Origin of the sequence: Serratia bockelmannii (assembly GCF_008011855.1) — a bacterium.
Lineage (GTDB): Bacteria > Pseudomonadota > Gammaproteobacteria > Enterobacterales > Enterobacteriaceae > Serratia > Serratia bockelmannii.
Map to the genome: position 1 here is coordinate 1 of NZ_VOUX01000031.1, position 111,293 is coordinate 111,293.

Consider the following 111,293-nt stretch of genomic DNA (forward strand, 5'->3'; position numbering starts at 1 on the left):
AAGTGAAACGCCGTAGCGCCGATGGTAGTGTGGGGTCTCCCCATGCGAGAGTAGGACACTGCCAGGCATCAAATAAACGTTATCAGTGTGACGACTGGTAATGCGCAAATCGCAAAGCGCGAATTTGCCGGCATCGAGAGATGCAACGTAAAAGAATCGGTGGAGCGGTAGTTCAGTTGGTTAGAATACCTGCCTGTCACGCAGGGGGTCGCGGGTTCGAGCCCCGTCCGTTCCGCCACTTAATTGATAAGCCCTGAGTCTCTGACTCAGGGCTTTTTCATGTCTATATTTTGCGATTTTCAGGCCGGAATTGTCCTTCCTTACCGCCTTACTCCCCATATTGTTGCCTTTAGATCAAAAGTCTTATGCCGAACCAGGCGTTTTTGATCATTAAAAAAGTTGCCATAATCCTCCTCATACCACATCTACCCATTAATGAGAGAAAACATTATGAGCATCCCTGCATTTGGTTTAGGTACTTTCCGCCTTCAGGATCAGGTTGTTATCGATTCTGTCAGCACCGCACTCGAGCTGGGCTATCGCACTATTGATACTGCACAGATCTATGAAAACGAAGCGGCTGTTGGCCAGGCTATCGCTGCCAGCGGCGTGAAACGTGAAGACCTGTTCATCACCACCAAGATTTGGATCGCAAACCTGGCGAAAGGCGCGCTGATCCCAAGCCTGCAAGAAAGCCTGAAAAAACTGCAAACGTCCTACGTTGATCTGACGCTGATCCACTGGCCGTCACCCAACGACGAAGTGCCGGTTGCCGAATTTATGGCTGAGCTGCTGGAAGCGAAAAAGCTGGGGCTGACCCGCCAAATCGGCGTATCTAACTTCACCATCGACTTGATGCAGCAAGCGATTGACGCGATTGGCGCCGATGAAATCGCCACCAACCAAATCGAGCTGTCACCGTTCTTGCAGAACCGCAAAGTGGTAGAATTTGCGCAGCAGCACGGCATCGCCATCACCTCTTACATGACGTTGGCCTACGGCAAAGCGCTGCAGGACGAAACGATCAAAAGCATTGCTGCTCGTCACAATGCGACCCCAGCACAGGTTGTCCTGGCTTGGGCATTGAAGCTGGGTTATGCGGTTATTCCTTCTTCGACCAAGCGTGAAAACCTGGCGAGCAACCTGTTGGCACAGCAACTGACGCTGACCGACGAAGATATGGCGCAGATTGCCGCACTGGAGTGCAACGGCCGTCTGGTTAGCCCAGAAGGTCTGGCGCCAAACTGGGATTAATCATTCCTCGCAGTAGTCAGCATAAGGCGTCCATCGGGGCGCCTTTTTTATCGTTTCAGGTATTCACTCACAAAATCAATAAAGCTGCGCAGACGGTTGCTGACGGCGCTGTCGCTGTAATAAACCGCGTTGATCGGCATGGCGACCGGCAGTGTCGCTTCCACCAGAATCGGGACCAAATCTCCACGTTTGATATCTTCGTCGCTCATAAAGTCCGACAGGCAGGCGATACCGTTGCCATGCAGACAGAGATGGCGCTGGGTTTCTCCGCTATTGGTCGTCAAGCCTGGGGTGATTTCCAACTGGCTGCCATCTGAGCAAGCCAGTGGCCAGCGGTTCAAGCTGGGAAGGTCGTTGAAGCCGATGCAGCAGTGATGTTCAAGATCTTCTACCGTTAGCGGCGTGCCGTGTTGAGCCAGATAGGCGGGAGAGGCGAGCACATGCCGGTAGCTGGTCATCAGTTTGCGCGCTTTCAGTGTGGAATCGGTCAGTTCGCCTACGCGGATTGCGATATCCACTTTTCGCTCGATCAAGTTGATAAAGTTTTCCGAAGACACCAACGATAACGACATTTCAGGATAACGTTCGCGGAACTCCGCCACTAAAGGCGTCAGCATGTGCAGCACCACCGGCGTTGCCGCGTCGACGCGCAGCAGACCTTGCGGACGCTGGCGGCTTTCCATCAGCGCATTTTCCGCCGCGGCCATGTCGTTCAGTACCTTCTGCACCTGGCGAAAGTAATTCTCTCCTTCCTGAGTCAGGCTGATTTGGCGCGTGGTGCGGTTAAGCAACGTCACGCCCAGTTTGCTTTCCAGTTTTTTTACCGTTCGGCTGACTACGGAGTTCGCTTGTTCCAGGCGTTCGGCCGCCCGGCTGAAACTGCCGCTTTCCACTACGGTGACAAAGGTGATCAGCTCGTCTGAGTTTGCTTTCATTTTTGCTCCTATAGCAAAGTTAATTTGAAATTTTGAGCATTTTTATCATTTAAGCATAGGCAGATAATAGCCGTCATCAACTTGAATGCTATTTCGGAGTAAAAAATGCCACTCGCATTACTTGCCTTAACCATCAGCGCTTTTGCTATCGGCACGACCGAGTTCGTGATTGTTGGGTTGATCCCGACTATCGCGGAGCAGATTGGGGTGACCGTACCGTCCGCTGGATTGCTGGTGACTATCTATGCCCTCGGCGTGGCCATTGGCGCGCCGGTGCTGACGGCCCTGACCAGCCGTATACCGCGCAAGCTGCTGCTGGTTGGCCTGATGGTGCTGTTCACTCTCGGTAACCTGCTGGCCTGGCAATCACCCAGCTATGAATCGCTGGTGATTGCCCGGTTGTTGACCGGCCTGGCGCACGGCGTGTTCTTCTCTATCGGCTCCACTATCGCGACGAGCCTGGTGGCGAAAGAGAAGGCGGCTTCCGCCATCGCCATCATGTTTGGCGGCCTGACGGTGGCGCTGGTGACCGGCGTACCGTTAGGGACGTTCATCGGCCAGCAGTTTGGCTGGCGTGAAACCTTCCTGGCCGTTTCTCTGATTGGCGCGGTCGCTACGGTGGCCAGCATTATTCTGGTGCCGAACAATATCAAGAACCAGGGCAGCGCCGGCGTGCGGGAACAGATGAAAGTACTGACCCATCCTCGTCTGCTGCTGATTTACGCAATTACCGCATTGGGATACGGCGGGGTCTTCACGACCTTTACCTTCCTTGCGCCAATGATGCAGGAACTGGCGGGCTTCTCTGCTCCGACCGTGAGCTGGATACTGTTGGCTTATGGTGTCGCGGTGGCGGTGGGTAACATCTGGGGGGGCAAGCTGGCCGATCGCCATGGGGCGGTGCGTGCGTTGAGCTTTATCTTTGCCGCGCTGGCTGTTTTGTTACTGGTGTTTCAGTTTACCGCCAGCCACAGTATTGCCGCTTTGCTGACGGTGATTGCGATGGGCGTGTTCGCTTTCGGCAACGTGCCGGGGCTGCAGGTCTATGTGGTGCAGAGAGCCGCGCAATACACGCCAAATGCGGTGGATGTGGCGTCCGGTCTCAATATCGCGGCGTTCAACATCGGTATTGCGCTCGGTTCGGTGATTGGCGGTCAGACCGTCGCCTCACTGGGGCTGGCGCAGACCCCCTGGATTGGCGCGCTGATCGTGGTAGTTGCACTGTTGCTGGTTAGCCTCAGCGGCCGCCTGGATAAAAAGTCTCAGCTGCAAACGGCTTGATACACAAAATCATTGTTGTCTGGCCCGCATTTTGCGGGCCTTTTCGCATTTTTCACCTATTACTCCCTGTCTTTACACAGCTATACCGTCAGAAGATTGAAATCGCTGCAGGTGGCCCCTATAACTGAAAAGGTGATGCCCGCAAAAGCCATGCCCTCTATGCGGGGTAGGCGTATAATCAATTCATCGTTGGCGAGTGTTCATCGCCAGTTTTCATGTTAATGGGTAATAGGCGAATCGCGTGCCGAAACGAACTTATGCAATGAGGTATGTTGCAGGTCAGCCAGTTGAGCGAATCTTTCCTGGCGCCGTTAACCAGCCGTTGCCGCCAGGGGCGGCGCTGCCGACGACCGGCGCCTTGCGCGTTATGGTGTGGAATATTTTCAAACAGCAGCGAGCCGACTGGCTTTCGGTGCTGAAAAACCATGGCAAAGACGCGCAGCTGGTGTTGTTGCAAGAGGCGCAAACCACGCCGGAACTGGTGAGCTACGCTACTGCCAACTACCTGGCGGCCGATCAGGTACCGGCCTTTGTGCTGCCGCAGCATCCTTCCGGCGTGATGACGCTGGCGGCCGCTCATCCTGTTTACTGCTGCCCGCTGCGCGAGCGAGAGCCCCTGCTGCGGCTTTCTAAATCGGCCCTGATCACCGTTTATCCGCTGTACAACGGGGAACTGTTGATGGTGGTGAACATCCATGCGGTGAACTTTAGCCTGGGCGTCGACGTCTACAGCAAGCAGTTGGGGCCGATAGGCGAACAGATCGCCAGTCACCGGGGGCCGGTGATTATGGCGGGGGATTTCAACGCGTGGAGCCGCAAGCGCATCAATGCGCTGTATGACTTCGCCGGCGAAATGGCGCTGCGCGAAGTGAGCTTCACCGACGATCACCGCCGCAAGGCTTTTGGCCGTCCGCTGGACTTCGTGTTTTACCGCAATCTTGGGGTCGTAGAGGCGTCGGTGCTGGTGACCAGCGCGTCGGATCACAATCCGTTGTTGGTGGAGTTTCATCCGGAGAAAGACTCGCCGGTATGGTGAACCGCAGGTAATAAAAAAGCACCCCGAGGGGTGCTTTTTTTGTGCCGAACATTTAAGTATCCGGCGTCATCTTGTTGCCGACAAACAGGGTCAGCTTCAGACCTGGCTGCAGGTTGCCTTTGGCGAGCGTTGAATTCCAACGCATCACGTCGTTAATATCGACGCCGTGACGACGTGCGATACTGGCGAGCGAATCACCTTTACGAACCTGGTAGGTGATACTGCTGTTACTGCCAGTATTGCTGGCCACTTGCAGGGTTTGCCCAACTTTTATGGCGCTCTTGGCGCGTAAGTTGTTCCAACTCTGCAAATCGCTGGTCTTAACGTTCAGCCGCTTGGCAATGCCCGATAAGGTGTCGCCGGAGCGCACTTTATACGAACTGCCACCGGACAAACCGCTGTTCTTCGCCAACTGCGTCGTTGGTTGAGTCACGGCGATCTGGCCATCGGCCAGCGAGTCTTTCAGCTGATCGGCATGCCCTTTGGGAACCATGATGTAATGGGGCCCGTTGGGTGCCGTAACGCCTTTTTTGTAGCCTGGGTTATACGCTTTCATCTTGGTGACTGAAAGCCCTGCCATCTCAGCCGCCTGAGTTAGCTGGATCTGCTGCCCGACATCGATACGAGCCAGCGCACGGGTTTCATCCGTTTTCGGGAGTTTCACGCCGTATTTCTTGCTGTTCTTGATGATGTCGCTCAGTGCCAGCATTTTCGGGACATAGATTGACGTTTCACGCGGAAGCGACAATGCCCAGAAATTGGTTGGCTTACCCTGGCGTTTGTTTGCCTTCACCGCTTGCATCACGCGGCCTTCACCACTGTTATAGGCGGCTACGGTCAGTAACCAGTCGCCGTTAAACATGCGGTTCAAGCGCTGCATCATGTTAAGCGCAGCGGTTGTCGAGGCGACGACATCGCGCCGACCGTCATACCACTGATTGTTTTTCAAACCATAATTGCGACCCGTTTGCGGCACGATTTGCCATAGCCCTGCGGCGTTGGCACTTGACGTGGCGTGTGGGTCAAAAGCGCTCTCCACTATGGGTAGCAGTACCAGTTCCATCGGCATATTACGTTTCTTAATCTGCCCGACTATCCAGTACATGTACGGCTCTGCCCGTAATGTTACATCGTGGAGATAGCTCTTACTTTTTAAGTACTTTCTTTTCTGATCACGGATCCGGGAATTTTCCGGAACCTCCATCTTCAGCTCGTCGCTAATGAAGTTCCACAGGTCCTGTTGCGCGGCGGGACTGTTGTTATCCAACCACCGCGCCGAGCTCGCTCGGCCATTTGCTGTGTACTCTCCTGCTTCACCATCTTGACCAGCCGAAGACAAACTCTGTGCATGCTGTTCTGGCGCCGGTGCGTCCTGCCTGGACGACTGGCAACCCACTAGCAAGACTGAGGCGAGAAATATCGCTTTAGCCTTCATGTGTGTGTCAATGTAGTTGCTTAAAAGACGAGCAATAATACTTTGCTTCGCCAAATAACACAACTAAAAGCTTAGAAGTTATCTTTCCGCAGGCGTAATTCGGAAAAAACTGAATGAAGGCTTTCTGGTGGTGAATTAAAGCCTAATTTCTTTTGTAAATCAGCGTCATGGCAACGTAAAAACAGGTTAATTTTGCGCTCTAATTGCAACGTGGTCGGCACACTGGCTTGGCCTTTTGCCCTTAACGCTTCAACATGTTGTTGATATGTTTCAATCTCTCGATCTTCCGGCAAAATAGCCCGCGCAAACTTAAGATTAGAAAGAGTATATTCATGCGCGCAGCAAATTAAGGTGTTATCGGGAAGTTGCGCGAGTTGTTGAAATGAGTCGTACATTTGTTTGGCGGTGCCTTCAAACAGCCTGCCGCAGCCGGCGGAGAAAATGGTGTCGCCGCAGAACAGATAAGGGGCACTATAGAATGCCACATGGCCCAACGTATGGCCGGGAACGGCGATAGTCCTGTATTGGCGGCCATCGATGTCAAAGGTGTCGCCGTCGCGGACGATGTGGTTGGCGCCTTTGTCCGCGGTTTCTTGCGGCCCATAGACGGCCAGCCCGGGATACTTCGCTACGATTTGCGCCACGCCGCCGACGTGATCGTGATGATGGTGGGTCAGCAGGATCGCCGCCGGCGCCAGCTGCAGGCGCTGCAACGCTTCGAGTACCGGCTGCGCTTCACCCGGATCGACGATAATGCAGCGCCCCTGTCGGTCATCCAATAACCAAATGTAATTGTCCTGGAAGGCGGGAATGCTGATAAGATTCATGGTGTACCTCTCGTTGGCAACGGCTTGAAAGAAGATAATAAATCATGAAACCAGCCCATACTCTACAAAAGCTCACCGGCCCGCAGTCATGGGCTGAGCTGCCGTGGGGGGAGTACTATCGTGAAGCGCTCGAGCGGCAGTTGCAACCCTGGTGGCCGAAGCTGTTCGGTTTCCATCTGCTGAAGATGGGCATGCTCAGCGCCGAGCTGGCCACGGACAAATGCGCGATTTCCCATCAGGTCAACGTAGGGCTGGAAGGCGAAGGGCTGCAGGTGATCGCCGATGCCTATCAACTGCCGTTCGCCGCCAAGTCGGTGGATGCCTGCCTGTTGGCGCATACGCTGTCCTATGCGGACGATCCGCACCGCATGCTGCGCGAGGTGGACAGGGTATTGATCGACGACGGTTGGTTGGTTATCAGCAGCTTCAATCCGTTCAGCCTGCTGGGATTGGGCAAGCTGGTGCCCGGATTACGTCATCGCCAGCCCTATGTCAGCCGCATGTTTACCCAGATGCGGCTGTTGGATTGGCTCAGCCTGCTGAATTATGAGGTGCTGCATCAGTCGCGTTTTCACGTGCTGCCGTGGCACCGCAAGGGCGGCAAGTTTTTATGTACCCATTTGCCAGCGCTGGGCTGCATGAGCGTGATTGTGGCGCGCAAACGCACCTTGCCGCTAACGCCTACGCCGATGAAACTGGGGGCGAGAAAGCCGTCTCTTAGCCGCGCGGTGGGCGCGACCAAGAGCTATCGCAAGCTGCCTTAGGCTTCCGGTTGGTAACCGACGTCTTCTTGCGTCGGCTTACCGGCCGCTTCGCGCGCCAGCACGTCACAACGTTCGTTCTCCGGGTGGCCGGCGTGGCCTTTGACCCATTTCCATTTCACCTCGTGGCGCTGAATGGCCAGATCCAACCGCTGCCACAGATCGACATTCTTGACCGGCTTTTTGTCGGCGGTTTTCCAGCCGCGCTTCTTCCAGTTATGGATCCAACTGGTGATGCCCTGGCGCACATACTGGCTGTCGGTGCTGAGCGTCACGGCGCAGGGCACGGTCAGCGCTTCCAGCGCCACGATCGCCGCCATCATTTCCATGCGGTTATTGGTGGTCAGACGAAAACCCTCGCTGAAGGTTTTTTCCGTTTGCTTATAGCGTAATATCGCGCCGTAGCCACCGGGGCCGGGGTTGCCAAGGCAGGAGCCGTCGGTGAAAATTTCTACCTGTTTGAGCATCTCTGGTAGACTCTTCCTATCAGTTTTATAAAAGCCAAGTCTGACATAAACGAGCGCTGTGAGCACTGCAATATGATCTCTACAACCACCAGACAGATTGTCCTCGATACCGAAACCACCGGTATGAACAAGCTTGGGGTGCACTACGAAGGGCACCGCATCATCGAAATCGGTGCGGTGGAGGTGATTAACCGCCGCCTGACCGGGCGCAACTTCCACGTTTACATCAAGCCGGATCGGCTGGTGGATCCGGAAGCGTACGGCGTACACGGCATCAGCGACGATTTCCTGGCCGACAAGCCGACCTTCGATCAGGTTGCCGACGAATTCCTCGACTTTATCCGCGGCGGCGAGCTGGTGATCCATAACGCGGCGTTCGACATCGGCTTTATGGATCACGAATTCCGCATGTTGCAGCAGGGTATCCCGAAGACCGAGACCTTCTGCACCATCACCGACAGCCTGCTGATGGCGCGCCGCCTGTTCCCGGGCAAACGCAACAACCTCGATGCCTTGTGCAGCCGTTATGAGATAGACAACAGCAAGCGTACGCTGCACGGCGCATTGCTCGATGCCGAGATCCTGGCGGAAGTCTATCTGGCGATGACCGGCGGTCAGACCTCGATAGCGTTCCAGATGGAAGGTGATACCCAGCAAAACGACGCCGCGCAAGAAATTCAGCGCATTGTCCGCCCGGCGACGGCGATGAAAGTGGTCTACGCCAGCGACGAAGAAGTGAAGGCGCACGAGGCGCGTCTGGATCTGGTGGCGAAAAAGGGCGGCAGCTGCCTGTGGCGCGGTGCGCCGGCCGAGTAACGGCATTTTTGCACGAAAAAAACGCACCGGATGAACCTTCGTTGAAAAACTGTGCAAACGGTTCATTTGGTGAGAAAAAGGCGTTGACGGAACCGAGAGGCGTCCGTAATATGCGCCTCGTTCCCCCGCAAGAGGGAATGGCGCGGAGCGGTAGTTCAGTTGGTTAGAATACCTGCCTGTCACGCAGGGGGTCGCGGGTTCGAGCCCCGTCCGTTCCGCCACTATTCAGAAGCCCTGAGTTAGCGATAACTCAGGGCTTCGTCGTTTCTGCTCTCGGCAAAACGGTACGGCCCAATAAACGGGGCCGGCAGACCGGCCCCTGATTCCTCAGAACAACACCGAGTAGTTCAAACCGAAGGTGCGTCCGCGGCCCTTATAGCTGTACAGCTCAGGCGAGCCGTAGGTCGGGCTGTACAGGATCGGCGCGCGTTGGCCCCAAACGGTGGTGTATTCCTTGTCCAGCAGGTTTTCCACGCTGAAGCTGATTTTCCCTACCGGCAGGGTATAGCTGCCGAGGAAATCGAGGGTGTTGTAGCCATCGATTTTGCGGCCTTGGGTGGAGTTGGCCTTGGTGTAATCGCCGTCGTCCGACACATCGAAGGTTTGCTGCGACTGTAAGCGCAGATTCCAGTCGCCCGGCGCCCAGCCGACATAAGCGGTGACTTTCGATGGGCTGGCGGTATCGACCACCAGCTTCTTCCATTCGCCGTTGACCTTGGTTTCGGAACGGATAACGTTGAAGTTGGTGCCGGCGCTCCAGTCGCTGTCTTCAAAGAAGTAGTCCACCGCGCCTTCCAGCCCATAGATGCGCCGCTTGTCCGCATTGACGTTAATGGTCATGTCGGTTTTGTTGATAGCGATGCTCTTGTCGGACAGCGAGTAGTAAGCGGCAATTTGCGTGCGCAGGTTATCGCCGGTATAGCGCCAGCCCAGCTCGTAGGCATTGACCTTGATGCCTTCCAGCTTGGAATCGCCGACGTTGACGCTCTTCAACAACTGGTAATGGCCGCCGTTCAACGCGTAGGTGCCGTTACCGTAATATTTGCCCGGATCCGGGATCTCGAAGCCCTGAGAGAAGTTGAACCAGGTTTGCTGGCGCTCGGTCAGATGTGCCAACAGGCCGGCGTTGAACAGCGCGTTGTTGTAGTCGGTTTTCCCGCCCGGTATAGCGTCGGCGGATGTCGCGGCGCCGGTGGCGATCGCCTGCTGCTGGTTATAACCGACGAAGTCGTCGATCTTGTTTTCGGTGTACTGGTACCGCACGCCGCCGCTCAGGGTGAAAATGGGATTAATGTCGTAACTGGCCTGTAGGAACGACGCCAGGTTGCTGGTGGTATAGCTCGGGTAGCGGCCGGTGCTGTAAGCGTTCTCCAGCATCATGCCGCCGGACTGCTGAGCCTTCGCCAGGTTAAAGAACTGCTGATTGGCGTTGAAGCTTTCATGCTCGGCGTCAATGCCGTAAGTCAGCGTCAGTGCGTCGACAGGTTTGCTGTTTAACGTCAGCTTGCCGCCGTAGAAATCGGTTTTTTGCTGCGAAGCACCAATGCTGTTGACGTAATAGTTCGGCGCTTTGCCCGCCAGCGTCGGGAACGGATAGAAGGTCAACGTTTCGTCGCGGTAGTAGACCTGCGCCACCAAATCCTGGCCGAGGAAATCAGTGTTGGAATACTGCAGGTTGATCAGGTGGCGTTCGGTACCGGGGATGCGGTCGGAATTTAAGTTACCGCTGTTATATGCCTTGGCGTTGCCCGTCACCGCCGCAAAGTTCTCTCCCAGGAACAGGCCGTGATCGCCGTCGGATTGGCTTTTGTAGTATTGGGTGGTCAGCTGCAGCTGTTGATGATCGTCGATGTTGAGGGTGCCGGTGCCCATGACGTCGAGGCGATCGGAATACTGCAGGCCGGTTTGGGTATTGTCGATCAGTACCTCATTGCCTTTGCCGTCATACCAGCCGCCATAGCGCTGGTAAGAAACGGACAGGCGCCCAGAGGCGTTGTCGTTGCCGCCGCTGACCGCCGCCGCCACGTTCTCGTCGTGATCGTTATGGCCGCCAAAGCCGGTTTTACCGCCGACCTGCAACTCGACCTGCTGTTCCTGTTGCCCTTTTTTGGTGACGATATTGATCAGGCCGCCGGTGCTGCCGCCGCCGTACAGCGAGGTCGCGCCGGAAATCACCTCGATATGATCGATATTGAATGGATCGATCGAATCCAACTGGCGGCTGTCGCTGCGCGATGAATTCAGGCGTACGCCGTCAATCATCACCATCATCGAGCGGCCACGCATATTCATGCCATAGTTGGTACGGCCCTGGCCGCTGACGTCCATGCCGGGGATCAGCTGCGCCAACATGTCCTTGATCTCTTTACCGCCCTGAACCTGCTGTTCGATCTCCTGGCTTTCAATGATCCAAGTGGTCTGTGCCATTTCCGCCGTGCTGCGGTGCGAACGGCTGGCGGAGACCACCATCTGCTCTTCGGTGCCGGCTTTCTGATCTTCAGCCCAAGCCGCCGGCGCAAGCATTGCCAGCAGACAAGGGTTCAATACCCAAAGGTGTTTGCGTTTCATCGTTATTTCCTGGTGATATTGTTATTGTGTTTTTTTGAGAATGCTTCTTTTATCAATAACGTTTCTTGTTATCAATAAAATCGTGATATGATTTTTTGCGATACATTAACGTAATTAATTAGTTTTATTAACATTTTGCCCGCTGCGCGATCGAGCACCCCACGCCGTCAACACGGCAGCCGATCGGCCATACGCACAAGCGACAGCCGTTGCCGGAGAATCGAGAACATGTCCGCCAGCTACAGAATTTTTGATATCACCTTGAAAAGCAAAACGCTGATTTCATCTTCGCTGGTGCGCTGCGTGTTTGAAGGTGCAGATATTCATCGGATGAAGCTCGAAGCGCCGGACCAGCGCATCAAACTGTTGTTCCCGGCGGCGGACGGCAAGATCCCGCAGTTGGTCAACAGCTCGGACTGGTACGGCGATTACATGGCGATCCCCAAAGAACAGCGTCCGGTGATGCGCACCTATACGTTGCGTGCGCTGCGCCGCGAGCAGAATCAGATGGACGTCGAGTTCGTGTTGCATGGCGTGAACGGCCCGGCTTCCGCCTGGGCGACCCATGCCGAACCCGGAGACACGATTCAAACGGTCGCCCCCAACGGTGACTTCGACGGCGACAGCGGCGGTTACGAATGGGCGCCGCCGGCGCAGTTGCAACAGGCGTTGCTGATCGCCGATGAGACGGCGGTGCCGGCGGCGATGGCGATTCTGGAACAGCTGGCGCAGCAGGCCAATCCGCCGCGGGTGCAGGCGTTTTTTGAGGTGCCGGTGGCGGGGGATTGCCTGGATTTGGCGCATTTCCCGTTCGCCGAGGTCTACTGGCTGCCGCGTGACGTCGGCCGCCAGCTGGCACACGGTACGCTGCTGGTGGAAGCGGTGCGCCAGCGGGTGGATATCCCCGCATCGGCGTGCGCACAGGCGCAGTCACTGGCGGAAAGCAGCCTGAGCGATGAGGTGCTGTGGGAGCGGGCGGCCGGCAGCAACGCTTTTTATGCCTGGGTGGCGGCCGAATCTTCTGCGGTGAAAACGCTGCGGCGTTACCTGATTGGCGAACGCGATCTGGATCGCTCCACCGTCAACTTCATGGCCTATTGGTGCTGAACGAGCCGTCCTTTTCCGGCATCGGCGCGGAGTCTTTATCTCTCTGCCGAAGATCGACGCGCTAATCGCCGGCTGGGAGCGTGTTTAATCAGTCGAGACGCAGAAAGCTGTCGGCATCGCGCCAGGCCGGGAAGGCGCTGCGGTAGCTCTGCAGGGTTTCCAGCGACAGCTCGGCGTCCAGGCGCGTGGCCGCGCCGGGTTCCGCATCCGCCAGGATCTCGCCCTGAGGGCTGATGATTAAGCTGTCTCCGCTGTAGCTCAGTCCGTTAGGATCTTCGCCCACCCGGTTGCAGCCCGCCACATACACCTGATTCTCAATCGCCCGCGCCGTCAGCAGCGTTTGCCAATGGTGGCTGCGCGGCGCCGGCCAGTTGGCGACGTACAGCGCCAGATCGTAATCCTGCTGATAGCGCGCCCAGACCGGGAAACGCAGGTCGTAGCAGATCTGCGGCAGGATGCGCCAGCCGCGCCACTCGAAGATTTCACGCCGGTTGCCGGCCTGGTAATGCAGGTGTTCGCCGGCCATGCGGAACAGGTGGCGTTTATCATAGGCATGCACCTGGCCGCTCGGCTCTACCAGCAGGAAGCGGTTGACCGCGCCTTCGGGCGTTTTCAGCGCCACGCTGCCGCCGATTAACGCGTGGCTTTTCACCGCCCAACTGCGCAGCCAGTCGATCACCTGCTGTTCGGGCAGGGCGCTCTCGCCGGCATCCATGGCAAAACCGGTGGTGAACATTTCCGGCAAAACGATGAGATCGCGCCCGGCGATCGGCGCCAGCAACGCGTCGAAGGCGGCCAGGTTAGCGAGGCCGTCGCGCCAGACCAGAGGTTGCTGCAACAGGGTAATTTTTAAAGTCGACATAACCGCTCCGCAGCTGCATCCAGCGTGGCGTCCTGTTTAGCGAAGCACAGCCGGATCAATTTATGGGGGAAAGGATCGGCACAGAAGACCGACAGCGGAATGGCCGCCACGCCCACGTGCTCGGTTAACCAATGGCAGAACGCCACATCGTCCAGATCGGAGATGGCGCTGTAGTCCGCCAGTAAGAAGTATGTACCCGCGCAGGGTAAAATTTCCAGTCGGCTGCGCGCCAGCGCCTGCACAAAGCGATCGCGCTTGGCGCGATAGAACGCCGGCAACTGCCGCCAGTGCTCCGGCTCGGCACGCAGGCTATCCGCTAGCGCCAGCTGCGCCGGGGTGTTGACCGAAAAGGTCAGGTATTGATGCACCTTGCGCACCTCGGCGCTCAGCGCGGCGGGCGCCACGCAGTAACCCACTTTCCAGCCGGTCATGTGGAAGGTTTTACCGAAGGAGGACACCGCGATCGCCCGTTGGCGCAGCTGCGGGTGGGCCAACACGCTGGCGTGGCCGCCTTTGGCGAAGCAGATGTGTTCGTAGACTTCGTCGCTGAGCACGTAGATTTCGCGTTCTGCAATGGCGTGCCACAGCTGCTGCATATCTTCCGCCTGCCAGGCGGTGGCGGACGGGTTGTGCGGCGTGTTGACGATCACCAGGCGGGTGCGCGGCGACAGCGCGGCGGCGAACTGTTGCCAATCCACGGCAAACGCGGGCGGCTGCAGGGCGAGGCGTTTGAGTACGCCGCCGGCCAGCGTCACCGCCGGCGCATAGCTATCGTAGCTGGGATCGAAGCAGACCACCTCATCGCCGGGGCGCACCAGCGCGCTGATGGCGGCGAACAGCGCTTCGGTGGCGCCGGCGGTGACGGTCACTTCAGCAGCGGCGTCCGGCTGCCAGCCATACAGCTCGGCGGTTTTGTCGGCGATGGCTTCGCGCAGCGGCGCCACCCCGGTCATCGGCGCATATTGGTTGGCGCCCTGGGCGACGTGCCAGGCCAAGCGTTCTTTCAGGTAGTCCGGCCCGTCGAAATCAGGGAAGCCCTGAGACAGGTTGATCGCCTGATGCTGCTGCGCTAGCGCGCTCATTTGGGTAAAGATGGTGGTGCCCAGGGCAGGCAGTTTACTTTCGGGAATCAATGCGGAAGTGCTCATAGCAGGTGAATACTCCAGGCGCTTATATTGCCGTCAATATAACACGATGCTAGTATTTGGCAATCAAGACGCTTAGATGGCTAAATGCGAAAAAGTGCTTAGCCCGCCACGCGGCAGGCAAAGTTTCCTCTGCCGGCCGCCTTACCGAACGGGAAATGATAATAATGACGGATAATCCGCAATTTACCGCATTGCTGGCGGCCTGCCACTGGATTGGCGACAAAGGCTGGTGCCCGGCGACCGGCGGCAACATGTCGCTGCGCCTCGACGAACGTCAGTGCCTGGTCACCGAGTCCGGCAAAGACAAGGGCAGCCTGAGCGCCGCCGATTTTCTGCGGGTGGATATCGCCGACAATCATGTGCCGAGCGGCCGCACGCCGTCGGCGGAGACCGGGCTGCATACGCTGCTCTACCGCCTGTCTGCGCACATCGGCGCGGTGCTGCATACCCATTCCGTCAACGCTACCGTACTGTCGCGGGTGGAACGCGGCGATGCGCTGGTGCTGCAGGGATACGAAATGCAGAAGTCGCTGGCCGGCCAGCGCAGCCACCTGGACAGTGTGGCGATCCCCATTTTTGATAACGATCAGGATATCCCCCGGTTGGCGGCGCGTGTGGCGGCCTATGCCGAGGCCACGCCACTGCAGTACGGTTTTCTGGTGCGCGGCCACGGTCTCTATTGCTGGGGAAGCCAGGTAGCGGAAGCCCGCCGCCATCTCGAAGGGCTGGAATTCCTGTTCCAGTGTGAACTGCAACGCCGCTTACTGGAGGCGAAATGATCCGCGCTATCGTGACCGATATTGAAGGTACCACCAGCGATATTCGCTTTGTGCATCAGGTACTGTTTCCCTATGCCCGCGAACGGCTGGCGGATTTTGTACGCCACCATGCCGCTGAGAGCGACGTCGCCGCGCCGCTGGCGGCGCTGCGCGCTGAAATTGACCAGCCGCAGGCAGATCTTGACGCGCTGATCGCCGCCCTGTACCGCTTTATGGATGAAGATCGCAAATCTACCGCGCTCAAGGCGCTGCAGGGCATCATCTGGCGCAGCGGCTATCGCGAGGGCGACTTCCGCGGGCATCTGTACCCGGAAGTCGCCGGGCAGTTGGCCGCCTGGCAGCGGCAGGGAGTGAAGCTTTACGTCTATTCCTCCGGTTCGGTGGAAGCGCAGAAGCTGCTGTTCGGTCACAGCGACGCAGGCGATCTGCAGCCGCTGTTCAGCGGCTATTTCGATACGCACGTTGGTGCCAAGCGCGAAACCGCGTCGTACCGCAACATTGCGCAGGCTATCGGCATCGCGCCCGACGAGCTGCTGTTCTTGTCCGATATCCACCAGGAGCTGGATGCGGCGCAGGCCGCCGGCTGGCATACCTGCCAGCTGATCCGCGATGAGACGGACGAGCAAAGCCGGCATCCGCAGGTTAACCGTTTTGATCGTATCGATTTAGGGGAGTTCGTCTCATGAGTGGATTGACCATTTTCAGCGATAAAGCGCCGCAGCAGCCGCTGTGGCAGAGCCGCGACGCGCAGGAGATCCAGCGCCAGCTGGCGCAAATCGGCGTGCGCTTTGAGCGCTGGCAGGCGGATCGCGAGCTGGGCGACAACCCGCAGCCGGAGGCAGTGATCGCCGCCTACCAGCATGAGATCGACCGGCTGGTGGCGGAAAAGGGCTACCAGAGTTGGGACGTGATCAGCATGCGGCCGGACCACGAGCAGCGTCAGGCGCTGCGCGAAAAATTCCTGTCCGAACACACGCACGGCGAGGATGAAGTGCGCTTTTTCGTTGAAGGGGCGGGGCTGTTTTGCCTGCATCTGGACGGCAAGATCTTCCAGATCCTGTGCGAAAAGAACGATCTGATCTCGGTGCCGGCCAACACCCGTCACTGGTTCGATATGGGCTCGGCGCCGCACTTTACCGCGATCCGGGTATTTGACAACCCGGAAGGCTGGGTGGCGCATTTCACCGGCGACACGATCGCCGATGCCTATCCGCGTTTGGACTGATCGTCAACCGGCGGGCGTTACCCCAGCGCCCGCTGGAAAATCCCCGCTTCAACCTGTTGCGGCGTGATCACGCCGCTGTCGAACACCCACCCGCTGATAAGCTTCGCCGGCGTGACATCGAACGCCGGATTGTACACCGGTGCCTCGTTCGGCGCCCACTGGCAGGCGCCGAAGCTGCCTGAAACGCCGGTGACTTCGGCCGCCGCGCGTTGCTCGATCGGGATGGCGGCGCCGTCCGGACAGTGCGGATCGTGGGTGGTGTGCGGGGCGGCCACGTAGAACGGGATGCCGTGATAGTGCGCCAGCACCGCCAGGCTGTAGGTGCCAATCTTGTTGGCGACGTCGCCGTTGGCGGCGATGCGATCCGCGCCGACCCACACCGCATCGACCTGGCCCTGCGCCATCAGGCTGGCGGCCATCGAATCGCAGATCAGACGATAGGGAATGCCCAGCTCGCCCAGTTCCCAGGCGGTCAGACGGCCGCCCTGCAGCAGCGGCCGGGTTTCATCGACCCACACCTGTTGCACTTTGCCCTGCTGGTGGGCGCGCAGCAGCACCCCGATGGCGGTGCCGACGCCGGCGGTGGCCAACCCGCCGGTATTGCAGTGGGTCAGCAGGCGGCTGCCGGGCTTGACCAGCCCAGCGCCGTGATCGGCGATGCGATCGCACAGCCGGCGATCTTCCTCCACCAGCCGCAGCGCTTCGTTCACCATTGCCGGCGCCCAGTCAGGCTCCGCCAGCGCCAGCTTCATGCGATCCAGATTGTTCATCAGGTTAACCGCCGTCGGGCGCGCGGCGCGCAGCGTGTGCAGCGCCTGTTCCAGCTCGGCGCGCGGCAGACCGCGTTCCGCCAGCAGCGCCAACAGCAGGCTGGCGGACAGCCCGATCAGCGGCGCGCCGCGCACCCGCAGGCTGTGAATGTGCCCGACCAACTCTTCCACGCTGTCGCAGGCCCGCCACCGCTTTTCCTGCGGCAGAGCTTGCTGATCGAGGATCCAAAGGCGGTTATCTCGCAGGGTCAAACTGGTGGTGTTAAGCGCTTGCATCGGCGGTTAATTCCTTGTTGCGTGGTTATTGCATCTGAAACGCTATTCTGCCAACATGACTTCCAGATGTATAGACGTCCAAATGCTTTTACGTCTAAATAATCAGAGTCGCTGGGTCAGTGAGAGAGAACAGAGGGGTTGGGGAATGTCGCTTTATCGTACGTTTACGGCTGCCGATGCCGTTGAATATGCCCGCCAATACGGGCAGGTGGCCGAACCGCAGGCGCTGGTGAGCGCCGACGAGATCGGTGACGGCAACCTGAACCTGGTGTTCAAGATCCGCGATCGCGAAGGCGTGAGCCGGGTGATCGTCAAACAGGCGCTGCCCTACGTGCGCTGTGTGGGCGAATCCTGGCCGCTGACGTTGGATCGGGCGCGCATCGAAGCGGAAACGCTGCTGGTCCACGGCGGTTTCTGCCCAAGGCATACGGTAAAAGTCTTGCATCACGATCCCGAATTGGCGGTGATGGTGCAGGAAGATCTCTCCGATCATCGCATCTGGCGCAGTGAACTGGTGCAGGGGAACTATCACCCGCTGGCGGCCGGGCAGCTGGCGGAATACCTGGCGCAGACGCTGTTCCACACCTCCGATTTTTATCAGTCGGCGCAGCAGAAGAAGGCGGAAGTCAGCCGTTTCACCAACCCCGAGCTGTGCCAGATCACCGAAGATCTGTTCTTTACCGACCCCTATATCGACCATGAGCGTAATCAGTTCGAGGCGGCGCTGTTGCCGCAGGTGCAGGCGCTGCGTGAGGATGCGCCGCTGAAGCTGGCGGTCGCCGGCCTGAAACATCGCTTCCTCAGCAAAGCGGAGGCGTTGTTGCACGGGGATATCCACAGCGGTTCAATTTTCGTGGCGGAAGGGCGATTGAAAGCGATCGACGCTGAATTCGGTTTCTACGGCCCGATCGGTTTCGATGTCGGCACTGCGTTAGGCAACCTGCTGCTCAACTATTGTGGTCAGCCGGGGCTGTTCGGGCCGCGCGACGCCGCCGCCGGGCGCGAGCAGCGCCTGCAGGATGTGCGCGAGCTGTGGCTGATTTTCGCCGATCGCTTCCTGGCGCTGTGCCATCAGCAAAGCCGCGATGCGGCGCTGGCGACGCCGGGTTACGCCGAGCAATTCCTGCAGCAGGTCTGGGCTGACGCAGTAGGGTACTGCGGTACCGAACTGATCCGGCGCACCATCGGCCTGGCGCACGTCGCCGATCTGGACAGCATCGCCGACGCCGACATGCGCCTCGACTGTCAGCGTCACGCCCTGGGATTGGGGCGCACGCTGATCGTCAATGCGCCGCAGATCGAGCATATCGATGCGCTGTTGGCGCGCATTCGCCAGCAGGGCTGAAAAGGCGGGTGCTCGTGGATCCTGCCTGACACCATCAGCCAACGGGCGGGGCGAACCCCGCCGTTGGGTTGCCTTACCGTTCGGATTCGTAAGCCAAAGTGGCCGCAACCTCCGAGTCTCCCAGCCTGATGCGCAGTTCGCACAGCGAACCGCGGGTTAGCCAGATGAACGCGATCAGCGTCATACAGACGATCACCAGCTTAAGTACGACCCGTTTTTGCTGCATTTTTGACCTCCCTATCCTTGCCTTGCGGCGGGTAAGAGGCTAACCTGATGTTGCTTGGCATCAGAGTGGCCTCGGGTTGATAATATCGACTCGGGGCCTTTCTCTTTCTTTCCTTTGCCAAGGCTCCGGACAGAAAGATCCAGAGCACCCGCTGCGCAGTCTACTCGAACTTCCTTCCCGTGAAATCCGCCGTTGCGCCAACCTGCGGCGCGGTGCGCAGTTCGTGATGCAAGAAAAGAAAAAGGGGCGATGATGATCGCCCCTTGGATGCGTGGAGTGGGAATTGGCGTTAAGCCGCTTCGGTCTGCTGTTGGCGCTTAGACTGCGCCGCCGGCTTTTCCGGCTTGGCGGCCGCCAGCGCATCCGGCGCAAAGTCGTCCACGTTGATGGAGCGCAGACGGCTCTCTTCGGCTTTCACCAGGATCTTCGCTTCGTCGGCGCTGATCTTGCCTTCTTCCAGCGCGCGTTCCGCTAAACGATCCAGACGGGTGAACGGCAGGTTTTTGCCGGCTGCCTTGCACAGACGTTCGTGAATCGGCTCGGCGGCCATCACGTCGGCCAGCGCCGCTTCCAGCAGGCCGATTGGGTTATGTTCGCTCGGCGTCAGGTACTGGCCGCGCCCCAGGCGGCTGCGGGTGGCGGAAGGCACCTGCAGGATCTTGGCCAACTGGTGATCCAGGCGATCGGACGGTGCGGTATGCACGCGGCCGAACGGGAAGACCACGAAGCGCATCGCGCCAGCGATAAAGCGGTTCGGGAAGTTGCGCAGCAGGTCATCCAGCGCCTGTTCGGCTTTATGCAGGCTGTCTTGCACGCCCCAATGCACCAGCGGCAGATCTTCTTTCTGACGGCCTTCGTCGTCAAAGCGTTTCAGCACGGCGGAAGCCAAATACATCTGGCTGAGGATATCCCCCAGGCGAGCGGAGATGCGCTCACGGCGCTTCAGGCTGCCGCCCAGCACGCCCATGGAAACGTCCGACAGCAGCGCCAGGTTGGCGCTCAGGCGGTTCAACTGCTGATAGTAACGACGGGTCGCATCCTTGGTCGGCGTGGCGCTGGTGCGGCCGTTGGTCAGGCCCAGCCAGAAGCTGCGTACCTTGTTGCTGCCGACGTGGCCCAGGTGGCCGAACAGCGATTTATCGAAGGCGTTCAGATCGTTGTTCTGTGCCGCTGCCATTTCATCCAGCACATAAGGATGGCAGCGGATTGCGCCCTGGCCGAAGATCATCATGGTGCGGGTCAGGATGTTCGCGCCTTCCACCGTGATGGCGATCGGTGCGCCCTGATAGGCTCGAGCCAGGAAGTTGGATTCGCCCAGCATGATGCCTTTACCGCCGGCGATGTCCATGGCGTCAACGATCGACTGCTGGCCGCGGTGTGTACAGTGGTATTTGACGATGGCCGACAGCACGGCCGGTTTCTCGCCCTGCACCAGCGCGTAGGTGATCAGCGAAGCGGCGGCGTCCATCACATAGGTGTTGCCGGCTATGCGTGCCAGCGGCTCTTCGATCCCCTCCATCTTGCCGATGGAGATCTTGAACTGACGGCGAATGTGCGCGTAGGCGCCGGTCGCCAGGGCGATGGATTTCAGGCTGCCGGTAGAGTTGGACGGCAGGGTGATGCCGCGACCGACCGACAGGCATTCAACCAGCATGCGCCAGCCCTGGCCGGCCATTTTCGGGCCGCCGATGATGTAATCGATCGGCACGAACACGTCGGTGCCGCGGGTTGGGCCGTTCTGGAACGGCACGTTCAGCGGGAAGTGACGGTTGCCGATTTCCACGCCCGGCGTGCTGGTTGGGATCAGCGCACAGGTGATGCCCGGGGATTCGTTGTCGCTCAGCAGGCGATTCGGGTCATGCAGTTTGAACGCTAGGCCCAGTACGGTAGCGACCGGCGCCAGCGTGATGTAGCGCTTGTTCCAGGTCAGGCGCATGCCCAGTACCTGCTTGCCTTGCCATTCGCCCATGCACACGGTGCCCACGTCCGGGATCGCGCCGGCATCGGAACCCGCTTCCGGGCTGGTCAGCGCGAAGCAAGGAATTTCGTCGCCGCGCGCCAGGCCCGGCAGATAGTGGTTTTTCTGTTCTTCGGTACCGTAGTGCTGCAGCAGTTCGCCCGGGCCGAGGGAGTTTGGCACGCCGACGGTGATCGCCAGGATGCCGGAAACGCCGGCCAGTTTTTGCAGCACCATCGCCTGAGCGTAAGGTGAGAATTCCAGACCGCCGTACTCTTTCTTGATGATCATCGCGAAGAAACGGTGTTCTTTCAGGTACGCCCAGAGTTCAGGCGGCAGATCGGCCAGTTCGTGGGTGATCTGGAAGTCGTTGGCCATGCGGCAGGCTTCTTCCACCGGGCCGTCGATAAACGCCTGCTCTTCTTCCGTCAGGCGCGGTTTCGGGTAGCTGTGCAGCTTGTTCCAGTCCGGCGCGCCGCGGAACAGATCGCCTTCCCACCAGGTGGTACCGGCGTCGATCGCTTCCTTCTCGGTGGTGGACATCGGCGGCATCACCTTGCGGAAGGCTCGCAGCGCCGGCGCGGAGAGCAGGGAACGGCGTACAGAGGAAAGGTTCAGCGGCAGCAGCACGATCGCCAGCGGCAGCAACAGCCAGAAGCTCCACAGGCCGATAGCACCCATGGCGGCAGTGTACGCCACCAGGATCAGGCTGCTGAGGGTAAGGTTCACTCGGTGGTAGAACACCACGCCGAGGAGAGCCAGGAAAACGACGATACTAAGAACCATCATAAGAAGCTCCGAAGTAGTAAGAGGTCTGACCTGTTGTGTGTATGTAATAGGTTTTAGTACAAGGCAGAATTTTTATCAATGCGTTTACAGTTTAATTACAACTCAGGTCACAAACTGACAGCACCAATCATCAAAAACCTCTCCGCTTCCTTAACCGGCGCGCTGTTTGGCTGAGAATGCTTCTCGCTGTTTCCGCGATCCGGTACACTGCGAAGCGGAAGATTTGACGATAACAAGAGGTTCCTCATGTACCACGACCTTATTCGCAGTGAACTGAACGAAGCGGCTGATACCCTGGCGAAATTTATCAATGACGACGCCAACATCGACGCCATCCAACGTGCGGCGGTGCTGCTGGCGGATTCCTTCAAAGCCGGCGGTAAAGTGATTTCCTGCGGCAACGGCGGTTCCCATTGCGACGCGATGCACTTCGCCGAAGAGCTGACCGGCCGCTACCGTGAAAACCGTCCGGGCTACCCGGCGATTGCCATCTCGGACGTGAGCCACCTGTCCTGCGTCAGCAACGACTTCGGCTATGAGTACGTATTCTCTCGCTATGTGGAAGCGGTAGGCCGCGAAGGCGACGTGCTGCTGGGCATTTCCACCTCCGGCAACTCCGGCAACATCATCAAAGCCATCGACGCGGCGCGTGCCAAGGGGATGAAAGTGATCACCCTGACCGGCAAGGACGGCGGCAAGATGGCGGGTTCCGCCGATGTGGAAATTCGCGTGCCGCACTTCGGCTACGCCGACCGCATTCAGGAAATCCACATCAAAGCGATTCACATCTTGATTCAGCTGATCGAAAAAGAGATGGTTAAGGCTTGATAGCCTTCGGGGAGCTGCGGCTCCCCATGGATAAGACGGCGGACGCCGCATGGTGCGTCCGCACAGCCTGTGTCAGTGTGGTTAAGGAGTGCTGGCGATGTGTGAACTGCTCGGGATGAGCGCAAACGTACCGACCGATATCTGCTTCAGCTTTACCGGCCTGGTACAGCGCGGCGGCCGCACCGGGCCGCATAAGGATGGCTGGGGCATTACCTTCTATGAAGGGAACGGCTGCCGCACATTCAAGGATCCGCAGCCGAGCTTCAACTCGCCGATCGCCCGCCTGGTACAGGACTACCCGATCAAGTCCTGTGCGGTGGTGTCCCATATTCGCCAGGCCAATCGCGGCGAAGTGGCGTTGGAAAACACCCACCCGTTCACCCGCGAACTGTGGGGCCGCAACTGGACCTACGCGCACAATGGCCAATTGAAAGGCTATCGTCAGTTGGATACCGGCACGTTCCGCCCGGTCGGCCAGACCGACAGCGAATACGCGTTCTGCTGGCTGCTGCATCAGCTGGCGCTGAAATACCCGCGCACCCCGAGCCAGTGGCCAGCGGTTTTCCGCTATATCGGCCTGTTGGCGAGCCAGCTGCGCAAGAAAGGGGTTTTCAATATGCTGTTGTCGGACGGGCGCTTCGTGATGGCCTATTGCTCCACCAACCTGTATTGGATCACGCGCCGCGCGCCGTTCGGCAAGGCGACGCTGCTCGATCAGGATGTGGAAATCGATTTTCAGCAGCAGACCACACCGAACGATGTGGTCACGGTGATCGCCACCCAACCGCTGACCGCCAACGAAACCTGGCACAAGATTGAGCCAGGCGAGTTCGCGTTATTTCACTTCGGTGAGCGGCTTGTTCTGAGCGAAGGGATTGGTGTTGGGCGTCGGATTGGCTGACGCGTACTGCGTCATCTGGCCGCTGCTCATCAACGGTTGACCCAGCACATACTGGCCGTTGTCTACGGTCATCATCGGCGGCTGGTGGTTCTTCGCGAAGTAATCGTAACCCGGCTTCAGCTGGCGCCAGAAGGCGATATAGCTGGATGACGCATGGCGCTTGAGGTTTTGCTCGGTCATGCGGAACGGGTAGATGCTGATGTCGACGCGGCTTTGGCCATAGGCGAAGGCGGCTTCGACGTAGCGATAGATCTCATCCATATAGGTGTTGGTCATCGCATAACAGCCAATCGATTTACATTCGCCGTGGATCATCAGATAAGCGCCGGAATAGCCCTGCGATTTATCGTAATCATTAGGGAAACCGATATTGATCGCCCGGTAATACTTGCTGTCGGGTTTCAGATGGCGCGCGTCAACGCTATAAAAGCCTTCCGGACTTTTAAAGTCGCCTTCACGACGTTTAGGACCCAGCCCACCGGAGAAATTACAGATCGGGAACGTGTTGACCAGGCGGAATTCATTGCCCATTCGGGCATACAATTCCAGCTTGCGTTCCTCTTTGAAGATCTGAATATAGACCGGCGAACCCAATAATTGCTGTTTAACTACCGGCGCTTCGGGTACCTGCTCGCTGGCGCTGCAGGCCGTGATCATCGGCATAGAAACAAGCATCGCAAACAACAGCGCGATTTTGCTCATTATTATTCCTGCTTATATTTATTTGCCGGCGCAATTGAGGTTGGCCAGCATGCCACTGATTATTGTTTTTACTGCTGCAAAACACCGCCAGATTACCAGCGCGTTTATTTTTAGCAATACGTGATATGTATAAAAAAACGACAAAGCTCGATAAAAGTGAAATGACCGGCAGATTTTAACGATAAGTAGTGAAAAACAGGCGAAATTTAATTGCGTTTGCTTGACCCAAGTCACGACGGAACGCAGAACAATGTTGCGAACAATGTTAATATTCTCTCTTCAATTTAACGCACTGTGGCGATTGAAGCGGCAAGAGTTATTGCATATAACCCGGCCGTTTTGATGGTTATTTGGCTACAGGCCGTTAACACATCGACTGTCGCGCAAACAACGGAAAAGGGGAATCAAGGGAATGCGCGTTACCCCGTATTTTCACTGCGAGAAAGTTCATGTTGGGCGTGCCGCCGTGCGCACTGCCCGGCAATCCTGGCATCGTCAGCACCCGCCTCTGGGGCCGGGCAGACGTGTAAACCCAACTACATCGTATAAATCCTATGATTAAGATCAGAAAAGGGTTAGATCTGCCGATAGCCGGGGCTCCGGTTCAGGCGATCCAAGATGGCCCGAATATTCAGCATGTCGCCCTGCTTGGGGAAGAGTATGTCGGAATGCGTCCCTCCATGCTGGTGCAGGAAGGCGATACCGTTAAGAAAGGCCAGGCGTTGTTCGAAGATAAGAAAAACCCCGGGGTTTTCTTCACGGCTCCCGCCAGCGGCCGCATCGCTGCGATTAACCGCGGCGAGCGGCGCGTATTGCAATCGGTGGTGATTGCGCTGGAAAACGGCGGCGACGATCAGCTCGAGTTCGCGCACTACCCGCTGGGGGAATTGGCCCAGTTGCCGCGCGAACAGATCGAGAGCGAACTGATCGCCAGCGGCCTGTGGACCGCGCTGCGCACCCGCCCATTCAGCAAAACGCCGAGCCCCGGCAGCGAACCGCGCGCTATTTTCGTCACCGCGATGGATACCCAGCCGTTGGCCGCCGATCCGCAGGTGATCATCGCCGAGCAGCAGGCGGCGTTCAACGCCGGGCTGGTGGTCTTGGCACGCCTGACGGCGGGCAAGGTACACGTATGCCACGCCGCCGGTGCCTCCGTTGGCCAGCAGAGCAGCCCGCAGATCGCCTACAGCGAATTTGCCGGCCCGCACCCCGCCGGGCTGGTGGGCACGCACATTCACTTCCTGGAACCGGTCAGCCTGAAGAAAACCGTTTGGCACATCGGCTACCAGGACGTCATCGCCATCGGCACGCTGTTCACCACCGGTAAGCTCGATACCCGCCGGGTCGTGGCGCTGGCCGGGCCGCAGGTGGCGCAGCCAGCGCTGCTGCGCACCCGCCTGGGGGCCAGCCTCGAGGAGCTGACCGCCGGCCGCCTGAAAGACGGCGAGAACCGGGTGATCTCCGGTTCGGTGCTGAACGGCATGCACGCCGCCGGGCCGAACGCCTGGCTCGGCCGCTTCCACTCGCAGGTGTCGGTGCTGGAAGAAGGGCGCGACAAAGAGCTGTTCGGTTGGATCGTGCCTTCGCCGAACAAGTTCTCCATTACCCGCACCACGCTGGGCCACTTCCTGAAGAACAAACTGTTCGCCTTCTCGACCACCACTAACGGCGGCGAGCGCGCCATGGTACCGATCGGCAACTACGAGCGGGTGATGCCGCTGGATATTTTGCCGACGCTGCTGCTGCGCGATCTGCTGGCGGGCGACAGCGACAGCGCGCAGGCGCTGGGCTGCCTGGAGTTGGACGAGGAAGATCTGGCGCTGTGCACCTTCGTTTGCCCCGGCAAGTATGAGTACGCGCCGGTGCTGCGCGAGGTGCTGACCAAGATTGAGCAGGAAGGATAACCCGATGGGCCTGAAGAATTATTTTGAGAAGATAGAGCATCACTTCACGCCGGGCGGCAAACTGGAAAAGTGGTATCCGCTGTATGAAGCGACCACCACGGTGTTTTACACCCCCGGCACGGTGACGCGCGGCGCTTCGCACGTGCGCGACGCCATCGATTTGAAACGCATGATGATCCTGGTGTGGCTGGCGGTGTTCCCGGCGATGTTCTGGGGCATGTACAACGTCGGCCAGCAGGCGATCCCGGCGCTGCACCATCTGTACAGCGGCGACGCGCTGCAACAGGTGCTGGCGGGCGACTGGCATTATCGCCTGGCGCAGTGGCTCGGCGCCTCGCTGGCGGCCGACGCCGGCTGGGTCAGCAAAATGGTGCTGGGTGCCTGTTACTTCCTGCCGATCTACGCCGTGGTGTTCGTCGTCGGCGGCTTCTGGGAAGTGCTGTTCGCCATCATCCGCAAACATGAGGTCAACGAAGGCTTCTTCGTCACCTCTATCCTGTTCGCGCTTATCGTGCCGCCGACCCTGCCGCTGTGGCAGGCCGCGCTGGGCATCACCTTCGGTGTGGTGGTGGCCAAAGAGATCTTCGGCGGCACCGGGCGCAACTTCCTCAACCCGGCGTTGGCCGGCCGCGCCTTCCTGTTCTTCGCCTATCCGGCGCAGATCTCCGGCGATCTGGTGTGGACCTCTGCGGACGGTTTCTCCGGTGCGACGCCGTTGGCGCAGTGGAGCGCTGGCGGGGCGCACAGCCTGAGCAACGTGGCCACCGGCCAGTCCATCAGTTGGATGGACGCCTTCCTCGGCAACATTCCCGGCTCCATCGGTGAAGTCTCCACGCTGATGATCCTGATCGGCGGGGCGATAATCCTGTTCGGCCGCGTGGCCTCCTGGCGCATCGTCGCTGGCGTAATGCTCGGCATGGTGGCTTCCTCCCTGTTGTTCAACGCCATCGGTTCGGACACCAACCCGATGTTCGCCATGACGTGGTACTGGCATCTGGTGCTGGGCGGCTTCGCCTTCGGCATGATCTTTATGGCGACCGACCCGGTTTCCGCCTCCTTCACCAACAAGGGGAAATGGTGGTACGGCATTCTGATCGGCGTGATGTGCGTGCTGATCCGGGTGGTCAACCCCGCCTATCCGGAAGGCATGATGCTGGCGATCCTGTTCGCCAACCTGTTCGCACCGCTGTTCGATTACCTGGTGGTGCAGGTCAACATCAAGCGGAGAAAAGCCCGTGGCGAATGAAGCGAAAAACGACGGCATCGGTAAAACGCTGCTGGTAGTGCTGCTGCTGTGTCTGGTGTGTTCAGTGGTGGTGGCGGGCTCCGCCGTCGGCCTGAAGTCCAAACAGCAGGAGCAAAAGCTGCTCGATAAGCAGCGCAATATTCTCGACGTAGCCGGCCTGTTGCAGCCGAAAATGGAGAGCGAGCAGGTCAAGCGCTTATACAGCGAACGCATCGAACCGCGCCTGGTGGATCTGAACAGCGGTGAGTTTGTCGCCGGCAAGGCGGCGGCGTTCGATCTGGGCGCCGCGCTGCGCGACGACGCCAAAAGCGTGGCGTTGCCCGCGGGCGACGATCCGGCCGGCATCAAGCGCCGCAGCAACCAGGCGGAAATCTACCTGGTGCGTGACGAAAGCGGCCAGGTGAACAAGCTTGTGCTGCCGGTATACGGCACCGGCCTGTGGTCGATGATGTACGCCTTCGTGGCGCTGGATAACGACGGCAACACGGTCAAGGGCATCACCTACTACGACCAGGGGGAAACGCCGGGGCTGGGCGGTGAGGTCGAGAACCCGTCCTGGCGCCAGCAGTGGGTCGGCAAGCAGCTGTTCGACGACAACGGACAGCCGGCGATCCGCGTGGTGAAAGGCGGTGCGCGTCAGGGGGATGTGCACGGGGTGGACGGCCTGTCCGGCGCCACGCTGACCTCCAACGGCGTGCAGCATACGTTTGATTTCTGGTTGGGCGAGCACGGCTTCGGCCCGTTCCTGAAAAAAGTTCGTGAAGGAGCGCTGAAAAATGGCTGATTCCAAAGAGATAAAGCGGGTCCTGTTGGGGCCGCTGTTCGACAATAATCCGATCGCCCTGCAGGTGCTGGGCGTCTGTTCTGCGTTGGCGGTGACCACCAAGCTGGAGACGGCGGTGGTGATGACCATTGCGGTGACGCTGGTCACGGCATTCTCCAGCTTCTTCATCTCGCTGATCCGTCACCATATTCCCAACAGCGTGCGCATCATCGTGCAGATGGCGATCATCGCCTCGCTGGTGATCGTGGTCGATCAGCTGCTGCGCGCTTATGCGTTCGAGATCTCCAAGCAGCTGTCGGTGTTCGTCGGCCTTATCATCACCAACTGCATCGTGATGGGGCGCGCCGAAGCCTACGCCATGAAATCGCCGCCGATCGAGAGCTTTATGGACGGCATCGGCAACGGGCTGGGTTACGGGGTGATCCTGGTGCTGGTCGGTTTCCTGCGCGAGCTGATTGGCTCCGGCAAGCTGTTCGGCGTCCCGGTGCTGGAAACGGTGCAGAACGGCGGCTGGTACCAGCCGAACGGCCTGTTCCTGCTGGCGCCGAGCGCGTTCTTCATCATCGGCCTGCTGATCTGGGTGCTGCGCACCCTGAAGCCGGCGCAGATCGAAAAGGAGTAAAGGCCGATGGAACACTATATCAGCCTGTTTGTGCGCGCGGTGTTCGTCGAGAACATGGCGCTGGCGTTCTTCCTCGGGATGTGTACCTTCCTGGCGGTGTCGAAGAAGGTCTCGACCGCCTTTGGCCTGGGCATCGCGGTGACCATCGTGCTCGGCATTTCGGTGCCGGTGAACAACCTGGTCTACAACCTGATCCTGCGCGACGGCGCGCTGGTGGAAGGCGTCGATCTGAGCTTCCTCAACTTCATTACCTTCATCGGCGTGATCGCGGCGCTGGTGCAGATTCTGGAGATGATCCTCGATCGCTTCTTCCCGTCGCTGTATAACGCGCTCGGCATCTTCCTACCGCTCATCACCGTGAACTGCGCCATCTTCGGCGGCGTGTCCTTCATGGTGCAGCGCGACTATAACTTCGCCGAATCGGTGGTGTACGGCTTTGGTTCCGGCACCGGCTGGATGCTGGCGATCGTCGCCATGGCGGGGATCCGCGAAAAACTCAAGTATGCCAACGTGCCGGCAGGGCTGCGCGGCCTGGGCATTACCTTTATCACCACCGGACTGATGGCGCTGGGCTTCATGTCCTTCTCCGGTGTTCAGTTGTAAAGGCGGGAAGAATTTATGGAAATTATTTTAGGCGTAGCAATGTTCACCACCATCGTGATGGTGCTGGTGTTGCTGATCCTGTTCGCCAAATCGAAGCTGGTGAACACCGGTGACATCGCGGTGGAGATCAACGGCGATCTGGATAAGAGCTTCCATGCGCCGGCGGGCGACAAGCTGCTCAACGTGCTCTCCAGCCAGGGGATCTTCGTCTCCTCGGCCTGCGGCGGCGGCGGTTCCTGCGGCCAGTGCCGGGTGGTGATCAAAGAGGGCGGCGGCGATATCCTGCCGACCGAGCTTTCGCACATCAACAAGCGCGAAGCGAAAGAAGGGTGCCGCCTGGCGTGCCAGGTGAACGTGAAGCAGAACCTGAAGATCGAGCTGCCGGAAGAGATCTTCGGCGTGAAGAAATGGGAGTGCGAGGTTATCTCCAACGATAACAAAGCCACCTTTATCAAAGAGCTGAAGCTGAAGATCCCCGATGGTGAGGACGTGCCGTTCCGCGCGGGCGGCTTTATCCAGATCGAAGCACCGGCGCACGACATCAGCTACGCCGACTTCGACGTGCCGCAGGAGTATCGCGGCGACTGGGACAAGTTCAACCTGTTCCGCTACCGCTCGACGGTGAACGACACCACGGTGCGCGCTTACTCGATGGCCAACTACCCGGAAGAGAAGGGCATCATCATGCTCAACGTGCGTATCGCCACGCCGCCGCCGAACAACCCGGACGTGCCGCCGGGCATCATGTCTTCCTATATCTGGTCGCTGAAAGCCGGTGACAAAGTGACCATCTCCGGGCCGTTCGGCGAGTTCTTCGCCAAGGACACCGACGCCGAAATGATCTTCATCGGCGGCGGCGCGGGCATGGCGCCGATGCGTTCGCACATCTTCGACCAGCTCAAGCGCCTGAACTCGAAGCGCAAGATCACCTTCTGGTACGGCGCGCGTTCGCTGCGCGAGATGTTCTATGAAGACGACTTCAACCAGCTGCAGGCGGAGAACGAAAACTTCACCTGGCACGTGGCGCTGTCGGATCCGCAGCCGGAAGATAACTGGACCGGCTACACCGGCTTTATCCATAATGTTCTGCTGGAGAACTACCTGAGGAACCACCCGGCGCCGGAGGACTGCGAGTTTTACATGTGCGGGCCGCCGATGATGAACGCTGCGGTGATCAAGATGCTCAAAGATCTGGGCGTCGAAGACGAAAACATCATGCTGGATGACTTTGGTGGCTAAATGCACGCATTGGCGATGAAGAACTGGCTGACGGGCGTGGCGCTGAGCGCCACCCTGCTGCTGACCGGCTGTGGGCCGGAACAGGTGGACCTGATGGGTAAAACCATGGGCACCTCGTATTCGATCCGTTACGTGACCGGTGACGATACGCCGTCGGCGCGCGAGATGCAGGCGGAGATCGACAAACGGCTGGAGCAGGTGAACGACCAGATGTCCACCTACCGGCCGGACTCCGAGCTGAGCCGCTTCAACGCCAGCCGCGACATTGACCGGCCGTTCCCGGTTTCGCCGGCCACCGCTGAGGTGGTGCGCGAAGCGCTTCGCATCAACCGCGTCACCGACGGTGCGCTGGACGTGACCGTCGGGCCGCTGGTCAACCTGTGGGGCTTCGGCCCGGAAGGGCGGCCGGACAAAGTGCCGAGCGAGGCGGAACTGGCGCACCGCCGCGCCTGGACCGGCGCCGACAAACTGTCGGTGCAGGGCAGCGCGCTGGTGAAAAGCATCCCTGAGCTGTACGTCGATCTGTCGTCGATCGCCAAAGGGTATGGCGTAGACGTGGTGGCGGAATATCTGCAGTCCCGGCATGTGAAGAACTACATGGTGGATATCGGCGGCGAGGTGCGCACGCGCGGGCATAACGGCGAGCAAAAGCCGTGGCGCATCGCCATCGAGCGCCCGACCGCCGGTACGCAACAGCAGGCGCAGCTGGTGATCCAGCCGGGGGAGATGTCGATCGCTACCTCGGGTGACTATCGCAACTACTTCGAGCAGGACGGGGTGCGCTATTCGCACACCATCGATCCGGTCACCGGCCGACCCATTCACCACCGTTTGGTGTCGATCACCGTGCTGAGCCCGACCTGCATGACCGCCGACGGCCTGTCCACCGGCCTGAACGTGATGGGGCCGGAGCGCGGCCTGGCGCTGGCCAACCTGCTCGGTATCCCGGTGTTCATGATTGTGAAAACCGCCGACGGGTTTGAGGAGCGTTACTCAGACGCGTTCAAGCCCTATCTGAAAAAGCGTTCGTGAGGTTGCTATGTTGACGGTATTCGCCGCTACTTTCGTGTTGTTTCTGCTGATCGTCGGCGGGATGTCGCTGGGCTATGTGTTCAAACGCAAAAGCCTGCAGGGCAGCTGCGGCGGCATCACCGCATTGGGGATGGAGAAAGTCTGCGACTGCCCGGAGCCGTGCGATGCGCGCAAAAAGCGCGAAGCCAAAGCGGCGCAGCGGCGCGAGCAGTTGGAAAAGCACCGTATTCTGTAGCGAAAACCCGGCCTTGGCCGGGTTTTTTATTTCGCCTTGCGGAAGCTTTTCGCCTCGGCCGGCGAGTTGACCATCACGCCGTCAGCGCCCAGCGCCAGCGCCTGCTGATATTCCTGCGGCGAGTTGACGCCGAACAGGATAATGTGCGCCGGGCCCTGCGAGCGGAAACAGTCCATCGACTCTTTATCCCAGGTCAGAAACGCCTTCGAACGCCCTTCGCCGAGGGTATATTTCTCCACCACTTCCACCTCGCGCTTCAGCTCCAGCCCGTACCAGCGCGGCTGCCGGTTGTCCGGTTTGACGTCGCACTGGTGCGCCATGGTGACGTTGGCCAGCAGCGTGCGGGTTTCGTCGCGGCTTTCAAAGCGCGGGATGGCCGGCGGCAGCGCCTGCAGGTATTTGGCGTCGGTAGAGTAGACGCGGATGCGGTTCAGGCTGTCGGTGCTTTGCAACGTCGCCAGCAGCGTTTGGCCAAACTGCGCCGGATCGGCGTCCGGAGATTTGATATCCAGATAGAAGGTGACGTGCGGAAACGCTTTAAGCACGTCGTCGAGCCGCGGAATGCCGATACCCTGGCCGCGGAACGGGTGTGCGTCACCCTTGGTGAAGGCCCAACCGGCGTCGGTCTCGGCCAGCTGCGCGGCGGTATAGGCAGAAACCGGGCCCTGCCGATTGGTCAGTGCTTTCAGATCCGAGGGGCGATACAGCACGATGATGCCGTCTTTGGATTCTTGCAGGGTGATCCAGATGGCGTCGGCGCCGTTTTTCAGCGCGGTTTCGATGGCGATGCGAGTGTTTTCTGGCGCATCGGCGGTGCCGCCGCGATGGGCGACGATCGCCGGCGCATGACCGGCGGTGGCGCTGGCCGCCAGCGCGCTCAGCGACAGCGCGGAAGCCAGCAGCAAAGAAGAAAATCTGATCATGTAGGGTACCTTGTCGTTATCGTTGTGGTGAGCCGCACGGGATGGCGGAAATCATACTATTGAAAAATTAAGCTTTTTTAACAACGCGGAAATATCTGTCAGAAACGCCGCTTTCCTCGAGCTCTGCGGCCTTGAGCTTTCGGTATCTGACTGTATACTTATACAGTGTTACTGGAGGGTGCGATGCGTAAAATCATTCATGTCGATATGGACTGCTTCTTCGCAGCGGTGGAAATGCGCGACGATCCCAGCCTGCGCGATATCCCGCTGGCGATTGGCGGCAGCGCCGATCGCCGCGGGGTGATCAGCACCGCCAACTATCCGGCGCGGCGCTACGGCGTGCACAGCGCCATGTCCACGGCGATGGCGCTCAAGCTGTGCCCGCATCTCACCCTGCTGCCGGGGCGCATGGCGGCCTACAAAGAGGCCTCGCTGCACATCCGCGAAATCTTCGCCCGCTATACCCCGCTGATCGAGCCGCTGTCGCTCGATGAAGCCTATCTCGACGTGACCGACAGCCCGCAATGCAACGGTTCGGCGACGCTGATCGCCCAGGAAATCCGTCAGGCGATCGCCGACGAGCTGAACCTCACCGCGTCGGCCGGCATCGCGCCAATCAAGTTTCTCGCTAAAATCGCCTCCGAGATGAACAAGCCGAACGGGCAATACGTGATCACGCCGGCGCAGGTGCCGGCGTTTTTGCAGCAGCTGCCGCTCAGCAAGATCCCCGGCGTCGGCAAGGTGACCGCCAAGCGGCTGGAGGAAGTGGGGCTTATCACCTGCGCCGACGTGCAGCAATACGATTTGGCGCAGCTGCTCAAGCGCTTCGGCAAGTTCGGCCGGGTGCTGTGGGAGCGCTGTCAGGGTATCGATCGGCGCGAAATCTCTCCTGAGCGGCTGCGCAAATCGGTGGGGGTGGAGCGCACGCTGGCGGAGGATATTCACGACTGGGAAGACTGCGAAACGCTGATTATCGACAAACTCTATCCCGAGCTGGAGATGCGGCTGCGCAAGGTGAAGCCGGATCTGCACATCGCCCGGCAGGGCGTGAAGCTGAAGTTTCAGGATTTTCAGCAAACCACCCAGGAGCACGTGTTCCCGGTGCTGAACCGGCAGGATTTGCTGGAGGTGGCGCGGCAGGCGTGGCGCGAGCGGCGCGAAGGGCGCGGCGTGCGGCTGGTGGGGTTGCATGTGACGCTGCTCGATCCGCAGCTGGAGCGGCAGCTGGCGCTGTCGTGGGAATAAAAAAGCCGGCGGTCGCCGGCTTTTTGCGTTAAGCGTGCAGATTACGCGCGCTCAGGGATTGCTTTCAGCAACGAGGTCAGCAGCTTCCAGTACAGGCCGACGCTTTCGATATGCACCTGCTCATCCGGCGAATGCGGGCCGGTGATGGTTGGCCCGATCGATACCATGTCCATGTTTGGATATGGCTTTTTGAACAGACCGCATTCCAGACCGGCGTGGATCACCATGATGTTCGGCGTCTTGTCGAACAGATCCTGATACAGCTCGCGCACCAGGTGCATCACCGGCGAGTCGGCGTCCGGCTGCCAGCCCGGGTAGCCGCCCTTCGGCGCCACTTTAGCGCCGGCCAGCTGGCCCAACGCGGTCAGCATCTCGACCACGTAGTCTTTGCCACTGTCGATCAGGGAGCGGATCAGGCAGATGATTTCCGCTTCGTTTTCGCTGGTGGTGACCACGCCGACGTTCAGCGAGGTTTCCACCACGCCTTTCACCGCGTCGCTCATGCGGATCACGCCGTTCGGCGTGCCGTTCAGCAGCGCCAGGAAGCGCTGCTGGCTGTCGGCGCTCAGCGCCAGCGAAGCGCTGGTGGTCGGCTCCAACAGCACGGTGATGTTCTTCTCTTTGGCGGAGAGTTCGTTCTGCAGCACGGCCAGGAACTCCTGGCTCAGCGCTTTCAGTACGTCGGCCTTGTCCGCCGGCACCGCTACCACCGCGGAGGCTTCACGCGGGATGGCGTTGCGCAGGGTGCCGCCGTTCAGGTCCAGCACGCGCAGGTTCAGCGCCGCCGCATGGGCGAACAGGAAGCGCGCCAGCAGTTTGTTGGCGTTGCCCAGCCCGACGTGGATCTCGGCGCCGGAATGGCCGCCTTTCAGGCCCTTGAGGGTCAGCTTCAGGGTTTGGTAACCGGCCGGCACCGCTTCGCGCTGCAGCGGCAGGGTGGTGATGAAGTCGATACCGCCGGCGCAACCCATGTAGATTTCGCCTTCTTCTTCGGAATCGGTATTGATCAGGATATCCGCCTGCAGCCAGTTCGGCTGCAGCCCGAAGGCGCCGTCCATACCCGCTTCTTCGGTCATGGTCAGCAGCACTTCCAGCGGGCCGTGCTCAACGCTGTCGTCGGCCAGTACCGCCAGGGCGGAGGCCATGCCGATGCCGTTGTCGGCGCCCAGCGTGGTGCCGCGCGCTTTCACCCACTCGCCGGCGATATAAGGCTGGATCGGATCCTTGGCGAAGTCGTGTACGGTGTCGTTATTCTTTTGCGGCACCATGTCCAGGTGTGCCTGCAGCGCGACTGGCTTGCGGTTTTCCATGCCTTTGGTGGCTGGTTTGCGCAGCAGGATATTGCCGACCTGATCACGCTCGGCGTGCAGGTTCTTTTCTTTGGCCCAGGTGAGGATGTGCTGCGCCAGCGCTTCTTCATGATAAGAAGGGTGCGGGATAGAACAGATCTTGGCGAAAATATCCCACAGCGGCTGTGGCGAAAGCTGAGACAATTCAGACACTATAAGTCTCCTGTGACGGCAGGCTCCGACAGGACGGGCATGCCGCGCGGTTAAGGTGAGCGGGTATCTGTGCGTCGTGGCACGATCGTCAGAGAATATCACTTTATTTCCGGCGGTGCGCCCCCCGTATTGTGCGGTTTAAGCGCTTGATCACATGGCTTCGCTGCGGGAACGCTCGCTTTTTCAGCATCAATCACCGAAAAGCCGCCCGGCGGAAATCGCGAGGTTTTCCTCGGTACAGCTGGAATTCAACGCGGCCAGTCTCTATAATCTCGCGCAACCTTTTTTCCCCTGAACTACAAATAAGCCGCTTCACCGCCGGCTGGGACACGATTCTATGAGCGAAAAATACGTTGTTACCTGGGATATGCTGCAAATGCACGCACGCAAGCTGGCGCACCGCCTGCTGCCTGCCGACAAATGGACAGGCATCATTGCCGTAAGCCGCGGCGGTCTGGTACCGGCGGGCCTGCTGGCGCGCGAACTGGGCATCCGCTATGTGGATACCGTCTGCATTTCCAGCTATGACCATGACAACCAACGCGAAATGAAAGTGCTCAAGCGCGCCGAAGGCGACGGTGAAGGCTTCATCGTGGTGGACGATCTGGTGGATACCGGCGGCACCGCGAAAGCGATCCGCGACATGTACCCGAAAGCGCATTTCGTCACCATCTTCGCCAAGCCGGCGGGCCGTCCGCTGGTGGACGACTATGAGGTCGACATCCCGCAGGATACCTGGATCGAACAGCCGTGGGACATGGGCGTCAGCTTCGTTCCCCCGATCGGCGGCCGCTAAGCCCAGCCAGTTCCAGCCCAACGCCCGGTTATGCCGGGCGTTTGCGTTATCTTGGTTTATCCCGCCAGAGTTAGGTACACTACCTCCAGTTAAGTAGGCCTTTTGCGGCCTATCGCCAGATTTACGGAGGCTGTTGTTACCATGGCACAGGCCAACCTTTCTGAAATTCTTTTCAAGCCCAAATTCAAACACCCTGAAACCTCGACGCTGGTGCTGCGCGCGCGCAACAAAGTGAGCGCCGCCATGCATTCCGCATTGGAAGGCGACACCACCGGCAGCTGGTATCGCATGCTGAATCCGTTGCTGTGGTCCTGGCGCGGCGTCAGCCCGATCGAAATCCACGAAGTGCTGGCGCGCATCGCCGCCTCGGACGCCGAGCGCAGCAATCCGCAGCGGCTGGATACCGTGGTGGGCTACCGCAACGGCAACTGGATCTACGAGTGGATCCATCAGGGTATGCAGTGGCAGCAGCGGGCGACGGAACAGCAGGATCCGCTGCTCGGCGGCGAGTACTGGCTGAAGGCCGCGAGCCTGTACAGCATCGCCGGTTACCCGCACCTGAAGGGCGACGAGCTGGCCGAACAGGCGGAGATGCTCGCCAACCGCGCTTACGAAGAGGCGGCGCTGTTGCTGCCGTATCAGCTGAAAGAGCTGGAGTTCCGCATCGAAGGCGGCGGCAGCGTCACCGGTTTCCTGCACATGCCGGAGAAGGGCGAGGCGCCGTTCCCGACGGTGCTGATGTGCGGCAGCCTCGATACGCTGCAGACCGACTATCATCGCCTGTTCCGCGACTACCTGGCGCCGCACGGTATCGCCATGCTGACGCTCGATATGCCGTCGATCGGTTCTTCGTGCAAATGGAAGCTGACGCAGGACTCCAGCTACCTGCACCAACAGGTGCTGATCCAGCTGGCCTCGGTGCCGTGGGTGGATCATCAGCGGGTGAGCGCCTTCGGCTTCCGCTTCGGCGCCAATGTGGCGGTGCGGCTGGCCTATCTGGAGCCGCAGCGGCTGCGCGGCGTAGCCTGCCTGGGGCCGGTGGTGCATCGCCTGCTGTGCGACAGCAGCACCCAGTTGAACGTGCCGGACATGTATATGGACGTGCTGGCCAGCCGCATGGGCATGGCTAACGCCTCGGACAACGTGCTGAAGGTGGAGCTGAACAGCTACTCGCTGAAAATGCAGGGGCTGCTGGGGCGCCGTTGCCCGACGCCGATGATCTCCGGCTACTGGGAGCGCGATACGCTCAGTCCGAAAGAGGAGTCGCAGCTGATCGTCACCTCCTCGGTGAGCGGCAAGCTGGTCGCCATCCCGCGCACCCCGGTGTACGACAGCTTCCACCGGGCGTTGCTGCAGATGTCCGGTTGGCTGAGGGACAAAATGCGTTAATTAGTTGCTAAATTTTAACAGTTTGTTAAAAAGAGTGGTCTACATTGAGGAGGTTAGAGAATGACGTTACCGAGTGGTCACCCTAAAAGCCGACTAATGAAACGTTTTGCCAGCTTGGGGCCGTACCTGCGTGAAGGGCAATGTGAAAACGACCGTTTTTTCTTTGATTGTTTGGCCGTCTGCGTCAATGTAAAGCCCGCTCCGGAGAAGCGTGAGTTCTGGGGCTGGTGGATGGAGCTGCAGGCGGAAGAGGCGCGCTTCACCTATTCGTACCAATTCGGCCTGTTCGACAAGGAAGGCGACTGGACGGCGCAAAACATTAAGGATGATGAAGTAAACGCCAAGCTGGAAGACACCCTGCGCGACTTCCATCGCCGCCTGGGCGAGCTGCTGGCGACCATGGAACTGGGGCTGGAACCCGCCGACGATTTCAAAGAAAAACTGATCAAACTCTCCGCCTGACCCCGTTTGACCACGTATTGTGCTGATTTCGCGTTGTGCCTGTTGGCATAACGCGTCTCTCCTGTTACAAAGACCTTTGCACTCTTCTTCTCATCATTACACACGGCAGAAATACTATGAACGGCAGCCAGACATTGGTTGTGAAATTGGGCACCAGCGTGTTGACCGGCGGATCGCTGCGTCTGAACCGCGCCCACATTGTCGAATTGGTGCGCCAATGTGCGCAGCAACACGCCGCGGGCCACCGCATTGTCATCGTCACTTCCGGCGCCATCGCCGCCGGGCGCGAACACCTGGGCTACCCCGAGCTGCCCGCCACCATCGCCTCCAAGCAGCTGCTGGCAGCGGTAGGGCAGAGCCGGCTGATCCAGCTGTGGGAACAGCTGTTCTCCATTTACGGCATTCACGTCGGGCAGATGCTGCTGACGCGTGCCGATCTGGAGGACCGCGAGCGCTTCCTCAACGCGCGCGACACCATGACGGCGCTGCTGGATAACCGCATCGTGCCGGTAATCAATGAGAACGACGCCGTCGCCACCGCCGAAATCAAGGTGGGCGACAACGATAACCTGTCGGCGCTGGCGGCCATTCTGGCCGGGGCCGACAAACTGCTGCTGCTGACCGATCAGCAGGGCCTCTACACCGCCGATCCGCGCAACAATCCGCAGGCCGAACTGATCCGTGAAGTGCACGGCATCGACGACGCGCTGCGCGCCATCGCCGGCGACAGCGTCTCCGGTCTGGGCACCGGCGGCATGGGCACCAAGCTGCAGGCGGCCGACGTGGCCTGCCGCGCCGGCATCGACGTGGTGATCGCCGCGGGCAGCAAGCCGGGCGTGGTGGCGGACGTGATCGAAGGCAAACCGGTGGGCACCCGTTTCCACGCGCTGGAAACCCCGCTGGAAAACCGCAAGCGCTGGATCTTCGGCGCGCCGCCGGCCGGTGAGATCACCGTCGACGACGGCGCGGTGGAAGCGATGATGGCGCGCGGCAGCTCGCTGTTGCCAAAGGGCATCCGCGAAGTGAAGGGCGACTTCTCGCGCGGCGAAGTGATCCGCATCCGCAATCTGGCGGGGCGCGATCTGGCGCACGGCGTCAGCCGCTACAACAGCGACGCGATGCGCATGATCGCCGGGCACCACTCGCAGGAAATCAGCGAGATCCTCGGTTATGAATACGGTCCGGTAGCAGTGCACCGCGACGATATGATTGTCAGTTAAGGAGTGAGCATGCTGGAGCAGATGGGGAAGGCCGCCAAGCAGGCCTCCTGGCAGCTGGCGGTGCTGAGCACGGCGAAGAAGAATCAGGTGCTGTCGGTGATGGCCGACAGGCTGGAAGCCAACAGTGAAGCGATCCTGCTGGCGAATGAACAAGACATGGTGCAGGCGCGCGCCACCGGCATGAGCGAAGCGCTGCTCGATCGCCTGCTGTTGACCCCGGCGCGGCTGGCGGCGATCGCCAACGACGTGCGCCAGGTATGCCGCCTGAACGATCCGGTCGGCCACGTGCTGGACGGCAACCTGCTGGACAGCGGGCTGAAGCTGGAGCGCCGCCGGGTGCCGCTCGGCGTGATCGGCGTGATTTACGAGGCGCGGCCGAACGTCACCATCGACGTCGCCAGCCTGTGCCTGAAAACCGGCAACGCGGTGATCCTGCGCGGCGGGAAAGAGACGCACAACACCAACCAGGCGACGGTGAAAGTGATCCAGCAGGCGCTGGAGCAGTGCGGCCTGCCGGCGGCGGCGGTGCAGGCGATCGACAGCCCGGATCGTGCGCTGGTGAACGAACTGCTGCGCCTGGATCGCTATGTCGACATGCTGATCCCGCGCGGCGGCGCCGGCCTGCACAAGCTGTGCCGTGAGCAATCGACCATCCCGGTGATCACCGGCGGCATCGGCGTGTGCCACACCTACGTGGATGCCGACGTCGATTTCGACAAGGCGCTGACGGTGATTGAAAACGCCAAGATCCAGCGCCCGAGCGCCTGTAACTCGCTGGAAACGCTGCTGGTGAACCACAGCATCGCCGCCGAGTTCCTGCCGGCGCTGAGCGCCAAAATGGCGGCGGCGGGCGTGACGCTGCACGCGGCGGAAAACGCGCTGCCGCTGCTGCAGGGCGGCCCGGCGACGGTGGTGCCGGTGAACGCGGAAGATTACGACGATGAGTGGCTGTCGCTGGATCTGAACGTGCTGCTGGTGGACGATATCGATCAGGCCATCGACCACATCCGCACCCACGGCACTAACCACTCCGACGCGATCCTCACCCGTTCGCTGAGCAGCGCCGAGCACTTCGTGCGCGCGGTGGACTCCTCGGCGGTGTATGTCAACGCCAGCACCCGCTTCACCGACGGCGGCCAGTTCGGCCTGGGCGCGGAAGTGGCGGTGAGCACCCAGAAACTGCACGCCCGCGGCCCGATGGGCCTGGATGCGCTGACCACCTACAAGTGGATCGGCTACGGCGACGATCTGGTGCGCAGCTAAGGCCGCATTGCGGTAGTAAAGACGTCAGGGCGCAGCGGGCTGCGCCCTGATTTTTTTGAGGAAAAGAACTTAAGCTGAGAATCCGTTTACCTGAGAAGCGGGCTCCCCTTCATCTCAGCTTTCTAGCGTTACGCCCAATGCGTTCCATAATTGGCCCGGTATTTACATCCAGTAACCGCGCGATTAATGCAAATTCCACGACATCCAATTTTCTTTCGCCATTTTCAACCTTGGCGATAAAGGATTGTGGGCGGCCAAGTGCTTCGGCCAACTTGACCTGAGTGATGCCTTTTTCTATACGAGCGTCTCGAATTATTTTTATAACCAATTGATATTCTGCTGAATAAACTGAGGTCATGACGTTTTCCGCGAGTGATATCCCAAAATCGAATATCTGCGATGGTTGTAATTATCCCAAAACGGGATAATTACAGTGCAAGGTAATCAGGAGGATTAAACATGATGGATAAACAAGATTGGCATCCGGCGGACGTCATCGCCGCTTTGAAGAAGAAGGGCACGACTTTGGCGGCAGTTTCCAGAAAAGCCGGATTGGCATCTTCTACGTTAGGTAATGCTTTGGCTAGACATTGGCCAAAGGGGGAGAGGCTGATCGCTGAAGCACTGGAGCTAGCGCCAGCGGAAATATGGCCTTCAAGATATGGTGGTATGATGCGCCGTGAGTGAATGATAGGAGCTGCACGAGCTGCACGAGCTGCATTTTATGCTCGTGTAGCACGGTCTTCAGATCGCCACTGATGATAAAACAACCAAACGCCCCGGCGGCTATTGACTCATTTCGTGCACAGGTCTACCTTGTTCAACGCACTTCCGGCTTGCCCCGCAGGCCCGGTTCGATGCCGATATAGCTCAGTTGGTAGAGCAGCGCATTCGTAATGCGAAGGTCGTAGGTTCGACTCCTATTATCGGCACCAGTTAAATCAATTAGTTATCACCTCCTTAAGTATTCAACGTTGTCAGGTTGTGCCGTATTTGTGCCATTAAGCTGCAAAATGGCATCCAATTTGTTGGCGTTGGACGCTAATTGACTTGCTGCCAAGTGGGCATATCGTTGTAACATTTCCAAACTCTCCCAGCCGCCCATCTCTTTAAGGGCAAGCAGGGAAACCCCGGATTGAACAAGCCAGCTCGCCCAGGTATGGCGCAGATCATGAAAGCGGAAGTTTTTTATACCAGCGCGGCGCAGAGCGCCCTGCCAGGCTTTGTTGCTGTCGCCGCGCATCTTCCTTACCGCTGCTGTTTTCGTTCCATCATTTCGGTATGCTGCCTTGGTGTGAACGAATACCCATCTGTCATGCTTCCCAATTTGTCCGCGCAAAATTCCACATGCAGTTTCGTTTAGCGGTATTCCTATCGCCTTCCCTGTCTTGGCATCTTCTGGATGAACCCAGGCTATTTTTGCTCCATGTTTATTTGCGACCACTCAAGGTTAACGGGGCATGGTTTCCGCCACACGATGAGTACGATTTTGCATGAGGAAGGGTTCAATACGCATGGATTGAAACCCAGCTTGCGCATGTCGATAAGAATGCGATTCGCGGGACGTACAATCATGCGTTGTATCTGGAAGGCAGGAGAGAGATGATGCAGTGGTATGCGGATTATATTGATAAAGTTGGAAGGGTTGCTCTCAGGAGTGCTTCATAATTAGATTTCTCTAAGCCTAACTGGATCGTTAGGAATACAAGAAAACTATACAATTATTTCCTCTCCATAATGGAGGGGCTGAAGATAATAATTATTTTTTTATAAATCACACTAAAGTTGATTATTAACTTCTTCAACTATTAGATATAAGGTTTATAAATTCCAGAAGAATATGTAAATTATAACCTATTTATTAGTTAACTTGAGGGGGCGATAAATAAGTTCACATTTAATGATGCTACAAACCTCGAAATACTATCCCTTTGGATGTGAGTTGGTTTTTATATGTAACTAATTGACTTGTATCACATTTCATAATACACAGCATTCATTGTTTTAGGTATAATAAACCGGTTACAGCATTATAGATGAGTACATGTTCCTTATAAAGGTGTTATCTAAATGGATGATTTTGAAGATAAAAAAAGATTTGAAGAGGCAGTCGAAGCTGGTCAACGAAATCTCCGTGCTGTACACCTACTTAGTAACTGGTGTTCTCACTCTGAATTCATTCGATCAGAGGGGAGAGGCATGATTGAGGCTGAAACAGGGTTACCCATTGGTCACATGGGAGTTCAATGCAAATTTGTTAAGCAAAGTTCAATGCTTAGCTGGCTTCTGGAAGACTCGGTTTACAGCTTCTATAAACAGAACTGTAAAAATTGTAATCAACGGGTTCCGGTGGGATTTCCCAATATTTTAGAGTTTGTAGGACCAAGAGAAAAATCTGCCGAAGAACGAAATTTGGCCCGCAAAGAAGAAGAAAGGCAGAGAAAGCAGAAGCAGCTCAATAGACAACAAGAACGAGCAGTATTACGTCTTTCACTTACTCTAGAAGAAACGTTTGTGCTTGATTTGCTTGATGAACTCGATCAAGAAGATATAGAGAACAACGATCCCCGTTTGGAACAACTTGCTAATCTTGCTCCTGAGACATTTACAAGTAAAATAATTGAACACTTGTTACCTGCAGTGTTACATGAGAAATTACCATATTCAACGCCAGCGGCAAAAGCTTTAATAAGAACTGAATTATCACAAGCGGAAAAACTGGCAATTTCAGTATATTTAATAAACAACTTAGAATATTGTCCATCTGCTATAGAAGCAATCCTCTTGGAAGCAGAGAATCTATCTGAAGATGATTTCTTAAAAGTCCTTTACCACTTTGTTAGAATGGCTGTTGAATCTCCTCCTGGAATGATGATTGGTACATTTGAGCGAAAAGTACTTAATAAAGGCCCCATTCAGTCACTTTTTAAAAAAAGACAAGCTGATATCTGTGATGTTGTTGACGAATACATAAAAGATACTCACCTGGGAAAATTTCAATCTGCTATTGAGATAATTATTGCATCGGATGATGATGAGCTGCTTCTAAGACATATTAGAAGTATATTTGCTAAGCTGATGCGTCGACGGACTCTACTCCCGGAGGAACGGAGAGATAGCAGCATTCTTTTCTTTCTTCGAGAGGCCGCTACGAAATGCTTAGATAGATTTCCCGATGAAAGCGATAAAGTTATTCAATCCTATCTTGCTGACAAAGATGATATTGGGAGACATGAGGCCAATAGAGCTTACAGATCTGTACTGCGAAATAACTATAGAAAAAAAAGTAAAATAGGAAAGACGCAAAAAATAGCTTTTAGGCGTTTACTCTGGGCAGCAGTGGAAAATCCAGAGGATAGCATGGATGATGCAGGACAATTCTTTAGACACTCTTGGGAAGAATTTTCTGAGCTTGCAGTTGATAATTTTGACGATTTGATCGGAGCGGCTGCAACGCTAAGCGAAAAATATGAGGAGTTGAATAAAGAAAAAATCATAGAAATAAATGAGAGTTTTCTAGATCATTTAGATAAAAGTAATAAGCGTAATGCTATTGATGGCTTACAGGGGGCATTGATTGAATGGGCTGCGATTGGAGCTAAATCTAGAGGGCGTGAGGGAATCGATGATTTTCTTCAGCTCTATAGAAGCTTACCAGAAGAACAAACTCAAATGCGTGGGAACATGATTGCCCATGTTCCTAAGTTATTAACTGGTATTGACAGCCTAACACTAGTTCTCTCTGATTGGTATCGTGCTCTTATGGATGAGAGTACATTGATTCGAGCACGTGCCGTACAAGCGTGGGAAAATGTTCCCTATGATTTAGTGAAGAATTTTCCAGATTTATTCTTCGAAGCATATTCAGTCTTGCTATTAGATCAATATGTTATGGTGCATCAGTATGCTGTTCACGCTTTGAGCCGTAGATCTTTTCCTGAGGAGAAACGGGAACTTGTGAGATCCCGGCTATGGAATCTAATTTGCTATTATACTCAACAAGATAAAAAAGATAATTTCATTGTAGAATGCATTGACGTTTTTGCTTCTCTTTGCTTATCAGATGAAGAGAGAAAGGGAAAAATTGGATTGTTTCTTTCTAATATATTATTAATTTTAGAAGGAGGTGCACTTTATGATGCTATCACTCGATTGCGTTTTCATTTTGATGATATTCCCGGGTTTGTCAAAGTCGCACTCAAAGCAATTCAGGATAAGTATACTCGCAGTATTTCTATCGATGACTGCATCACTGTGATATTAAGAGCGCCACATGATGAGCTTCGAAATTGTAAAGACGATCTTCTAAAAGCATTTAATGCTCTGAAACCATTCAAACCTCAACAATTTATTGAAGCATTAGTGTACGTGGCTGCGTTAAGCAAGTGTGGTGATAACGTAATTGCAAATGTTTGTTTAAAGGAACTACTGGAAGAAATTCCAAATGATGAAAGAAATACACAATGGAAACTTAAGGCTGCTTTAGTTACAGAAGCAGCTTGCATTGAACATGCCATAAGTGTTTGCGAACCCTATAATGACTTAATTGAAAAATGGAATGGCCTTACGGCTGAGTTGGAGAAAGAATATGAAGAACGAGCCAAATTTCGAGATTTTCCGCCAAGCTTTTTCTCCGAGAGTTGAGATTGCAGCAGCGTTGGATGGTGCACTCAAGTCCATTCCGAATGACTTGGTGAAACTTAAAGACGCGTGTCAAAAGCTCAATGAAACGCTCGATGAGCTCGGTCAGGGATATGTTGAAGATCAATATCGTGCATATTACATAGCAATGACTATATTTGTATCTCTAGCTGAGTGGAAACATGCTATACGTAATGCTGAGACTGATGCTCAAAGGTTTTTAAATTCAGCACAATTAAAAGCATCAGAGATCGACATGACGACGAGTCTCTCGGAGAACAAACAATTTAATGAATTTATAGAGCAAGTCCGTTCAATCAGTAAATTAGATTCATTAAAAAAAATACAAGACCAGTTAACAAGCTGGTCGTTGCCTCTACTCTTATTCGCAAATCTTCGCAATAAAAATATTGAGGGGATTAGGCAAGGAATATCTAGTAAAGGGACAAATGAGAATAAAACACAAGAATCAACAGTTGCATTTCTAAAGTTTGATATTGATGGGGAACCAGCTCAGCAATGGAATTATCTTAAGCCGGGTACGGCTTATGACCTTAACATAGAGGTCAGGGTTTCAAATTGGCCAAAGAGTGCAAATTTCCTCTCATTAAAGCCAGTGACAATTGATGCACGTGAGCGAGGCTGGTTGCCTGATTTTAGATTTGAGAAACCAGAGGGGGAAGGCCCCTTCACATTGAAGGGGATTGGTCGTGTCGTCTTGGAAGTGGCAAATTCATTTGGCTCGAGACCTTACGAATTCCTATATGCTGCTGAGTTTGACAATTTAAGTAATTGCCAAAATATTGCTATCGTAGGACATAGGCGCTTACTACTTGAAGGGAGTGATTCCGCTCAAGCTCCATTAACTGGATTTTCAAATGTCGATAGGCATCTTATAAAAATTCGTAACATATTAAGAGCTTTCCCAGGATTACACTCAGATGACATTGCTAATACAATGGTTATACTTGGCGGCTTAGGAAATGTTGCAGCCCAAGCTCTTAAAGCTAGTTTATTTATTACTGGCACATCAGAGCAAAAATTTCAGCGTAAAATAGCCGAAATACTTAGAAGTAGGAATGAGATTGGCGAGAACTTACAAGGCCATCCAGAGGCTGCTGGCGGGATAACGGATCTCACATTTGAAGACATTCCGATAGAACTAAAAGTTGAAAATAATAAGGTTCTTTTCCCCAAGGATTTTCAAAAATATTTCGATCAAACAGCAGCTTATGCCATTGGATTAGGTAAGCGTATCGGTATTTTGGCTGTTCTGGAATCAACGTCAAAATCAGCGCCGGTGGGAGCAATAGAGGATGATATTGAAGTATTCACTCATCCAACAGGTCAATCTCATGTTGCAATTGTTGTTGTCGTCGTCAGAGGTGGTTTCCCTAAACCCAGTTCTTATTCTCGATAGCCATTTATATCAACAACTAGTAGGATATAAAGATTATAGGAAATTGTATTCTGTCTATATGATTTTATTTTTATGCAGAGGGCTGCGTGTGAAAAGAAAAGTTGAAATAACCAAGAACAGCTTCTTTGAGCTTTTTTCTGATGCAATAACCCTTTATGAGTTATCAGTTGCAACAAAAAAATCACACATCAAAAAAACACTTGCAAAATCAAGTGTGCTTTCAATTAACTACGCTATTGAGGCTGCAGCTAACTCATTTTTATCTTCTATAGAAATAACGCAAAAGTTAAAAGATCAAATTGACAGGTTCTCTTCACTTGATAAATTTGACTATACTCTTCAATGGCATAAAGACATATCTTTACCTCGTGGAACCACTCAAACACAAATAATAAAAGAGTTAATAACACAACGAAATGCATTGGTGCATCCCAAGATTAAAACTTTCACTGATACAATAGAAACTAGACCGGGTGAAGGCAAAATCGCTTATCAACACCAGTCTGATATTAACTCCGAACAAGCTAAAAGTAATATATCAGGTATATCCCTTGATCCTGAAACATATACTGAAAAAGATGCTTTTATTGCGATTAAGGCTCTTGTTGATTTTTTAAATTGCTACGTTAACGATTGGTGGGGTATTGATTTGGATACATCTGCTTTATTGCTTTTGCCATCATGGAACGGCTCAATACAAGCACAATCAATAATTTATGAGAGGAACTCACTTGAGACTGTTCTAAGACATGATCCTGCACTAAAAATAAAATTTATTGGGTTACATGGTATATTTGAGCAATTTCAATAATACTCCAAAAATTATTTCTTCCACAAGGAATGGTTAGAGGTTCTCCTTTAATCAAACTTTAACGCCTGCTTCTCATCTTAGTCAAGAATAGGCGTTAAGCGCTACGGCATGTTGAAAAGTTTTGCTGAGTGATAAGTAATCAATAACGGTAAAAAACCATAAAGGCTAATTTTTCTCAACCAGTGCAATAAGCCGTAAGTACCGTGAATCCTTGATCAGACTTGTATCTGTATCTTCAATTAGCTCAAGAATCTTCTGCAGCTCTCCTGATGTGCGCGTGAACATCTGTGGTGTTATTTTGTCCAGTAAATCAAGTGTGGTTTCTGGAAAAATAGCTGCAATTGCTCCTTTACCACCGAGTTCCCGAGTGAATCTGTAGAACAAATGATCAATTGTCTCGATTGGTACTAAGTATGTTTTTACTGAATCGTAAACCTCCGGAAATTTATCGCCAGTATCGTCAAGTAAACCAACCCATGCTTTTACAGAGCTCGTGGTTCTATATTGGCGTTCTTTGGGCCAGTCCTCTCTGATTAATGGGATCACATACTTAACCCAGCCACTCTCGTTTTTCTGCCCGACCAATCCTAACCAGGAAATAAAACGATTTCGAGCCTCGTCAGATAATGCTCGTAATATGGAGCGCATTTCATTCCTGGAAGGACTGAAGGGCTCATCAGGGTGAAATATTCTCATTAAACCAAGCCATTGCGAAGCTCGAACTGAATAATCTTTTTCCCACGAAAGAGATTCGATCCAAGGTATAAGGTTTAGAAGACAGGGTTTAATAAGTTCAGCTACTGCAGTCGAAGGCATATCATTGCAATGAAGATAACCATTCCATGCTGGTTCTGCTGCAGGATGTTTTAAGTCCAAAATAGGTATAAGCCATTCTCTTGCCCATGCAGGATCAACAAACATTAGCCAATTTAGATTGCGAGTCGTTATAGCTATAGCGTGGTCCGCACCTTCTCCTGGTGCAGTAAAAAGACGTTCAATACGAGACTTAATAGAATACGGAATAAGCGAACCAGCTTTTTTTTCTTCACTTGGCATTACTTGAAAAAGCGCTTGAGTACATTTACCGACAGGACCATTGATTGCATGGCTGAATGTACGCCGAGACTGTATTACAACCTCACCATTTCGGATAACTTCTCCGAAACCACTCCGTGTTGCATCAGCCCCACCGCTCAGTATGCCCTCTATGACATGATCGTAAACTGCCCAGCCGAGATCCTCATCAAATTCAAGAGTCGCAGCTAAATTTTGTTCAAGCCAGTTACTTAATGTATGTCGTAGTTCGACTAAAGTTGTAGCCGGTAATCTCGCGATTCGGCTCAGGAATATTCGTTTCAACCTTGGTTTAAGATCTGCAGGTAGTTCACTTATCATTGACGACCATAATTCCTTAGGATAATCACCGATTTTCCCTGCAATAGTAAGCGCAGACAATGCCTTACGCGGATTTTCTTTTATCAAACCAACAAAGGGCCGCCTACGAGTAAAGCTGTCGTCATCTCGTTTAAGCACCTCTTTTACTTTTGGGATTATCTCGTTTACAGGAAGATCTGATATTACATCTGGTTTTTCGTCTGTACTAATCCAGCCAGAGCGGGAGCCCCAACTGATGACTACAGATGTGGCCCAGCGATCATTCCAGCCAGGAATTCTGTTAATCATCGCAGTGAGCCGATCACGATAAATAGTGCCCAGTTCACAACCATGCAGTTCGAGATAACGAGCGTATTTAGCAGCCAACACTTCTCTTCCTTTCGGAAGTTCTTCCTCAGACAAATAAGGTATTTGATAGGGGCCAGTCAGAATACGTTCGATGATTCGATTTTGGTTCTCTCGTGGGAATTCTTCCCATCGGTCTACCAGTAAAAAAAGAAGTTCTCGGGTAATATTTGTGTCCCAGAAGCTATTTTGCTCTATAGACAAAACTTCTTCGGCAATTCGGTCAGTCCCAAAAACGGCTGTTTTACTGAAGGCATAAAGTCTGAGTTTTCGGAAGATAAATGGTTCTGTTACTGGCCAGGTGGTTACATGTGCATTAGCCAATTCTGGCCACTTTTCAGCTATTCGGTCAAAAAGTTGGACAAACCATATTAATACATCGGCCCCTTTCGAGAAGTTTTCTTCTCCGTCTACATCACGTTCTGGATAACAGCTTGGGATTGGAAAGTAGGAAGTATCAATATCCTCCAGCATTCCTGCAGCAATGATTAGTTGCTCTTCCAGAGCACTAAATACCTGTAGCAATACATTGTCAGGTACGTCTAAATTGTCGTCATGTCTATTAGTGAACACAACTTCAAATTGACCTAATTTGCTGAAATGGATCTCCTCCCAAGAGTCACTTGGTGGTCTGACTTCTCCCAAGCCATATGGCGATTTCATCTCCAATCGGGGTGCCATTACCCTACGAAATTCTCGTAAGACACCAGCTGTCCAGCCTTGGTTTGTAATTCGAGCTTTTAAGTCGTACCAATCGACGTCATAACGACGATTGCAGGGATCTCTATGATGTTCGAGAATTAAGCTCCACAGTTGACGAGAGCGTTTGTGGATTGATGCTGAATGATCAATGTTGCGTTCAATATTTTGTAGTAGTAGAGGATGAATGCTGATTTTTCGGATAGCCCACCAAGCCATCGCGGGGCTATCAAGAGATTTGCAGAACCAGGCCATGAGATGACTCAATCGTTTCGGCATTGTCTCCAAACATCCAGCCAAGTGATGGTAATCTGACGGATTATCATCTTCGTCACGCCATTCAAGGAGATTATCGTTACTCACTCCACGTTTACGTTCATCGTCAGAGATATCTTGCAGATCGTCATCAAGCCCATAAGCTTCTTGTGGATCGAAGGTCTCTGCATCATTGTCATCAAGTTCGTAGTATCTTTTCTTCTGTTTGGCTGACCGAATATTTGCATCCATCACACAAAGCCACTCTGGATGGGGAAGAGGAACAGCTTCAGAGAACAATTTCGCACCTTGCGTAGTGCGAAGTATATGGGCAAGTTGACCACGTTCATACTGTGCTAGAACTTTCGGATCTTGCTGGCTTTTAGCGATAATAGAAGCTCGCCATCGACGTGGATCATCTGCTCGCTCAGCCCATGCTTCCAAAGTCTTCCAAAGGGCTGGATGATCGGAATAGGCTATGGCTGTAACTCCTCTGTCACGCCATTTGGCTTCGATATCCTCGGCAAGGCCGCGATCAAATGCATAAAGTCTGGAACGATCATACTGGCCATCATGATTGAGACCCTGAAGGAGGTATTTAACTGGTGGGTCTTCTGCCTGATAACCGACTAAAACAACGATGTATCGTTCCAGAAGAAGCTTAATAAAATTGGTCGCCCATCCTTCTGAAAGATATGCTCGTCCAAAGTCTGCACTGCTCAGCACATAAGGATGGTTTACAGCATTTTCGTCGACCAGACGGCCGTGAAGATATGTAATCCCCTCAATTGTCGAACCGAAATTCAGATTTGGGAAAGCTGGCGGCACATATCGAGTTAAATTATCTTGCGCTTGGTTAACCTCGAACAGTCGGTCAAAGTTCGTTGTGACAATCTGTGGAACTCCACTCTGATTTGAGGAAATTCTTTTAATCAGGGCATGCTCACGTCCAACCTCTATATCAGTTCTTGCAGTCCCCAGACGCTTTGATACCAAAGCATTCACCTCATCCTTGCCATATTCCTGATGTAGGAGGTTGAAAATTTGGTCGAGAGGGACATTTGCCGAAGATTGGTCGTGAAGCCATGGGCGAAATGCTGCCATGATTTCTGAATCGTGTGGTGGGTCAAAGTATTCAATTACATGCTGGGTAAGCTCTACAAAGCTTGGCATCCCTGAAGGTAATGAAACCCCAGCGCCACAGAGAAATACAACTCGACCTGTATCACAGCGTTCTAAGAGGATATCGGGTATGGAAGGCCCTTCAGGGTGAAATCTCATGAGCTCAACTTTTCTAAGCGTTAATTTATGCTTGGATTCTACTATTCATAGCCATGTGATGAAAACTGGCAGTGAAAAAACCTTGGTCATTCAAGTGATTCATCTAAAAGTAAATGATTTGAATTGCCACTGTTTTGGTAGTCATCCTTTTAGGTGGCTTGGACTGACCCACCCCGGTAGACGATCCTGCCCTATAGTTTGAGAATAGGAGGAGCGCATGGGCACACCACGATTTACACCTGAATTTAAGGAAGAAGCCGTCCGTCAGATAACGGAACGCGGTTATTCCGTTGCCGAAGTATCTGACCGTCTGGGCGTTTCTGCACGCAGCCTCTACAAGTGGCTACGGGCTGTCAGCCTGATAACAGCGAACAACATGCCCGGGATTTACTGGAAGCCAAAAGCGAAATCCTGAAACTACGCGCGCAGCTAAAACGCACCGAAGAAGAACGGGATATCCTGAAAAAGGCCGTGCGGTGCTTTGCAAGGGAGCCCGACTGAAGTACCGCTTTATCAATGAACACCGTACTGTATGGGGTGTGATGACGATGTGTCGGGTACTGAATGTCGCCCGGGCCGAGTTCATGGCTACCTGAACGAAATCGGGAAACCTGCTGTAAAAACCAGATGGGTCGTATTATACAGCTGTAGTGGCCAAGTAATACTGGCCACGCTTTTACAGTAAGAACGGTATCTGTTCTCTGATTTTTCCGGCGTCAGTCCCCCATTGTAATGATGAGGTCTGACGCTATTGTAGTAATTCAGGATATAACCGCCGACTTGACGCCGGGCCTCATTGCACACAACCTACGTGATCACTCGTACCCGCCACGCCTGTACACTTTATGTTATGCGGTTGTTCTCATGCGGCATAGACATGCAATTAAGCGTCTTCACGTTATATACGGGAATATCGTAAAAATCCCGGAAATAAATCGGGGCCTCACCATCTTCTCTTCAGACCTCACTGCTCCCCCGCTTCGCCGGTTAAACAACCGTTTAATCATCCGCTGTTATAATTACCCCTGTTGAGCCTTGATGGGTGAATATTTTCTCCTCAAGCATTACGATGCGGCGCTCTGTGGAGCGGCATCCGTTTTTTGGACATGCCGGTGGTTCGGTGAGAAGTAAGGAGAAGTGCACTATGAGCAGAAAAGACAAGCTCGCGGCGGCCCTGCTGGCCATCTTCCTGGGGGGGCTGGGCATTCACAAGTTTTACTTAGGGATGAAATGGTGGGGGCTGTTCTACCTGCTGTTCTGCTGGACGGGGATCCCGGCGATTGTCGGCTTTATCGAAGGCATTATTTATCTGTTCCAATCGGAAGAGAAGTTCAACCAGAAATACAATCCGGGTCTGATTTAACGCGTTTTCTGGCGGCGCCTCCTGTTAAGGGAAGCGCCGTTTTTCATTCCGTTACTGTTTCTTCATCATCATCTTGCCGCGCATCTCTTTACTCATCATTTTATTCGAGCTGGAGATCACGCAGTTATATTGCTTGCCTTGGTTGATGATCATAAAGGTGCTGACCGGATTTTTAAAATCTTTGTCGATGGTGAAATAAATATAGGCCTGCGGCAACGCGGCCGGTTTAAAGGCGCCGAAGGCATACACATCCGCCAGGCCCAGCGCGGAGAGATCGACCGTCAGTTCCATAGGCTGTTTGTCATTTGGCGATGGGAACATCGATTTGGCCGACATCATCATGGTGCTGCTGTTGATGCTGTAATCGGTTTTAACCTTCATGCCGATATATTTCGATTCCGGCATGGAAAGTTCTTTTTGGCAGGCGGCGTCGTGCTGTGGCGCCGGGCTGCCGTTTTCCATCACGGCGTGCACGTGTTCCAGCGTCACTTCCGCGCTGCCTGTGGTAGGCTGCGCATCGGCCGCGTAAGCCGCGCAGCTGAAGGCGGCCACAGAGGTAAGGATAATGCCCGTAACGATTTTCATTGTCGGTCTCCGGAATGCTAATAATGGTATTAATTGCGGTGTGTAGCCTATTGGCCCGATAAAATGCAAAGTGACCCGTTCCGCGGAGATAAAATACCCTCGGAATTTTTATAATTAATAGCGTTTCACCCACGCGGTATGCGAGGTTTGTTTAATTATATTGGGAGCCTTTCTCTTTTGTTTTTTAGTCTGTGTACCTGCATATAAAGAGTATGTATAAACATAGTCAATGTTTAGAATATGCACAAATTACTGCAGTTTTTTTTCCCTTTTATCTTTTGGTTTTTAATAGGGTTGCGAATATTGCATTGAGATACAGGGAGTTGTCTTTTCTACGTTCAAATCACTCTTTGAAGCGTTATTTATGTGATCTTTGTAGTCACAGAAATAACGCTGAAATTATTATCTTTCTATTTAACGGCTAATTATTCATGGCATAGGCTTCAACCCTTTGCGTTTCCTGCGCTAGAATCAGGCGGTTTTCTCGTGGAAAAGGATATCGCCATGGCCGCCTGGGCCTTTTTGATCGTCGGTTGGGGGTTGATTTGGCAGGATCACCCGATTTTCGGCGTGCTGTGCATCGCGCTGTTTGCCGTGCTGCAATGGGCGAAGCACGCCGCTAAAGGCGTGCAAGACCCCGAAGAGGCCGCAGAGTGGCGCAAGACCGACTGGCGTTCGCAGCCGATTGAGATGGCGCACGCCGGCGACAGCGATCGGCAGATTGGCGGCGTGGGGGAACTGGGCATGGGCGGCCCCAATTTTTGGACGCTGCTGCTGCGCGACGGGGCGATTGTGCATGGCGCCTGTGCGGCGCCGCAGGACGTGGACGATGGCAAGCTGCGCCTGATCCCGACCCGCAGTCGTGAGGGTGAGGGGCTGACGGTGTACGAGCCTGCTGCCCGGATGATGTACGCGCTGCCGGCATTGACCGATCGCGAGCAGGACGCGCTGGCCGTCGGTACCGCCGAGGCGCTGGCGCGGCTGCGGGCGAGGTGTCGGCAGGCGGAGGCTACGCCGTTGCACCTTGTGCGCGGTCTGTGGGTGCCGCCGTGGACAGAGGATCCGGCCGATCGTCTGGAGATCGCCTTGCCCAACGGCCGGGTGCTGGCGGCGCGCTTGATGTTGCCGGCGAATCTGCGCCTGGCGGACGATCCTGCCGCGCTGCTGCACGCGCCGCCTTATGAGCTGTTGCTGGATAACAGGCCGACCGATCGCTTCGTGCGCGATCTCGAACGCGTGGCGGGATCCCCAGCGGGCTGCGGCTTGAGCGTCGGCGGCTGCCAGTTCCACGGCGAGCATATCGTCGATGGTCTTTACCATCTGTACTTCGCCGGCGAGTGGTTCAGCCTGCTTTCTTACGCGCATAAACCGGCGAGCGGGCGCGGTTCGGACACCACCTTTTTCGTCGAGCGGGTCGAGCCGCAAGACGGCGGGGTGTTTGTGATTGAATGGGATGCCTACGGCGTGGGGCCCGACGGGCGTGAGCCGCGCGTGCCGGCTCCGCCGGTATTGGTTATCGCGGTGAGCTGGCAGGAAACGCCGCTGCAGTTGCCCACGGCCAATAACCGCGTGATCGTGCGCTTGCCCAACGCCACGGCGTAAGGCTTAAGGCAGCACCCTGACTTCGCCGTTGTGCAAGGTCAGCACGGCGATCGGGCTGCCGGAGAAGCACTCCCTAAAGATCCAGTCGCTGGGCCGAAACGCCGCCGCAGGCAGCCCGGCCTGCCACTCCTCCCACTGCGGGGCCGGCCGATCCGGCGGCAACAAGAAGGTGACCAGCCAACCCGCTTCGCAGTGCACCCTTTGGCCGCTTGGACGGGTGAAGGTATGCGCACCTGCCAGCTCCATCACCGGCGGTAAAACCTCGAAGGCGATGATCGGCACGCCGGCCACGCTCTGCGGCTGAGGAAAACGCACGGCGGTCACGCCGTTCATCGTGATAGGGCTGTCTTCGGTGCCGGGCAGGCGTGGCTCCTGGCGGTTTACCCAACTGCCTTTCGGCAGCGTCGTTTCACCGAACGGCTTTGCCTCGTCGAGCGTCAAGTAGCTGCGTTGATTCCAACGATCTTCCGCCCGCTGGCTCTTGATGTCCTGGATGGCCATGCCGATCAGCATCAGCGCGAACGCCACCGGGTAGATTGCCAGCGCCGAGGCCAACAGATAGCCGCCCCAGGAAAGCGGCGGGCGCGGGCGGCCGCAGCGGGCGGCGGCGTATCGCCAGCCCCACCAGGCGAGCAGGATGCCGGCGAGCAGCAGGGCCAATAACAGCGCCAGCAGGCCGGCGGCGCCGGCGCCATAACCTAACAGCATGGCAAGTTCCTTATGTTCACGGCGCGGTGGAGCGATAGCGAACGAAGTAGGGCAGCGCCGGGGTCTCCCTGTCATCGTCATAGTGGCTTTCTGGTTCGATCACGGTTTGGCGCGCGTCGTCGCGCCCGTTGTACCGGTACTCCAACGGCTGTCGGTAGTGCACGTCGGATGAGCGCAGATCGAAAATCAGCGAAAGACGCGCATCGCCGTTATCCGTTTGGGCGACCAGCTTATCGTTGCCCGCCCAGAGCTGATACAGCGATTTATCGCCGGTCTCCAGCAGCACCTTCAACTGCCCGTCGGATTGATAACGCAGAAGCTGATACAGCCCTCTGTCCAGCGTTTGTGCGATCAGGTAGATGCCGCCGTCCGGGGCTTGCGCGCTTTCCTCCACGCGCACCAACAGCCAATGCATTTCAATCACCTCGCCGGTTTTACCGTTAACGGCGATGTGTAACGCGCCAGATCCGAGCACCGGGTTCATCCAGAAATGCACGCGGTCGCCATCAATGGCGGTGAATATCTCGGGTACGGATTTGCGCTTACCGGAGGCGTAAGCCGTCGGTGACTCCTCCTCGCCGCGCTCAAAGCCCAGCAGTTGCCGCGCGTCCAGCAGCGCCGGCAGATCCAGCGTCTGCCGCCAATGGGCGCCGAAGTCCGGGCTGTAGAATACGCCTTCGGTGCTGATGAGATACAGCGCGCGTTTTCCCGGTTGCGCCACCAGTTTGCCGCCGACAAAGGAAGGCCGGTTGTCGTCGCCCTCCGGCCAGGGGATCAGCGCCCCGATGGTACCCCGTTGCACATCAACCAGCCTGCGGCCCTCAGAGAGAAAAAGCACGCACTCCTGCTCGCCACAAACCGCATCGTGGATCAAGTCGTCGAGTTCCCCCAGCATCTGTAACCCTTTTGGGCCGGCAAACAGCACCTGGCTGAGGTAGTTGGCCGCCCAACCGTAAAAGCTGTTGTACGCGCGGTCTTCACTTCTTTTGCTGGTGAGCAGCAGGGCGCCGTCCTGCGCCGGGTAGCTGTGGATGAGATCGTACCGGGCTATCGTCGGCAACGCCTGGTCGCCCCGAGTCCATTGCCACTGCGCATAGCGTTGCTCAGGGGCGAGCAAATAGACGCCCAGCGCGCTGGCTAAAAACAGCGTCAGGATAATAAGGGGTCTTTTATAAAGCGCTAACGTCATCATTTCAGCTCCGTCACCTGAGCCTGCCGCCACAACCTGCGACGCAGATTTCGCAGGTATTTAAACGTTTTAAACGTGCGGTGCTGGTCAAAAGAGTACAGGCGACAGATCTGGGCGAAACCCTCGATCAGCAGCGCCAGGCCGCTGACCATCAGCATCAGCAGCAGAATAATCGGCGGCAATTCACTGCCGAGGCGCTTCAGGGTCCAGGCATCCAGGTAAAAGCCCGCCGGGGTATCGGCGTTATCCCACACGATCATGCCGAGCATCAAACACATCATGATCGCGCCGAGGATGAAGACGACGCGCGCGCTCAGGTTAAGGCCGGCTTCGGTGAAGTAGCGGCTGCCGCCGATAAGATAGGTCTGGCGGTCGCGGTGATTGATGATCCCACGCACCGTCGGCAACTCGGGGACGGTGTCGTTTTCGCAATACAGCACCTGCAGCGGATCGCCTTTGGCGATGAAAAGCGGATGTTGCCGACGAAATACCGGGTGCAGTTTGGTATTGGGGACGTTGAGCGCGCGGGTCGTCAACGCGAAGTGCGTCTCCTTCTGGCGCCACGCATAGGTGTCCAAATACTGCACCTGCCGCGGGATCTCATAGTGGCAGAGTTCGTAGCTCAGGGCGTTGACCGTCTCTATGCCGGAGGCCTCGACGCCCTCGGGGAGGGGGAACTCGGTTTGTGGCGTTGCGGGCACTGGCGCGGCGTCTGCGCGGACGGCCCGGTATCTGATGCCGGGGATTTTCAGGCTGAGCGAGCTGGGCGGCGTGACGTCTTGCCCCTGCAGCACGCGATCCAGCGCTCTGAGCAGGCGCCTGCGGCCGCGGTGCGCAATCAACAGGAGCTCCGAACCGACGAACAGCACCATGCCGATGCCGATAAGGCCGGCGATGATGGCGATAAAGAACAGGACGATGGTCAGCCAGGAATCTTCCCGGTCCATGATGAAAAAGGCCGCCGGGAAACCGCCGGCCAGCGCCGCGCCCAGCAGCAGCAGGGCGAAGTATTTCAGCTTATATTTCAGCGTTCTGTCAGGCTCCAGCCGGCCTTTCGTGCCGTGCAGCAGCCAGTGCAGCCAGTAGCTGCCGTCCCGCAGGCGGTGGGCGCCGATCTTCACCCGATCGCCGGCGGCGAGCCTGGCCAGCAGATTTTCGCTGTCGCTGAAGTCATCGCGATAAAAAAAGAACGTCTGGCCGGAGGCGATGATCCTCACCAGATTGTCGGGCGCCGTCTGTTGGCAAGCGCATTGCTCGACGGTCACATGAAAAAATTGGGTTTGCATATCATTCCCTGTCAGCAGGCGTGGCCCGAAAATTCATCCCTGGCGCCGGGTGGTCAGCGCTTTTTCATCAGTGGCAGCATGCGCACCAGCGCATTGTCCTTGACGATATAGTGGTGGAACAGCGCGGCGGCGGCATGCAGGCCGATCAGCCAGTAGCCGAATGACGCCAGCGTTTTGTGCCAGCCGATAATCGCCCGCGCCTGCGGCCGATCGGCCACGTCGGCGAACGGCATCGGCAGGCCGAATAGATACCACTCTTTGCCCCCCAGATAGCGCGAATAGACCCCCAGCACCGGCAGCGTCAGCAGCAGCAGGTAAATCAGGGTGTGCGTCAGGTGCGCCAGGCCGGTTTGCCACTTCGGCGGTTTGGGCGCGATGGCGGGCGAGGGGTGGCGCCAGCGCAGGAACAGGCGGGCGATCATCAGCGCAAATACCGTTACGCCGCAGCTGAAGTGGGTGACAACCAGCACGTACCAAGGGGCGCTGCCCGGTTCGGCAAAGCCCCGCAGCTCGATGGTGACACAGGTGATGACCAGCAGGATCGCCACCAGCCAGTGCAGGCGAATTTGCCACGGCATGTAGGTGTTCTGCACCGGGTTACCTTTTGATGTTAAAGGGTCTGTGCGTCGATGGTAACGAAATGTTACATCGGAGGAAAGCGCGTGCGCGCAATTTAGGCAAAACGCCAGGTTCAGCTCGCTTATTAAGCTATTGGTTTAGTGGGATATGCGTCTGGTGATAGGTGAGCGCCGTAAGTTATGAAGCTAATAATGATAGGTTCAGAGGCTGGCAGCTTATTAAGCGATGAAGCGGGTTACGCCGCAGCCCTCGCTGCGGCGCCTAAGATCAGTTCAATTTGGCCTTGGCGAAATCGCTGCCGTTCACGTCCACCACATAGCCGCTCAGGTTGCTGCGGGTGGCGTAGAACACTTTGCCGGTGGCCAGCGGCAGCCACGGCGCCTGTTTGGCGAAGATCACCTGCGCCTGTTGATACAGCTTGGCGCGCGCCTGCGGCTGGTTCTCCTGGATCGCCTGCTGGATCAGCCGGTCATAATCCTTATCGCACCAGCGTGCCACGTTGGCGCCGCTCTGCACGCCGGCGCAGCCGAGCAGGGTGGCGAAGTTGTCCGGATCGCCATTGTCCGACACCCAGCCGTACAGCGCGCTCTGTTGCTCGCCTTTGCGCAGCCCGGCCAGATACTGCCCCCACTCCCAGGTGACGATTTTGGCCTTCACGCCCACCTTCGCCCAGTCGCTCTGGATCATCTCGGCGATGCGTTTGGAGTTCGGGTTGTAAGGGCGCTGTACCGGCATCGACCAGATGTCGGTTTCAAAGCCCTGTTCCAGCCCGGCCTGCTTCAGCAGCGCGCGCGCCTTCTGCGGATCGTAGGCGTACTCCGGCAGTTTGTCGTTGTAGCCCAGCATGCCCGGCGGCAGCAGTGAATTGGCCGGCGTGCCGCTGTCTTTGAACACCGCGGCGACGATCGCTTTCTTGTCCACCGCGTAGCTCAACGCCTGACGCACCAGCAGGTTGTCGAACGGTTTTTTTTGGGTGTTGAACGCCAGATAGCCGACGTTCAGCCCGGTAATGTCGTGCAGCTGCAGGTTGCCGTCGGCCTTGATGGCGGCGAACTGTTCCGGCAGCGGCGCGGGGATGATCTGGCATTCGTTGGTTTTCAGCTTGGCCAGCCGGGTTTGCGGATCCGGCGTGATGGAGAAGATGAGGTGCTTGCTGGCCACTTCGCCCTGCCAGTAGTGCGGGTTGGCGATGTAGCGGATCAGCGAATCCTGCTTGTACTGCTGCAGCGCAAACGGCCCGGTGCCGATCGGCCAGTTGTCGACGTATTCCGGCGTGCCCTTTTTCAGCATGGCGTCGGCGTATTCGGCGGACAGGATCGAGGCGAAATCCATCGCCCAGTCGGCGACGAAGGCGGCGTTGGGCTGGCTCAGCGTGAAGCGCACGTGATGCTCGTCCAGCGCTTCCACCTTGGTGATCAGCTTATCCAGGCCCATGTCGGTGAAGTATTCATAGTTACCGCCGGAGACCTTGTGATAAGGGTTAGCGGGATCCTTCTGCCGCATCACGGTGAACACCACGTCTTCGGCGTTGAAGTCGCGTGTCGGGGTGAAGTATTTGTTGCTGTTGAATTTCACGCCCTGGCGCAGGGTAAAGGTATAGGTCTTGCCGTCCGGGCTGACGCTCCACTCGGTGGCCAGCGACGGGGCCGGGGTTTTATCGCTTTCACGCAGCGTCACCAAGCGGTTGTACAGCACCTGCGAGGTGGCGATAAAGGTCGGCCCGGAGCTGGAGAGCTGCGGGTTGAACGATTCCGGCGAGGCGACGGTGCAGTACACCAGCGCATCGGAAGCGGCCAGCGCGCCGCCCGCCGACAGCAGGCCGCAGCCGGCCAGCACCAATCCGGCGATAGGGTGTTTTAAAAACGTCAAGGCAAGATCCTCAGGTGGAGTGGGCCGTTACCGGCGAATTGATCTAACTATAGATAACGGATGGCGAGACGGGGAACAAGCGTCTCACCTGCGCATTCTGTGCGCCCCACGTTGCCTGCCGCCGCAGCGCAGATCTACACTGCGGGACAATCAGTCACTCGCAAGGATTTCCCGATGAGCCACTTTCGTCCTGTCGCCCTCGAACACGCCAGCCGCCTGCTGAACCACGGCCCGACGGTATTGATCACCAGCCGCAGCCGCGACGGCGCCAAACGCAACGTGATGGCCGCCGCCTGGTCGATGCCGGTGGAGTTCAGCCCGCCGCGCATCGCCATTGTGGTGGACAAAGGGGCGCACAGCCGGCAAATGATCGAGGAGAGCGGCGCATTCGGCATTTGCGTGCCGGCGGCCATGTTCATCGACGCCACCTACGCGGTTGGCAGCGTGTCCGGGCTGGATGAAGACAAGTTTGCCCGCTTTCACATCGCCGCAGCGCCGAGCGCCACGCTGCAGGTGCCGCTGATCGAACAGGGGTGCGTGGCGTGGCTGGAGTGCCGCTTATTGCCGGAAAGCGGCGCGCAGGAAAAATACGACACCTGCTTCGGCGAGGTGTTGAGCGCGGCAGCGGACGAGCGGGTGTTCCAGCAAGGGCGCTGGAACTTCACCGCCGCCAATGCGGATCTGCACACCATTCATCATCTGGGGGCCGGCAACTTCGTGCGCAGCGGCGAGACGCTGCGGGCCAAACCGCTTTAATCGGCCTCGCGCCCGCGGTCGGCATCATAGCGCTCGCGGGCGGCGTCCAGCTCGGGGAAATGGTATTCCGCCCATCGGTCCAGCGCCGCCAGCGTCTCGACCAGCGAGCAGGCGACGGCGCTGAGCCGGTATTCCACATGCGCCTGATTCTTTTCACTTAAATCTAGCCGTTCGAGCAGCCCGTTGCGTTCCAGCTGGCGCAGCGTTTGCGTCAGCACCTTCTGCGAAATGCCGTCGATGCGGCGCAGCAGCTCGCCGTTGCGCATCGGGCGCTGCGCCAGCGCAGGCAGGATCAGCATCACCCACTTGCCGGAAATCAGCGCCAGCGCATCGCGTGCGGAACACTTGCTCGAATAGACGTCGCCGGGATAAGCCATTGGGGGTTACCTTCAGGTGCGTAATTGCCAAGGGGACGATAAAGCCACAGCATAACAGCACCACCTTACAACGGGAGACACAGGATGAACGTGCTGATTGTGCTGGCTCACCCCGAGCCGCATTCTTTCAATGCCCATTTGGCCGAACAGGCGCGGCAGGCCTGGCTGGCGCAGGGGCATCAGGTGAAAACGGTCGATCTGTATCAGGAGGGGTTTGATCCGCGCGAGGGCGCCGGCCATTACCCCAGCAGAAAGCAGGTGGACCGGTTCGATGCGATGCAGGAGCAGCGCCATCACTGGACGATCCAGGCGCTGCCGGCGGAGATCCGGCGGCATATCGAGCTGTTGCGCTGGGCGGATACGCTGGTGCTGCAGTTCCCTTTCTGGTGGTTCGGCGCGCCGGCCATCATCAAGGGCTGGATGGATCGGGTGTTCGTTTACGGCGGGATCTACGACAGCCGCCACCGCCATGAGAACGGCGTGATGCGCGGTAAGCGGGCGCTGCTGACCGTGACCGCCGGCGCTTCCGCACAGGCCTGCGCGCCGAACGGGCGCGACGGCGATATGCGGCTGATGCTGTGGCCAATCATGCATGCGCTGCACTATATCGGCTTTAGCGTGCTGGAACCGTTCCTGGTCTATGGCGTGCGCGGCGGGTTGGCGAGCGAGGAACGGCAGGCGCAGAACGCCGCTTTGGCGCAGGTGACGCAGGCGTATCGGGTTGGCTTAAGCGATATTGCCGCCTGGCCGGCGGTGCCGTTCAACCGCAATGAAGATTTTGACGCCGATCTGGCGCTGAAGCCCGGTGCGCCGATCTACAGCCCGTTCGTGCGGCACCGCGATCCGGTTTAGAACCCGGCCTTCAGCAGTTCCTCGCGCAAATCGTCGATAATCGCCGGTTCGATGTCGGGGAACTGTTGCTGAATATCGGCGATGGCTTCGGCCACGCTGGGGCCGGCGAAAGTGCCGGAGAAGGGCAGCAGCGGCAGATTGGCGTCGCTGTCCGGCAGTTCGCCGCGGATGGTGCCGGTGATCATGCCCGCTTTTTTTTCCGCCGTGAGGTCGTACTCCCCCACGTTTTTGTCGATCGGTTTCATTGGCCGCCTCGCTGTCGGTGAGTGTTTACCCTGTTCTGTTAAAGCATAGTGTTTCAGGCAATGAATACCAATCAGTGTATATAATATTAATATAAAACAATGTGATGCGTTTTTTGTCGTTTGACGTTTGCCGGGTGGCGGCGCTATGCTCGTGGCGCTAAAGGAACCTTCCTCACTGACAGGGACAGACGACATGAAAAGACTGAAAAGCGCGGCGCTGTTGTTGCCGCTGTTGGCGCTCAGCGCCTGCACCCATCACCTCAGCAGTGCCGAGCAGCATGCCAAACACTACGTTTATCAAACTCGCGACGATTTTGATCCGCAATTCCGCACCGATGTGAACGGCAGTATTAAGAACGCCGTGCCGATGTTCGAACAGTTCTACCAACTGGGGAAAAAGGATCGCGCGGCAGGCGTGGCGCGCAGCGAGGCGCAGAAAAAGGCCGATTACCTGGCCAGCACGGAGTTCCAGCAGAACATGGAACACAAAACCATTTTCATTAATCGCGCCTACAGCAGCGCCGACAATCCTAAGCGCCGCCAGGTGCTCTCACAGGAAGCGGTAGGTGCGTACTGGGACGGTTACGAAGGTCGCTGAACATAATCCCTCACAAATAGAAGGTAATAAAAACTGGTCTTCTGGCGGTTATTTGATTATAAAAACCGCCGCTAAGGACGATGTTCATAGATGAAACCAGGAGTGTTTATGTTGGCAAAAGTTAAGCGTTCGTTCGCCGCCGCCGTCGTATTGATGTTGGCGCTGCCTGCGGTTCAGGCCGCGGATTACCGTGCGGGCGAGCAATACACCCGGCTGGATAAGCCGGTGGCCGCCGCGCCGGCGGTGGTGGAGTTCTTCTCCTTCTACTGCGGCCCTTGCTATCAGTTCGCCGATACCTATCGCGTAGGCAGTACCGTGGCGCAGGCGCTGCCCGCCGGTGAGAAAGTCACCAAATATCACGTCAGCCTGATGGGCAAACTGGGCAATGAGCTGACCGAAGCCTGGGCGGTGGCGACGGTGCTGGGCGTGGAAGACAAGATTGAAGGGGCGATGTTCGACGCGGTGCAGAAACAGCGCGCCGTCAACGGCGCCGACGATATTCAGCGGGTGTTTACGGCGGCCGGCATCGATGCCGCTACCTATGAAAACGCGCGCCACAGCCTGCTGGTCAAAGGATTGATCGCCAAGCAGAACGAAGCGGTGAAAGCGTTTGAGGTGCGCGGCACCCCGTCGTTCTACGTGGCGGGTAAATACAAGATAGACAATGCCGGCATGGCCAGCACCAGCGTTGAAGGCTACGCCAAAGAGTACGCGGCGGTGGTGCGCCATCTGTTGGATACGCAGCCTTAAGGCGATTCCCCTCCGGCGCCCGATGATCTGTGATCGCGGCGCCAAATCCCCCGCTCGCCATTGATTGTGTGTTAACGGATTGTTATGGTGTTTTTCTGTTCAACGGCGCAGCACCGCTGCTGTTTGAAGGGAGAGATCATGACGGCATTGGCAACGCTCCGGGACGTCGGCTTCGAAGAGTGGCTGGGGAAAATCAACACCGCCTGCGGCCGATTCTGCGCGAAAACGTTGGGGCCCGGCTTCAGCGGGGCGATGCAGGAGTTTCGTGCCCATGCCCTGCGCCTGAGCGTGGTCGATGTGTCCCAGGCTCGGCTGTACCGCACGCCGCGTGAAATTGCCCGCAGCGACGGTGCGCACTTTTTCACCGTCATCCAGCTGCGCGGCAGCGCGTTGATGGAGCAGGGCGATCGCCAAACGGTGCTCTCTCCCGGCGACATGACGCTGATCGATGCCTCACAGCCCAGCAGTTTCACTTTCCAGCGCGATTCGCGCCAAATCTCCCTGTTATTGCCGCGCGGCTGCTTGCCGCTGCCGCCGCCTTGCGCTCAGCGTCTGGGAGCCGAGCTCAGCGCGGTGCGCCTCAGCCGCCAGCTGGTGCTGAGCAGCATGCAGGATCCTCAGCTTGCCGCGGCGGAAAGCGAGGCGGTGCTGAATGCGCTGGCGGCGCTGCTGCGCCCGGCTCTGGCGCTCGAGCAGGCGCGGCCGGAGGGGCAGCAACCGGTCTTTGACAAGGCGCTGGCATTGATCGACAGGCATATTCAGTCGGCGCAGCTGCGCCCTGAGTGGGTGGCGGCCGAGTTGGGGGTGTCGTTACGCAGTCTGTATCGGGTGTTCGCCCGTCAGGGGCTGGTGGTGGCGCAGTACATCAGGAACCGCAGGCTGGATCTGTGCGCGCAGGCGCTGCGCAGCGCCGCCGGGCAGGAAAAACTGGCCGGCGTCGGCCTCGACTGGGGTTTCACCGATCACAGCCATTTCTCGACCGCTTTCAAGCAGCGTTTCGGCATGTCGCCGAGCGAATACCGTCGGCAGTATCAGTAAGTCAGGGCGCGGGCCAGGCCCGCGCCGCTTCACTCAATAGCGGATGCAGACCGATTTCGATTCGGTGTAGGCATCCAGCCAATCCGGGCCGAAGTCACGGCCGCTGCCCGACTGTTTGAACCCGCCGAACGGCATGTTCGGGTCGATCAGCGTATGGGTGTTGACCCACACGGTGCCGGCCTGAATGCGCGGCGTCAGCGCCATCGCCTGCTGCAGGCTGGTGGTCCACAGGCTGGCGGTCAGCCCGAAGTCGGTGTCGTTGGCCTTGCTCAGCGCCTCTTCGGCGCTCGCCACCCGAATCAGGTTGACCACCGGGCCGAACACTTCCTCGCGCGTCAGGTTCAGCCGATCGTCCGGGTTGATCACCAGCGTTGGCGGAATGTAGAAGCCGTTGGCGTCCGGCCCGGCCGCGCCGCCGATAAGCTCAGCGTTTTTCGCCCGGGCGTCGTCCAGGTAGGCCGCCACCTTGTTGCGGTGCGCGAGCGACACCAGCGGGTTGATTTGCGCGCCGGTATCCATCCCCGGCCCGACCGACAGCGATTTCACCGCCTGTTCGAATCCGGCCACCAACCGATCATAAATCGGCGCTTCAATATAAATTCGCGAGCTGGCGGCGCATACCTGCCCCTGATTGAGGAAGCTGCCAAGCATCAGGCCTTCGATCACCTGCTGCGGATCGGCATCTTTCAGCACGATGGCCGGGTTTTTGCCGCCCAGCTCCAGCGTCACGCGGGTCAGGCGATCCGCCGCCGCGCGCGCGATGCTTTTGCCCACCGGGGTGGAGCCGGTAAAGCTGACTTTGGCGATCAGTGGATGTTCGGTCAGCGCTTTGCCGCACACGGTGCCGCGGCCGGTGACCACGTTGAACACGCCCGGCGGCACGCCGGCTTCGCTCGCCAGCTCGGCGATGCGCAGCAGGGTGAGCGGGGTGGTTTCCGACGGCTTGATGACGATGGAGCAGCCCGCGGCCAGCGCCGGCATCACTTTCCACATGCCGATCATCAGCGGGAAGTTCCAGGGCACGATGCCGGCGACCACGCCGATCGGCTCTTTACGGGTATAAACCTGATATTTGGCGCCCGGCGGCATCGGAATAGAGACGTCCAGCGTTTGACCGGTGATTTTGGTCGCCAGCCCGGCGGTGTAACGCATCCAGTTCAGGGTGCTGCCGACTTCGAAAGCGCGGGCGATGTTGATGGATTTGCCCTGCTCCAGGGTTTCGAGCTGCGCCAGCTCCTCGGCGTGCTGCTCCACCAGATCGGCGAAGCGCAGCAGGATACGCTCGCGCTCGACCGGCAGACGCTGCGCCCAGACGCCTTCGCTGAAGGCTTTGTGGGCGGACTGCACCGCCAGTGCGACGTCGTGTTCATTGGCGTCGGCGGTGGTGGCGATCTGCTGCCCATTGGCGGGGTTATACACCGCCAGGCGGCCTTCCGCGGCGGACGCGCGCCACTGGCCGTCGATATACAGCCCATGCTGACGATCGAGAAAACGCGATACGCTATCCAGCACGGCTACGGTATTGTCAGACATACATCCTCCGATCAGGCTCATCAGGTTATCGTTAACCCTGCAAGTCTAGATCAGCGGGAAAGCGGCGGCTTTGGTCTGCCTGACATTCGGTTTGTCCTGCGTGTCATTTTGCCGTGACGGAAGGGTAAACCGCGGCCGGCGGGCGCCGGCCGGGAGGGATCACGAGCTCAGGGTCGCCAGACGGGTGGCGAAACCAAGGAACAGCAGGCCGATCAGGCCGTTGCCGAGCTTCGCCAGGCCTTTCTTGTGATTGAAGAAATGCGCCAGCATCGCGCCGGAGAAGATCAGCGTGCTCATGTAGATAAAGCTGACGGCTTCGAGGATCAGCGCCAAAATGGTGAACGACAGCCCAGTGTGCGCATAGTTGAAATCGATGAACTGCACGAAGAACGACACGTAAAACAGGATCGCCTTCGGGTTGGTCAGGCTCAGCGTCAGCGATTTTCGCAGAATGCTGTGGCCGCCCTCAATCTGCTGCTGTTGCGCCTGCGCCTTCTGCACGAAGGTGGCGTAGAGGATTTTTGCGCCGAGGAACAGCAGGTAAATTGCGCCGAGAAAACGCACCAGGGTAAACAGGAACGGCGTGGTGCGGATCAGCGACGCCACGCCGATATAGGCGCAGAAGATCAGGATCGCATCGCCGATAAACACGCCCAGCGCGGCGGTATAGCCGGCGCGCACGCCGCGCGATATGCCGGTTTTCAGCACGTACAGCGTATTCGGCCCCGGCAGAATGATGATGAAGACCACCCCGGCCAAATAGGTCCATAAATTCAGGACGCCAAAACTCTCTAACACAATAACCTCTCCATGCGCGCAACTAACAGGCAAAAACACTGGCCACGACCGTGACCGGCCGCGATCCTAACGCCGTGCAACCAGGTTGGCAACGTAATAAACTTCATGTTGTTGGTTAAAAATTGTCGAAACATTGTTGAAAACGTCGGCGCCGAATTAAAAAGCAAGAGTCGGCGTGTTTCGCCAACGGCCCGTCACTATGCTGGTTAACATCGAAACCGCAGTGAGGAACGGATGATGAAAAACGTAATCGACAGCGCCGATCCGCGCTGGCTGGCGATCGTCAGCCGCGACAAGCACGCCGACGGCCGCTTTATCTACGCGGTGAAAACCACCGGCGTGTATTGCTCGCCTTCTTGCCCGTCACGTCAGCCGAATCGGCAAAACGTGGAGCTGTTCGACGATGCCGAACAGGCGGAAGCGGCGGGTTATCGGCCCTGCAAACGCTGCCGCCAGGGGCTGACGCCGTTGACGGAACAGCATGCGCGGCAGATAGCCGAGGCCTGCCGCTATATCGAACGGGCGGAGAAAGCGCCGTCGCTGCAGACGCTGGCGCGCCACGTCGGGTTGAGCCAATACCATTTCCACCGGCTGTTCAAAGCGATCACCGGCCTGACGCCGAAAGGCTACGCCGACGCGCAGCGCAGCCAACGCTTGCGCACCGGCCTTACGCAGCAGGAAACGGTGACCGACGCGATCTTCGACGCCGGCTATGGCGCCAACGGCCGCTTCTACCAACAAGCCAACGCCGCGCTGGGCATGACGCCGAAGGCCTACCGAGCGGGTGGCAAAGGCATGCGCATTCATTTCGCCGTCGGGCACTGTTCGCTGGGCGAGATCCTGGCGGCGCAGAGCGAGGTAGGCATCTGCGCCATTCTGCTGGGGGACGATGCACAGCAGCTGGTGCAGGATTTGCAGGACAAATTTCCCCATGCCGAGCTGATCGGCGGCGACGCGCAGTATGAAGCGCTGATGGCGCAGGTGGTGGGCCTGATTGAAGCGCCGGAGAACGGCTTGGCGCTGCCGCTGGATATTCGCGGCACCGCGTTTCAACAGCGGGTCTGGCAGGCGCTGCAGGCGATACCGGTCGGGGAAACCGTCAGCTATGCCGATATCGCCCGGCGCATCGGCGCGCCCAAAGCGGTGCGCGCGGTGGCCGGTGCCTGCGCCGCCAACGTGCTGGCGGTGGCGATCCCCTGTCACCGGGTGGTGCGCAACGACGGCGCCTTGTCCGGCTATCGCTGGGGCGTCGAGCGCAAGAAAGCCTTGCTGGAAAAAGAGGCGCAGTGATGAGCGGCGCGCTGGCGGCGCGGCTGGCCGACTTGGACTGGGCGGCCATCGAGCGCGAACTCGATGCGCAGGGTTGCGCGCGGTTGCCCAGCGTGCTCAGCCAAGAGCTGTGCCGCGAGCTGGCGGCGCTCTACCCGCAGGATGCGCACTTCCGCAGCCGCGTCGTGATGGAGAAGCACGGTTTTGGCCGCGGCGAGTACCGCTATTTCACCTATCCGCTGCCGTCGCCGGTGGCCGAAGCGCGCAGCCTGATGTATGCGCGGCTGGCGCCGGTGGCCAACCGTTGGAACGCCTTATTGGGCCTGGCGGTGCGTTATCCCGCCGACCATGAGGTTTACCTGGCCGAATGCCACCGGGCCGGCCAACGGCGGCCGACGCCGCTGCTGTTGCGTTACGAAGCGGGAGATTACAACTGCCTGCATCAGGATCTGTACGGCGAGCGGGTGTTTCCGCTGCAGGTGGCATTTTTGCTCTCCGCCCCCGAGCGGGATTTCACCGGCGGCGAATTCGTGCTGACCGAACAGCGGCCGCGGATGCAGAGCCGGCCGGAGGTGGTGCCGCTGCAGCAGGGCGACGCCGTGGTGTTCGCCGTGCATCATCGGCCGGTGGCGGGAGTGAAAGGCTACTATCGGGTCAATCTGCGCCACGGCGTCAGCCGGATACGCGCCGGCCAACGCCACACGCTGGGGGTGATCTTTCACGACGCGCTATAGCTTGCGCGCTAGCAGGGTGGCGAAGCGCAGCGAGATGCGGTTGCCGTTGGCGTCGGTCTTGTGCAGTTGGCCGACGTCCTCGTTGTATTTGAGGATCTCCCAGTCGCGATAATAATGCTTCAGCTCACCCGGGCTGAAGGTGAACGGGAACGGCAGCGGGCAGGGATAATCCTCGGTATCCATCGCCGCCACGATCAGGTTATGGCCGCCGCGCACGGTGCTGTCCTGCATGTTTTGCACGATAGGCGGGATCTGCTGCCGCTCGAGGAACATCATTACCACGGTGGACAGGATGAAGTCGTAGTCGCCGCTGAAGCGATGGGTATTGAGATCCTGCACCCCGGCACTCAGGCGGGTCAGCTGCTCGGCGTCGACGATCTGGTGGAGGCGGGCTATCGACGGCGCATGCTTGTCCCAGGCGGTGACGTCGAAACCTTTCAGATTGAGATAGAGCGAATTGCGCCCGCCGCCGCAGCCCAGATCCAGCGCCTTGCCCGGCGCGATGCGCGCCGCCGCTTCGATCACTTCGGAGTGGGTGCGCGTCAGTTCGTATTTCTTGTGGTAGTAATCTTCCGGCGTGCAGTAAAACGCCAGCCGGCAGGTCATGTCGTCCGAAAAGGAAACGATGCGATGCCACTGCTGCGGTGCGATAAACGGCGGCTGGCTTTCGGGGCTGAACTGCCAGGTCTCGGTGGTGGCGCCGTCTTCGGTCATCATGGCGAACGTCAGGTTCCCGCTCAGTACGGTGAGCTTCGCCCAGGTGCCGCTCTGGGTGTTGTGGCGCTGGCGGAAGGCCGCCGGCAGCGTGTCGCTGTTCCATTCTGGCAGGGTTTTATAGCAAAGCAGCTGCTGCTCCATAGGGGGCTCCTCTGGCTGGGCAAGCAAAGTGATTTATATGATGCATATAAAATACATCTTTATGCGTCATTTGAAAATCCCGAGCTTCGCAAACCTATTGCTACAAACGGCGGCGCATACGGGTGGTGACCGCATCGAAACCTAACTTGGAATACAGGCGCGCGGCCGTCGGATTATCGTTGAACACCGTCAGTTCGGCATATTCCGCCCCCTGTGCTCTCGCCGCGTCCAGCACCGCATTTAGTACCCGCTCGCCATAGCCTTTGCCACGCCAGGCGTGCGTCACTTCAAAATCATAGATAAACAGCTGCTTACCGAAGGTTCGTTGCTCAATGGCGTACCAGACGGTGGCGATGCTGTCCTCGACATTCGGCAGCCTCGCGCATACCAACCGTTGGCCGGGCATCGCCAGCCCTCGTTTGAAATTGACTTCGGCCTCGATCAACGCGTGTTCCTGGCTGAGCTGAAACGAACGCGCCAAATCGTCTGCGTAAGCCTTTACCCCGTATTTACGGTAGTGATCCAGTTCCTGCGCCGTCATTTCTTTGAGTTCGATCATTTTGTTCTCCCTGCGTTGTTGGGTATTTCCCGGCCCACCTGTGCGGCGGAACGGGTATATTTATACTGGATTGTGCGCGGCGGCTGGGCTAATTTCAGTGCTGTTCATGTCATCACGTTCAGGGAAAAGATGCCGATACTTCGTTTATTCCACCCGATGCCCTTCCGTTTGCTAAGCCTGGCCGCGCTGCTGGCGCTGGCGGGCTGTACCAGCAAAACCACCACCACGGCACCGGCGGCGCGCCCCGCCGACGTCAAAGCCCGACTGATGGCGCTGATCCCGGCCAACGCCGGCGATCGGCAGGGCTGGGCTACCGATATTACCGCCGCCTTCGCCGCGCAGGGCATCGAGCCGAGCGATGAGAACCTGTGTTCGGTGCTGGCGGTGACCGAACAGGAGTCGACGTTCCAGGCTAACCCGCAGGTGCCGGGGCTGCCGAAGATCGCTTGGAAGGAGATCGACCGCCGCGCCGATCAGATGCACATCCCGAACTTTTTGGTGCACACCGCATTGAAGATTTCGTCGTCGAACGGCCAGAGCTACAGCGAGCGGCTGGATAAGGTGCGCACCGAGAAGGATCTGAGCGATATCTTCGATGACATGATCGACCGCGTGCCGATGGGGCAGAAGCTGTTCGGCCATTTAAATCCGGTACATACCGGCGGCCCGATGCAGGTGAGCATAGCCTTCGCCGAGGCGCACGCCAAAGGGTACCCTTATCCGGTCGACGGCTCGATTCGCCGCGAAGTTTTCAGCCGGCGCGGCGGTATGTACTTCGGCATTATGCATTTGCTGGGGTACCCGGCCGATTACAGCCGGCCGATTTACCGCTTCGCCGACTTCAACGCCGGCTGGTACGCCAGCCGCAACGCGGCGTTCCAAAACGCGGTCAGCCGGGCGAGCGCCATTCCGCTGGCGCTGGACGGCGATCTTATCGATTTCGGCAGCGACAAGCCCGGTTCGACCGAGCTGGCGGTGCGCACGCTCGGCAAGCGCCTGAACATGAGCGACAGCGCCATTCGCCGGGCGCTGGAGAAAGGCGACACGGCCGGCTTTGCCGACACCGAGCTGTATAAGAAGGTCTATGCGCTGGCGGGCGGCAAGCTGCCGCGTGAGATGCTGCCGGGTATCCAGTTGGAGAGCCCGAAAATCACCCGCAAGCTGACCACCGCCTGGTTCGCCAAGCGGGTGGACGAACGCCGCCAGCGCTGCATGGCGCGCGCCGGCGGGTAACGGCATAAAAAAACGCCGCCGGTTTCCTGAACCACCGGCGGCGCGATCGCGCATCAGGCGCTGCGACGCGGGTTGGTCAGGCCAAAGTTAAAGCTGTTGCAGCGGTTACAGAACTCTTTCATCACCGGTGGCGTGTCCATCATCGGCACTTTCACCTCGATAAACGCCAGCCGATCCTGCCGCGAGGCGTATTCCAGGGCCATTTCCAGCTGTTGCGTGGTTTCCACCGCCACGCTGAACGGCTGCGCCTGGGTATTCAATACCGCCGGCAGTTTGGCGTAGTCCCACGGGCTGATGTCGTTGTAAGACGAGTTTTCGCCGAGGATATAGCGTTCAATGGTGTAGCCGTCGTTGTTGATCAGGAAGATGATCGGCTTTTGCTCGCAGCGCAGCAGGGTAGACACTTCCTGCGCGGTGAGCTGGAAGGAGCCGTCGCCGATGAACAGCAGGTGGCGGCGCTCCGGCGCCGCCATCAGGGTGCCGAGCAGCGCCGGCAGGGTATAACCGATCGAGCCCCAAATCGGTTGGTTGACCACCTTGACGCCCCCTGGCATGCGCATGCCGCCGATGGCCGCGCCTGAGGTGCCGTTTTCCACCACTACCACGTCATCCGCCTGGATGAAGCGTTGGATGCGTCGCCACAGATAGGCCTGGTCGATAGGCGCGTCGCTCGGCGTCGCCAGCTTCTCACGGGGATCGGCCAGCGGTGATAAACGCTGCGCCGGCGCGTCTTCGCTCAGATCCAGCAGTGCCTGCAGCAGATCCGCCGTCGCTACCGCTGGGTAGGAGGTGTTGTCCAGTTTCATCGAAAACGGCTGAATATCCACCTGAGCGGCGGCGGGAATTTGCTGCGAGAAATAGCCGGTGGTGGAGTCTACCAGACGTACGCCGAAGCTCAGCACGCAGTCCGAGTGGGCCATGTGTTCATACAGTTCGGGGCGCGACAGATTGCCGCTGTAGCCGCCCATCCAACCGGCGGTGTTTTCCGGGATAATGCATTTGGCGGTGGGCATATTGGTCAGCGGAATGGCGAAGCGGTGAGCGACCGCGATGACCAACTGCTGCAACTGGTAGCGATCCACCATTTGATCGACCAACATGATTGGGCGCTGTGCGCGTTTGATTTTGGTTAACAGCGCCATCGCCGCTAATTGCACATTGTATTTATCGCTGGCCGGTAATTGCGGTGCCGTCGCCGCCGCGGCGATTTCAATTTCCACATCGCAAATATCCGACGGCAGCTGTAAATACACCGGTTTCTTCTCTATCCAGGCGCGGGAAATAACGCGTGGTATTTCTTGTGCGGCATTTTCCGGCGTGATCAGAGCCTGAGCGACGGTGAATTGTTTAAAGCAGTTCATGACGTTGTCGAAATTCCCATCGCCCAGGGTATGGTGCAAGAGCTGATGATTCTTCATCGCATGCAGCGGCGGCGTGCCGGCGATGCAGATAACCGGCGAAGATTCGGCATAGGCCCCGGCGATGCCGGACAGCGCGGCCAGATCGCCGACGCCGTAGGTGACGATCAGCGCGCCGGCGCCTTTCATGCGGGCGTAACCGTCTGCGGCGTAGGAGGCGTTCAATTCATTGCAGTTGCCGACAAACGCCAGCCGCTCGTCGTTTTCCAGCAGCTCCAGCAGGCTGAGGTTATAGTCGCCGGGCACGCCATAAATACGATCGACGTTCAGGGCGTGAAGCTGTTGCAGAATGAATGACCCGATAGTTATTTTCATTGATTGCTCCGGATTATTTATCTTTATTTTGTCAGGCGAAAATCAGCAAAAATAAATTGCTGGCGATGTTGTGTCGTTAGCATTAACAGTTATTTAAAGTCTCAGCTTGTTCAAGATAAGGGGGGCGGCCGGTGAATAGGCGGTTTGTATTCGGCGCTTTACGCGATTGAGTAATACATAAAAAGTAGGGGTATTGGATATTGGAAAGAGACGGTATTTTTCATTGTCGGTATATCGCTAGAGAAGCGGCGGCGCATTGGCATTTATCGAGATGCAGGGTGAGTCATCCGGTACTTTTGACGCCGCGTTAAATCCCATCGGGTGGCGTAACGCTTTTTGCCTGGGAAAGAAAAGCAGAACCTGGCGTAAAGGGGGATTTTGGTGATCCGCCGCACGCTTATTTCATGAAACCACCTTGTAACCAATCAAAAACAAAAAATTAACAACGATCGTTTTTTGTCCGCCTTTTTTCGTCAGCTTTGCTTTACGGGCCTGCAGTGCGCGCCACGCCGGGCCGGCGCTAAAATGTGCCGTCACGGGCATTAATATAACGTGGTGGCCATCACATTCCGTAGGAAGTGATACGTAAACTTTTCTCTACGTGCGCGCAGATGGCGTATACCTACCAGAGGGGATGATGTCCCAGCGGTACTGGCCTGTGGGGGGAACTGCGATGAAAAGCTATCGACATATTCTGGTACTGATTCATGATGAGCGTGACGGGCTGCCGTTGCTGCGTCAAACGGTGGCGATGGTGCGCGGGCTGCCGATTGCCCTCACCGTCGGCCACCTTAACGCCGACTACGCCGAGCTGGAGTACGGCAGCGATGCGCTGGTCAAAGATCGCCAGGCGCAGGAGGTGATCGCCGCCAAGGCGATGCTGAGCCGGCTGGTGAGCGCCGTCGAGGCGCCGGTTGCGGTCAAGGAAATCGTCACCATCCGGCGCTTTAAGGACGTGAGCGATTTCATTCATCAGGCTGGCATCGATCTGGTGGTGGTCGGGCACCAAAACCGCCTGTTCGGCCTCTATTCCTCATATTCTCTGGAATTTGTGAACCGCCTCGATGTCGATGTATTGGTCAAGCACCTGGCCCGCGAGTAGCGAACGACAAAGCGGACTTTTCCCACGGTTTTGCCCTCCTAAAGGCGATAGCATAGGGGAAACCGGTGCAACCTGTTAAAAATTATTGGGAATATTCCGGTGCTAAACTTAACCAAAGCACAACGGGCGTTGGATAAATTAGATACAGCTTGATCTTGCCTGGGCTATCGGTAAGAATCTGCGGCCGTATTTTTACAGGAGCTTTACGATGTTTCTCAAACGGACTCTTTTGGCATGTTCTCTGGCGTTGATATTTCCTGCACTGCCTTCTTACGCTGAGGTTGGTACAGAAAGTGGCAATACCGCACAGGCTGAAAAACCGGGTCTATGGCAGCGTTTTACCGATAACGTGGCGGAGACCTGGAACAACTCGCCTAACCACGATCTCTATATCCCGGCCATCACCTGGCACAACCGTTGGACTTACGATGATGAACATATCGATAAGTACAACGAGCGCCCGTGGGGCGCCGGTTACGGCATCTCCCGCTACGACAGCGACGGTGACTGGCACGGCATTTACATCATGGCGTTCAAGGACTCCTTCAACAAATGGGAGCCGATCGGTGGTTACGCCTATGAGAAGATCTGGCGCCCGCTGGATGACAAGGATTTCCGCCTGGGGCTGGGCTTCACCGCCAGCGTCACCGCGCGCGACAACTGGAAATACATCCCTATTCCGGCGCCGCTGCCGCTGGCCTCTATCGGCTATCAGCGGCTGACGTTCCAGGCGACCTACATTCCCGGTACCTATAACAACGGCAACGTGTTCTTCGCCTGGCTGCGCTGGCAGTTCTAAACTTCCTGAATTCCGAAAAACGGCGCGGTGGCGAGATAAAAGGAACTTGTCGCCGTCGGCGGCGTCGGAAGGGTATCCCGGCGCGCTGCGCCGATCGCATGCCGTTATTACAGGAGTTTCACCACTATGATCACCAAACATCGTTTACTGTTGGCCTTGGCGCTGTCCGCTACCCTGGCCAGCGGCGCCACCCAGGCCGCCGGGCTGATGGATTCTCTCAGCAGCGCGGCGGGCGAACTGAGCAAGTCGGGCGGCGACAGCAGCGGCGGCATGTCGCTCTCCTCGCTGACCGGCCTGCTGAACGGCGGCGACAAGGCGTTGAGCTCCAGCAGCATGACCAATGCCGCCGGTATCCTGCAGTACTGCGTGAAAAACAACGTGCTGTCGGCTAACGGCGCCGAAGGGGTGAAAGATCAGCTGCTCAGCAAGCTGGGCATCACCAGCACCGAAAACGCCAAGAGCCAGGATTATCAGCAGGGTCTGGGCGGCTTGCTGCAGACCGGCGAAGGCAAGAGCCTGGATCTGAACAGCCTGGGCACCTCGCAGATCACCGAGAAGGTGAAGCAAAAAGCCTGCGATCTGGTGCTGAAGCAGGGCAAATCCTTTATTTCATGATGAGCGAACGGCGGAGCGCTCCGCCGTTCGTTTTTGCATAAGCTGAAAAAATGAAAAAAACGTTGATGCTTTCCCTGCTGGCAGGGATGACGATGTTGCAGGGGTGTTCCGTGAAATCCAACGAGGCGCCACCACCGCCGCAGGTGAAACCGATCGGCATGGCGAACCCGGCCGACGTGTATTGCACCAAAATCGGCGGCAAGCTGAACGCCAAAGAGAATGCGGCAGGCCAGTATTCCACCTGTACCTTGCCGAGTGGGCAGGAAATTGAAAGCTGGGAACTGTTCCGCCGCGATCATCCGGTGAAAAAGTAACCCTATGCGGCGCCGGCTCTTTCTGCCCGGCGCCCGATCAGAATTGGCGATCGCCTATAGATTGCAGCTGCAGGCTGCCGTCCTTCTGTAGCGTCAGCGGCATGCGCCAATCGCGCTGTTTATCCAGGTTGAATGACCTGGAGCGGAACATGCAGCCGGTCTTGATGTTCTTGATTTTCATCACGTGTTCCGCGTCCGCATTGATTTTTACCTCGAAGCTGCCAGCGGGCGGAATAAAGACTTCCGCCAGCTGCTGCGGCGCCGCCGGCGTTTCCAGCTTGACTAGCACCGCGAAATCGTTGCCCTGATTATCCAGCGTCAGCCGATGCAGACCGGTCGCGGGCAGCCTGGTCGGCTGATGCAGATAACCGGCTGAGGCGGGCCACGGTTGGCCGGCATTGTCGTGCAACGGCCCACCGCACTGTTCACGCGCTTCGCGCAGCGGCATTTCGCGCTTTATTGCCCGGTTGTAATCGGCGGGGGCGGCGAGGCTGAATTCATCGTCATACTGGTGGGCGCGCAGATAGCGCTTGGCGCCGAGCACCGCGATGGCGACCAGCATGAAGAACAAAAATATCCTCAGGCGATTTTTAAAAATCAGCCCGAACAGCTTTCCGGGGAGTTGAAACAGCCACCTTGCGATCGTCAATAACATCGTTTTCCCTTTACGCCCAAGCCGTTACGTCTGCGGTAACTTCGCTTGCCACAGTATAGCCAAAGCGTTGCCATCGGGCGGCATACGCCATGAAATTCCCGTTTTTTTACCCCAAACCTTCCTCTAGCAACAACAGCAGCAGGAAGCCGGCAAAGAACATCGCGGTGGCGAACGGTGTCTCTTTCCCGCCCTCATGCGCTTCGACCAGCAACTCCTCGGTCACCAGGTAGAGCAGGGCGATCAGGCCAAAGGCCAAAAAGGCGGTCAGCCAAAATGTGCCCAGCATGGCCACCGGCGCCCCCAGCAGGCCACCGATGGGCAGCAGCAGCGCCAGGCCGACTATCGCCGCCATGGCACGCAGCCGCCTGCCGAGAAAGTCTTTCAAATCGCCGACGATCGATAATCCGAGGAACAGCACTTCCAGCGTTAACGCCAGCGTCAACAGCAGGCCGGCTTTGGCGCCGGCCGCGAAGGCAATGCCCAGCACCAGCCCATCGATAAAGATATCGACGCCGACCGCGGCGATAAAACCGACCGGCCCCTGCGCTTTTTCACCCAGCCGCCGAACCAGCAGCATTAACAGCACCCCCGCAGCGCCGCCCAGCAACACCGCCACAGGCGACTGCTGCTTGAGATCGGGCAGGATTTCGGTGGCGGTGGCGGCGAAAACGATGCCGGCGGTAAAGTGATGGATGACGCGCATTGCGGCGTCACCGGGGCGGCGATAGAGCGCCACCGCTGCGCCGACGACGGTGGCTGCGGCGGGAAACAGCGTATAAAGCACGGCGGAGGTCATCGCGTCATAATCCCTTATTGGTGATGTCGCTTTGAGTCTAGACGAGCGCCGCCGCTTAGGCGTGGCGAAAAAAGTGATTGTTCGATTGTGTACGTTTATGTACATTTGTGATCACTTTAGCGCCGCCGGATCCATGCGATGTCCAAACTGTTACCGAATGAACGCCACCAGGCCATTCTCGACACGCTTCGTCAACAGGGGCGGGTACTTGCCCTGGAGATGGCGCAGCGGCTGAATACTACCGAAGCCACCATCCGCCGTGATCTGCGCCAGCTGGCGGCGCAGAACCTGTGCAAACGTATCTATGGCGGTGCGCTGGCGCCGACGCCGGCCGAAGGCCCCGTTGCGGCGCGCATGGCGCTCAGCGGCGATGAGAAGCTGGCGTTGGCGCAGACCGCGCTGGGGGTGATCGGCGAAGAACAGCTGATTTTCCTCGATGCCGGCAGCACCCACCTGCATTTGGCGGAGCTGTTGCCACGCGATCGGCGTTTGACGGTGGTGACCAATGCGTTGAGTATCGCCGGTAAAATGCTGGAGCGGCCGGGGATCCGCACCATCCTGATCGGCGGCGAGCTGGATGCGCAGGTCGGTGGCTGCGTGGACGCCAAGGCGGCGGAAGAGATCGACGGTTTCCATTTCGATCTGGTGTTCACCGGCATCTGCGCCTACGACCCGGCCGGCGGTTTTTCGGCACTGAGCTATCAGGACGCCACGTTCAAAAAGCGCTTGCTGACGCGCGCCGGCAGCGTGGCGGTGCTGTGCACCCGCGACAAACTCAATACCTATGCCCCTTACCCCTTCCTGCCCGCCGGGCGGGTAGATCATCTGGTGACGGCGCGCGGCGCGCACCCGCAGCTTGAGTTGCAGGTGGCGCAAGGCGGCGGCCAGATCTGGCACAGCGATTTATCGATCGGAGAATGATGATGAAAATAGCCCATGTTGCCCTGTGGACCCATAACATCGACGCGCAGCTGGCGTTCTGGCAGCGTTATTTCAACGGTGAAGCGGGGGAGGAGTATGTCAGCCGCAACCGGCCGGGGTTCGTTTCCCGCTTCGTCAGCCTGGCGGCCGGGCCGTCGCTGGAGATCATGTGCGTGCCGACGTTGCTGCCGGCGCAGGCGCAGGAGGAGCGGGTCGGTTGGGCGCACATCGCGCTGTCGCTGGGGGATGAGCGGCAGGTCGATCGGTTGGCGCAGCGCGCACAGCAGGAGGGTATTTTGCTGTCCGCGCCGCGCTGGACCGGCGACGGCTTCTACGAGGCCGTCATTCGCGATCCGGATGGCAACGCGATCGAAATCACCGCCTGATCACTCTTCTTCAATGCTGGCGAACTGCTCCCCCAGATAGTCGAGCAGCAGCCGCACTGCCGGCAGCAGGCCGCGGCGCGACGGGTAGACTGCGTGCACCACGCCGCCCTGTGGCTGCCAGCCCGGCAACAGTTGCACCAGCTCGCCGCGCAGCATGTCGTCGCGCATCATCATCGCCGGTAGCTGAACGATGCCGGCGCCGGCGATGGCGGCGGTACGCAGCATCAGCATGTCGTCGGTGACCAGCCGCGGCGTGTGTTCCCACTCCACCCGTTCACCCTGCGGGCCGGTCAGCCGCCATTGGTGCTGAGCGCGCGCCGGGCCGAGATCGAGCGTCGGGTATTTACGCAGGTCTTCCGGCGTTTGCGCCGGCCCGAGGGTGCGCACCAGCGCCGGGCTGGCGGCGACGCACCAGGTGCGCTGCGCGAGGATCTTCAGCACCAGATCGCTGTCCTCCAGCGGCGGCGGCCGTACGCGGATCGCCAGATCCAACCCTTCCCCCACCACGTCCACCCGGCGGTTGGTGGCTTCCAGATGCACCGTCACCTTGGGGTAATCGGCCATAAAAGCTGCCACCATGCTGCCGACGCGGGTGTGCAAGATCGCCACCGGGCAGGACATGCGCACCGTGCCGCAGGGCTCGGCGCGGGTCTGCTCGATCGCTTGCTGCGCCGCTTCCGCTTCCACCAGCATCGCCTTGCAGTGCGCGTAATAGGTTTGGCCGAGCTCGGTCACCGAGAAGCGCCGCGTCGAGCGCTGGATCAGGCGCACGCCCAACCGCTCTTCCAGCAGCGCCACGCGGCGGCTGAGCTTGGATTTGGGAATGCCCAGCGCCCGGCCGGCGGGGGCGAATCCCTGGTGATCGACCACGCTGGCGAAGAAAAACAGGTCGTTTAGATCGGTCAGCATCGCATCCCTTATCGTTCTATCAGTAGAACGCTGAGTGTACATCTTGCCTACTACTGCAGCAAACCCCGGCGGATTAAACTTCTGACATCAACTTAAGGCCGTGAGGTCTGAAACGGGAGTTCAAGATGAAAAAAATCCTCGGTATTCACAACAGCCCGGAAGCACATTGGGTCGGTAACGGTTTCCTGGTGAATTCGCTGTTCTCTTATAACGATTTGGGGGCGGAAATGAGCCCGTTCCTGCTGCTGGATCACGCAGCGCCCACCAAATTCCGCTCCGCCTCCGGCACCCGTGGCGTAGGTCAGCACCCGCATCGCGGGTTTGAAACGGTGACCATCGTCTATCAGGGCGAAGTGGAACACCGCGACTCGACCGGCAGCGGTGGGGTGATTGGCCCCGGCGACGTCCAGTGGATGACCGCCGCCTCTGGCATTCTGCACGAAGAGTTCCATTCTCGGGACTTCTCGCGCAAGGGCGGCACCATGGAAATGGTGCAGCTGTGGGTCAACCTGCCGGCCAAGGACAAAATGGCCGAGCCGGGTTACCAGACGCTGCTGAACGCCGATATTCCGGTGGTTCCGCTGGCGGACGGCGCCGGGCAGGTGCGGGTGATTGCCGGTGACTTTGGCGGCCACGCCGGCCCGGCACGCACTTTCAGCCCGCTCAACGTGTGGGACATGAAGCTGAATGCCGGCCATACCACCACGCTGACGGTGAAAGAAGGCCATACGCTGGCGCTGGTGATGTTGCACGGTGCGATCCTGGTCAACGGCGAAGACGTGGTGCGCGAAACCCAAATGGTGCGTTTCGACCGGGCGGGGGATTCGATCACCATCGAAGCTAACAATGACGTCGCACTGCTGGTGCTGAGCGGCGAACCGATCGATGAGTCTATCGTCGGCTACGGCCCGTTCGTCATGAACAGCGACGCGGAAATCCAGCAGGCGTTCCGCGATTTCAACAGCGGTAAGTTCGGCAGCATGAACGCCGAAGCGAGCGCCGGTTGAACTTTGGCGCCTGGGGCGGGCCGTGTTCCCCGGCTCAGGCGCTACACTTAAACCTCAACGCCCCGCCGCCAGGCGGGGCGTTTCATCCGCAACATCAACCCCACAGGAGTAAAACCATGACTGCAAACTACAAGCGCCTCGACAAAGACCAGGCCGCCGTATTGCTGGTGGATCATCAGGCAGGGCTGCTTTCGCTGGTGCGTGATATCGATCCCGATCGGTTTAAAAACAACGTGCTGGCGCTGGGTGATTTAGCGAAATACTTCAACCTGCCGACCATTCTTACCACCAGTTTCGAAAACGGCCCCAACGGCCCGCTGGTGCCGGAACTGAAAGCCCAATTCCCCGATGCTCCCTTCATTCCTCGCCCTGGCCAGATCAACGCCTGGGACAACGACGACTTCGTCAAGGCAGTAAAAGCCACCGGCCGCAAGCAACTGATCATCGCCGGCGTAGTAACCGAAGTGTGCGTGGCATTCCCGGCGCTGTCGGCGCTCAATGAAGGTTTCGAGGTCTTTGTGGTGACCGACGCCTCCGGCACCTTCAATGAGTTGACGCGTCAGTCGGCCTGGAGCCGCATGGAGGCCGCCGGCGCGCAGTTGATGACCTGGTTCGGCGTCGCCTGCGAGCTGCACCGCGACTGGCGCAATGACATCGAAGGGCTGGGCGCGCTGTTCTCCAACCATATCCCGGACTACCGCAATCTGATGACCAGCTACAACACGCTGACGAACGGCAAGTAACGCGACGGCCCTTTACCCAACCTTTCGCCTTTCATCACGTTAGACGCGGGATGTAAGCAAAACGTAGCGGGGCGAAAAGGTAGCGAAAAGCGGCTTTCTCATGGGCCGGGGGCGGGGTAGCGTAATCCCGAACCCGGCAAATGAGGCTAATTCAATGAAACAAGCAATCAAGATCCTGGCGCTGCCCTGCATGGGCATGGCGCTGTTATTCAGCGCGAGCGCGATGTCTGCCCCCGAGGCGCCTGCGGCCAAAGCGTTGCCGCCTGTGGCGGGTGAACCGATGCGCATGCCGCCTTTCCCGGGCGGGCACCCGCCCAAGCCGGGGTTCTGCCACGGCGGCGAGCTGTTCTGCGCCACCTCGGCCAGCGACAATCCGGTGGAAACCATCAACAAACTGACGGCGGTGATCCCGGCGGGCAGCGCCAAACATTACGAGGTACGCGTCGCGGTAGTGGCGGTGCCTGACGCACCGCCCGCGCCTTAACACGCCCTGTCATCCCGCTCTGGCCTGGGCGCGCTAGGCGCGTTAGGCTAAGGCGAGCGTTTTTCGGGAGGCGGGATGACCCCTTTATCACATCTGCCTTATCTCCAGCCCGGCGATCGCGCGCTGTTGTTCGACGGCGAATGTAATCTGTGTCACGGGCTGGTGAGGTATCTTATTCGCGCCGATCGGCAGCGGCGCATTCTGTTGGCGACGGTGCAATCCGCCGAAGGGCAGGCGATCCTGCAGGCGCTGGGATTGCCTACCGATCGTTTCGATTCCGTGGTCTATGTTGAGCAGGGGCGCTGTTGGCTACGTTCGGCGGCGTTGTTTCAGGCGCTGCGTCAAGTGGGATGGCCGTACCGCGTACTGGCGCTGGCGCGTTACCTGCCGCCGCGACTGGCGGACAAGGTCTATGATGCGGTCGCCGGCAATCGCTACCGGCTGTTTGGCCGCAACGACGGCACCGGCCTGCCGGGCACCGATCAGCCCGGGCGTTATCTGCCCCGGCGGCAGGAACCGCCGGCCTGAGCTTTACGCTTCTTTACCATCCAACCGCTTGAAATATCAACACTCCAGCTCCATATAATGGAACGTTCAGCCAACAAGGAGCGCGTATGGGAATCAGTGAAGAAGAGCACATCCGCCGTTTGACCCAGGAGAAGAACGACATGGGCAATACGGCGAAATGGGTGGCGATCGTTTCCGCCGTGTACTTTGCCTTGATGGTGTTTTACGGCCACCCGACCGGCGTGTTGGCGATGTCGGGCGCGGTGTTCATCGTGTCTACCACCACCTGGTTGAAAAAGCGTCAGAAGGTCAAATCTTACCGCATGGCGTTGGCCAAAATCAGCGACGATCAACCCTGATAGTCGCCGCGCTTTAGCGTATACACCAGGCTCGGCGCTGCGCCGGGCACGTCATCCAGCGTATCCACCCGCCGTAAACCGACCTTTTCCAATACTCGCCACGAGGCCTGATTCTCCGCACGTACAATGGCGGAAATCTCCTCCAGCGCCAATCCGACAAAACCGTATTGCAGCGAAGCCCGCGCCATCTCGGTGGCCAATCCCATGCCCCAGACGCGAGTATCGAAGCGATAGCCGAGGTTCACGGTGCGGTGCGCCCCGAGCGCTTTCCGGGACAATCCGCCAAAGCCGATAATCCAATCCGGCCGTTCGCGCAGAGCGATCGCCCAGGAACCGTAACCGTGTTGTTGCCACCCGGCAATCCTCTCGTGCAGCACCGATGCGGCCTGCGCTTCGCTGGTGAGTGGGCCGGCGGGATTGAAACGCTGCGTTTGCGGATCGCCAAAGATGGCGTAGAAACGTGCGAGGTCCGCCATTACCGGTGGGCGCATCTGCAGGCGTTCGCTGAAGAAAGGGGTGGCAGGATTAAAGCTTGTCATCGTTTCTCTCTGCTGGATAAATGAACAGTGTTCACTGTAGACCAGATTGGCGAAACGGGAAATCCCCCTCTGCGGGTGAGAGGGGGAGAGGGCATTACAGGAAGGAGTCGTCGTCGTCGCTGTAATCGTCGTCGGCGTAGTCCGTGTCGTCCTGATAGTTGGCGTTCTGGAAGCCGTTGTCCTGGTTCAGGAAGCTGCCACCGTCGCCGTTGTTGAAGGTATCAAGGTTGTTGGAGGCGTCGAAATTGCGCATCGTGCTGTCGTCCAGCGGCGCCGGGGTTTCTTCGATAATATTCACGATTTCCTGCGGCTGCGAATGGCGGAACATGCCGGTCAGCATATCGGCCAATACCACGCCGCCGGCGACGCCCGCTGCCGTTTGCAAGGCGCCGCCCAGGAAGCCGCCGGCACGTGAAGGCGCCGCCTGCTGCGGTTGGGCATAGGCCGGTTGCTGAGGCTGTTGCTGCGCGTTGTTCCAGGCCGCCGTATTTTGCTGCTGCGCCTGATACTGTTCGCGCGGGCTTGGCGTGCGGCTGCCGCCGCCAAACAGACCGGCCAGGAAACCGCCGCTGCTTTGCTGGCCGTGGGCGGTTTGCTGCAGCTGCGCGACCTGGGCTTCCAGATCTTTGACCCGCTGGTCCATCTGCTTGAGCGCTGCTTCCTGAATGATCATCGCCTGCGCCATGTAATAAGGGGCGGAAGGCTGCTCGCGAATATGCTGGTTGATTTGCTGCTCTGCCTGGAGATCCCGTGGGCCCGTCTTGGTCTCGGCTTCTTTCAGGCGGCCAAACAGACCATCGATAAGGCGTTGTTCTTCGGATTGCATAGGCGTACCTCGGGAGATAAATAACGTTGCTGGATGATGACTATCATCGGTAACAATCACCCTAGCGCGTTTACATGAACCAATAAATAAATGGCGGGTAAACCTGCCTATGAATTTGTTACCAATTGCGGCAGCGGGATCAGCATCACCAGCTTCAGACCGGCGTGCTCCGCCGGATGGAAGGTGAGTTGGCGATAGCGCAGTGCGCCTTGCTGAGGATGTTCGAACGCTCTTTCGCCGCCTTCGCGCGCCATCACGTCATGTTGCTTCCACCAGTGATTAAAGTCCGCGCTGTTGTGCGTCATGTTGCGCACGAAGGCGCGCATCTCTTCGGTATTTTGATGATGGCTGGTCTCGGCGCGAAACTCGGCCACCACGCGGCGAGCGCGTTCCTCCCAATCGCTGACCAGCGTTTTCGCCAACGGGTGGAAGAACATGAAGTGCAGCAGGTTGGGGCTGTTGGCCACATCCAGCCAGCCGCGGAACAGCGCCGCCGCCTGCGGGTTCCAGGCGACGACGTTCCAGGTCACGTCCAGCAGATAGCAGGGCACCGTCATCTGATGCACGCTTTGCAGCACCGCGTCGTTGGCGGTTTCGCGGTGCGCTTCCTGTTCGGGATCGGCGATGCGCGCCAGGGTAAACAGGTAGTGGCGTTCGGCCGGGCCGAGCCGCAGCGCTTTGGCGATGCGTGCCAGCGTATAGGGGGAAATAGACACCTCGCGGCCCTGTTCGATCCAGGTATACCAGGTGGCGCTGATGCCGCTGATTTGCGCCAGTTCTTCGCGGCGCAGGCCGCTGGTGCGGCGGCGCGAAGAGCTAGGCAGGCCGATCATTTCCGGCGTGATGCGTTCGCGGTGCGCGCGCAGAAATGCGCCGAGGGCTTTTGGCCCGGATAAGGCTTCTGATGACATAGCGTGGTACCTATTTATACCAGGATAACTGCTCATATTGTACCCGTATAGTAGCCTGATTATAGTAGCCGAAAAGCCTTCAGGCACAGGCGCAAGCCGGATAATAACGGGAGCAAACATGAGCAACAGCAACAGCCACAAAAACGCGGTAGACCGGCAGTTCGGCGAGCAGGCCAACGCCTACTTAACCAGCGCGGTACATGCGCAGGGCAAGGATTTGCAACGCCTCGCGCAGTTACTGGCGCCGCATGCCGACGCGCGTCTGCTCGATTTGGGCTGCGGCGCCGGGCACGCCAGCTTCACCGCGGCGGCCAGGGTGGCGCAGGTGGTGGCCTACGATCTGTCGGCGCAAATGCTGGCGGTGGTGAAGCAGGCGGCGGCGGAAAAAGGCCTGGGTAACATTCAGCTGCAGCAAGGCGTGGCGGAGTCTTTGCCGTTTGAGGACGCCAGCTTCGATCTGGTCATCAGCCGCTATTCGGCGCACCACTGGCACGATGTCGGCCAGGCGCTGCGTGAGGTCAGGCGGGTGCTCAAACCGGGCGGCAGAGCGATCTTTATGGACGTGGTCTCGCCGGGGCATCCGCTGCTGGATATCTACCTGCAAACCGTGGAAGTGCTGCGTGATACCTCGCATGTGCGCAACTATGCGCCAGGCGAGTGGCTGGCGTTATTGACCGAAGCCGGGCTGGTGGTGCGTGAGGTGACGTCGGATCGCTTGATGCTGGAGTTCGACAGCTGGGTGGCGCGCATGCGCACCCCGGCGCATTTCGTCACCGCGATCCGCGCGCTGCAGCAAAGCGTGTCGCAAGAGGTGGCGGAGCATTTCGCGATTCAGCTGGATGGCTCCTTTACCAGCGATATCATGATGTTTGAAGTGACGAAGGGCTGAAAGCAACGGGGCAGCCGATGAAGGCTGCCCCGTGAAACGCGATCGACTGCGATACGCTTATTTTTTGTCTTCCAGCAGGCAGCGGTAGATCAGGCCGCCGATAATGCCGCCGACCAGCGGCACCAGCCAGAACACCCACAGCTGCTGCAGCGCCCAGGTGCCCTGGAAGATCGCTACGCCGGTGCTGCGCGCCGGGTTAACGGAGGTGTTGGTCACCGGGATGCTGATCAGGTGGATCAGCGTCAGCGTCAGGCCGATCGCCAGCGGGGCAAAGCCTGCCGGCGCGCGCTTGTCGGTTACGCCATGAATAACGATCAGGAAGAAGGCCGTCAGCACCAGCTCAATCACGATGGCTGATTGCAGAGAATAACCGCCCGGTGAGTGTTCGCCGTAACCGTTGGAGGCGAAACCGCCCGCGGTGGCGTCGAAACCGGCTTTGCCGCTGGCGATCAGATACAGCACCGCCGCTGCGGCGATACCGCCGATCACCTGTGCGATCACGTAAGGGATCACGTCTTTCGCCGCGAAACGGCCGCCGGCGAATAAGCCGACGGTGATCGCCGGGTTAAAGTGCCCGCCGGAAATATGGCCGACGGCATAGGCCATCGTCACCACGGTCAGACCGAAAGCGAGCGCGACGCCGAGGAAACCAATACCCAGTTGTGGGAATGCCGCTGCTAATACTGCGCTACCACAACCACCAAACACCAACCAAAATGTGCCAAAAAATTCAGCAAAAAGTCGCTTTGACATAGATTCCATCCTGCGGAATTGACTAACGGGCGTTAGCACTAAAAACTATAGAACAGCTTTTTCAGTTCATGCAGATATTCTATAGAATTTTCTTAATGCACCTTGAATAACGGCGGTATTAAATCCCTGGTATTTTATTTTGTCTATGAGAAAAACACCGTTTTTCGCTGTGTTGACGCGCGTTTGCCGATTTTTTTATCTTTGTTATCAGAATTTACCCTAAGAAAAATGACGGGTTATTTCCGGGCGGTTTTTTCCAGCGGTTTTCTCCATTCAATACGCTCAGGTTAATTGCTAATTTCTATTTGCCAGCCAGCCTTATTGCCTGATGTGCATTTGACGAATTGCCTATTGTCATCTAAGTGTCATGCTAAATTAATATCGTCTTCTGCCTGACAACGCTTCATTTAACCTCGGGTAACAAATATGAAAATAAAATCGCTCTCCCTGCTGTTGGCTTCACTGTTTCCTGTATTGGCACACGCTGCCGACATTGAGGTGGCGCGTTATGTGGTCGGCTTCCCCGGTGGGGAACGCGTCGCCTATCAGGGGGCGTTCGCCAAGCATTTCCCGCAGGGGTTGCCGGTGGGGATCGGCTCCGGGTTGATGTTCAACAAGAAGCAGGGCGACGATTTGGTGCTGACGACGCTGACCGATCGCGGCCCGAATGCCGATGCCCCGGCGGTAGGCAAGCAAGAGGCCAAGATTTTCGCCAACCCGCAATTCACGCCTCTGTTGATGGACATTCGTATCGGCGGCGGCAAGGCCGTGGCCGAGAATGCGCGGCCCTTGCATGACGAAAAAGGGCCGATTAGCGGGCTGCCGCTGCCGAGTGAGCTGATTGGTTCCACGAACGAAGTGGCGTTGAACGACGCGCTGCAACCGCTGTCCGGCGATCGCCGCGGGTTGGATACCGAAGGCATCATCGGTGACGGTAACGGCGGCTATTGGCTGTGCGATGAGTACGGCCCGTTTCTGATCCATGTCGACGGCAAAGGTAAAATCCTCGCCAAATATGGCCCAACGCCGCAGGCCGGCGAGCAGGCGGTGGCGAGCGGGTTACCGAACATCCTGAAGTGGCGCCAGCCTAACCGCGGTTTTGAGGGGCTGACCCGGATGCCGGATGGGCGCATTCTGGCGGCGGTGCAGAGCACGCTGGATGTCGACGGCAAAAGCAAAAACAAGGCGCAGTTTACCCGGCTGGTGAGCTTCGATCCGCGCAGTGGCAAAACCGCGATGTACGGCTATCCCATCGATATCGACAGCTATAAAAAAGCCAAAGACGCCAAAATTGGCGATGTCGTGGCGTTGGACAACCAGCGCATCCTGTTGATTGAACAGGGAACCGGTAAAGAAAAGACGATGATCAACAAGATCTATCTGGTGGATCTCGCGCAGGCCAGCGATCTGAGCGCGTTTGACGGCCAGGGTAAAGCGCTGGAGTTCGATGATGCGAAAGATCTGGCTAAACGCGGCGTGAAGCTGGCGCAGAAACGGGAAGTGGCGGATCTGCGTCAGTTGGGTTGGCGCCAGGAGAAAGCGGAAGGGTTGGCGCTGATCGACGATCGCACGCTGGCGGTGATCAATGACAACGATTTCGGCTTGCAGGCCAAGCTGGTGGATGCGTCGCCAAAGAGCAAGAAAATCGGTGACTATCAGCTGGAGAAAGGAGGGCGGCTGAGCCTCGAAGGCGACAAAACCGACGCCCGCATCGAATTGCGCCCTCTGGAGCAGCCGGAATCGCTAAGTGAGCTTTGGGTGCTCACCTTGCCGCAACCCTTGAAGTGACCGAGATAGGGGGGGCGATAGCGCCCCCGTCAGACCGTTGACAAAGGAGGAAAAAACGTGGTTTTTCCTCCTTTGTGGCCATCAGCCGAAAATCAATAAATTGATTTTCCTTGTTTTTTATCCGCTGCTCTTTGCAAACCCGGCAATGGCATGAGGTTTGTCATCAATCTCACAGCGGGGGCGATAGCGCCCCCGTTTGTGTCAGGCTTCCGCATGCTGCTGCGGCGCTCTGCCGCGCGAGATGCTCTCCCACACCGCCACCATCACCATGATCAGCGTCGTCAGGCCATTGACCATCAGCAGATCGGTTAAATAGGCGATAGGGGCCAATACCGCCAGCGCCAGCAGCCCAACCAGGTGCGACAGCGGAAAACGGTGATACACCAGCCGTTTGTACAGCGCGTTGGCGAACAGGTAAATCGCCGGGCCGAGCAGCAGCACCGCCGCCGTGGCGTGTTGGATGCGGCCGTCGGGATGGGCGATCACCAGCTCGTTGGCCACGGCGCAGACGATGATCGCCCCCACCAGCGCGACGTGCACATAATGGAAATAAGCGCCCAGTTGGCCGGGGTTTTCCGCCTGGCTGATGGCGTGGCTGCCGGCTTTGCTGCTGGTGTCGAAGTAAACCCACCACATCGCCAGGCTGCCGAGAAAGGCCACCAGCGAGGCGATGAGCACCGGCAGACTCCAGCTTTCCATCTCGCTCAGGGTAGCGCCGGTGATCAGAATGGTTTCTCCCAGCGCCACGATCACGAACAGCTGGCAACGTTCTGCCAGATGGTGGCCTTCGATGGTCCATTCGCTGCTGCTGTCCGAGCGCCCCAGGACCGGTAAACGGAAGCCGAACATCGGCGAGACGTATTCGCACAAGACGGCGATCGCCCACAGCGCCAGGCGGGCATTGCCTTCTGCCAGCCCACCGACGATCCAGAAGACGGCGGAGATGCACAGCCAACCGAGAATGCGGCGAAAGTTTTGTTTTAACGGATGATCGGGCGCCAGCAGGCGTAGCACCGTGACGGAGCGGCCAACCTGAATGGCGACGTAGAACAGCGCGAAGATCAGACCGCGTTCGCCAAACGCCTGTGGCAGCGCGGCGGCGGCGAACAGCCCTAGCAGCATGATCGCGAACAGCAGCAGGCGGATCTGACGGGTATCGGGATTGAACCAGTTGGTGACCCAGGCGGTGTATTGCCAGGCCAGCCAGACGGCGAACCACAGCAGCAGGGTTTCCAGTGCGCCGGTCAGCGTCAGGTGATGCAACAGATAGTGGGAAAGTTGGGTCACGGCGAAAACGTAGATCAGATCGAACAGCAGTTCGGAGAATGAGACCGACGCGCCCTGACCGTCACGCACGCGCAGCAGGTTTTGCGACATAAGCGTTCTTCCTTAAAAGGGTAAGCCACAAAATCAGCGTAGCTCAGCGCGCCTCGGCGGGTAAAAAATCTTAAATAGCGGCGGCGTGCGTTCTTTCTTTCGCCCTGTCTTTAATTGTTCATCAAATAGGGGTAAGGTGAACTCAATAAAGTCATTCCTGCCTGAAAATACACACTCGCACTCATATCCTCCTTATTCTCCTCACAATGATTGATGTTCTTTACGTTGCATGACGTCCGTTTTCATTGGCTAGCGGATAATTAACATCACTGACAACGAGCTAATAAACAAGAACACCTGGAGTCAATCATGAAACTTATCCCAAGCATCGCAGCCGTATTGATCGCCGCCGCTTCCTTCTCCACTTTCGCCGCGCCGCTGTCGTCGGTGAAACAGGTCAACAGCGAGCAGGCCGCCAATCTGCAAAGCATCGGCGTCGTGTCGGTTTCCGGCATTAGCGGCTCACCGCATGACGCCATCACCGCCCTGAAAGAAAAAGCCGCGGCGGACGGCGCCAGCCATTACCGCATTATCGGCCTGGACACCCCCGGGGACTCCAGTAACTGGCGCGGCAATGCGGAAATTTATCGCTAAGCGTTGATTGTTACTCTCTGGCCACGGCAACGTGGCCAATAAAATAAACGGTCGTAATAATTATCTGAACAGTCGGCGCATAAACGGCTTATTTTCAGGTCATTATTACGACCGTTTTTCTTTGTGCCGTCGTGGCTGAGGTCGCATTTTATTACAACTGTGTCTGCCGCTTTCGGAATCATGTTAATGATTACTTAAGAAATTCGGCTCACATTGGGGGCTTAACCCAAGGAGGCCTCAATGTTAAATGCGACCCGGTTGCAACTGATGAATCACTTCGCTTACTTGCAGCAATTTATGGCTTCACCGCGCACCGTCGGTACGCTGGCGCCTTCTTCCCCGTGGCTGTGTCAGGCGATGCTGAACCAGATTGAATGGACCCGTGCGCTGTCGATCGCGGAGCTGGGCGCGGCGGACGGCGTACTGACCAAACGCATCCTGGGGCGGATGCGCGCCGATGCGGCGCTGGAGGCTTTCGAAATTCAACCGCATTTCGTGCATCGGCTGCGGGGGATAGACGATCGGCGGCTGCAGGTGATGCCCCATTCGGCGACCCAAATGGCCACGGATTACGACGTGGTGTTTTCCTGCCTGCCGCTGCTGTCGATCCCGGTCAGGATCAGCGTGCGCATTCTTCAGCAGGCCCGGCAGCGGCTGCTGGCGCGCAACGGCACGCTGGTGTTGTTTCAATACAGCCACCTGTCGGAAAAATTGCTGTCCCGCTATTTTCACTGGAAGCGCCTGCGGGTGGTGCGCAACTTCCCGCCGGCGCTGGTGTATGTTTGTACGCCGCGTTAGCTACAGCGTTTTCGCCATTACTACCACTTCTTCGTCATGCTGCCGCCGGCGTTCCACGGGATGCCAACCCCAGCCGGCGTACAGCGCTTCCGATTTGTCGGTGATGAGATGCAAAACCGAGTGATGGCGTTGCCGCGCCGCCTCGACGATGGCCATCTCAAGACGGTGGGCGATGCCCTTGCGGCGGTGATCGGGATGCACGAAGACGCCGGCCAGCCATGGGGTGAGATCCTGGTGCTGATGATCGTCGCTGGGCCACAGGCTGGCCATGCCCACCGGACGATCGCCGTCGATCATCATCAGCGTCAGGTGATCGTCGCTTGGCCGGCTGCAGTGGGCGAAGCGCAACTGGGTGCGCTCCAGCGAACCGCCGCGCTGTGAGCCCCATTGGCCGAAGGCCCAGGCGGCGCACACATCGGCAAACTGCGGGCACTCCGACAGCGGAATGATGCGTTGAGTCATGGAGGTCTCCCGGTTTTTAGCTGTTTCCCCGTTCTATTTAACCGATTTCCCCGCCATTTTTTTAACTTTTTAAAGCCGTTATTTTAGCGGTTTCGCCGTGTTTGCCGCGCGCCCGGCGCCGTTTCCCGGATTTCTTTTGGCAATCGCGGCGTGGGATTGCAAGTGTTAATGAGAGTGATTATCATGCGCACATTATTTCCCCCGTTTCGGCTCAATCATGCGCAATTCCCTCATTTTACTGCTGCTTTCTCTGTGGTTCGGCCTGTTCTCCGCCCAGGCGAAGACGGTGACCGATATCACCGGCCGTCAGGTTGTGGTGCCGGACAATCCGCAGCGCATCGTGGTGGGGGAGAGCCGCATGTTGTATACGCTGGCGCTGCTGGAGCCGGGCAACCCGGCGCAGCGCATCGTCGGCTGGCCGGCGGATCTGGCGCGTTTCGATGCGCAAAGCTGGCAACGCTATACGCAGAAGTTCCCGCAGATCGCCGCGATCCCCATTATCAGCGGCAATAATTTCCGCCAGGTCAACATCGAAAGCCTGCTGCAGCTGAAGCCGGATCTGGTGATCCTGGCGCGCTACGCGCGTGAAGACGGCGACAACGATCTGCTGGTTTCCGCGCTGAACAAGGCCGGCGTGGCGGTGATCTACGTCGATCTGCGTATCGATCTGCTGAACAACACCGTGCCGAGCGTGCGGCTGCTGGGCGAAGTGCTCAATCGCCAGCAGCGCGCCGAGCAGTTCATCGCGTTTTATCAGCAGCATATGGCGGTGGTTCAGCAACGGCTGGCGGGCTATCAGGGGGCGAAGCCCAAAGTGATGCTGCACCTGCATCTGGGGCGGCGCGATACCTGTTGCACCACCGCCGCACACGGCAACCTTGGCGATCTGCTGACCTTCGCCGGCGGCGACAACATCGCCAACGCCAGCGTCAAAGGGGTGTATGGCGAACTGAACCCGGAAACCATTCTGAGCGCCAATCCCGACGTATACCTCGCCACCGGCATGGCCGGCCCGCAAGGCAAACGGCTGTCCGATCTGAGCCTCGGGCCGCAGGTCAGCCCACAGGAGGCCGCCGACAGCTTCCGCCGGCTGATCGCCAAACAGCCGATGCTGGCCAGCCTGCAGGCGGTGAAAAACCACCGCGCCTGGAGCGTCTGGCACAACTTTTACCTCAGCCCGTACCACGTGGTGCTGGTCGAGGTATTCGCCAAAGCGTTTTACCCGGATCTGTTCGCCGACATCAACCCGCAGCAGACCTTCCAACAGCTGTATCAGCAGTTTTTACCGTTACCTTTTTCAGGGACCTATTGGAGTCAGTTAGATAATGAATAACAACAAGCGCGGCTGGTGGTGCGCATTGCCTTTGGCGGCCTGCGCAACATTGCCGACGTGGGCGGCGGAAAAAGTCGCGTCGAAAGAAGAAAGCCTGACGGTGATTGGCCGCAAAGACGCCGACGGTGTGCAGAGCTATCAGCCGTTGACCAGCGTCACCGGCACCCGCAGCGAAATCAACCTGCTGAATGTGCCGCAGGCGATCGACGTGGTGCCGCAGCAGGTGATTACCGATCAGGCGGTCAGCAGCCTGGACGAAGCGCTGTACAACGTCAGCGGCATTACCCAGGCCAACACGCTGGGCGGCACTCAGGACGCGGTCATGAAACGCGGCTTTGGCGACAACCGCGACGGCTCTATTCTGCGCGATGGCGTGCGCTCGGTGCAGGCTCGCAACTTTACGCCAACCACCGAGCGGGTGGAGGTGCTCAAGGGGCCGGCCTCGATGCTGTATGGCATGGGCGAGCCGGGCGGGATGATCAATATGATCACCAAAAAGCCCCAGCTGCAGCAACATACCCACGTGGAAGGCTGGGGCAGCAGCTTCAACGGCGGCGGCGGCCAGCTCGACGTTACCGGGCCGCTCGGCACGTCGGGATTCGCCTATCGCATGATCGTCGATCACGATGAAACCGACTACTGGCGCAACTTCGGCCGCAACCGCCAGACGGTGATCGCGCCCTCGCTGATGTGGTATGGCGAGAACACCACCGTGCGCTTGGCCTACGAGCATATGGAATATCTGGTGCCGTTCGATCGCGGCACCATTATCGATTCGCGCACCGGCAAACCGGTGAATACGCCGCGCGATCGCCGTTTCGACGAAGCTTATAATGCTACCCGCGGCGATCAGGACAGCATTACCCTGCAGATCGATCAAACGCTCAACGAGCGCTGGAAAAGCTCGCTGACCTACGCCTACAGCCGCAACAGCTACAGCGACAACCAGGCGCGCGCCACGGCGCTGAACCCGGTGACCGGCGCATTGAGCCGCCAGGCCGACTCGACAGCCCATGCCGTCAGCCACGCCAACGCGGTGCAGCTGACGCTCAATGGCGATGTGGACTGGGGTAGCATCAACCACCAGATGCTGTTCGGCTTTGATTTTGAAGATAACCGTACCTACCGCGGCGACATGATCCGCGGTAAAAAGAACAGCGATTTCAATATCTATCATCCGGTATACGGCCTGATGCCGCCGTCGACCGCGGTCAGCGCCAAAGACAGCGACCAGCGGGAAAACCTCACCAGCTACGGCTGGTTTATGCAGGACTCCATCCAACTGACCGATAAATGGTTGGTGATGGGCGGGCTGCGTTACGACGCTTTCGACGTCTATGCCGGCAAGGGGCGGCCATTCCAGACCAACACCGACAGCTCGGACGGCAAGCTGGTGCCGCGCGCCGGTGTGGTCTACAAGCTGACGCCTTACGTGTCGCTGTACAGCAGCTATACCGAGTCGTTCAAGCCGAACTCTTCCATCGCCACCCAAATTGATTCGCTGCCGCCGGAGCAGGGCAAGTCGTGGGAAGTCGGCGGCAAGCTGGCGTTGCCGAACGGCGTTACCGGCACACTGGCGCTGTTCGACATTACCAAGCGTAACGTCATGGTCAATGAGCTGGTGGAGGGCGAAACCGTGACGCGCACCGCCGGGCGCGTGCGTTCGCAGGGCGTGGAGCTGGACGTGGCCGGCAATCTCACCGACTCGCTGAGCCTGATCGGTTCCTATGCGTATACCGACGCCCGCGTGGTGGACGATCCGGACAACAAGGGGAAAGAGATGACCAACGTGGCGCGCCATACCGCCTCGCTGTTCCTGACCCAGAACCTCGGCAGCCTGGGCCTGTACAGCGGAGATGAGGTGCGTATCGGCGCCGGCGCGCGCTACGTGGGCCGGCGCCCGGGCGACGCCGCCAACAGCTTCTACCTGGATAACTACACCGTTGCCGATGCGTTCGCCGCTTACACCATGCCGATCAACGGCTATCGGGTGAAATGGCAGCTGAACGTGAAGAACCTGTTCGATAAAACCTACTATCCGTCCAGCGGTGGCAATCTGCGCGTGGCGGTGGGAGAGCCGCGTGAGGTGGTGCTGCGCGGCAGTATCGATTTCTGAGCCACGGGCGGTGGAATTTGTTTAAATAACCGCCCCAACGTTAAGGAGAACTCATGAGCCTGCAGATCCGTTTGGCGCAGCAGCGAGATATCGCGCATCTGATGGCGGTTGAACGTTCGGCGGCGCAGCTGTTTCGCCAGCAGCCGGAATGGCGCTTTATCGCCGAAGGCGAGGTGATGGCCCCGAAACAGCACGCCGCGTTTATCGCCGAGCGCCGTGAATGGCTGGCGGAAAGCGACAACGGTGAGTGCGCCGGTTTTATCGCCGTGTTGGCTCAGGGGGAAGACTGGCATGTCGCCGAATTATCGGTCGCCGCTGCCTGGCAACGGCAGGGCGTCGGCCGCCGCCTGATCGGCGCGGTGGTGGAAGAAGCCAAACGGCAGGGCGCCACTCGCCTGACGCTCACCACCTTCATTGATGTGCCGTGGAATGCGCCCTACTACCGGCGGCTGGGATTCCGGCTGCTCGACGACGCGCGGCTCACGGTCGCCCTGCGGCGGCACCTGGATGAGGATCTGGCGCACGGCTTTGCCGTCGGCAGTCGCTGTGCCATGGAATTTACACTATCGTAAATATTGAAATACAGAGCGGGCAGGGTATGATGCAGCCACCACGCCATCGCACCCGCTCGGTATTTTGGTATGCAATGCACTCAAGTCACCGCATAAGGGACAACCCGTAATGACACAAACCCTGTTCATGATAGGCGCTCGCGGAGCCGGCAAGACCACGGTAGGCAGCGCATTGGCGCTGGCGTTGGGCTATCAGTTTGTCGATACCGATCTGTTTATGCAGCAAGCGGTACAGATGAGCGTGGCGGAAATGGTCGAGCGCGAGGGCTGGCTGGGGTTCCGTCGCCGCGAAACCATCGCGTTGCAAACCGTGACCAAACCGTCAACTGTAGTTGCCACCGGTGGCGGCGCGATCCTGGCGGAAGAGAACCGTCAGTTTATGCGCCAGCATGGCACCGTTATCTATCTGCGCGCGCCGGCCAGCGTGTTGGCGCAGCGGTTGGAAGAGTACCCGGAAGATGCGCAGCGCCCGACGCTCACCGGCAGGCCGATCGCCGAAGAGATGCTCGAGGTGCTGGCGGCGCGTGAAGCGCTGTATCAGGACGCCGCGCATTACGTGATGGACGGCGCCGCCGATCCGCAGCGGGTGGTGGAGCAAATCCTCGCGGTGCTGCCGCGTGAGACGGTGAAATAACCCTTTCTTCTCTTCGGGCGCTGGGCGCCCGTTTTCCTATTCCGTTTGCCGAGCGGCCGCAAAGTACGCCCCGGGCGTGACGCCGAAGCGGCGGCGAAAGGCGGCGATGTAGGCGCTGACGTTGTCGTAGCCACAGGTGTCGGCCACTTCGGCGACCGCTGCGCCGCGTGATAATCCCTCCAGTGAACGCAATACCCGCGCCTGCTGGCGCCACAGCGCGAAGCTGATGCCGGTTTCCTGCACAAAGCGGCGGCTCAGGGTGCGCGGGCTGAGCCCGGCCCAGTCGGCCCAGTCGCGCTGGCTGCGCAGGCTGGCGGGATCGTTCAGCAGCGCCCGGGCGATGTTCAGCAACCGGGCGTCCTGCGGCAGCGGCAATTGCAACGGCGCGCGGCTTGCCGTATGCATTTCATCCAGCAGCACCTGCAGCAGCCGCCGTTGCGGCGCACTCAGTGGGCCGGCGGGGAACTGTGCGATACGCTCCACCAGGGCCTGCAACAGCGCAGAGGCCGTGAACAGCTGCGGCTGCGGCGGCATCTCCGGCACGCTTTCCCCCGGCAGATACAGACTCCAGCCCGCTACGTCGCCGCAGGCCAGCGCCTGATGGGCGCATCCCGGCGGCAGCCAGCCCAGCGTACCGCCGGTGATCGCCCATTGCCGGCCCGGGAGTTCCATTGCCAGCATGCCACGCGTCAAGAGATAGATCTGGCCGCCTTCGTGCCGGTGCCAGGGCGTCAGGTGCTTTTTTTCATGCTGAAGGCGTTGGCTGCGGATCTGCGTCATGTTGGCCGTTTAACGTTATTGAAAGTCTTGATGTGGTTATTATGCCATCGTCTGGCCGGGATAGGATCGCCGTTCACCCTATTTCGGAGAAACGTGATGACTCAAGTTACCCCACTGAACCTGGTGCTCGATACGCTGCAGCAGGTCGTCGCCAGCCCGGAGCATCGGCCGACGCAGCTCGCTGCCCGTTTCAGCGCAGACTACCGCCAGCAGGTGGATGGCAAGGTGCTGAACTTCGCGCAGTTTGAGCAACATATGGCGCTGCTGAAACGGCAAACCCGCCGCATGACGCTGAGCGTGATCGCGGCGGCGGAGCAGGGCGAGGCAGTGCTGACCCACCATCTGGTCGAGGTGGAAAAGCGCGACGGTACCCGCAGCCGCGTGCGGGTGCTGGCGCACTTCACCGTGCGTGAAGGCCGCATTTGCGCCTGCGACGAACTGACCGAGCTGTTGGCGGGCGCCCCCGGCGATCGCGATCTTGGCTCGCGCGTGCCGGAATGAGGGCGGCTGCTATACTTGCTACTGTGTGAAACACACGGGAGAACGGCATGCGCGAAAATGATCAACCTGCTTATCCACGGAGCGCCCGCGTCGTTGAGGTGTTTCGGGGCGACCCGAACCTGCATCTGCGCCGTTTTGAAGTGCGCACCGACGACATTGAGCCAAATACGCTGCTCAGTGAACATGAAACCGAGCAGGAAGCGCTCGACGCCAAGCACCGCTATGAAGACGAGGCGCTAGAGCTCTGACCTGCTGCACAGCGGAAACCGGCGCCAGGCCGGTTTCCTGTTTATCCCCGGCGTTAGCATATATTTCCCAGAACAATATTGATAATGATAATCATTTATGTGATTTTTATCGCCCCTATTGGGTGTTTCACTTCTGGGAAAAGAGATGTCCAATTCCGAGTTGCAGGCGCTGTTTCTGCGCCATATGCGGCCGCTGCAAGCCTATTTGAACGCCAAACTGCGCGACCCTCAGCTGGCCGCGGATTTGGCGCAGGAAAGTTTTACCCGCCTTACCGAGCAATATCCGCAGGGTAACATTCTCGATATCGAAGCCTACCTGTACAAAACCGCCAAAAACCTGATGCTCGACCATGTGCGCCAGCAGCAGCGGCGGCAGACCGAAACGGTCGAAGACGACATTCTGGCGCAGTATCCCTCCGGTGAACCGGCGCTTGAACAACGGGCGATCGATAGCCAATTGCTGCAGCTGTTGCAGCAGGCGCTAGCGGACATGCCGCCGCGCACGCAGCAGATTTTCCGCCTTAACCGGCTCGATGGCCTGACCCAGGCGCAGGTGGCGGCGCAGCTGGGCGTGTCGCTCAGCACGGTGGAAAAACACCTGGCCAGCGCCCTCGAGCGGCTGATGGCGCGGATGGAAGAACAATAATGGCAATTTTTTTACGGGTTTATCCGCGCTCAGACGTCTTAACCTATAACCAGAAAAAACAGAGGTCTATGCCATTATGAAACCGCTAACCGCACAGGCGCGACAGCAGGCGGCCGCCTGGGCCGTGAGTCTGGCCGAAGGGGCGCTGCCGGCCGATCGGCGGCGAGCGTTGGACGCCTGGCTGGCCGCCGATCCGCAGCATCCGGCGGCGCTGCGTCAGGCTCGCCTGCTGTGGACGACGCTTGGGCAACTGCCGCCTGAGCAGCGGCAGGCGTTACAACCGCAGGTGGCGGCGCTGAAAACGCCCTCTCGCTATCGATGGCCCCGCTGGGCGGTGGCAGCGGCGGTGGCGCTCGCCGTTTCATTCGGCGTTTATCGCGGGCCGGATCTGTGGATCGGCCTGCAGGCCGATTATCAAACCGTTCGCGGTGAGGTGCGCGAAGTTGCTTTGCCGGACGGCAGCCGGGTGTCGCTGGACAGCGGCAGCGCGATCGCGCTGGCGTATTCCGCAGATGAGCGCAAGGTGCGGCTGCTGAGCGGCGCCGCCTATTTTATCGTCGCGCCGTTGGGCGGGGCGGAAAGCCGTCCGTTCAGGGTGGAGGCGAAAAACGGCGTCACCCAGGCGCTGGGCACCGAGTTCAGCGTGGCGCGCACTGAACAGGGCGTCGACGTCAGCGTGCATCAGCACAGCGTGCGGGTGACGCTTGAGCGCGGCGAGCGCTCGCTGGTGGTCGCGCAACGCCAGGCGGCGCATTACCGCAACGGGCAGCTGCAGCTGACGCGGCAAACGGCCGGTGATGACGCTTGGCGACGCGGCTGGCTGGTGATCGACCGCCAACCGCTGACGCAGGCGCTCGCGCAGCTCAACCGCTATCGCGGGACCCGCATCGTGGCGGTCAATCCCGCGCTAAGAACGCGCACCGTGAGCGGTGTGTTCGCGCTCAATAAACTCGACGACGGCGTCGGTGCCATTCGTCAGGAACTCTCCGCCCGCCAGCTGAATCTCCCCGGCATCACGCTGCTTTACTGAGCGGCCAAGGCGGGCCGGGATGCCCGCCTTGGCCGCTATTTTCACTTTCTGTAAAAAATCTTTACGGGTTTTTGCCTCCCGGAACGTCCTTATGTTTAAACGAGATTGATTTCCATTATCACTTGGTTTGACATTCTTTCGGGTGGAACACACACGCATGCTTATTCACAAGGGAACCACGCCGGCCGGCCGATTGGCCATGGCGGTACGCGCCGCGCTGGCGGCGATGATGTTGACTCAGCCGGCTGTGGCGCTTGCCGTCCAGGCTGAGGCGAACGGCGCGCAGGCCGCACAGCAAAAGAATTTCAACATTGCGGCGCAGCCGCTGCAGAGTGCCATGTTGCGCTTCGCCGAGCAGGCCGGCATGCAGGTGTTTTTTGACGAGGTGAAACTCGACGGCATGCAGGCGGCGGCGCTGAACGGCAGCATGAGCGTTGAACAGGGCCTGCGGCGCTTGATCGGCGGCAATCCGGTGGCTTTCCGCCTGCAGCCGCAGGGGCAAATCGTATTGAGCCGGCTGCCGACGGCGAACGGCGACGGTGGCGCGCTGGCGTTGGACAGCCTGACGGTGCTGGGCGCCGGCGGCATCAACGCCAACGATTGGGTTTACGACGAACCACGCTCGGTCAGCATCATCAGCCGCGAACAGATGGACAACCGCCCGGCGCGACACGCGGCCGATATTCTGGAGCAGACTACGGGAGCCTATTCCAGCGTCAGCCAGCAAGATCCTGCGCTGTCGGTCAACATCCGCGGCATACAAGACTATGGCCGGGTGAACATGAACATCGACGGCATGCGGCAGAATTTTCAAAAGAGCGGCCATGGTCAGCGTAATGGCACCATGTACATCGATTCCGAACTGCTGTCCGGCGTGACTATCGACAAGGGCACCACCGGCGGCATGGGCAGCGCCGGCACGCTCGGCGGCATTGCCACCTTCAATACCGTCAGCGCGAGCGATTTCCTGGCGCCGGGCAAAGAGCTGGGCGGCAAGCTGCACGCCAGCACCGGCGATAACGGCACCCACTTCATCGGCAGCGGCATACTGGCATTGGGCAACGAAACCGGCGATATCCTGCTGGCCGCCAGCGAACGCCACCTCGGCGACTATTGGCCCGGCAACAAGGGCGATATCGGTAACATTCGCATCAATAACGACACCGGCAATTACGATCGCTACGCCGAGAGCATCAAGAACAACAAAATCCCCGACACCAATTACCGCATGCACTCGCGGCTGGCCAAGGTGGGTTGGAATCTGCCCGCCAACCAACGCCTGCAGCTGAGCTATCTGCAGACCCAGACCGCGTCGCCGATCGCCGGCACGTTGACCAACCTGGGCACCCGCCCGCCCTATGAACTGGGCTGGAAGCGCACCGGTTACAGCGACGTGATGGCGCGCAACGCGGCGTTCGACTACAGCCTGGCGCCGGAAGACGTCGACTGGCTCGATTTTCAGGCCAAACTGTATTACGTCGATACTCAGGATGACAGCGACACCTACAGCACCAGCTCGCTGCTGGACAACGGCTACGCGACGCGTACCCGCCTGCGTACCTACGGCGCGCAGGCGCAAAACACCTCGCGCTTCAGCCTGGCGCCGGGGCATGACTTCCGCGCCAACTACGGGCTGGAGTTCTATTACGACAAGGCAACCAGCGACTCTTCCCGCCAAGGCATGGAAGGGGTGACGCCGGCCGGCAACCGTTCGGTCGCCAGCCTGTTCGCCAACCTGACCTACGACTACGACGGCTGGCTGACGTTGGAGGGCGGGCTGCGTTACGACCGCTATCGCCTGCGCGGCCAGACCGGCCTGAGCTATCCGGATTTGGCCAAGGATGGGCAACGCTACACGATTGACAATCCTTGCAAAGCGTTGCGTCTGACCGGCTGTTCAACCACGACCCGCGAAGATTGGGACGTGGATCGCGATCAGGGCAAGCTGTCGCCAACGCTGGCGGTGGCGGTACGCCCCGGCGTGGAGTGGCTGGAGCTGTATACCACCTACGGCAAATCCTGGCGGCCGCCGGCGATCACCGAAACGCTGACCAACGGCAGCGCGCACAGTTCATCCACGCAATACCCCAACCCGTTCCTGCAGCCCGAGCGCTCGCGCGCCTGGGAAGTCGGGTTCAATGTGCAGCAGCCGGATCTGTGGTTTGAGGGCGATCGGTTGGTGGCGAAGGTGGCCTACTTCGATACCAAAGTGGATAACTACATCAACCTGGCGATAGACCGCAATAAACCGGGGCTGGTGCAGCCGAGCATCGGCAATGCTGCTTACGTCAACAACCTGTCGAAAACCCGCTTCCGCGGGCTGGAGTACCAGCTCAACTATGACGCCGGGGTGTTCTACGCCGACCTGACCTATACCCACATGATAGGCAAAAACGAGTTCTGCTCGAACAAGGCCTGGTTGGGAGGGCGTCTGCGCTACGGCGATGGATCGCGCCGCGGCAACTTCTATGTTGAGCCGGATGCCGCTTCCAATGACTTCGTCACGTGTGACGGGGGGACGCAGTTCGGCTCCGCCGCCTACCTGCCAGGCGATCGCGGTTCGGTGACGCTGGGCGGCCGCGCCTTCGATCGCAAGCTGGACGCCGGGGTGACCGTGCGCTTTGCGCCGGGCTATCAGGACAGTTCGGTGCCGTCCAATTACCCGTACCTGGCCGACTGGCCGAAGTACACCCTGTTCGATCTGTACGCCAGCTACAAGCTGACCGACAGCCTGACGCTGCGCGGCTCGGTGGAGAACCTGACTAACCGCGCCTATGTCGTTAGCTACGGCGAGACGCTGGCCAATACCCTCGGGCGCGGCCGCACCGTGCAGGGCGGGGTGGAATACCGTTTTTAAGCAGTAAAAGGGCGTTGCTCATCCTTGAGCACAAGGGCAGCCTCGCAAGGGGCGCCGTTCATCAATGGAGATAGAGAAATGGCATTTTCAGTTAACTATGACAGCAGCTTTGGCGGTTACAGCATTCATGACTATCTGGGCCAATGGGCTTCGACATTTGGTGATATCAACCATACCAACGGTAACGTCACCGACTCCAACAGCGGTGGCTTCTACGGCGGCCGGTTGTCTGGTAGTCAATATGCCGTGACCAGTACGGACAACCATGTCACGTCGGTCGTGGCGGGTGGCAACCTGACCTACACGCTGTTCAATGAACCGGCGCATACCCTGTACGGCCAGCTGGATTCCCTGTCGTTCGGCGACGGTTTGAGCGGTGGCGATACATCGCCGTACAGCATTCAGGTGCCTGACGTCAGCTTCGGCGGCCTGAACCTCAGCAGCCTGCAGGCGCAGGGCCACGATGGCGTGGTGCACCAGGTGGTGTACGGTCTGATGTCCGGCGATACCGGCGCGCTGGAAACCGCGCTGAACGGCATCCTCGACGACTACGGCCTGAGCGTCAATTCCACCTTCGATCAGGTGGCGGCGGCGACGGCGGTGGGCGTGCAGCACGCCGACAGCCCGGAACTGCTGGCGGCCTGATTGCGGCTGTTTGCCCGCCGGCGCCGTGCGCCCCGGCGGGCATTTTCTCGTTTTTAGCCGATGGAAAACGCCATGAAAAACGCCGTCAGGCGCGGAGAAGTGATGAGCGTGCTGGCCGCATACCGGCGCGGATTTTGGGGCATCGCGCTGTTTACCGCGGTGATCAACCTGTTGATGCTGGCACCGGCGCTGTACATGCTGCAGGTCTACGATCGCGTGTTGCCGTCGGGCAACCGCATGACGCTGGCGATGCTGACCCTGATGGTGGTCGGCCTTTACCTGTTTATGGGGCTGCTGGAGTGGGTGCGCAGCCAGGTGGTGATCCGCCTCGGCGCCCAGATGGATATGCGCCTGAATCAGCGGGTCTACGACGCCGCCTTCGAAACCAATCTGAAAACCGGCAACCCGCTGGCGGGGCAGGCGCTGAACGATCTGACCAACCTGCGCCAATTTGCCACCGGCAATGCGCTGTTCGCCTTTTTCGATGCCCCCTGGTTCCCGGTTTATCTGCTGGTGGTGTTTCTGCTCCACCCCTGGCTTGGCGCGTTGGCCAGCGCCGGGGTAATCGTGCTGGTGCTGCTGGCCTGGCTCAACCAGCGAGTGTCGCAAGCGCCGCTCGCGGAGGCTGGCCGGGTCGCGCTGAGCGCCACGCAGCAGGCCAACGGCAACCTGCGCAACGCCGAAGCCATTGCCGCCATGGGGATGCTGACCGACTTGCGCCTGCGTTGGTTGCGGCAGCATCAGCAGTTCCTGCTGTTGCAGAACCGCGCCAGCGAGAAAATCGCCGCCGTCACCGCCTGGTCGAAAACCGTGCGGCTGGCGCTGCAGTCGCTGATGTTGGGCTGCGGCGCGCTGCTGGCGGTCAACGGCGACATTACGCCGGGCATGATGATCGCCGGATCGATCCTGATCGGCAGGGTGCTGGGGCCGATCGATCAGCTGATCGGCGCCTGGAAGCAGTGGTCGTCGGCGCGCCAGTCTCTGCAGCGGCTGGAGGTGATGCTGGCCGCCAACCCGCCGCAGGCGGCGAGCCTGCCGCTGCCGGCCCCCAATGGCACCTTGACCGTGAATCAGCTGGCCGCCAGCGCGCCCGGCGGGAGCGCACCGGTATTGCACGGCGTCAGTTTTCGTCTGGAGGCCGGTGAGGTGCTGGGCGTCATTGGCGCATCCGGCTCGGGCAAAACGCTGCTGATGCGCCAACTGGTCGGCGCGCTGACGCCGCTCAGCGGCGACGTGCGGCTGGACGGCGCGGATATCCGGCAGTGGGATAAACAGCAGCTGGGGCCGCATATCGGCTACTTGCCACAGGATATCCAGCTGTTCGCCGGTACCCTAACGGAAAACATCGCCCGCTTTGGCCAGGTTGACGCCGAGAAGGTGGTGGCCGCGGCCGCGCTGGCCGGCGTGCACCAATTGATACTGCATTTGCCCAAAGGGTATGAAACTGAGCTGGGTGAGGGCGGCAGCGGCCTGTCCGGCGGCCAGCGTCAGCGGGTGGCGCTGGCGCGCGCGCTGTACGGTTCTCCGGCGTTGGTAGTGCTGGATGAACCGAATGCCAACCTCGATCGTGAAGGGGAAGAGGCGCTGCAGCGGGCGATCGAAGCGTTGAAGGCGCGCGGTACCACCATCGTGTTGGTGACCCACAAACCGGCGATCCTGGCGACCACCCACAAATTGCTGGTGCTGGCCGCCGGCCAGGTGCAGCACTTCGGCCCCAGCGACGCCATCCTGAAGAAACTGCCTGGTTTTGCGCCTGCAGCCGTACCGGCCAACGTCGGCCGCAGCAGCGGCGGCTTCAACGTCAACTACGCCAACTTTGCCAAAACGGCCAGCGGTGAACGAAAAGTATGAGCAATCAGAGTGTGATCCCCGGCGATATCGACGCCCTTTCCCGACAGTTCGACGAAGGGCGCCATCTGCGGCTCGGCGGCTGGCTGGTGCTGTTGGGGTTTGGCGGCTTCCTGCTGTGGGGGCTGTTGGCGCCGCTGGACAAAGGCGTGCCGGTTTCCGGCAGCGTGGTGGTGGCCGGCAACCGTAAGGCGGTGCAGCACCCGAGCGGCGGCGTAGTGTCGCAAATTCAAGTGCATGAAGGCGACCGGGTTCGCGCCGGGCAGGTGCTGTTGCTGATGGATACCGTCGACAGCCGCACCCAGCGCGATGCGCTGCGCAGCCAGCAGTTGAGCAACGCCGCGCAGCGGGCGCGGCTGCAGGCCGAACGCGACGGCCTGCAGGCGATCGCTTTCCCGGCATTGCTGCAGGCGCGGCGGGAGGAGCCAGAGGTGATGTCGTTGATGCTGCTGCAGCAGCAGCTGTTCACCAGCCGCCGAGCGGCGCTGCAGAGTGAGCTGGCGGCGATCGCGGAGAGCATTGCCGGATCGCAGGCGATGCTGGAAGGGATCCGTCAGTCTTACGCCAGCAAGCAACGGCAAAAGGCCATGTTGCAGGAGCAGCTGAGCGGTATGCGCAAACTGGCTGCGCAGGGGTATGTGGCGCGCAATCGGCTGCTGGATCTGGAAGGGCAGCATGCGCAGATCGACGGCCAGGCGTCCGAGGACACCGGGAATATCGGCCGCCTGGGCCGCCAAATACTGGAGCTGAAGCTGCGGGCGATCCAGCGGCGGGAAGAGTATCAGAAAGAGGTCAGTAGCCAGCTGGCCGAGGTGCGGATGAAGCTGGACGAACTGGATAACCGCCTGGCCAAGGCGGAGGCCGATCTGGGTCATACGCAGGTGAAAGCGCCGGTGGCGGGCACCGTGGTGGGGCTGAGCGTGTTCACCGAAGGTGGCGTGATCGGCGCCGGTCAGCAACTGATGGAGATCGTGCCCAGCGATCGGGGGCTGCAGGTGGAGGCGCGTATCCCGGTCGAACTGATCGACAAGGTGCAGGTAGGGCTACCGGTCGAACTGTTGTTCTCGGCGTTCAACCAAAGCACCACGCCGCGCGTCGAGGGCGAGGTGACGCTGGTCGGGGCCGATCGCCTGACCGACGAGAAAAGCGGCGCGCCCTATTACAGCGTGCGCGTCAAGGTCAGCGAAGCGGGGCTGCAACGCCTGAACGGGTTGGAGATCCGCCCGGGGATGCCGGTCGAAGGCTTCATCCGCACCGGCGAGCGTTCGATGATGAACTACCTGTTCAAACCGCTGACCGATCGCCTTCATCTGGCGCTGACGGAAGAGTGAGCATGTCGGTTTCGCCGCTGCCTTTCGCCGCACCCGGTGCCGTCATGCCCTGGCGTCGTTGCCTGGTGCTGGTGCTGGCACTGCACCTGCTGGTTGTGGCGCTGTTCTGGCCCTGGCGGGACCAGGCCGCGCCGGCGTGGGTGCCGCCGCCGGCGGTTATGGTGGTGATGGCCGCCGCACCGCAGGCCCCGGCCGAGGTAAAACAACCGCCGGGGCAAAGGACGCCGCCGCCTCAGGTTGAACCGCCGTCGCCGCCGGAACCCTTGCCGACGGTGAAGGTGCCTGAAGCCGTGCGGCCGAACATCGCCGTACCGCCGAAGCAGAAAAAACCGCCCAAGCCGGTGAAGACTCCCCCCCTGCCGCGCACACCGCCGCAGGAGAAAACGATCGCGCCGCCGAAGGTTCAGGAGCAAAGCGTCGGTGCGCCACCGCCGGGCCGGGCGGATAAAACGGCCGCGCCGCAAACTCGCCTGACGCCCTATTCTCAGGCGGGAGTGGACAACTGGCGCAGCCGCATCAGCGGCCGCCTGAATCGTTTTAAACGTTACCCCAAAGACGCATTGCGGCTAAAGCGCCAGGGCGTCGGGCAGGTGCGTTTCACGTTGGACAGGCAGGGCCATGTGCTGGCGGTGACGCTGGTCAGCAGCGCCGGGTTGCCGTCGCTGGATCGCGAAATCCAGGCGCTGGTCAAACGCGCTTCGCCGCTGCCCACGCCGCCGGCGGACGCCTACGTCAACGGCACGGTGGAATTGACGTTGCCGATCGATTTCAGTTTGCGCGGCGCGGGTTTCTGAGCCGCGGCAATATCTCCTCCTGAGAAAATCATTTTTCAGCAGCTTGTCCTGTTATTCATTATTTTCAGAGCGTATCGTTATTTTATTCGGCGAGGATAAGTCGGCGTTCTACGCAATATTTTCATTTGAAAAGCACGAATGCCTTTTATTTTGCGGCTGACAAAAAATAAACAGCTTGACGCTGCGGAGTTCGGGTTTTAGTTTTTAATTATAAAACAGGAACTGAGTTCCATATAGTGGAACAAGGCGGATCATGACAACGCTGGAAAATGCCGCTGCGGTATTAAAACTCTTTTCTCAACAACGTGTGATGCATGGCCAACCGGGTATTGCATTCAGCGACGTGGTTGAGCAATTGGCGCTGCCGAAAAGCACGGTATCGCGCCTGCTGCAGACCATGGAAAATCAGGGCATGCTGGAGCGCGATCCCGATAGCCGGCGTTATCACATCGGCGCGCTGTTGCTGGCGGCATCCAGCCACTATCTGTCGATGCCGCTGGTGGACAACCTGGCGGCCAGTATGGCGCAGCTATGCCGCCAGACGGCCTGTACCGGCTACCTTTCGATATTGGAAGGGCAGGAGATCATGGTGATGCGCATGTTTCCCGGCCGCCACTTTTTGCAGGTGGTCACCCCGGCGGGTTACCGTTCGCCAGCGGCGGAAACCTCGGTCGGCCGGGCGATACTGGCGCGTGAAAGCGACGAGCAGGTTCGGGCGCGTTACGCCGGCGGTTACCGGGCGACTTCGCCCAATGCGCCGCAAACGTTGGATGCGCTGTTGCAGACGTTGCAGCAGGTGAGGCGTCAAGGATGGTCGCTGGCGCGCAATGAAACCTTGAACAGCATCAGTTCGCTGGCGACCGCGCTGGTGAACAAGCACGGCAGCGAGACGGTGGGGTTGTGCCTGTCCTTCCCCTCGCAGGGCGAGGAGCAGCCGTTTGTACCGGAAGTCTTGGCCGAATTAACCGCAGTCAGCCGCCAACTGGCGGAAAAATATGGCGATGATTATTGGCAGCAGATCAAATAACGCGCCTGAGCTATTGTGTTGCATCATAATTAACGAGCGCCGACACCAGGGAACTCATTAATTATATTTCACCGTATTTTATTGGTAAGAAATAGACAGGCTGAATAAGAAAATAATCACGTCGTGACACCGGTAGTTCCAAATAATGGAACTGCCGCGGCGAGCTATCGTTTGGCGTTATTTCCGCCACGCAGCAGGAAATATTCAGGGAAACCAAGCATGAAATCAAATAATCCGCTAAAAGAGGCCGGCACGCTGTTGGTCATGGCGCTACTTTCGGTGGTGGGGGCGATCATCGGCGTTCAGCTGATCACCACGCTGGGCGTGACGCCCAACACCTCGATCATCGGTGCGCTGATTGCCATGCTGTTGGCACGCATTCCGCTGAAAATGTTCCAACGCTACCGCTCGGTGCACACTCAGAACCTGGCGCAGACGGTGATCTCCTCTGCCACCTTCGGCGCGGCCAATTGTCTGCTGATGCCGATTGCGGTGCCTTACGTGATGGGGCAACCGCAGCTTATTTTACCGATGTTCTGCGGCGTGGCGGCGGCGATGTTGCTTGACGCCTATCTGCTTTATCGCCTGTTCGATACCAAAGTGTTCCCCGCCGCCAATGCCTGGCCGCCCGGCGTCGCCGCCGCGGAAGCGATTAAAGCCGGCGATCGCGGCGGCAAGCAGGCCTGGCTTTTGGTGGTGGGCGTAGGGGTAGGTATCGCCGGATCAATACTCAAGATCCCCATGGCGGCCTTCGGCACCGCCTTTATCGGCAATATCTGGGCGCTGAGCATGTTTGGCGTCGGGTTATTGTTGCGGGCTTACGCCGATCCGGTGGCCGGTTTCGATATCAATGCCCATTTTATTCCGCACGGCGTGATGGTCGGCGCCGGCCTGGTGGCGCTTATCCAGGTTGCGCAGGTGATCCGCAGCCGCCGCGCCGATAGCGCCGGTTATACCCAACCGGACAGTGCGGTAAGCAAAGCGCTCGGCCTGGGCGCGGTCGGCTACATCGCCATCGCCGCGTTTTTGGCTCTGATCGGCGGGCTGTTCAGCGAGATGTCGCTGCCGATGTTGGCGCTGTTCGTGATATACGCGGCGTTCGCCGCTTTCGTTCATGAGCTGATCGTCGGTATCGCCGCCATGCACTCCGGCTGGTTTCCGGCGTTCGCGGTGGCGTTGATCACCCTGATCGTCGGTATCCTGATCGGTTTCCCACCGCTGGCGCTATGCATCCTGACCGGTTTTACCGCCGCCACCGGGCCGGCCTTCGCCGACATGGGCTTTGATTTGAAAGCCGGCTTCATCCTGCGTGGCTACGGCGAGGATCTGCGGCAGGAGCTGCTGGGGCGCCGCATTCAGCTGTTTGCGGCGCTGATTGCCTTCCTCATCGCCATTCCGGTGGTTTACCTCTCTTATCACAGCTATTTCCTGCAGGACCTGATCCCGCCGGTCGCGCGCGTTTACGCGAAGACCATCGAGGCCGGTGCGCAGCCGGGCATCGCCTGGAGCCTTTTGATCTGGGCGATCCCCGGCGCCGTGGTACAGCTGATCGGCGGCCCTAAGCGCCAGCTCGGCGTGTTGCTGGCAACCGGTCTGCTGATCAATAACGCCTTGGCCGGATGGGCGGTGCTGGTGGGCATCGCGCTGCGCGTGACAATCCTGCGCCGTTGGGGCGATCGTGGCCGCACACCGATGGAGATCATGGCGGCCGGGTTTATCGCCGGCGACGCGCTCTACAACTTCTTCAGCTCGATTTTTTCCAGCAAGGGCAAATAGCCCCTGCCGATGACATTGGTGAGGTAAAACGACCATGAGTTTGCAACAAACGCTGCAGGTTTTTGAATTGATTGATAGCGCATTCGTCAGCGGCCAGGACGTCGTCGATCTGTTTGCGCCTTACCCGGCGATCCGGGCCAGCACCTTGCGCGCCGACGGGCCGAAGGGCGGTACCGATTTCGTGCGCATCGAGATCCCCGGTAGCGCAGGCCAATTCGCTGGCGGTGCGGCGCCGACGCTGGGCATTATCGGCCGCCTGGGCGGCATCGGCGCGCGGCCGACGCGTATCGGGCTGGTATCTGACGGCGACGGCGCGATCGCCGCCATTGCCGCCGCGCTGAAGTTGGCAGAGATGCAGCGTAAGGGCGACACGCTGCCGGGCGATGTGATCGTCACCACTCATATTTGCCCGAACGCGCCGACCCGGCCGCACGATCCGGTCGATTTTATGGATTCGCCGATCGATGACGTGACGATGAACGATAATGAAGTGGTGCCGG

Annotated in this window: 109 protein-coding genes, 3 tRNA genes and 4 pseudogenes (1 of these 116 running past the window's edge); 76 read left to right on the plus strand and 40 right to left on the minus strand. The window is 58.4% G+C overall.

What is annotated here, in order from left to right:
- Positions 1-161 precede the first annotated feature (161 nt).
- Positions 162-238, plus strand: a tRNA-Asp gene (locus tag FOT55_RS14270).
- Between the two features lie 212 nt (positions 239-450).
- Entirely contained in the window at positions 451-1,254 is an 804-nt protein-coding gene (dkgB, locus tag FOT55_RS14275; RefSeq protein ID WP_016929009.1) for a 2,5-didehydrogluconate reductase DkgB, read from the plus strand.
- 47 nt (positions 1,255-1,301) lie between these two features.
- On the opposite strand, the gene yafC is transcribed toward dkgB, so the two are convergent.
- On the minus strand, positions 1,302-2,189 hold the full coding sequence (yafC, locus tag FOT55_RS14280) for a DNA-binding transcriptional regulator YafC (RefSeq protein WP_025301648.1): 888 nt from the start codon (positions 2,187-2,189) through the stop codon (positions 1,302-1,304).
- Positions 2,190-2,294: 105 nt separating this feature from the next.
- Here yafC and FOT55_RS14285 point away from each other — a divergent pair, with 105 nt between their 5' ends.
- Positions 2,295-3,470, plus strand: coding sequence for an MFS transporter (locus FOT55_RS14285; protein ID WP_147823596.1), 1,176 nt, complete (start codon positions 2,295-2,297; stop codon positions 3,468-3,470).
- Positions 3,471-3,711: 241 nt separating this feature from the next.
- The gene (locus FOT55_RS14290; RefSeq protein ID WP_025160092.1) at positions 3,712-4,506 is read left to right on the plus strand and encodes an endonuclease/exonuclease/phosphatase family protein; all 795 of its coding nucleotides are present in this window, start codon (positions 3,712-3,714) and stop codon (positions 4,504-4,506) included.
- 52 nt (positions 4,507-4,558) lie between these two features.
- Here the strand turns inward: FOT55_RS14290 and mltD are convergent, their stop codons facing one another.
- Positions 4,559-5,941 (minus strand): murein transglycosylase D, encoded by a 1,383-nt coding sequence (gene mltD, locus FOT55_RS14295; RefSeq protein WP_060447684.1) that lies wholly within the window; start codon positions 5,939-5,941, stop codon positions 4,559-4,561.
- Between the two features lie 71 nt (positions 5,942-6,012).
- Positions 6,013-6,768, minus strand: coding sequence for a hydroxyacylglutathione hydrolase (gene gloB, locus FOT55_RS14300; protein ID WP_049295099.1), 756 nt, complete (start codon positions 6,766-6,768; stop codon positions 6,013-6,015).
- 44 nt (positions 6,769-6,812) lie between these two features.
- Between gloB and FOT55_RS14305 the strand changes: the two genes are divergently transcribed.
- Positions 6,813-7,532, plus strand: coding sequence for a class I SAM-dependent methyltransferase (locus FOT55_RS14305; protein WP_141970849.1), 720 nt, complete (start codon positions 6,813-6,815; stop codon positions 7,530-7,532).
- Here FOT55_RS14305 and rnhA read toward each other — a convergent pair.
- Entirely contained in the window at positions 7,529-7,996 is a 468-nt protein-coding gene (gene rnhA, locus FOT55_RS14310; protein WP_060451942.1) for a ribonuclease HI, read from the minus strand. The genes FOT55_RS14305 and rnhA overlap by 4 nt on opposite strands.
- Positions 7,997-8,068: 72 nt before the next feature.
- On the opposite strand from rnhA, the gene dnaQ reads away from it, so the two are divergent.
- Entirely contained in the window at positions 8,069-8,812 is a 744-nt protein-coding gene (gene dnaQ / locus FOT55_RS14315) for a DNA polymerase III subunit epsilon (RefSeq protein WP_038871384.1), read from the plus strand.
- Between the two features lie 144 nt (positions 8,813-8,956).
- Positions 8,957-9,033 (plus strand) — tRNA-Asp (locus FOT55_RS14320).
- A gap of 106 nt (positions 9,034-9,139) precedes the next feature.
- Here FOT55_RS14320 and FOT55_RS14325 read toward each other — a convergent pair.
- Positions 9,140-11,380, minus strand: a complete 2,241-nt coding sequence (locus FOT55_RS14325) for a TonB-dependent siderophore receptor (RefSeq protein WP_060447683.1) — start codon at positions 11,378-11,380, stop codon at positions 9,140-9,142.
- A gap of 228 nt (positions 11,381-11,608) precedes the next feature.
- On the opposite strand from FOT55_RS14325, the gene FOT55_RS14330 reads away from it, so the two are divergent.
- Positions 11,609-12,487: a siderophore-interacting protein gene (locus FOT55_RS14330; RefSeq protein WP_043135506.1), complete on the plus strand. Its 879-nt coding sequence runs from the start codon at positions 11,609-11,611 to the stop codon at positions 12,485-12,487.
- Between the two features lie 88 nt (positions 12,488-12,575).
- On the opposite strand, the gene FOT55_RS14335 is transcribed toward FOT55_RS14330, so the two are convergent.
- Together FOT55_RS14335 and FOT55_RS14340 are read right to left on the minus strand one after the other, a co-directional pair.
- The gene (locus tag FOT55_RS14335) at positions 12,576-13,349 is read right to left on the minus strand and encodes an amidohydrolase (RefSeq protein WP_147823597.1); all 774 of its coding nucleotides are present in this window, start codon (positions 13,347-13,349) and stop codon (positions 12,576-12,578) included.
- The gene (locus tag FOT55_RS14340) at positions 13,337-14,497 is read right to left on the minus strand and encodes a pyridoxal phosphate-dependent aminotransferase (protein ID WP_043135510.1); all 1,161 of its coding nucleotides are present in this window, start codon (positions 14,495-14,497) and stop codon (positions 13,337-13,339) included. Before FOT55_RS14340 ends, FOT55_RS14335 begins: the two co-directional genes overlap by 13 nt.
- A gap of 164 nt (positions 14,498-14,661) precedes the next feature.
- On the opposite strand from FOT55_RS14340, the gene FOT55_RS14345 reads away from it, so the two are divergent.
- The 3 genes from FOT55_RS14345 to FOT55_RS14355 are packed head-to-tail and all read left to right on the plus strand — an operon-like array spanning position 14,662 to position 16,501.
- A complete protein-coding gene (locus FOT55_RS14345) occupies positions 14,662-15,276 on the plus strand; it encodes a methylthioribulose 1-phosphate dehydratase (protein WP_025301659.1) in 615 nt (204 codons plus the stop codon).
- Positions 15,273-15,962, plus strand: a complete 690-nt coding sequence (gene mtnC, locus FOT55_RS14350) for an acireductone synthase (protein ID WP_147823598.1) — start codon at positions 15,273-15,275, stop codon at positions 15,960-15,962. The genes FOT55_RS14345 and mtnC overlap by 4 nt, the downstream gene beginning before the upstream one ends.
- Positions 15,959-16,501 carry a 1,2-dihydroxy-3-keto-5-methylthiopentene dioxygenase gene (locus FOT55_RS14355; protein ID WP_043135518.1) on the plus strand — a complete coding sequence of 181 codons (543 nt, stop codon included), beginning with the start codon at positions 15,959-15,961 and terminating at the stop codon, positions 16,499-16,501. The genes mtnC and FOT55_RS14355 overlap by 4 nt, the downstream gene beginning before the upstream one ends.
- A 17-nt stretch (positions 16,502-16,518) precedes the next feature.
- Here FOT55_RS14355 and mtnA read toward each other — a convergent pair whose 3' ends face one another.
- Positions 16,519-17,547 carry an S-methyl-5-thioribose-1-phosphate isomerase gene (mtnA, locus tag FOT55_RS14360; RefSeq protein ID WP_025301662.1) on the minus strand — a complete coding sequence of 343 codons (1,029 nt, stop codon included), beginning with the start codon at positions 17,545-17,547 and terminating at the stop codon, positions 16,519-16,521.
- A gap of 145 nt (positions 17,548-17,692) precedes the next feature.
- Here mtnA and mtnK point away from each other — a divergent pair, with 145 nt between their 5' ends.
- Complete coding sequence (mtnK, locus tag FOT55_RS14365; protein WP_147823599.1) at positions 17,693-18,892, plus strand: S-methyl-5-thioribose kinase; 1,200 nt, start codon at positions 17,693-17,695, stop codon at positions 18,890-18,892.
- Between the two features lie 73 nt (positions 18,893-18,965).
- Here the strand turns inward: mtnK and FOT55_RS14370 are convergent, their stop codons facing one another.
- The gene (locus tag FOT55_RS14370) at positions 18,966-19,118 is read right to left on the minus strand and encodes a Hok/Gef family protein (protein ID WP_004930217.1); all 153 of its coding nucleotides are present in this window, start codon (positions 19,116-19,118) and stop codon (positions 18,966-18,968) included.
- Between the two features lie 289 nt (positions 19,119-19,407).
- A complete protein-coding gene (fadE, locus tag FOT55_RS14375) occupies positions 19,408-21,864 on the minus strand; it encodes an acyl-CoA dehydrogenase FadE (protein WP_025301664.1) in 2,457 nt (818 codons plus the stop codon).
- 246 nt (positions 21,865-22,110) lie between these two features.
- Here fadE and lpcA point away from each other — a divergent pair, with 246 nt between their 5' ends.
- A complete protein-coding gene (gene lpcA / locus FOT55_RS14380) occupies positions 22,111-22,692 on the plus strand; it encodes a D-sedoheptulose 7-phosphate isomerase (protein WP_004930220.1) in 582 nt (193 codons plus the stop codon).
- Positions 22,693-22,789: 97 nt separating this feature from the next.
- Positions 22,790-23,593, plus strand: a complete 804-nt coding sequence (locus tag FOT55_RS14385) for a class II glutamine amidotransferase (RefSeq protein ID WP_060432493.1) — start codon at positions 22,790-22,792, stop codon at positions 23,591-23,593.
- Here FOT55_RS14385 and dpaA read toward each other — a convergent pair.
- Entirely contained in the window at positions 23,528-24,295 is a 768-nt protein-coding gene (gene dpaA, locus FOT55_RS14390) for a peptidoglycan meso-diaminopimelic acid protein amidase (RefSeq protein ID WP_060432495.1), read from the minus strand. The genes FOT55_RS14385 and dpaA overlap by 66 nt on opposite strands.
- A gap of 554 nt (positions 24,296-24,849) precedes the next feature.
- On the opposite strand from dpaA, the gene FOT55_RS14395 reads away from it, so the two are divergent.
- The 8 genes from FOT55_RS14395 to nqrM are packed head-to-tail and all read left to right on the plus strand — an operon-like array spanning position 24,850 to position 31,960.
- Positions 24,850-26,199, plus strand: coding sequence for a Na(+)-translocating NADH-quinone reductase subunit A (locus FOT55_RS14395; protein WP_147823600.1), 1,350 nt, complete (start codon positions 24,850-24,852; stop codon positions 26,197-26,199).
- Positions 26,200-26,203: 4 nt separating this feature from the next.
- Entirely contained in the window at positions 26,204-27,445 is a 1,242-nt protein-coding gene (locus FOT55_RS14400) for an NADH:ubiquinone reductase (Na(+)-transporting) subunit B (protein ID WP_147823601.1), read from the plus strand.
- A complete protein-coding gene (locus FOT55_RS14405) occupies positions 27,435-28,229 on the plus strand; it encodes a Na(+)-translocating NADH-quinone reductase subunit C (protein ID WP_025301668.1) in 795 nt (264 codons plus the stop codon). Before FOT55_RS14400 ends, FOT55_RS14405 begins: the two co-directional genes overlap by 11 nt.
- On the plus strand, positions 28,222-28,851 hold the full coding sequence (locus FOT55_RS14410; RefSeq protein WP_004930232.1) for an NADH:ubiquinone reductase (Na(+)-transporting) subunit D: 630 nt from the start codon (positions 28,222-28,224) through the stop codon (positions 28,849-28,851). The genes FOT55_RS14405 and FOT55_RS14410 overlap by 8 nt, the downstream gene beginning before the upstream one ends.
- Positions 28,852-28,857: 6 nt before the next feature.
- Positions 28,858-29,454, plus strand: a complete 597-nt coding sequence (gene nqrE, locus FOT55_RS14415; protein WP_004930235.1) for an NADH:ubiquinone reductase (Na(+)-transporting) subunit E — start codon at positions 28,858-28,860, stop codon at positions 29,452-29,454.
- A gap of 15 nt (positions 29,455-29,469) precedes the next feature.
- Positions 29,470-30,693, plus strand: coding sequence for an NADH:ubiquinone reductase (Na(+)-transporting) subunit F (gene nqrF / locus FOT55_RS14420; RefSeq protein ID WP_043135532.1), 1,224 nt, complete (start codon positions 29,470-29,472; stop codon positions 30,691-30,693).
- Complete coding sequence (locus FOT55_RS14425) at positions 30,694-31,725, plus strand: FAD:protein FMN transferase (RefSeq protein ID WP_187181945.1); 1,032 nt, start codon at positions 30,694-30,696, stop codon at positions 31,723-31,725.
- Positions 31,726-31,732: 7 nt separating this feature from the next.
- The gene (gene nqrM / locus FOT55_RS14430) at positions 31,733-31,960 is read left to right on the plus strand and encodes a (Na+)-NQR maturation NqrM (RefSeq protein ID WP_016928987.1); all 228 of its coding nucleotides are present in this window, start codon (positions 31,733-31,735) and stop codon (positions 31,958-31,960) included.
- Between the two features lie 26 nt (positions 31,961-31,986).
- On the opposite strand, the gene FOT55_RS14435 is transcribed toward nqrM, so the two are convergent.
- Positions 31,987-32,883, minus strand: a complete 897-nt coding sequence (locus FOT55_RS14435) for a glycerophosphodiester phosphodiesterase family protein (protein ID WP_147823602.1) — start codon at positions 32,881-32,883, stop codon at positions 31,987-31,989.
- A gap of 183 nt (positions 32,884-33,066) precedes the next feature.
- Between FOT55_RS14435 and dinB the strand changes: the two genes are divergently transcribed.
- A complete protein-coding gene (dinB, locus tag FOT55_RS14440) occupies positions 33,067-34,128 on the plus strand; it encodes a DNA polymerase IV (protein WP_025301672.1) in 1,062 nt (353 codons plus the stop codon).
- Positions 34,129-34,169: 41 nt separating this feature from the next.
- Here the strand turns inward: dinB and pepD are convergent, their stop codons facing one another.
- Complete coding sequence (gene pepD, locus FOT55_RS14445) at positions 34,170-35,630, minus strand: beta-Ala-His dipeptidase (protein ID WP_025301673.1); 1,461 nt, start codon at positions 35,628-35,630, stop codon at positions 34,170-34,172.
- 337 nt (positions 35,631-35,967) lie between these two features.
- Here pepD and gpt point away from each other — a divergent pair, with 337 nt between their 5' ends.
- The 5 genes from gpt to proA all read left to right on the plus strand — a co-directional run bounded on the left by gpt (position 35,968) and on the right by proA (position 40,760).
- A complete protein-coding gene (gpt, locus tag FOT55_RS14450) occupies positions 35,968-36,426 on the plus strand; it encodes a xanthine phosphoribosyltransferase (RefSeq protein WP_025301674.1) in 459 nt (152 codons plus the stop codon).
- A gap of 141 nt (positions 36,427-36,567) precedes the next feature.
- Positions 36,568-37,815 carry an esterase FrsA gene (frsA, locus tag FOT55_RS14455; protein WP_147823603.1) on the plus strand — a complete coding sequence of 416 codons (1,248 nt, stop codon included), beginning with the start codon at positions 36,568-36,570 and terminating at the stop codon, positions 37,813-37,815.
- A 60-nt stretch (positions 37,816-37,875) separates the two neighbouring features.
- Positions 37,876-38,277 carry a sigma factor-binding protein Crl gene (gene crl / locus FOT55_RS14460; RefSeq protein WP_004930258.1) on the plus strand — a complete coding sequence of 134 codons (402 nt, stop codon included), beginning with the start codon at positions 37,876-37,878 and terminating at the stop codon, positions 38,275-38,277.
- A gap of 116 nt (positions 38,278-38,393) precedes the next feature.
- Entirely contained in the window at positions 38,394-39,497 is a 1,104-nt protein-coding gene (gene proB, locus FOT55_RS14465; protein WP_015376738.1) for a glutamate 5-kinase, read from the plus strand.
- A 9-nt stretch (positions 39,498-39,506) separates the two neighbouring features.
- The gene (proA, locus tag FOT55_RS14470; protein ID WP_187181946.1) at positions 39,507-40,760 is read left to right on the plus strand and encodes a glutamate-5-semialdehyde dehydrogenase; all 1,254 of its coding nucleotides are present in this window, start codon (positions 39,507-39,509) and stop codon (positions 40,758-40,760) included.
- A gap of 109 nt (positions 40,761-40,869) precedes the next feature.
- Here proA and FOT55_RS14475 read toward each other — a convergent pair whose 3' ends face one another.
- A complete protein-coding gene (locus tag FOT55_RS14475) occupies positions 40,870-41,118 on the minus strand; it encodes a helix-turn-helix domain-containing protein (RefSeq protein ID WP_147823605.1) in 249 nt (82 codons plus the stop codon).
- 104 nt (positions 41,119-41,222) lie between these two features.
- Between FOT55_RS14475 and FOT55_RS14480 the strand changes: the two genes are divergently transcribed.
- Both FOT55_RS14480 and FOT55_RS14485 read left to right on the plus strand, forming a co-directional pair.
- Positions 41,223-41,447: a helix-turn-helix domain-containing protein gene (locus FOT55_RS14480; RefSeq protein WP_060447713.1), complete on the plus strand. Its 225-nt coding sequence runs from the start codon at positions 41,223-41,225 to the stop codon at positions 41,445-41,447.
- A 172-nt stretch (positions 41,448-41,619) separates the two neighbouring features.
- Positions 41,620-41,695 (plus strand) — tRNA-Thr (locus tag FOT55_RS14485).
- A 17-nt stretch (positions 41,696-41,712) separates the two neighbouring features.
- Here the strand turns inward: FOT55_RS14485 and FOT55_RS14490 are convergent.
- A pseudogene (locus tag FOT55_RS14490) lies at positions 41,713-42,215 on the minus strand (site-specific integrase); the annotation flags it as partial.
- Between FOT55_RS14490 and FOT55_RS25600 the strand changes: the two are divergent.
- The 4 genes and pseudogenes from FOT55_RS25600 to FOT55_RS14505 form a co-directional block, all read left to right on the plus strand.
- A pseudogene (locus FOT55_RS25600) lies at positions 42,208-42,428 on the plus strand (tyrosine-type recombinase/integrase); the annotation flags it as partial. The pseudogenes FOT55_RS14490 and FOT55_RS25600 sit on opposite strands and share 8 nt — an antisense overlap.
- Positions 42,429-42,830: 402 nt before the next feature.
- On the plus strand, positions 42,831-45,404 hold the full coding sequence (locus FOT55_RS14495; RefSeq protein ID WP_147823606.1) for a hypothetical protein: 2,574 nt from the start codon (positions 42,831-42,833) through the stop codon (positions 45,402-45,404).
- Positions 45,349-46,821, plus strand: a complete 1,473-nt coding sequence (locus FOT55_RS14500) for a hypothetical protein (protein WP_147823607.1) — start codon at positions 45,349-45,351, stop codon at positions 46,819-46,821. The genes FOT55_RS14495 and FOT55_RS14500 overlap by 56 nt, the downstream gene beginning before the upstream one ends.
- A gap of 88 nt (positions 46,822-46,909) precedes the next feature.
- Positions 46,910-47,632: a hypothetical protein gene (locus tag FOT55_RS14505; RefSeq protein WP_147823608.1), complete on the plus strand. Its 723-nt coding sequence runs from the start codon at positions 46,910-46,912 to the stop codon at positions 47,630-47,632.
- Between the two features lie 165 nt (positions 47,633-47,797).
- Here FOT55_RS14505 and FOT55_RS14510 read toward each other — a convergent pair whose 3' ends face one another.
- Complete coding sequence (locus FOT55_RS14510; RefSeq protein WP_147823609.1) at positions 47,798-51,607, minus strand: SIR2 family protein; 3,810 nt, start codon at positions 51,605-51,607, stop codon at positions 47,798-47,800.
- A gap of 217 nt (positions 51,608-51,824) precedes the next feature.
- On the opposite strand from FOT55_RS14510, the pseudogene FOT55_RS14515 reads away from it, so the two are divergent.
- Positions 51,825-52,197: pseudogene (locus tag FOT55_RS14515) on the plus strand (transposase); the annotation flags it as partial.
- Positions 52,198-52,264: 67 nt separating this feature from the next.
- Here the strand turns inward: FOT55_RS14515 and FOT55_RS14520 are convergent.
- Positions 52,265-52,399: pseudogene (locus FOT55_RS14520) on the minus strand (IS3 family transposase); the annotation flags it as partial.
- 352 nt (positions 52,400-52,751) lie between these two features.
- Between FOT55_RS14520 and FOT55_RS14525 the strand changes: the two are divergent.
- On the plus strand, positions 52,752-52,970 hold the full coding sequence (locus FOT55_RS14525) for a TM2 domain-containing protein (RefSeq protein ID WP_015376761.1): 219 nt from the start codon (positions 52,752-52,754) through the stop codon (positions 52,968-52,970).
- Between the two features lie 51 nt (positions 52,971-53,021).
- Here the strand turns inward: FOT55_RS14525 and FOT55_RS14530 are convergent, their stop codons facing one another.
- Positions 53,022-53,555 carry a hypothetical protein gene (locus FOT55_RS14530; RefSeq protein ID WP_060432510.1) on the minus strand — a complete coding sequence of 178 codons (534 nt, stop codon included), beginning with the start codon at positions 53,553-53,555 and terminating at the stop codon, positions 53,022-53,024.
- A gap of 486 nt (positions 53,556-54,041) precedes the next feature.
- Here FOT55_RS14530 and FOT55_RS14535 point away from each other — a divergent pair, with 486 nt between their 5' ends.
- Complete coding sequence (locus FOT55_RS14535) at positions 54,042-55,157, plus strand: hypothetical protein (protein WP_230201368.1); 1,116 nt, start codon at positions 54,042-54,044, stop codon at positions 55,155-55,157.
- Between the two features lie 3 nt (positions 55,158-55,160).
- On the opposite strand, the gene FOT55_RS14540 is transcribed toward FOT55_RS14535, so the two are convergent.
- The 5 genes from FOT55_RS14540 to FOT55_RS14560 all read right to left on the minus strand — a co-directional run bounded on the left by FOT55_RS14540 (position 55,161) and on the right by FOT55_RS14560 (position 60,788).
- Positions 55,161-55,865, minus strand: a complete 705-nt coding sequence (locus FOT55_RS14540; protein ID WP_060432512.1) for a hypothetical protein — start codon at positions 55,863-55,865, stop codon at positions 55,161-55,163.
- Positions 55,866-55,881: 16 nt separating this feature from the next.
- Positions 55,882-57,057 (minus strand): hypothetical protein, encoded by a 1,176-nt coding sequence (locus tag FOT55_RS14545; RefSeq protein ID WP_147823610.1) that lies wholly within the window; start codon positions 57,055-57,057, stop codon positions 55,882-55,884.
- Positions 57,054-58,340, minus strand: coding sequence for a hypothetical protein (locus tag FOT55_RS14550; protein ID WP_060432516.1), 1,287 nt, complete (start codon positions 58,338-58,340; stop codon positions 57,054-57,056). The genes FOT55_RS14545 and FOT55_RS14550 overlap by 4 nt, the downstream gene beginning before the upstream one ends.
- A 53-nt stretch (positions 58,341-58,393) precedes the next feature.
- Positions 58,394-58,918, minus strand: coding sequence for a cytochrome b561 (gene cybB / locus FOT55_RS14555; protein ID WP_080433027.1), 525 nt, complete (start codon positions 58,916-58,918; stop codon positions 58,394-58,396).
- Positions 58,919-59,186: 268 nt separating this feature from the next.
- Positions 59,187-60,788 carry an ABC transporter substrate-binding protein gene (locus FOT55_RS14560; protein ID WP_060432519.1) on the minus strand — a complete coding sequence of 534 codons (1,602 nt, stop codon included), beginning with the start codon at positions 60,786-60,788 and terminating at the stop codon, positions 59,187-59,189.
- Between the two features lie 174 nt (positions 60,789-60,962).
- Here FOT55_RS14560 and FOT55_RS14565 point away from each other — a divergent pair, with 174 nt between their 5' ends.
- Positions 60,963-61,544, plus strand: coding sequence for a flavin reductase family protein (locus FOT55_RS14565; RefSeq protein WP_025301683.1), 582 nt, complete (start codon positions 60,963-60,965; stop codon positions 61,542-61,544).
- Here the strand turns inward: FOT55_RS14565 and FOT55_RS14570 are convergent.
- Positions 61,541-61,921 carry a winged helix-turn-helix transcriptional regulator gene (locus FOT55_RS14570; RefSeq protein ID WP_025301684.1) on the minus strand — a complete coding sequence of 127 codons (381 nt, stop codon included), beginning with the start codon at positions 61,919-61,921 and terminating at the stop codon, positions 61,541-61,543. The genes FOT55_RS14565 and FOT55_RS14570 overlap by 4 nt on opposite strands.
- A gap of 84 nt (positions 61,922-62,005) precedes the next feature.
- Here FOT55_RS14570 and FOT55_RS14575 point away from each other — a divergent pair, with 84 nt between their 5' ends.
- On the plus strand, positions 62,006-62,773 hold the full coding sequence (locus FOT55_RS14575) for an NAD(P)H-dependent oxidoreductase (protein WP_147823611.1): 768 nt from the start codon (positions 62,006-62,008) through the stop codon (positions 62,771-62,773).
- Here FOT55_RS14575 and FOT55_RS14580 read toward each other — a convergent pair.
- Positions 62,770-63,018 (minus strand): hypothetical protein, encoded by a 249-nt coding sequence (locus FOT55_RS14580; RefSeq protein ID WP_019454278.1) that lies wholly within the window; start codon positions 63,016-63,018, stop codon positions 62,770-62,772. The two genes, FOT55_RS14575 and FOT55_RS14580, sit on opposite strands and share 4 nt — an antisense overlap.
- 193 nt (positions 63,019-63,211) lie before the next feature.
- On the opposite strand from FOT55_RS14580, the gene FOT55_RS14585 reads away from it, so the two are divergent.
- The 3 genes from FOT55_RS14585 to feaR all read left to right on the plus strand — a co-directional run bounded on the left by FOT55_RS14585 (position 63,212) and on the right by feaR (position 65,404).
- Positions 63,212-63,616, plus strand: coding sequence for an Exc2 family lipoprotein (locus FOT55_RS14585; RefSeq protein WP_043135551.1), 405 nt, complete (start codon positions 63,212-63,214; stop codon positions 63,614-63,616).
- Positions 63,617-63,724: 108 nt separating this feature from the next.
- Positions 63,725-64,366, plus strand: a complete 642-nt coding sequence (locus tag FOT55_RS14590; RefSeq protein WP_147823612.1) for a DsbA family protein — start codon at positions 63,725-63,727, stop codon at positions 64,364-64,366.
- A gap of 138 nt (positions 64,367-64,504) precedes the next feature.
- Complete coding sequence (feaR, locus tag FOT55_RS14595; protein ID WP_049206237.1) at positions 64,505-65,404, plus strand: transcriptional regulator FeaR; 900 nt, start codon at positions 64,505-64,507, stop codon at positions 65,402-65,404.
- Between the two features lie 33 nt (positions 65,405-65,437).
- On the opposite strand, the gene FOT55_RS14600 is transcribed toward feaR, so the two are convergent.
- Together FOT55_RS14600 and leuE are read right to left on the minus strand one after the other, a co-directional pair.
- Positions 65,438-66,937 carry an aldehyde dehydrogenase family protein gene (locus FOT55_RS14600; RefSeq protein WP_016928934.1) on the minus strand — a complete coding sequence of 500 codons (1,500 nt, stop codon included), beginning with the start codon at positions 66,935-66,937 and terminating at the stop codon, positions 65,438-65,440.
- A gap of 159 nt (positions 66,938-67,096) precedes the next feature.
- The gene (leuE, locus tag FOT55_RS14605; RefSeq protein WP_004940625.1) at positions 67,097-67,735 is read right to left on the minus strand and encodes a leucine efflux protein LeuE; all 639 of its coding nucleotides are present in this window, start codon (positions 67,733-67,735) and stop codon (positions 67,097-67,099) included.
- Positions 67,736-67,972: 237 nt separating this feature from the next.
- Here leuE and ada point away from each other — a divergent pair, with 237 nt between their 5' ends.
- Positions 67,973-69,025: a bifunctional DNA-binding transcriptional regulator/O6-methylguanine-DNA methyltransferase Ada gene (ada, locus tag FOT55_RS14610; RefSeq protein WP_147823684.1), complete on the plus strand. Its 1,053-nt coding sequence runs from the start codon at positions 67,973-67,975 to the stop codon at positions 69,023-69,025.
- Entirely contained in the window at positions 69,025-69,738 is a 714-nt protein-coding gene (locus tag FOT55_RS14615; RefSeq protein ID WP_147823613.1) for a 2OG-Fe(II) oxygenase, read from the plus strand. The genes ada and FOT55_RS14615 overlap by 1 nt, the downstream gene beginning before the upstream one ends.
- On the opposite strand, the gene tehB is transcribed toward FOT55_RS14615, so the two are convergent.
- Both tehB and FOT55_RS14625 read right to left on the minus strand, forming a co-directional pair.
- Positions 69,733-70,596 carry an SAM-dependent methyltransferase TehB gene (tehB, locus tag FOT55_RS14620; protein ID WP_147823614.1) on the minus strand — a complete coding sequence of 288 codons (864 nt, stop codon included), beginning with the start codon at positions 70,594-70,596 and terminating at the stop codon, positions 69,733-69,735. The genes FOT55_RS14615 and tehB overlap by 6 nt on opposite strands.
- 100 nt (positions 70,597-70,696) lie before the next feature.
- Positions 70,697-71,155 (minus strand): GNAT family N-acetyltransferase, encoded by a 459-nt coding sequence (locus FOT55_RS14625; protein WP_147823615.1) that lies wholly within the window; start codon positions 71,153-71,155, stop codon positions 70,697-70,699.
- Between the two features lie 129 nt (positions 71,156-71,284).
- Between FOT55_RS14625 and FOT55_RS14630 the strand changes: the two genes are divergently transcribed.
- Positions 71,285-72,388 (plus strand): DUF1615 domain-containing protein, encoded by a 1,104-nt coding sequence (locus FOT55_RS14630; protein ID WP_147823616.1) that lies wholly within the window; start codon positions 71,285-71,287, stop codon positions 72,386-72,388.
- Positions 72,389-72,441: 53 nt separating this feature from the next.
- On the opposite strand, the gene FOT55_RS14635 is transcribed toward FOT55_RS14630, so the two are convergent.
- On the minus strand, positions 72,442-74,121 hold the full coding sequence (locus tag FOT55_RS14635) for an alpha-keto acid decarboxylase family protein (protein WP_147823617.1): 1,680 nt from the start codon (positions 74,119-74,121) through the stop codon (positions 72,442-72,444).
- A gap of 673 nt (positions 74,122-74,794) precedes the next feature.
- On the opposite strand from FOT55_RS14635, the gene FOT55_RS14640 reads away from it, so the two are divergent.
- From FOT55_RS14640 to FOT55_RS14655, 4 genes are all read left to right on the plus strand, one after another.
- The gene (locus FOT55_RS14640; RefSeq protein ID WP_025301697.1) at positions 74,795-75,223 is read left to right on the plus strand and encodes an adenine nucleotide alpha hydrolase family protein; all 429 of its coding nucleotides are present in this window, start codon (positions 74,795-74,797) and stop codon (positions 75,221-75,223) included.
- A gap of 208 nt (positions 75,224-75,431) precedes the next feature.
- Positions 75,432-76,022 carry a lipid IV(A) palmitoyltransferase PagP gene (pagP, locus tag FOT55_RS14645; RefSeq protein ID WP_025301698.1) on the plus strand — a complete coding sequence of 197 codons (591 nt, stop codon included), beginning with the start codon at positions 75,432-75,434 and terminating at the stop codon, positions 76,020-76,022.
- 126 nt (positions 76,023-76,148) lie between these two features.
- On the plus strand, positions 76,149-76,637 hold the full coding sequence (locus tag FOT55_RS14650; protein ID WP_015376789.1) for a YjjA family protein: 489 nt from the start codon (positions 76,149-76,151) through the stop codon (positions 76,635-76,637).
- Positions 76,638-76,687: 50 nt separating this feature from the next.
- On the plus strand, positions 76,688-76,951 hold the full coding sequence (locus FOT55_RS14655) for a putative hemolysin (protein ID WP_043135572.1): 264 nt from the start codon (positions 76,688-76,690) through the stop codon (positions 76,949-76,951).
- A 37-nt stretch (positions 76,952-76,988) separates the two neighbouring features.
- On the opposite strand, the gene FOT55_RS14660 is transcribed toward FOT55_RS14655, so the two are convergent.
- Together FOT55_RS14660 and FOT55_RS14665 are read right to left on the minus strand one after the other, a co-directional pair.
- Positions 76,989-77,606, minus strand: a complete 618-nt coding sequence (locus FOT55_RS14660; RefSeq protein ID WP_025301700.1) for a hypothetical protein — start codon at positions 77,604-77,606, stop codon at positions 76,989-76,991.
- 106 nt (positions 77,607-77,712) lie between these two features.
- On the minus strand, positions 77,713-78,402 hold the full coding sequence (locus FOT55_RS14665) for a ZIP family metal transporter (protein ID WP_060432530.1): 690 nt from the start codon (positions 78,400-78,402) through the stop codon (positions 77,713-77,715).
- Between the two features lie 138 nt (positions 78,403-78,540).
- Between FOT55_RS14665 and FOT55_RS14670 the strand changes: the two genes are divergently transcribed.
- Both FOT55_RS14670 and FOT55_RS14675 read left to right on the plus strand, forming a co-directional pair.
- The gene (locus FOT55_RS14670; protein ID WP_147823618.1) at positions 78,541-79,323 is read left to right on the plus strand and encodes a DeoR/GlpR family DNA-binding transcription regulator; all 783 of its coding nucleotides are present in this window, start codon (positions 78,541-78,543) and stop codon (positions 79,321-79,323) included.
- Positions 79,324-79,325: 2 nt separating this feature from the next.
- Positions 79,326-79,709 carry a VOC family protein gene (locus FOT55_RS14675; RefSeq protein ID WP_099817528.1) on the plus strand — a complete coding sequence of 128 codons (384 nt, stop codon included), beginning with the start codon at positions 79,326-79,328 and terminating at the stop codon, positions 79,707-79,709.
- On the opposite strand, the gene FOT55_RS14680 is transcribed toward FOT55_RS14675, so the two are convergent.
- A complete protein-coding gene (locus FOT55_RS14680; RefSeq protein ID WP_043135578.1) occupies positions 79,710-80,618 on the minus strand; it encodes a LysR family transcriptional regulator in 909 nt (302 codons plus the stop codon).
- Positions 80,619-80,743: 125 nt separating this feature from the next.
- Here FOT55_RS14680 and FOT55_RS14685 point away from each other — a divergent pair, with 125 nt between their 5' ends.
- From FOT55_RS14685 to FOT55_RS14705, 5 genes are all read left to right on the plus strand, one after another.
- Complete coding sequence (locus FOT55_RS14685; protein WP_147823619.1) at positions 80,744-81,625, plus strand: pirin family protein; 882 nt, start codon at positions 80,744-80,746, stop codon at positions 81,623-81,625.
- 116 nt (positions 81,626-81,741) lie between these two features.
- Positions 81,742-82,368: an isochorismate family cysteine hydrolase YcaC gene (gene ycaC, locus FOT55_RS14690; protein ID WP_025301704.1), complete on the plus strand. Its 627-nt coding sequence runs from the start codon at positions 81,742-81,744 to the stop codon at positions 82,366-82,368.
- Between the two features lie 154 nt (positions 82,369-82,522).
- Positions 82,523-82,852, plus strand: coding sequence for a hypothetical protein (locus tag FOT55_RS14695; protein WP_043135582.1), 330 nt, complete (start codon positions 82,523-82,525; stop codon positions 82,850-82,852).
- Between the two features lie 75 nt (positions 82,853-82,927).
- Complete coding sequence (locus FOT55_RS14700) at positions 82,928-83,380, plus strand: thiol-disulfide oxidoreductase DCC family protein (protein WP_025301706.1); 453 nt, start codon at positions 82,928-82,930, stop codon at positions 83,378-83,380.
- Between the two features lie 86 nt (positions 83,381-83,466).
- Positions 83,467-83,718, plus strand: a complete 252-nt coding sequence (locus FOT55_RS14705; RefSeq protein ID WP_025301707.1) for a hypothetical protein — start codon at positions 83,467-83,469, stop codon at positions 83,716-83,718.
- Here FOT55_RS14705 and FOT55_RS14710 read toward each other — a convergent pair.
- The 3 genes from FOT55_RS14710 to FOT55_RS14720 form a co-directional block, all read right to left on the minus strand.
- Entirely contained in the window at positions 83,709-84,257 is a 549-nt protein-coding gene (locus FOT55_RS14710; RefSeq protein WP_127146274.1) for a GNAT family N-acetyltransferase, read from the minus strand. The genes FOT55_RS14705 and FOT55_RS14710 overlap by 10 nt on opposite strands.
- 94 nt (positions 84,258-84,351) lie before the next feature.
- Positions 84,352-85,083: a DUF2076 domain-containing protein gene (locus FOT55_RS14715; RefSeq protein ID WP_127146273.1), complete on the minus strand. Its 732-nt coding sequence runs from the start codon at positions 85,081-85,083 to the stop codon at positions 84,352-84,354.
- A 107-nt stretch (positions 85,084-85,190) separates the two neighbouring features.
- Positions 85,191-85,994 (minus strand): helix-turn-helix transcriptional regulator, encoded by an 804-nt coding sequence (locus tag FOT55_RS14720; RefSeq protein WP_025301710.1) that lies wholly within the window; start codon positions 85,992-85,994, stop codon positions 85,191-85,193.
- Positions 85,995-86,112: 118 nt separating this feature from the next.
- Here FOT55_RS14720 and FOT55_RS14725 point away from each other — a divergent pair, with 118 nt between their 5' ends.
- Positions 86,113-86,883: a class I SAM-dependent methyltransferase gene (locus FOT55_RS14725; protein WP_049295122.1), complete on the plus strand. Its 771-nt coding sequence runs from the start codon at positions 86,113-86,115 to the stop codon at positions 86,881-86,883.
- Between the two features lie 57 nt (positions 86,884-86,940).
- Here FOT55_RS14725 and aqpZ read toward each other — a convergent pair whose 3' ends face one another.
- Positions 86,941-87,636, minus strand: coding sequence for an aquaporin Z (gene aqpZ, locus FOT55_RS14730; protein WP_025301712.1), 696 nt, complete (start codon positions 87,634-87,636; stop codon positions 86,941-86,943).
- Between the two features lie 426 nt (positions 87,637-88,062).
- On the opposite strand from aqpZ, the gene FOT55_RS14735 reads away from it, so the two are divergent.
- Entirely contained in the window at positions 88,063-89,424 is a 1,362-nt protein-coding gene (locus tag FOT55_RS14735; RefSeq protein WP_043135586.1) for an esterase-like activity of phytase family protein, read from the plus strand.
- A gap of 201 nt (positions 89,425-89,625) precedes the next feature.
- Here the strand turns inward: FOT55_RS14735 and FOT55_RS14740 are convergent, their stop codons facing one another.
- On the minus strand, positions 89,626-90,801 hold the full coding sequence (locus tag FOT55_RS14740) for a low temperature requirement protein A (protein ID WP_043135588.1): 1,176 nt from the start codon (positions 90,799-90,801) through the stop codon (positions 89,626-89,628).
- Positions 90,802-91,110: 309 nt separating this feature from the next.
- Here FOT55_RS14740 and FOT55_RS14745 point away from each other — a divergent pair, with 309 nt between their 5' ends.
- Positions 91,111-91,395, plus strand: coding sequence for a YdgH/BhsA/McbA-like domain containing protein (locus FOT55_RS14745; RefSeq protein WP_004940519.1), 285 nt, complete (start codon positions 91,111-91,113; stop codon positions 91,393-91,395).
- 240 nt (positions 91,396-91,635) lie between these two features.
- Positions 91,636-92,193, plus strand: a complete 558-nt coding sequence (locus tag FOT55_RS14750; RefSeq protein WP_025301715.1) for a class I SAM-dependent methyltransferase — start codon at positions 91,636-91,638, stop codon at positions 92,191-92,193.
- Here the strand turns inward: FOT55_RS14750 and FOT55_RS14755 are convergent, their stop codons facing one another.
- On the minus strand, positions 92,194-92,655 hold the full coding sequence (locus FOT55_RS14755) for a GNAT family N-acetyltransferase (protein ID WP_147823620.1): 462 nt from the start codon (positions 92,653-92,655) through the stop codon (positions 92,194-92,196). It lies immediately after the preceding gene.
- A gap of 217 nt (positions 92,656-92,872) precedes the next feature.
- Here FOT55_RS14755 and FOT55_RS14760 point away from each other — a divergent pair, with 217 nt between their 5' ends.
- From FOT55_RS14760 to aroL, 4 genes are all read left to right on the plus strand, one after another.
- The gene (locus tag FOT55_RS14760) at positions 92,873-93,988 is read left to right on the plus strand and encodes an ABC transporter substrate-binding protein (protein ID WP_060432536.1); all 1,116 of its coding nucleotides are present in this window, start codon (positions 92,873-92,875) and stop codon (positions 93,986-93,988) included.
- On the plus strand, positions 93,981-96,104 hold the full coding sequence (locus FOT55_RS14765) for a TonB-dependent siderophore receptor (protein WP_141997310.1): 2,124 nt from the start codon (positions 93,981-93,983) through the stop codon (positions 96,102-96,104). The genes FOT55_RS14760 and FOT55_RS14765 overlap by 8 nt, the downstream gene beginning before the upstream one ends.
- 53 nt (positions 96,105-96,157) lie before the next feature.
- Positions 96,158-96,676, plus strand: a complete 519-nt coding sequence (locus tag FOT55_RS14770; RefSeq protein WP_043135598.1) for a GNAT family N-acetyltransferase — start codon at positions 96,158-96,160, stop codon at positions 96,674-96,676.
- 109 nt (positions 96,677-96,785) lie between these two features.
- Positions 96,786-97,310: a shikimate kinase AroL gene (gene aroL / locus FOT55_RS14775; RefSeq protein ID WP_025301720.1), complete on the plus strand. Its 525-nt coding sequence runs from the start codon at positions 96,786-96,788 to the stop codon at positions 97,308-97,310.
- Positions 97,311-97,346: 36 nt separating this feature from the next.
- Here the strand turns inward: aroL and FOT55_RS14780 are convergent, their stop codons facing one another.
- Positions 97,347-98,090, minus strand: coding sequence for a helix-turn-helix domain-containing protein (locus FOT55_RS14780; RefSeq protein WP_043135599.1), 744 nt, complete (start codon positions 98,088-98,090; stop codon positions 97,347-97,349).
- Positions 98,091-98,186: 96 nt separating this feature from the next.
- Between FOT55_RS14780 and FOT55_RS14785 the strand changes: the two genes are divergently transcribed.
- The 12 genes from FOT55_RS14785 to FOT55_RS14840 form a co-directional block, all read left to right on the plus strand.
- Positions 98,187-98,591 carry a nuclear transport factor 2 family protein gene (locus FOT55_RS14785; protein ID WP_060432538.1) on the plus strand — a complete coding sequence of 135 codons (405 nt, stop codon included), beginning with the start codon at positions 98,187-98,189 and terminating at the stop codon, positions 98,589-98,591.
- Between the two features lie 47 nt (positions 98,592-98,638).
- Positions 98,639-98,839, plus strand: a complete 201-nt coding sequence (locus tag FOT55_RS14790; RefSeq protein ID WP_004940491.1) for a YaiA family protein — start codon at positions 98,639-98,641, stop codon at positions 98,837-98,839.
- Positions 98,840-98,984: 145 nt separating this feature from the next.
- Positions 98,985-99,485 carry an RNA polymerase sigma factor gene (locus FOT55_RS14795; RefSeq protein WP_147823621.1) on the plus strand — a complete coding sequence of 167 codons (501 nt, stop codon included), beginning with the start codon at positions 98,985-98,987 and terminating at the stop codon, positions 99,483-99,485.
- Positions 99,486-99,561: 76 nt separating this feature from the next.
- The gene (locus FOT55_RS14800; protein ID WP_049295127.1) at positions 99,562-100,515 is read left to right on the plus strand and encodes a FecR family protein; all 954 of its coding nucleotides are present in this window, start codon (positions 99,562-99,564) and stop codon (positions 100,513-100,515) included.
- A gap of 157 nt (positions 100,516-100,672) precedes the next feature.
- Positions 100,673-103,372 (plus strand): TonB-dependent receptor, encoded by a 2,700-nt coding sequence (locus tag FOT55_RS14805; protein WP_147823622.1) that lies wholly within the window; start codon positions 100,673-100,675, stop codon positions 103,370-103,372.
- A 78-nt stretch (positions 103,373-103,450) separates the two neighbouring features.
- Positions 103,451-104,017, plus strand: coding sequence for a heme acquisition protein HasA (locus FOT55_RS14810; protein ID WP_025301726.1), 567 nt, complete (start codon positions 103,451-103,453; stop codon positions 104,015-104,017).
- A gap of 72 nt (positions 104,018-104,089) precedes the next feature.
- The gene (locus FOT55_RS14815) at positions 104,090-105,868 is read left to right on the plus strand and encodes a type I secretion system permease/ATPase (protein WP_147823623.1); all 1,779 of its coding nucleotides are present in this window, start codon (positions 104,090-104,092) and stop codon (positions 105,866-105,868) included.
- Positions 105,865-107,196: an HlyD family type I secretion periplasmic adaptor subunit gene (locus FOT55_RS14820; RefSeq protein WP_060447651.1), complete on the plus strand. Its 1,332-nt coding sequence runs from the start codon at positions 105,865-105,867 to the stop codon at positions 107,194-107,196. The genes FOT55_RS14815 and FOT55_RS14820 overlap by 4 nt, the downstream gene beginning before the upstream one ends.
- 2 nt (positions 107,197-107,198) lie before the next feature.
- On the plus strand, positions 107,199-107,990 hold the full coding sequence (locus FOT55_RS14825; RefSeq protein ID WP_147823624.1) for an energy transducer TonB: 792 nt from the start codon (positions 107,199-107,201) through the stop codon (positions 107,988-107,990).
- A gap of 253 nt (positions 107,991-108,243) precedes the next feature.
- Positions 108,244-109,017 (plus strand): IclR family transcriptional regulator, encoded by a 774-nt coding sequence (locus FOT55_RS14830; RefSeq protein ID WP_025301730.1) that lies wholly within the window; start codon positions 108,244-108,246, stop codon positions 109,015-109,017.
- Between the two features lie 219 nt (positions 109,018-109,236).
- Positions 109,237-110,793, plus strand: coding sequence for an OPT/YSL family transporter (locus tag FOT55_RS14835; RefSeq protein ID WP_147823625.1), 1,557 nt, complete (start codon positions 109,237-109,239; stop codon positions 110,791-110,793).
- Between the two features lie 34 nt (positions 110,794-110,827).
- On the plus strand, positions 110,828-111,293 hold the 5' portion of the coding sequence (locus FOT55_RS14840) for a DUF1177 domain-containing protein (RefSeq protein ID WP_025301732.1). It continues 464 nt past the right edge of the window; only the first 466 of its 930 coding nucleotides appear in the window; it begins with the start codon at positions 110,828-110,830; its stop codon lies beyond the right edge, outside the window.

Excerpts from the sequence above, each read along its gene's own strand:
- dkgB (WP_016929009.1), top strand. The coding sequence starts at position 451 with ATGAGCATCCCTGCATTTGGTTTAGGTACTTTCCGCCTTCAGGATCAG.
- yafC (WP_025301648.1), bottom strand. The coding sequence starts at position 2,189 with ATGAAAGCAAACTCAGACGAGCTGATCACCTTTGTCACCGTAGTGGAA.
- FOT55_RS14285 (WP_147823596.1), top strand. The coding sequence starts at position 2,295 with ATGCCACTCGCATTACTTGCCTTAACCATCAGCGCTTTTGCTATCGGC.
- mltD (WP_060447684.1), bottom strand. The coding sequence starts at position 5,941 with ATGAAGGCTAAAGCGATATTTCTCGCCTCAGTCTTGCTAGTGGGTTGC.
- gloB (WP_049295099.1), bottom strand. The coding sequence starts at position 6,768 with ATGAATCTTATCAGCATTCCCGCCTTCCAGGACAATTACATTTGGTTA.
- FOT55_RS14305 (WP_141970849.1), top strand. The coding sequence starts at position 6,813 with ATGAAACCAGCCCATACTCTACAAAAGCTCACCGGCCCGCAGTCATGG.
- rnhA (WP_060451942.1), bottom strand. The coding sequence starts at position 7,996 with ATGCTCAAACAGGTAGAAATTTTCACCGACGGCTCCTGCCTTGGCAAC.
- dnaQ (WP_038871384.1), top strand. The coding sequence starts at position 8,069 with ATGATCTCTACAACCACCAGACAGATTGTCCTCGATACCGAAACCACC.
- FOT55_RS14325 (WP_060447683.1), bottom strand. The coding sequence starts at position 11,380 with ATGAAACGCAAACACCTTTGGGTATTGAACCCTTGTCTGCTGGCAATG.
- FOT55_RS14330 (WP_043135506.1), top strand. The coding sequence starts at position 11,609 with ATGTCCGCCAGCTACAGAATTTTTGATATCACCTTGAAAAGCAAAACG.
- FOT55_RS14335 (WP_147823597.1), bottom strand. The coding sequence starts at position 13,349 with ATGTCGACTTTAAAAATTACCCTGTTGCAGCAACCTCTGGTCTGGCGC.
- FOT55_RS14340 (WP_043135510.1), bottom strand. The coding sequence starts at position 14,497 with ATGAGCACTTCCGCATTGATTCCCGAAAGTAAACTGCCTGCCCTGGGC.
- FOT55_RS14345 (WP_025301659.1), top strand. The coding sequence starts at position 14,662 with ATGACGGATAATCCGCAATTTACCGCATTGCTGGCGGCCTGCCACTGG.
- mtnC (WP_147823598.1), top strand. The coding sequence starts at position 15,273 with ATGATCCGCGCTATCGTGACCGATATTGAAGGTACCACCAGCGATATT.
- FOT55_RS14355 (WP_043135518.1), top strand. The coding sequence starts at position 15,959 with ATGAGTGGATTGACCATTTTCAGCGATAAAGCGCCGCAGCAGCCGCTG.
- mtnA (WP_025301662.1), bottom strand. The coding sequence starts at position 17,547 with ATGCAAGCGCTTAACACCACCAGTTTGACCCTGCGAGATAACCGCCTT.
- mtnK (WP_147823599.1), top strand. The coding sequence starts at position 17,693 with ATGTCGCTTTATCGTACGTTTACGGCTGCCGATGCCGTTGAATATGCC.
- FOT55_RS14370 (WP_004930217.1), bottom strand. The coding sequence starts at position 19,118 with ATGCAGCAAAAACGGGTCGTACTTAAGCTGGTGATCGTCTGTATGACG.
- fadE (WP_025301664.1), bottom strand. The coding sequence starts at position 21,864 with ATGATGGTTCTTAGTATCGTCGTTTTCCTGGCTCTCCTCGGCGTGGTG.
- lpcA (WP_004930220.1), top strand. The coding sequence starts at position 22,111 with ATGTACCACGACCTTATTCGCAGTGAACTGAACGAAGCGGCTGATACC.
- FOT55_RS14385 (WP_060432493.1), top strand. The coding sequence starts at position 22,790 with ATGTGTGAACTGCTCGGGATGAGCGCAAACGTACCGACCGATATCTGC.
- dpaA (WP_060432495.1), bottom strand. The coding sequence starts at position 24,295 with ATGAGCAAAATCGCGCTGTTGTTTGCGATGCTTGTTTCTATGCCGATG.
- FOT55_RS14395 (WP_147823600.1), top strand. The coding sequence starts at position 24,850 with ATGATTAAGATCAGAAAAGGGTTAGATCTGCCGATAGCCGGGGCTCCG.
- FOT55_RS14400 (WP_147823601.1), top strand. The coding sequence starts at position 26,204 with ATGGGCCTGAAGAATTATTTTGAGAAGATAGAGCATCACTTCACGCCG.
- FOT55_RS14410 (WP_004930232.1), top strand. The coding sequence starts at position 28,222 with ATGGCTGATTCCAAAGAGATAAAGCGGGTCCTGTTGGGGCCGCTGTTC.
- nqrE (WP_004930235.1), top strand. The coding sequence starts at position 28,858 with ATGGAACACTATATCAGCCTGTTTGTGCGCGCGGTGTTCGTCGAGAAC.
- nqrF (WP_043135532.1), top strand. The coding sequence starts at position 29,470 with ATGGAAATTATTTTAGGCGTAGCAATGTTCACCACCATCGTGATGGTG.
- FOT55_RS14425 (WP_187181945.1), top strand. The coding sequence starts at position 30,694 with ATGCACGCATTGGCGATGAAGAACTGGCTGACGGGCGTGGCGCTGAGC.
- nqrM (WP_016928987.1), top strand. The coding sequence starts at position 31,733 with ATGTTGACGGTATTCGCCGCTACTTTCGTGTTGTTTCTGCTGATCGTC.
- FOT55_RS14435 (WP_147823602.1), bottom strand. The coding sequence starts at position 32,883 with ATGATCAGATTTTCTTCTTTGCTGCTGGCTTCCGCGCTGTCGCTGAGC.
- dinB (WP_025301672.1), top strand. The coding sequence starts at position 33,067 with ATGCGTAAAATCATTCATGTCGATATGGACTGCTTCTTCGCAGCGGTG.
- gpt (WP_025301674.1), top strand. The coding sequence starts at position 35,968 with ATGAGCGAAAAATACGTTGTTACCTGGGATATGCTGCAAATGCACGCA.
- frsA (WP_147823603.1), top strand. The coding sequence starts at position 36,568 with ATGGCACAGGCCAACCTTTCTGAAATTCTTTTCAAGCCCAAATTCAAA.
- crl (WP_004930258.1), top strand. The coding sequence starts at position 37,876 with ATGACGTTACCGAGTGGTCACCCTAAAAGCCGACTAATGAAACGTTTT.
- proB (WP_015376738.1), top strand. The coding sequence starts at position 38,394 with ATGAACGGCAGCCAGACATTGGTTGTGAAATTGGGCACCAGCGTGTTG.
- proA (WP_187181946.1), top strand. The coding sequence starts at position 39,507 with ATGCTGGAGCAGATGGGGAAGGCCGCCAAGCAGGCCTCCTGGCAGCTG.
- FOT55_RS14475 (WP_147823605.1), bottom strand. The coding sequence starts at position 41,118 with ATGACCTCAGTTTATTCAGCAGAATATCAATTGGTTATAAAAATAATT.
- FOT55_RS14480 (WP_060447713.1), top strand. The coding sequence starts at position 41,223 with ATGGATAAACAAGATTGGCATCCGGCGGACGTCATCGCCGCTTTGAAG.
- FOT55_RS14495 (WP_147823606.1), top strand. The coding sequence starts at position 42,831 with ATGGATGATTTTGAAGATAAAAAAAGATTTGAAGAGGCAGTCGAAGCT.
- FOT55_RS14500 (WP_147823607.1), top strand. The coding sequence starts at position 45,349 with ATGAAGAACGAGCCAAATTTCGAGATTTTCCGCCAAGCTTTTTCTCCG.
- FOT55_RS14510 (WP_147823609.1), bottom strand. The coding sequence starts at position 51,607 with ATGAGATTTCACCCTGAAGGGCCTTCCATACCCGATATCCTCTTAGAA.
- FOT55_RS14525 (WP_015376761.1), top strand. The coding sequence starts at position 52,752 with ATGAGCAGAAAAGACAAGCTCGCGGCGGCCCTGCTGGCCATCTTCCTG.
- FOT55_RS14530 (WP_060432510.1), bottom strand. The coding sequence starts at position 53,555 with ATGAAAATCGTTACGGGCATTATCCTTACCTCTGTGGCCGCCTTCAGC.
- FOT55_RS14540 (WP_060432512.1), bottom strand. The coding sequence starts at position 55,865 with ATGCTGTTAGGTTATGGCGCCGGCGCCGCCGGCCTGCTGGCGCTGTTA.
- FOT55_RS14545 (WP_147823610.1), bottom strand. The coding sequence starts at position 57,057 with ATGATGACGTTAGCGCTTTATAAAAGACCCCTTATTATCCTGACGCTG.
- FOT55_RS14550 (WP_060432516.1), bottom strand. The coding sequence starts at position 58,340 with ATGCAAACCCAATTTTTTCATGTGACCGTCGAGCAATGCGCTTGCCAA.
- cybB (WP_080433027.1), bottom strand. The coding sequence starts at position 58,918 with ATGCCGTGGCAAATTCGCCTGCACTGGCTGGTGGCGATCCTGCTGGTC.
- FOT55_RS14565 (WP_025301683.1), top strand. The coding sequence starts at position 60,963 with ATGAGCCACTTTCGTCCTGTCGCCCTCGAACACGCCAGCCGCCTGCTG.
- FOT55_RS14570 (WP_025301684.1), bottom strand. The coding sequence starts at position 61,921 with ATGGCTTATCCCGGCGACGTCTATTCGAGCAAGTGTTCCGCACGCGAT.
- FOT55_RS14575 (WP_147823611.1), top strand. The coding sequence starts at position 62,006 with ATGAACGTGCTGATTGTGCTGGCTCACCCCGAGCCGCATTCTTTCAAT.
- FOT55_RS14580 (WP_019454278.1), bottom strand. The coding sequence starts at position 63,018 with ATGAAACCGATCGACAAAAACGTGGGGGAGTACGACCTCACGGCGGAA.
- FOT55_RS14585 (WP_043135551.1), top strand. The coding sequence starts at position 63,212 with ATGAAAAGACTGAAAAGCGCGGCGCTGTTGTTGCCGCTGTTGGCGCTC.
- FOT55_RS14590 (WP_147823612.1), top strand. The coding sequence starts at position 63,725 with ATGTTGGCAAAAGTTAAGCGTTCGTTCGCCGCCGCCGTCGTATTGATG.
- feaR (WP_049206237.1), top strand. The coding sequence starts at position 64,505 with ATGACGGCATTGGCAACGCTCCGGGACGTCGGCTTCGAAGAGTGGCTG.
- FOT55_RS14600 (WP_016928934.1), bottom strand. The coding sequence starts at position 66,937 with ATGTCTGACAATACCGTAGCCGTGCTGGATAGCGTATCGCGTTTTCTC.
- ada (WP_147823684.1), top strand. The coding sequence starts at position 67,973 with ATGAAAAACGTAATCGACAGCGCCGATCCGCGCTGGCTGGCGATCGTC.
- FOT55_RS14615 (WP_147823613.1), top strand. The coding sequence starts at position 69,025 with ATGAGCGGCGCGCTGGCGGCGCGGCTGGCCGACTTGGACTGGGCGGCC.
- tehB (WP_147823614.1), bottom strand. The coding sequence starts at position 70,596 with ATGGAGCAGCAGCTGCTTTGCTATAAAACCCTGCCAGAATGGAACAGC.
- FOT55_RS14625 (WP_147823615.1), bottom strand. The coding sequence starts at position 71,155 with ATGATCGAACTCAAAGAAATGACGGCGCAGGAACTGGATCACTACCGT.
- FOT55_RS14630 (WP_147823616.1), top strand. The coding sequence starts at position 71,285 with ATGCCGATACTTCGTTTATTCCACCCGATGCCCTTCCGTTTGCTAAGC.
- FOT55_RS14635 (WP_147823617.1), bottom strand. The coding sequence starts at position 74,121 with ATGAAAATAACTATCGGGTCATTCATTCTGCAACAGCTTCACGCCCTG.
- FOT55_RS14640 (WP_025301697.1), top strand. The coding sequence starts at position 74,795 with ATGAAAAGCTATCGACATATTCTGGTACTGATTCATGATGAGCGTGAC.
- pagP (WP_025301698.1), top strand. The coding sequence starts at position 75,432 with ATGTTTCTCAAACGGACTCTTTTGGCATGTTCTCTGGCGTTGATATTT.
- FOT55_RS14650 (WP_015376789.1), top strand. The coding sequence starts at position 76,149 with ATGATCACCAAACATCGTTTACTGTTGGCCTTGGCGCTGTCCGCTACC.
- FOT55_RS14655 (WP_043135572.1), top strand. The coding sequence starts at position 76,688 with ATGAAAAAAACGTTGATGCTTTCCCTGCTGGCAGGGATGACGATGTTG.
- FOT55_RS14660 (WP_025301700.1), bottom strand. The coding sequence starts at position 77,606 with ATGTTATTGACGATCGCAAGGTGGCTGTTTCAACTCCCCGGAAAGCTG.
- FOT55_RS14665 (WP_060432530.1), bottom strand. The coding sequence starts at position 78,402 with ATGACCTCCGCCGTGCTTTATACGCTGTTTCCCGCCGCAGCCACCGTC.
- FOT55_RS14670 (WP_147823618.1), top strand. The coding sequence starts at position 78,541 with ATGTCCAAACTGTTACCGAATGAACGCCACCAGGCCATTCTCGACACG.
- FOT55_RS14675 (WP_099817528.1), top strand. The coding sequence starts at position 79,326 with ATGAAAATAGCCCATGTTGCCCTGTGGACCCATAACATCGACGCGCAG.
- FOT55_RS14680 (WP_043135578.1), bottom strand. The coding sequence starts at position 80,618 with ATGCTGACCGATCTAAACGACCTGTTTTTCTTCGCCAGCGTGGTCGAT.
- FOT55_RS14685 (WP_147823619.1), top strand. The coding sequence starts at position 80,744 with ATGAAAAAAATCCTCGGTATTCACAACAGCCCGGAAGCACATTGGGTC.
- ycaC (WP_025301704.1), top strand. The coding sequence starts at position 81,742 with ATGACTGCAAACTACAAGCGCCTCGACAAAGACCAGGCCGCCGTATTG.
- FOT55_RS14695 (WP_043135582.1), top strand. The coding sequence starts at position 82,523 with ATGAAACAAGCAATCAAGATCCTGGCGCTGCCCTGCATGGGCATGGCG.
- FOT55_RS14700 (WP_025301706.1), top strand. The coding sequence starts at position 82,928 with ATGACCCCTTTATCACATCTGCCTTATCTCCAGCCCGGCGATCGCGCG.
- FOT55_RS14705 (WP_025301707.1), top strand. The coding sequence starts at position 83,467 with ATGGGAATCAGTGAAGAAGAGCACATCCGCCGTTTGACCCAGGAGAAG.
- FOT55_RS14710 (WP_127146274.1), bottom strand. The coding sequence starts at position 84,257 with ATGACAAGCTTTAATCCTGCCACCCCTTTCTTCAGCGAACGCCTGCAG.
- FOT55_RS14715 (WP_127146273.1), bottom strand. The coding sequence starts at position 85,083 with ATGCAATCCGAAGAACAACGCCTTATCGATGGTCTGTTTGGCCGCCTG.
- FOT55_RS14720 (WP_025301710.1), bottom strand. The coding sequence starts at position 85,994 with ATGTCATCAGAAGCCTTATCCGGGCCAAAAGCCCTCGGCGCATTTCTG.
- FOT55_RS14725 (WP_049295122.1), top strand. The coding sequence starts at position 86,113 with ATGAGCAACAGCAACAGCCACAAAAACGCGGTAGACCGGCAGTTCGGC.
- aqpZ (WP_025301712.1), bottom strand. The coding sequence starts at position 87,636 with ATGTCAAAGCGACTTTTTGCTGAATTTTTTGGCACATTTTGGTTGGTG.
- FOT55_RS14735 (WP_043135586.1), top strand. The coding sequence starts at position 88,063 with ATGAAAATAAAATCGCTCTCCCTGCTGTTGGCTTCACTGTTTCCTGTA.
- FOT55_RS14740 (WP_043135588.1), bottom strand. The coding sequence starts at position 90,801 with ATGTCGCAAAACCTGCTGCGCGTGCGTGACGGTCAGGGCGCGTCGGTC.
- FOT55_RS14745 (WP_004940519.1), top strand. The coding sequence starts at position 91,111 with ATGAAACTTATCCCAAGCATCGCAGCCGTATTGATCGCCGCCGCTTCC.
- FOT55_RS14750 (WP_025301715.1), top strand. The coding sequence starts at position 91,636 with ATGTTAAATGCGACCCGGTTGCAACTGATGAATCACTTCGCTTACTTG.
- FOT55_RS14755 (WP_147823620.1), bottom strand. The coding sequence starts at position 92,655 with ATGACTCAACGCATCATTCCGCTGTCGGAGTGCCCGCAGTTTGCCGAT.
- FOT55_RS14760 (WP_060432536.1), top strand. The coding sequence starts at position 92,873 with ATGCGCAATTCCCTCATTTTACTGCTGCTTTCTCTGTGGTTCGGCCTG.
- FOT55_RS14765 (WP_141997310.1), top strand. The coding sequence starts at position 93,981 with ATGAATAACAACAAGCGCGGCTGGTGGTGCGCATTGCCTTTGGCGGCC.
- FOT55_RS14770 (WP_043135598.1), top strand. The coding sequence starts at position 96,158 with ATGAGCCTGCAGATCCGTTTGGCGCAGCAGCGAGATATCGCGCATCTG.
- aroL (WP_025301720.1), top strand. The coding sequence starts at position 96,786 with ATGACACAAACCCTGTTCATGATAGGCGCTCGCGGAGCCGGCAAGACC.
- FOT55_RS14780 (WP_043135599.1), bottom strand. The coding sequence starts at position 98,090 with ATGACGCAGATCCGCAGCCAACGCCTTCAGCATGAAAAAAAGCACCTG.
- FOT55_RS14785 (WP_060432538.1), top strand. The coding sequence starts at position 98,187 with ATGACTCAAGTTACCCCACTGAACCTGGTGCTCGATACGCTGCAGCAG.
- FOT55_RS14790 (WP_004940491.1), top strand. The coding sequence starts at position 98,639 with ATGCGCGAAAATGATCAACCTGCTTATCCACGGAGCGCCCGCGTCGTT.
- FOT55_RS14795 (WP_147823621.1), top strand. The coding sequence starts at position 98,985 with ATGTCCAATTCCGAGTTGCAGGCGCTGTTTCTGCGCCATATGCGGCCG.
- FOT55_RS14800 (WP_049295127.1), top strand. The coding sequence starts at position 99,562 with ATGAAACCGCTAACCGCACAGGCGCGACAGCAGGCGGCCGCCTGGGCC.
- FOT55_RS14805 (WP_147823622.1), top strand. The coding sequence starts at position 100,673 with ATGCTTATTCACAAGGGAACCACGCCGGCCGGCCGATTGGCCATGGCG.
- FOT55_RS14810 (WP_025301726.1), top strand. The coding sequence starts at position 103,451 with ATGGCATTTTCAGTTAACTATGACAGCAGCTTTGGCGGTTACAGCATT.
- FOT55_RS14815 (WP_147823623.1), top strand. The coding sequence starts at position 104,090 with ATGAAAAACGCCGTCAGGCGCGGAGAAGTGATGAGCGTGCTGGCCGCA.
- FOT55_RS14820 (WP_060447651.1), top strand. The coding sequence starts at position 105,865 with ATGAGCAATCAGAGTGTGATCCCCGGCGATATCGACGCCCTTTCCCGA.
- FOT55_RS14825 (WP_147823624.1), top strand. The coding sequence starts at position 107,199 with ATGTCGGTTTCGCCGCTGCCTTTCGCCGCACCCGGTGCCGTCATGCCC.
- FOT55_RS14830 (WP_025301730.1), top strand. The coding sequence starts at position 108,244 with ATGACAACGCTGGAAAATGCCGCTGCGGTATTAAAACTCTTTTCTCAA.
- FOT55_RS14835 (WP_147823625.1), top strand. The coding sequence starts at position 109,237 with ATGAAATCAAATAATCCGCTAAAAGAGGCCGGCACGCTGTTGGTCATG.